The sequence below is a fragment of the Nonomuraea sp. LPB2021202275-12-8 genome (assembly GCF_037044575.1).
GTDB lineage: Bacteria > Actinomycetota > Actinomycetes > Streptosporangiales > Streptosporangiaceae > Nonomuraea.
The window spans coordinates 1-106,799 of sequence record NZ_JBAHWD010000030.1; the positions used below are offsets into that span (position 1 = coordinate 1).

Annotated in this window: 119 protein-coding genes, 2 tRNA genes and 3 pseudogenes; 60 read left to right on the forward strand and 64 right to left on the reverse strand. The window is 69.5% G+C overall.

Annotated features, from left to right (window positions below; genetic code table 11):
- A partial coding sequence (locus V5E28_RS36710; RefSeq protein ID WP_336213943.1) for a hypothetical protein occupies window positions 1-239 on the reverse strand: 239 nt, incomplete at its 3' end.
- Between the two features lie 209 nt (window positions 240-448).
- On the opposite strand from V5E28_RS36710, the gene V5E28_RS36715 reads away from it, so the two are divergent.
- Window positions 449-847 carry an MmcQ/YjbR family DNA-binding protein gene (locus V5E28_RS36715; protein ID WP_127933457.1) on the forward strand — a complete coding sequence of 133 codons (399 nt, stop codon included), beginning with the start codon at window positions 449-451 and terminating at the stop codon, window positions 845-847.
- Window positions 848-976: 129 nt separating this feature from the next.
- Here the strand turns inward: V5E28_RS36715 and V5E28_RS36720 are convergent, their stop codons facing one another.
- From V5E28_RS36720 to topA, 12 genes and pseudogenes are all read right to left on the reverse strand, one after another.
- On the reverse strand, window positions 977-1,225 hold the full coding sequence (locus tag V5E28_RS36720; RefSeq protein ID WP_214324877.1) for a trypsin-like serine protease: 249 nt from the start codon (window positions 1,223-1,225) through the stop codon (window positions 977-979).
- Window positions 1,226-1,281: 56 nt separating this feature from the next.
- On the reverse strand, window positions 1,282-2,382 hold the full coding sequence (locus V5E28_RS36725; protein ID WP_336213949.1) for a DinB family protein: 1,101 nt from the start codon (window positions 2,380-2,382) through the stop codon (window positions 1,282-1,284).
- A gap of 109 nt (window positions 2,383-2,491) precedes the next feature.
- Window positions 2,492-2,797 (reverse strand): annotated as a pseudogene (locus V5E28_RS49745) (IS1634 family transposase); the annotation flags it as partial.
- Window positions 2,798-3,246: 449 nt separating this feature from the next.
- Window positions 3,247-3,323, reverse strand: a tRNA-Thr gene (locus V5E28_RS36730).
- Window positions 3,324-3,526: 203 nt separating this feature from the next.
- Window positions 3,527-4,363: a PSP1 domain-containing protein gene (locus tag V5E28_RS36735; RefSeq protein ID WP_336214125.1), complete on the reverse strand. Its 837-nt coding sequence runs from the start codon at window positions 4,361-4,363 to the stop codon at window positions 3,527-3,529.
- Between the two features lie 105 nt (window positions 4,364-4,468).
- Window positions 4,469-4,873 (reverse strand): permease-like cell division protein FtsX, encoded by a 405-nt coding sequence (locus tag V5E28_RS49750; RefSeq protein WP_442945927.1) that lies wholly within the window; start codon window positions 4,871-4,873, stop codon window positions 4,469-4,471.
- Window positions 4,874-4,908: 35 nt separating this feature from the next.
- Window positions 4,909-5,451 carry a dihydrofolate reductase family protein gene (locus V5E28_RS36740; RefSeq protein ID WP_336213951.1) on the reverse strand — a complete coding sequence of 181 codons (543 nt, stop codon included), beginning with the start codon at window positions 5,449-5,451 and terminating at the stop codon, window positions 4,909-4,911.
- A gap of 69 nt (window positions 5,452-5,520) precedes the next feature.
- Window positions 5,521-6,702 (reverse strand): DNA polymerase III subunit delta', encoded by a 1,182-nt coding sequence (locus V5E28_RS36745; protein WP_336213953.1) that lies wholly within the window; start codon window positions 6,700-6,702, stop codon window positions 5,521-5,523.
- A 9-nt stretch (window positions 6,703-6,711) separates the two neighbouring features.
- Complete coding sequence (gene tmk / locus V5E28_RS36750) at window positions 6,712-8,757, reverse strand: dTMP kinase (RefSeq protein ID WP_336213955.1); 2,046 nt, start codon at window positions 8,755-8,757, stop codon at window positions 6,712-6,714.
- A 137-nt stretch (window positions 8,758-8,894) separates the two neighbouring features.
- Window positions 8,895-9,410 (reverse strand): helix-turn-helix transcriptional regulator, encoded by a 516-nt coding sequence (locus V5E28_RS36755; RefSeq protein WP_336213956.1) that lies wholly within the window; start codon window positions 9,408-9,410, stop codon window positions 8,895-8,897.
- A gap of 59 nt (window positions 9,411-9,469) precedes the next feature.
- Window positions 9,470-10,693 carry a metallophosphoesterase gene (locus V5E28_RS36760; RefSeq protein WP_336213958.1) on the reverse strand — a complete coding sequence of 408 codons (1,224 nt, stop codon included), beginning with the start codon at window positions 10,691-10,693 and terminating at the stop codon, window positions 9,470-9,472.
- A 55-nt stretch (window positions 10,694-10,748) separates the two neighbouring features.
- On the reverse strand, window positions 10,749-13,442 hold the full coding sequence (gene topA, locus V5E28_RS36765) for a type I DNA topoisomerase (protein WP_336213959.1): 2,694 nt from the start codon (window positions 13,440-13,442) through the stop codon (window positions 10,749-10,751).
- 192 nt (window positions 13,443-13,634) lie between these two features.
- Here topA and V5E28_RS36770 point away from each other — a divergent pair, with 192 nt between their 5' ends.
- On the forward strand, window positions 13,635-13,820 hold the full coding sequence (locus V5E28_RS36770; RefSeq protein WP_219467591.1) for a DUF5703 family protein: 186 nt from the start codon (window positions 13,635-13,637) through the stop codon (window positions 13,818-13,820).
- A gap of 99 nt (window positions 13,821-13,919) precedes the next feature.
- On the opposite strand, the gene V5E28_RS36775 is transcribed toward V5E28_RS36770, so the two are convergent.
- Window positions 13,920-15,812: a chaplin family protein gene (locus V5E28_RS36775; protein WP_336213962.1), complete on the reverse strand. Its 1,893-nt coding sequence runs from the start codon at window positions 15,810-15,812 to the stop codon at window positions 13,920-13,922.
- 251 nt (window positions 15,813-16,063) lie between these two features.
- A complete protein-coding gene (locus V5E28_RS36780; RefSeq protein ID WP_336213964.1) occupies window positions 16,064-16,648 on the reverse strand; it encodes a hypothetical protein in 585 nt (194 codons plus the stop codon).
- Window positions 16,649-16,988: 340 nt separating this feature from the next.
- Between V5E28_RS36780 and V5E28_RS36785 the strand changes: the two genes are divergently transcribed.
- The 7 genes from V5E28_RS36785 to V5E28_RS36815 all read left to right on the forward strand — a co-directional run bounded on the left by V5E28_RS36785 (window position 16,989) and on the right by V5E28_RS36815 (window position 23,993).
- Window positions 16,989-17,077: transfer RNA gene (locus V5E28_RS36785), tRNA-Leu, on the forward strand.
- Window positions 17,078-17,861: 784 nt separating this feature from the next.
- Complete coding sequence (locus V5E28_RS36790; RefSeq protein ID WP_336213966.1) at window positions 17,862-18,311, forward strand: hypothetical protein; 450 nt, start codon at window positions 17,862-17,864, stop codon at window positions 18,309-18,311.
- A gap of 867 nt (window positions 18,312-19,178) precedes the next feature.
- Window positions 19,179-19,364, forward strand: coding sequence for a hypothetical protein (locus tag V5E28_RS36795; RefSeq protein WP_336213967.1), 186 nt, complete (start codon window positions 19,179-19,181; stop codon window positions 19,362-19,364).
- A gap of 117 nt (window positions 19,365-19,481) precedes the next feature.
- Entirely contained in the window at window positions 19,482-19,976 is a 495-nt protein-coding gene (locus V5E28_RS36800; RefSeq protein ID WP_336213969.1) for a hypothetical protein, read from the forward strand.
- Window positions 19,977-20,307: 331 nt separating this feature from the next.
- Entirely contained in the window at window positions 20,308-21,366 is a 1,059-nt protein-coding gene (locus V5E28_RS36805) for a hypothetical protein (protein ID WP_336213971.1), read from the forward strand.
- Window positions 21,367-21,961: 595 nt separating this feature from the next.
- Window positions 21,962-22,345 carry an effector-associated constant component EACC1 gene (locus V5E28_RS36810; protein ID WP_336213973.1) on the forward strand — a complete coding sequence of 128 codons (384 nt, stop codon included), beginning with the start codon at window positions 21,962-21,964 and terminating at the stop codon, window positions 22,343-22,345.
- Window positions 22,346-22,376: 31 nt separating this feature from the next.
- The gene (locus tag V5E28_RS36815; protein ID WP_336213975.1) at window positions 22,377-23,993 is read left to right on the forward strand and encodes a caspase, EACC1-associated type; all 1,617 of its coding nucleotides are present in this window, start codon (window positions 22,377-22,379) and stop codon (window positions 23,991-23,993) included.
- 266 nt (window positions 23,994-24,259) lie between these two features.
- On the opposite strand, the gene V5E28_RS36820 is transcribed toward V5E28_RS36815, so the two are convergent.
- From V5E28_RS36820 to V5E28_RS36855, 8 genes are all read right to left on the reverse strand, one after another.
- Window positions 24,260-25,810: a heparinase II/III domain-containing protein gene (locus V5E28_RS36820; protein WP_336213976.1), complete on the reverse strand. Its 1,551-nt coding sequence runs from the start codon at window positions 25,808-25,810 to the stop codon at window positions 24,260-24,262.
- 54 nt (window positions 25,811-25,864) lie between these two features.
- Window positions 25,865-26,626, reverse strand: coding sequence for a CU044_5270 family protein (locus tag V5E28_RS36825; protein ID WP_336213978.1), 762 nt, complete (start codon window positions 26,624-26,626; stop codon window positions 25,865-25,867).
- The gene (locus V5E28_RS36830) at window positions 26,619-27,191 is read right to left on the reverse strand and encodes an RNA polymerase sigma factor (protein WP_336213980.1); all 573 of its coding nucleotides are present in this window, start codon (window positions 27,189-27,191) and stop codon (window positions 26,619-26,621) included. The genes V5E28_RS36825 and V5E28_RS36830 overlap by 8 nt, the downstream gene beginning before the upstream one ends.
- A gap of 58 nt (window positions 27,192-27,249) precedes the next feature.
- Window positions 27,250-27,753, reverse strand: coding sequence for an inorganic diphosphatase (locus V5E28_RS36835; RefSeq protein WP_336213982.1), 504 nt, complete (start codon window positions 27,751-27,753; stop codon window positions 27,250-27,252).
- Window positions 27,754-28,037: 284 nt separating this feature from the next.
- The gene (locus V5E28_RS36840) at window positions 28,038-29,867 is read right to left on the reverse strand and encodes a glycoside hydrolase family 15 protein (RefSeq protein ID WP_336213983.1); all 1,830 of its coding nucleotides are present in this window, start codon (window positions 29,865-29,867) and stop codon (window positions 28,038-28,040) included.
- Between the two features lie 137 nt (window positions 29,868-30,004).
- Window positions 30,005-30,217, reverse strand: coding sequence for a hypothetical protein (locus V5E28_RS36845; RefSeq protein ID WP_336213985.1), 213 nt, complete (start codon window positions 30,215-30,217; stop codon window positions 30,005-30,007).
- A gap of 27 nt (window positions 30,218-30,244) precedes the next feature.
- Window positions 30,245-31,057: an SAM-dependent methyltransferase gene (locus tag V5E28_RS36850; RefSeq protein ID WP_336213986.1), complete on the reverse strand. Its 813-nt coding sequence runs from the start codon at window positions 31,055-31,057 to the stop codon at window positions 30,245-30,247.
- A gap of 224 nt (window positions 31,058-31,281) precedes the next feature.
- Entirely contained in the window at window positions 31,282-32,223 is a 942-nt protein-coding gene (locus V5E28_RS36855) for a GNAT family N-acetyltransferase (RefSeq protein WP_336213988.1), read from the reverse strand.
- 304 nt (window positions 32,224-32,527) lie between these two features.
- Between V5E28_RS36855 and V5E28_RS36860 the strand changes: the two genes are divergently transcribed.
- A complete protein-coding gene (locus V5E28_RS36860) occupies window positions 32,528-33,349 on the forward strand; it encodes an SAM-dependent methyltransferase (RefSeq protein ID WP_336213990.1) in 822 nt (273 codons plus the stop codon).
- A gap of 22 nt (window positions 33,350-33,371) precedes the next feature.
- Here V5E28_RS36860 and V5E28_RS36865 read toward each other — a convergent pair whose 3' ends face one another.
- Entirely contained in the window at window positions 33,372-35,318 is a 1,947-nt protein-coding gene (locus V5E28_RS36865) for a polysaccharide lyase 8 family protein (RefSeq protein WP_336213992.1), read from the reverse strand.
- 26 nt (window positions 35,319-35,344) lie between these two features.
- Complete coding sequence (locus tag V5E28_RS36870; protein WP_336213993.1) at window positions 35,345-35,593, reverse strand: hypothetical protein; 249 nt, start codon at window positions 35,591-35,593, stop codon at window positions 35,345-35,347.
- A gap of 78 nt (window positions 35,594-35,671) precedes the next feature.
- On the opposite strand from V5E28_RS36870, the gene V5E28_RS36875 reads away from it, so the two are divergent.
- From V5E28_RS36875 to V5E28_RS36895, 5 genes are read left to right on the forward strand one after another with little or no spacing between them, the layout of a single operon-like run.
- Complete coding sequence (locus V5E28_RS36875) at window positions 35,672-36,103, forward strand: MBL fold metallo-hydrolase (RefSeq protein ID WP_336213995.1); 432 nt, start codon at window positions 35,672-35,674, stop codon at window positions 36,101-36,103.
- The gene (locus V5E28_RS36880; protein ID WP_336213997.1) at window positions 36,100-36,942 is read left to right on the forward strand and encodes a methyltransferase domain-containing protein; all 843 of its coding nucleotides are present in this window, start codon (window positions 36,100-36,102) and stop codon (window positions 36,940-36,942) included. The genes V5E28_RS36875 and V5E28_RS36880 overlap by 4 nt, the downstream gene beginning before the upstream one ends.
- 31 nt (window positions 36,943-36,973) lie before the next feature.
- Complete coding sequence (locus tag V5E28_RS36885) at window positions 36,974-37,132, forward strand: hypothetical protein (protein WP_336213998.1); 159 nt, start codon at window positions 36,974-36,976, stop codon at window positions 37,130-37,132.
- Window positions 37,133-37,160: 28 nt separating this feature from the next.
- Window positions 37,161-37,901: a phosphatase PAP2 family protein gene (locus V5E28_RS36890; RefSeq protein ID WP_336213999.1), complete on the forward strand. Its 741-nt coding sequence runs from the start codon at window positions 37,161-37,163 to the stop codon at window positions 37,899-37,901.
- Entirely contained in the window at window positions 37,888-38,523 is a 636-nt protein-coding gene (locus tag V5E28_RS36895) for a phosphatase PAP2 family protein (protein WP_336214001.1), read from the forward strand. The genes V5E28_RS36890 and V5E28_RS36895 overlap by 14 nt, the downstream gene beginning before the upstream one ends.
- A 31-nt stretch (window positions 38,524-38,554) precedes the next feature.
- Here V5E28_RS36895 and V5E28_RS36900 read toward each other — a convergent pair whose 3' ends face one another.
- Complete coding sequence (locus V5E28_RS36900; protein ID WP_336214002.1) at window positions 38,555-38,953, reverse strand: DUF2975 domain-containing protein; 399 nt, start codon at window positions 38,951-38,953, stop codon at window positions 38,555-38,557.
- 144 nt (window positions 38,954-39,097) lie between these two features.
- Here V5E28_RS36900 and V5E28_RS36905 point away from each other — a divergent pair, with 144 nt between their 5' ends.
- Window positions 39,098-39,940 (forward strand): alpha/beta fold hydrolase, encoded by an 843-nt coding sequence (locus tag V5E28_RS36905; protein ID WP_336214004.1) that lies wholly within the window; start codon window positions 39,098-39,100, stop codon window positions 39,938-39,940.
- 55 nt (window positions 39,941-39,995) lie between these two features.
- Window positions 39,996-40,481 (forward strand): MSMEG_6728 family protein, encoded by a 486-nt coding sequence (locus V5E28_RS36910; RefSeq protein ID WP_336214005.1) that lies wholly within the window; start codon window positions 39,996-39,998, stop codon window positions 40,479-40,481.
- Here V5E28_RS36910 and V5E28_RS36915 read toward each other — a convergent pair.
- From V5E28_RS36915 to V5E28_RS36925, 3 genes are read right to left on the reverse strand one after another with little or no spacing between them, the layout of a single operon-like run.
- Complete coding sequence (locus V5E28_RS36915; RefSeq protein ID WP_336214007.1) at window positions 40,478-40,861, reverse strand: nuclear transport factor 2 family protein; 384 nt, start codon at window positions 40,859-40,861, stop codon at window positions 40,478-40,480. The two genes, V5E28_RS36910 and V5E28_RS36915, sit on opposite strands and share 4 nt — an antisense overlap.
- 8 nt (window positions 40,862-40,869) lie before the next feature.
- Window positions 40,870-42,330, reverse strand: coding sequence for a multicopper oxidase family protein (locus tag V5E28_RS36920; RefSeq protein ID WP_336214009.1), 1,461 nt, complete (start codon window positions 42,328-42,330; stop codon window positions 40,870-40,872).
- A complete protein-coding gene (locus V5E28_RS36925) occupies window positions 42,327-42,695 on the reverse strand; it encodes a hypothetical protein (protein ID WP_336214011.1) in 369 nt (122 codons plus the stop codon). Before V5E28_RS36925 ends, V5E28_RS36920 begins: the two co-directional genes overlap by 4 nt.
- A 242-nt stretch (window positions 42,696-42,937) precedes the next feature.
- On the opposite strand from V5E28_RS36925, the gene V5E28_RS36930 reads away from it, so the two are divergent.
- Window positions 42,938-44,140: a sensor histidine kinase gene (locus V5E28_RS36930; protein ID WP_336214012.1), complete on the forward strand. Its 1,203-nt coding sequence runs from the start codon at window positions 42,938-42,940 to the stop codon at window positions 44,138-44,140.
- Window positions 44,137-44,799: a response regulator transcription factor gene (locus V5E28_RS36935; protein ID WP_336214014.1), complete on the forward strand. Its 663-nt coding sequence runs from the start codon at window positions 44,137-44,139 to the stop codon at window positions 44,797-44,799. Before V5E28_RS36930 ends, V5E28_RS36935 begins: the two co-directional genes overlap by 4 nt.
- A gap of 74 nt (window positions 44,800-44,873) precedes the next feature.
- Here V5E28_RS36935 and V5E28_RS36940 read toward each other — a convergent pair whose 3' ends face one another.
- The 5 genes from V5E28_RS36940 to V5E28_RS36960 all read right to left on the reverse strand — a co-directional run bounded on the left by V5E28_RS36940 (window position 44,874) and on the right by V5E28_RS36960 (window position 49,622).
- A complete protein-coding gene (locus tag V5E28_RS36940; protein ID WP_336214015.1) occupies window positions 44,874-46,115 on the reverse strand; it encodes an alpha/beta hydrolase family protein in 1,242 nt (413 codons plus the stop codon).
- A 125-nt stretch (window positions 46,116-46,240) separates the two neighbouring features.
- On the reverse strand, window positions 46,241-47,440 hold the full coding sequence (locus tag V5E28_RS36945) for an ABC transporter permease (RefSeq protein WP_336214017.1): 1,200 nt from the start codon (window positions 47,438-47,440) through the stop codon (window positions 46,241-46,243).
- On the reverse strand, window positions 47,437-48,108 hold the full coding sequence (locus tag V5E28_RS36950; protein ID WP_336214019.1) for an ABC transporter ATP-binding protein: 672 nt from the start codon (window positions 48,106-48,108) through the stop codon (window positions 47,437-47,439). The genes V5E28_RS36945 and V5E28_RS36950 overlap by 4 nt, the downstream gene beginning before the upstream one ends.
- On the reverse strand, window positions 48,105-49,148 hold the full coding sequence (locus V5E28_RS36955) for a peptidoglycan-binding protein (protein ID WP_336214127.1): 1,044 nt from the start codon (window positions 49,146-49,148) through the stop codon (window positions 48,105-48,107). Before V5E28_RS36955 ends, V5E28_RS36950 begins: the two co-directional genes overlap by 4 nt.
- A 12-nt stretch (window positions 49,149-49,160) precedes the next feature.
- Window positions 49,161-49,622 carry a hypothetical protein gene (locus V5E28_RS36960; RefSeq protein ID WP_336214020.1) on the reverse strand — a complete coding sequence of 154 codons (462 nt, stop codon included), beginning with the start codon at window positions 49,620-49,622 and terminating at the stop codon, window positions 49,161-49,163.
- A gap of 87 nt (window positions 49,623-49,709) precedes the next feature.
- Here V5E28_RS36960 and V5E28_RS36965 point away from each other — a divergent pair, with 87 nt between their 5' ends.
- The 7 genes from V5E28_RS36965 to V5E28_RS36995 all read left to right on the forward strand — a co-directional run bounded on the left by V5E28_RS36965 (window position 49,710) and on the right by V5E28_RS36995 (window position 55,771).
- Window positions 49,710-50,360 (forward strand): response regulator transcription factor, encoded by a 651-nt coding sequence (locus tag V5E28_RS36965; protein WP_336214022.1) that lies wholly within the window; start codon window positions 49,710-49,712, stop codon window positions 50,358-50,360.
- Window positions 50,360-51,499 (forward strand): sensor histidine kinase, encoded by a 1,140-nt coding sequence (locus V5E28_RS36970; protein WP_336214023.1) that lies wholly within the window; start codon window positions 50,360-50,362, stop codon window positions 51,497-51,499. The genes V5E28_RS36965 and V5E28_RS36970 overlap by 1 nt, the downstream gene beginning before the upstream one ends.
- 58 nt (window positions 51,500-51,557) lie before the next feature.
- A complete protein-coding gene (locus tag V5E28_RS36975) occupies window positions 51,558-52,154 on the forward strand; it encodes a sulfite oxidase-like oxidoreductase (RefSeq protein WP_336214026.1) in 597 nt (198 codons plus the stop codon).
- The gene (locus V5E28_RS36980) at window positions 52,155-52,880 is read left to right on the forward strand and encodes a ferredoxin reductase (RefSeq protein ID WP_336214027.1); all 726 of its coding nucleotides are present in this window, start codon (window positions 52,155-52,157) and stop codon (window positions 52,878-52,880) included. It begins immediately after the preceding gene.
- A gap of 2 nt (window positions 52,881-52,882) precedes the next feature.
- Entirely contained in the window at window positions 52,883-53,149 is a 267-nt protein-coding gene (locus tag V5E28_RS36985; protein WP_336214029.1) for a DUF6510 family protein, read from the forward strand.
- Between the two features lie 109 nt (window positions 53,150-53,258).
- On the forward strand, window positions 53,259-54,662 hold the full coding sequence (locus V5E28_RS36990) for an LCP family protein (RefSeq protein ID WP_336214031.1): 1,404 nt from the start codon (window positions 53,259-53,261) through the stop codon (window positions 54,660-54,662).
- Window positions 54,663-54,694: 32 nt separating this feature from the next.
- Window positions 54,695-55,771 carry a hypothetical protein gene (locus V5E28_RS36995; RefSeq protein WP_336214033.1) on the forward strand — a complete coding sequence of 359 codons (1,077 nt, stop codon included), beginning with the start codon at window positions 54,695-54,697 and terminating at the stop codon, window positions 55,769-55,771.
- A 44-nt stretch (window positions 55,772-55,815) separates the two neighbouring features.
- On the opposite strand, the gene V5E28_RS37000 is transcribed toward V5E28_RS36995, so the two are convergent.
- Window positions 55,816-56,280: a hypothetical protein gene (locus tag V5E28_RS37000; RefSeq protein WP_336214035.1), complete on the reverse strand. Its 465-nt coding sequence runs from the start codon at window positions 56,278-56,280 to the stop codon at window positions 55,816-55,818.
- 123 nt (window positions 56,281-56,403) lie between these two features.
- Here V5E28_RS37000 and V5E28_RS37005 point away from each other — a divergent pair, with 123 nt between their 5' ends.
- Both V5E28_RS37005 and V5E28_RS37010 read left to right on the forward strand, forming a co-directional pair.
- Window positions 56,404-57,075, forward strand: coding sequence for a response regulator transcription factor (locus V5E28_RS37005; RefSeq protein WP_336214036.1), 672 nt, complete (start codon window positions 56,404-56,406; stop codon window positions 57,073-57,075).
- Entirely contained in the window at window positions 57,072-58,355 is a 1,284-nt protein-coding gene (locus V5E28_RS37010) for a sensor histidine kinase (RefSeq protein WP_336214038.1), read from the forward strand. Before V5E28_RS37005 ends, V5E28_RS37010 begins: the two co-directional genes overlap by 4 nt.
- Here the strand turns inward: V5E28_RS37010 and V5E28_RS37015 are convergent, their stop codons facing one another.
- From V5E28_RS37015 to V5E28_RS37030, 4 genes are all read right to left on the reverse strand, one after another.
- On the reverse strand, window positions 58,356-58,751 hold the full coding sequence (locus V5E28_RS37015; protein ID WP_336214040.1) for a hypothetical protein: 396 nt from the start codon (window positions 58,749-58,751) through the stop codon (window positions 58,356-58,358).
- Window positions 58,748-59,134 (reverse strand): SgcJ/EcaC family oxidoreductase, encoded by a 387-nt coding sequence (locus tag V5E28_RS37020; protein ID WP_336214042.1) that lies wholly within the window; start codon window positions 59,132-59,134, stop codon window positions 58,748-58,750. The genes V5E28_RS37015 and V5E28_RS37020 overlap by 4 nt, the downstream gene beginning before the upstream one ends.
- Window positions 59,135-59,246: 112 nt before the next feature.
- Entirely contained in the window at window positions 59,247-59,846 is a 600-nt protein-coding gene (locus tag V5E28_RS37025; RefSeq protein WP_336214043.1) for a PadR family transcriptional regulator, read from the reverse strand.
- A 66-nt stretch (window positions 59,847-59,912) separates the two neighbouring features.
- Window positions 59,913-60,722, reverse strand: a complete 810-nt coding sequence (locus tag V5E28_RS37030) for an MBL fold metallo-hydrolase (RefSeq protein ID WP_336214044.1) — start codon at window positions 60,720-60,722, stop codon at window positions 59,913-59,915.
- A gap of 28 nt (window positions 60,723-60,750) precedes the next feature.
- On the opposite strand from V5E28_RS37030, the gene V5E28_RS37035 reads away from it, so the two are divergent.
- Window positions 60,751-61,182 carry a VOC family protein gene (locus tag V5E28_RS37035; RefSeq protein ID WP_336214045.1) on the forward strand — a complete coding sequence of 144 codons (432 nt, stop codon included), beginning with the start codon at window positions 60,751-60,753 and terminating at the stop codon, window positions 61,180-61,182.
- On the opposite strand, the pseudogene V5E28_RS37040 reads toward V5E28_RS37035, so the two are convergent.
- Both V5E28_RS37040 and V5E28_RS37045 read right to left on the reverse strand, forming a co-directional pair.
- Window positions 61,183-61,404 (reverse strand): annotated as a pseudogene (locus tag V5E28_RS37040) (response regulator transcription factor); the annotation flags it as partial.
- Complete coding sequence (locus tag V5E28_RS37045; protein ID WP_336214047.1) at window positions 61,391-61,702, reverse strand: hypothetical protein; 312 nt, start codon at window positions 61,700-61,702, stop codon at window positions 61,391-61,393. The pseudogene V5E28_RS37040 and the gene V5E28_RS37045, both read right to left, overlap by 14 nt.
- A 248-nt stretch (window positions 61,703-61,950) precedes the next feature.
- On the opposite strand from V5E28_RS37045, the gene V5E28_RS37050 reads away from it, so the two are divergent.
- Window positions 61,951-63,135, forward strand: coding sequence for a TerC family protein (locus V5E28_RS37050; RefSeq protein ID WP_336214048.1), 1,185 nt, complete (start codon window positions 61,951-61,953; stop codon window positions 63,133-63,135).
- Here the strand turns inward: V5E28_RS37050 and V5E28_RS37055 are convergent.
- From V5E28_RS37055 to V5E28_RS37065, 3 genes are all read right to left on the reverse strand, one after another.
- A complete protein-coding gene (locus tag V5E28_RS37055; protein ID WP_336214129.1) occupies window positions 63,120-63,269 on the reverse strand; it encodes a DUF5946 family protein in 150 nt (49 codons plus the stop codon). The two genes, V5E28_RS37050 and V5E28_RS37055, sit on opposite strands and share 16 nt — an antisense overlap.
- Window positions 63,270-63,310: 41 nt before the next feature.
- A complete protein-coding gene (locus V5E28_RS37060; protein WP_336214049.1) occupies window positions 63,311-63,691 on the reverse strand; it encodes a hypothetical protein in 381 nt (126 codons plus the stop codon).
- A 103-nt stretch (window positions 63,692-63,794) separates the two neighbouring features.
- Entirely contained in the window at window positions 63,795-64,034 is a 240-nt protein-coding gene (locus V5E28_RS37065; protein ID WP_336214050.1) for a hypothetical protein, read from the reverse strand.
- Window positions 64,035-64,320: 286 nt separating this feature from the next.
- On the opposite strand from V5E28_RS37065, the gene V5E28_RS37070 reads away from it, so the two are divergent.
- Both V5E28_RS37070 and V5E28_RS37075 read left to right on the forward strand, forming a co-directional pair.
- Complete coding sequence (locus V5E28_RS37070) at window positions 64,321-65,208, forward strand: helix-turn-helix domain-containing protein (protein WP_336214052.1); 888 nt, start codon at window positions 64,321-64,323, stop codon at window positions 65,206-65,208.
- 44 nt (window positions 65,209-65,252) lie between these two features.
- Window positions 65,253-65,462 (forward strand): DUF397 domain-containing protein, encoded by a 210-nt coding sequence (locus tag V5E28_RS37075; protein WP_336214055.1) that lies wholly within the window; start codon window positions 65,253-65,255, stop codon window positions 65,460-65,462.
- Window positions 65,463-65,552: 90 nt separating this feature from the next.
- Here the strand turns inward: V5E28_RS37075 and V5E28_RS37080 are convergent, their stop codons facing one another.
- On the reverse strand, window positions 65,553-66,713 hold the full coding sequence (locus tag V5E28_RS37080; RefSeq protein WP_336214056.1) for an MFS transporter: 1,161 nt from the start codon (window positions 66,711-66,713) through the stop codon (window positions 65,553-65,555).
- 69 nt (window positions 66,714-66,782) lie between these two features.
- On the opposite strand from V5E28_RS37080, the gene V5E28_RS37085 reads away from it, so the two are divergent.
- The gene (locus tag V5E28_RS37085) at window positions 66,783-68,867 is read left to right on the forward strand and encodes an NACHT domain-containing protein (protein ID WP_336214058.1); all 2,085 of its coding nucleotides are present in this window, start codon (window positions 66,783-66,785) and stop codon (window positions 68,865-68,867) included.
- Here V5E28_RS37085 and V5E28_RS37090 read toward each other — a convergent pair.
- Both V5E28_RS37090 and V5E28_RS37095 read right to left on the reverse strand, forming a co-directional pair.
- The gene (locus V5E28_RS37090; RefSeq protein ID WP_336214060.1) at window positions 68,779-71,526 is read right to left on the reverse strand and encodes a hypothetical protein; all 2,748 of its coding nucleotides are present in this window, start codon (window positions 71,524-71,526) and stop codon (window positions 68,779-68,781) included. The two genes, V5E28_RS37085 and V5E28_RS37090, sit on opposite strands and share 89 nt — an antisense overlap.
- A 70-nt stretch (window positions 71,527-71,596) precedes the next feature.
- Window positions 71,597-73,543: a beta-galactosidase gene (locus tag V5E28_RS37095; protein ID WP_336214061.1), complete on the reverse strand. Its 1,947-nt coding sequence runs from the start codon at window positions 73,541-73,543 to the stop codon at window positions 71,597-71,599.
- Between the two features lie 150 nt (window positions 73,544-73,693).
- Here V5E28_RS37095 and V5E28_RS37100 point away from each other — a divergent pair, with 150 nt between their 5' ends.
- The gene (locus V5E28_RS37100; RefSeq protein WP_336214063.1) at window positions 73,694-74,422 is read left to right on the forward strand and encodes a helix-turn-helix domain-containing protein; all 729 of its coding nucleotides are present in this window, start codon (window positions 73,694-73,696) and stop codon (window positions 74,420-74,422) included.
- Here V5E28_RS37100 and V5E28_RS37105 read toward each other — a convergent pair.
- Both V5E28_RS37105 and V5E28_RS37110 read right to left on the reverse strand, forming a co-directional pair.
- Window positions 74,417-74,839: a hypothetical protein gene (locus V5E28_RS37105; protein WP_336214064.1), complete on the reverse strand. Its 423-nt coding sequence runs from the start codon at window positions 74,837-74,839 to the stop codon at window positions 74,417-74,419. The genes V5E28_RS37100 and V5E28_RS37105 overlap by 6 nt on opposite strands.
- A gap of 103 nt (window positions 74,840-74,942) precedes the next feature.
- Window positions 74,943-75,593, reverse strand: a complete 651-nt coding sequence (locus tag V5E28_RS37110) for an NAD(P)-dependent oxidoreductase (RefSeq protein WP_336214066.1) — start codon at window positions 75,591-75,593, stop codon at window positions 74,943-74,945.
- A 132-nt stretch (window positions 75,594-75,725) separates the two neighbouring features.
- Here V5E28_RS37110 and V5E28_RS37115 point away from each other — a divergent pair, with 132 nt between their 5' ends.
- On the forward strand, window positions 75,726-76,067 hold the full coding sequence (locus tag V5E28_RS37115) for a winged helix-turn-helix transcriptional regulator (protein ID WP_336214130.1): 342 nt from the start codon (window positions 75,726-75,728) through the stop codon (window positions 76,065-76,067).
- On the opposite strand, the gene V5E28_RS37120 is transcribed toward V5E28_RS37115, so the two are convergent.
- Both V5E28_RS37120 and V5E28_RS49755 read right to left on the reverse strand, forming a co-directional pair.
- Window positions 76,064-76,288, reverse strand: a complete 225-nt coding sequence (locus V5E28_RS37120) for a response regulator transcription factor (RefSeq protein WP_336214068.1) — start codon at window positions 76,286-76,288, stop codon at window positions 76,064-76,066. The two genes, V5E28_RS37115 and V5E28_RS37120, sit on opposite strands and share 4 nt — an antisense overlap.
- A 73-nt stretch (window positions 76,289-76,361) precedes the next feature.
- Window positions 76,362-76,748, reverse strand: a pseudogene (locus V5E28_RS49755) (histidine kinase); the annotation flags it as partial.
- Between V5E28_RS49755 and V5E28_RS37125 the strand changes: the two are divergent.
- Window positions 76,654-77,253 carry a DinB family protein gene (locus tag V5E28_RS37125; RefSeq protein WP_336214069.1) on the forward strand — a complete coding sequence of 200 codons (600 nt, stop codon included), beginning with the start codon at window positions 76,654-76,656 and terminating at the stop codon, window positions 77,251-77,253. The pseudogene V5E28_RS49755 and the gene V5E28_RS37125 sit on opposite strands and share 95 nt — an antisense overlap.
- Here V5E28_RS37125 and V5E28_RS37130 read toward each other — a convergent pair.
- Entirely contained in the window at window positions 77,222-77,839 is a 618-nt protein-coding gene (locus V5E28_RS37130) for a maleylpyruvate isomerase N-terminal domain-containing protein (protein WP_336214071.1), read from the reverse strand. The two genes, V5E28_RS37125 and V5E28_RS37130, sit on opposite strands and share 32 nt — an antisense overlap.
- Window positions 77,840-77,994: 155 nt before the next feature.
- Here V5E28_RS37130 and V5E28_RS37135 point away from each other — a divergent pair, with 155 nt between their 5' ends.
- Window positions 77,995-78,504, forward strand: a complete 510-nt coding sequence (locus V5E28_RS37135) for a hypothetical protein (protein ID WP_336214072.1) — start codon at window positions 77,995-77,997, stop codon at window positions 78,502-78,504.
- 8 nt (window positions 78,505-78,512) lie between these two features.
- Here the strand turns inward: V5E28_RS37135 and V5E28_RS37140 are convergent, their stop codons facing one another.
- The gene (locus tag V5E28_RS37140) at window positions 78,513-79,184 is read right to left on the reverse strand and encodes a Crp/Fnr family transcriptional regulator (RefSeq protein WP_336214073.1); all 672 of its coding nucleotides are present in this window, start codon (window positions 79,182-79,184) and stop codon (window positions 78,513-78,515) included.
- A gap of 174 nt (window positions 79,185-79,358) precedes the next feature.
- Between V5E28_RS37140 and V5E28_RS37145 the strand changes: the two genes are divergently transcribed.
- Genes V5E28_RS37145 through V5E28_RS37155 form a run of 3 tightly spaced genes read left to right on the forward strand, consistent with a single transcriptional unit; the run spans window position 79,359 to window position 80,813 of the window.
- The gene (locus V5E28_RS37145) at window positions 79,359-79,709 is read left to right on the forward strand and encodes an ArsR/SmtB family transcription factor (RefSeq protein WP_336214131.1); all 351 of its coding nucleotides are present in this window, start codon (window positions 79,359-79,361) and stop codon (window positions 79,707-79,709) included.
- Window positions 79,706-80,155, forward strand: coding sequence for an SRPBCC family protein (locus V5E28_RS37150; protein WP_336214074.1), 450 nt, complete (start codon window positions 79,706-79,708; stop codon window positions 80,153-80,155). The genes V5E28_RS37145 and V5E28_RS37150 overlap by 4 nt, the downstream gene beginning before the upstream one ends.
- A gap of 10 nt (window positions 80,156-80,165) precedes the next feature.
- On the forward strand, window positions 80,166-80,813 hold the full coding sequence (locus V5E28_RS37155; RefSeq protein WP_336214076.1) for an alpha/beta fold hydrolase: 648 nt from the start codon (window positions 80,166-80,168) through the stop codon (window positions 80,811-80,813).
- Here the strand turns inward: V5E28_RS37155 and V5E28_RS37160 are convergent.
- Entirely contained in the window at window positions 80,776-81,690 is a 915-nt protein-coding gene (locus tag V5E28_RS37160) for a phosphotransferase (protein WP_336214077.1), read from the reverse strand. The two genes, V5E28_RS37155 and V5E28_RS37160, sit on opposite strands and share 38 nt — an antisense overlap.
- Window positions 81,691-82,059: 369 nt before the next feature.
- Between V5E28_RS37160 and V5E28_RS37165 the strand changes: the two genes are divergently transcribed.
- Window positions 82,060-83,226, forward strand: a complete 1,167-nt coding sequence (locus V5E28_RS37165) for a Cmx/CmrA family chloramphenicol efflux MFS transporter (RefSeq protein ID WP_336214078.1) — start codon at window positions 82,060-82,062, stop codon at window positions 83,224-83,226.
- Between the two features lie 3 nt (window positions 83,227-83,229).
- Here V5E28_RS37165 and V5E28_RS37170 read toward each other — a convergent pair whose 3' ends face one another.
- A complete protein-coding gene (locus tag V5E28_RS37170; RefSeq protein ID WP_336214079.1) occupies window positions 83,230-83,517 on the reverse strand; it encodes a hypothetical protein in 288 nt (95 codons plus the stop codon).
- 132 nt (window positions 83,518-83,649) lie between these two features.
- Between V5E28_RS37170 and V5E28_RS37175 the strand changes: the two genes are divergently transcribed.
- Window positions 83,650-84,645 carry a phosphotransferase enzyme family protein gene (locus V5E28_RS37175; protein WP_336214080.1) on the forward strand — a complete coding sequence of 332 codons (996 nt, stop codon included), beginning with the start codon at window positions 83,650-83,652 and terminating at the stop codon, window positions 84,643-84,645.
- A 62-nt stretch (window positions 84,646-84,707) separates the two neighbouring features.
- Entirely contained in the window at window positions 84,708-85,553 is an 846-nt protein-coding gene (locus V5E28_RS37180; RefSeq protein ID WP_336214082.1) for a hypothetical protein, read from the forward strand.
- Between the two features lie 13 nt (window positions 85,554-85,566).
- On the opposite strand, the gene V5E28_RS37185 is transcribed toward V5E28_RS37180, so the two are convergent.
- Complete coding sequence (locus tag V5E28_RS37185) at window positions 85,567-86,592, reverse strand: ArsR/SmtB family transcription factor (protein ID WP_336214084.1); 1,026 nt, start codon at window positions 86,590-86,592, stop codon at window positions 85,567-85,569.
- Window positions 86,593-86,882: 290 nt separating this feature from the next.
- On the opposite strand from V5E28_RS37185, the gene V5E28_RS37190 reads away from it, so the two are divergent.
- The 3 genes from V5E28_RS37190 to V5E28_RS37200 are packed head-to-tail and all read left to right on the forward strand — an operon-like array spanning window position 86,883 to window position 88,701.
- Complete coding sequence (locus tag V5E28_RS37190) at window positions 86,883-87,740, forward strand: hypothetical protein (RefSeq protein ID WP_336214086.1); 858 nt, start codon at window positions 86,883-86,885, stop codon at window positions 87,738-87,740.
- A 34-nt stretch (window positions 87,741-87,774) separates the two neighbouring features.
- Window positions 87,775-88,308: a hypothetical protein gene (locus V5E28_RS37195; protein ID WP_336214087.1), complete on the forward strand. Its 534-nt coding sequence runs from the start codon at window positions 87,775-87,777 to the stop codon at window positions 88,306-88,308.
- Between the two features lie 30 nt (window positions 88,309-88,338).
- The gene (locus V5E28_RS37200) at window positions 88,339-88,701 is read left to right on the forward strand and encodes a peptidase inhibitor family I36 protein (protein ID WP_336214089.1); all 363 of its coding nucleotides are present in this window, start codon (window positions 88,339-88,341) and stop codon (window positions 88,699-88,701) included.
- 75 nt (window positions 88,702-88,776) lie between these two features.
- Here V5E28_RS37200 and V5E28_RS37205 read toward each other — a convergent pair whose 3' ends face one another.
- Complete coding sequence (locus V5E28_RS37205; protein WP_442945929.1) at window positions 88,777-89,538, reverse strand: GNAT family N-acetyltransferase; 762 nt, start codon at window positions 89,536-89,538, stop codon at window positions 88,777-88,779.
- 154 nt (window positions 89,539-89,692) lie between these two features.
- Between V5E28_RS37205 and V5E28_RS37210 the strand changes: the two genes are divergently transcribed.
- A complete protein-coding gene (locus V5E28_RS37210) occupies window positions 89,693-90,163 on the forward strand; it encodes a hypothetical protein (RefSeq protein ID WP_336214092.1) in 471 nt (156 codons plus the stop codon).
- Window positions 90,164-90,203: 40 nt separating this feature from the next.
- Here the strand turns inward: V5E28_RS37210 and V5E28_RS37215 are convergent, their stop codons facing one another.
- Complete coding sequence (locus V5E28_RS37215) at window positions 90,204-90,797, reverse strand: TetR/AcrR family transcriptional regulator (RefSeq protein ID WP_336214093.1); 594 nt, start codon at window positions 90,795-90,797, stop codon at window positions 90,204-90,206.
- Between the two features lie 64 nt (window positions 90,798-90,861).
- Between V5E28_RS37215 and V5E28_RS37220 the strand changes: the two genes are divergently transcribed.
- A complete protein-coding gene (locus V5E28_RS37220; protein ID WP_336214095.1) occupies window positions 90,862-91,671 on the forward strand; it encodes a class I SAM-dependent methyltransferase in 810 nt (269 codons plus the stop codon).
- 1,175 nt (window positions 91,672-92,846) lie between these two features.
- Window positions 92,847-93,719, forward strand: coding sequence for a M23 family metallopeptidase (locus tag V5E28_RS37225; RefSeq protein ID WP_336214097.1), 873 nt, complete (start codon window positions 92,847-92,849; stop codon window positions 93,717-93,719).
- Window positions 93,720-94,361: 642 nt separating this feature from the next.
- Here the strand turns inward: V5E28_RS37225 and V5E28_RS37230 are convergent.
- Both V5E28_RS37230 and V5E28_RS37235 read right to left on the reverse strand, forming a co-directional pair.
- Window positions 94,362-94,787 (reverse strand): hypothetical protein, encoded by a 426-nt coding sequence (locus V5E28_RS37230; RefSeq protein ID WP_336214099.1) that lies wholly within the window; start codon window positions 94,785-94,787, stop codon window positions 94,362-94,364.
- A gap of 358 nt (window positions 94,788-95,145) precedes the next feature.
- Window positions 95,146-95,346, reverse strand: a complete 201-nt coding sequence (locus V5E28_RS37235; RefSeq protein ID WP_336214100.1) for a hypothetical protein — start codon at window positions 95,344-95,346, stop codon at window positions 95,146-95,148.
- A gap of 81 nt (window positions 95,347-95,427) precedes the next feature.
- Between V5E28_RS37235 and V5E28_RS37240 the strand changes: the two genes are divergently transcribed.
- The 3 genes from V5E28_RS37240 to V5E28_RS37250 all read left to right on the forward strand — a co-directional run bounded on the left by V5E28_RS37240 (window position 95,428) and on the right by V5E28_RS37250 (window position 97,851).
- Window positions 95,428-96,498 (forward strand): NAD-dependent epimerase/dehydratase family protein, encoded by a 1,071-nt coding sequence (locus V5E28_RS37240; protein ID WP_336214102.1) that lies wholly within the window; start codon window positions 95,428-95,430, stop codon window positions 96,496-96,498.
- The gene (locus V5E28_RS37245) at window positions 96,495-97,418 is read left to right on the forward strand and encodes an RNA polymerase sigma-70 factor (protein WP_336214104.1); all 924 of its coding nucleotides are present in this window, start codon (window positions 96,495-96,497) and stop codon (window positions 97,416-97,418) included. The genes V5E28_RS37240 and V5E28_RS37245 overlap by 4 nt, the downstream gene beginning before the upstream one ends.
- 166 nt (window positions 97,419-97,584) lie before the next feature.
- Window positions 97,585-97,851, forward strand: coding sequence for a hypothetical protein (locus V5E28_RS37250; RefSeq protein WP_336214105.1), 267 nt, complete (start codon window positions 97,585-97,587; stop codon window positions 97,849-97,851).
- A gap of 70 nt (window positions 97,852-97,921) precedes the next feature.
- Here the strand turns inward: V5E28_RS37250 and wrbA are convergent, their stop codons facing one another.
- Window positions 97,922-98,530: an NAD(P)H:quinone oxidoreductase gene (gene wrbA, locus V5E28_RS37255; protein ID WP_336214106.1), complete on the reverse strand. Its 609-nt coding sequence runs from the start codon at window positions 98,528-98,530 to the stop codon at window positions 97,922-97,924.
- On the opposite strand from wrbA, the gene sigJ reads away from it, so the two are divergent.
- Complete coding sequence (sigJ, locus tag V5E28_RS37260) at window positions 98,505-99,602, forward strand: RNA polymerase sigma factor SigJ (RefSeq protein WP_336214107.1); 1,098 nt, start codon at window positions 98,505-98,507, stop codon at window positions 99,600-99,602. The genes wrbA and sigJ overlap by 26 nt on opposite strands.
- A gap of 57 nt (window positions 99,603-99,659) precedes the next feature.
- On the opposite strand, the gene V5E28_RS37265 is transcribed toward sigJ, so the two are convergent.
- On the reverse strand, window positions 99,660-100,643 hold the full coding sequence (locus tag V5E28_RS37265) for a BtrH N-terminal domain-containing protein (protein WP_336214109.1): 984 nt from the start codon (window positions 100,641-100,643) through the stop codon (window positions 99,660-99,662).
- A gap of 335 nt (window positions 100,644-100,978) precedes the next feature.
- Between V5E28_RS37265 and V5E28_RS37270 the strand changes: the two genes are divergently transcribed.
- Complete coding sequence (locus tag V5E28_RS37270) at window positions 100,979-101,107, forward strand: hypothetical protein (protein ID WP_336214133.1); 129 nt, start codon at window positions 100,979-100,981, stop codon at window positions 101,105-101,107.
- Window positions 101,104-101,520 carry an ATP-binding cassette domain-containing protein gene (locus V5E28_RS37275; protein ID WP_336214111.1) on the forward strand — a complete coding sequence of 139 codons (417 nt, stop codon included), beginning with the start codon at window positions 101,104-101,106 and terminating at the stop codon, window positions 101,518-101,520. The genes V5E28_RS37270 and V5E28_RS37275 overlap by 4 nt, the downstream gene beginning before the upstream one ends.
- 35 nt (window positions 101,521-101,555) lie before the next feature.
- On the opposite strand, the gene V5E28_RS37280 is transcribed toward V5E28_RS37275, so the two are convergent.
- Window positions 101,556-102,455: a hypothetical protein gene (locus V5E28_RS37280; protein WP_336214113.1), complete on the reverse strand. Its 900-nt coding sequence runs from the start codon at window positions 102,453-102,455 to the stop codon at window positions 101,556-101,558.
- A gap of 292 nt (window positions 102,456-102,747) precedes the next feature.
- On the opposite strand from V5E28_RS37280, the gene V5E28_RS37285 reads away from it, so the two are divergent.
- Window positions 102,748-103,506 carry a class I SAM-dependent methyltransferase gene (locus tag V5E28_RS37285; protein WP_336214114.1) on the forward strand — a complete coding sequence of 253 codons (759 nt, stop codon included), beginning with the start codon at window positions 102,748-102,750 and terminating at the stop codon, window positions 103,504-103,506.
- A 234-nt stretch (window positions 103,507-103,740) separates the two neighbouring features.
- Window positions 103,741-103,989: an SCO4226 family nickel-binding protein gene (locus V5E28_RS37290; RefSeq protein WP_336214116.1), complete on the forward strand. Its 249-nt coding sequence runs from the start codon at window positions 103,741-103,743 to the stop codon at window positions 103,987-103,989.
- A gap of 75 nt (window positions 103,990-104,064) precedes the next feature.
- Here the strand turns inward: V5E28_RS37290 and V5E28_RS37295 are convergent, their stop codons facing one another.
- A complete protein-coding gene (locus V5E28_RS37295; RefSeq protein WP_336214118.1) occupies window positions 104,065-104,262 on the reverse strand; it encodes a hypothetical protein in 198 nt (65 codons plus the stop codon).
- Between the two features lie 421 nt (window positions 104,263-104,683).
- Between V5E28_RS37295 and V5E28_RS37300 the strand changes: the two genes are divergently transcribed.
- The 3 genes from V5E28_RS37300 to V5E28_RS37310 all read left to right on the forward strand — a co-directional run bounded on the left by V5E28_RS37300 (window position 104,684) and on the right by V5E28_RS37310 (window position 106,777).
- A complete protein-coding gene (locus V5E28_RS37300) occupies window positions 104,684-105,004 on the forward strand; it encodes a type II toxin-antitoxin system Phd/YefM family antitoxin (protein ID WP_336214119.1) in 321 nt (106 codons plus the stop codon).
- Window positions 105,001-105,411 carry a type II toxin-antitoxin system VapC family toxin gene (locus V5E28_RS37305; RefSeq protein ID WP_336214121.1) on the forward strand — a complete coding sequence of 137 codons (411 nt, stop codon included), beginning with the start codon at window positions 105,001-105,003 and terminating at the stop codon, window positions 105,409-105,411. The genes V5E28_RS37300 and V5E28_RS37305 overlap by 4 nt, the downstream gene beginning before the upstream one ends.
- Before the next feature lie 817 nt (window positions 105,412-106,228).
- Window positions 106,229-106,777 (forward strand): hypothetical protein, encoded by a 549-nt coding sequence (locus V5E28_RS37310; protein WP_336214123.1) that lies wholly within the window; start codon window positions 106,229-106,231, stop codon window positions 106,775-106,777.
- Window positions 106,778-106,799: the final 22 nt, after the last annotated feature.

Genomic DNA, 106,799 nt, shown 5'->3' on the forward strand with positions numbered 1-106,799 from the left:
GAGCCCTTGTTGAGGCCTTCTGCAAGTACCGCAGTGGGCCTCAACATACGCTTGACATTCTCGACGGCGGCGGACATCGAGTCATGCCCCGCCAGCAGGCTAACGCCCATCGGAAAAGTGCCGTCGCGCGATAACGTTCCGTCGGTGATTGAGAACGGCGGGACTGAGGAAAGCGGCCAAACGGATGGGACGCCCAGCGTTGACCTGGGGCGCTCTCCCCGTGTGGTCTTGCGTCGCATCACCAGCCACGATCAAGACGAGTTTCTCGAACGGGTCCGTGCCAGCGTCGGCCTGAACCTGCCAGCGACCCCGGAGGCGTTCCAGGCGTTCCTTGGTCGATTCGACGAGGGGCGATCTGCCGAAGGCTTACTGGTCTGCCTGCGCGACCCCGGAGACTCTGATGTGCTGATGTCCTACCCGGCGGGCAGGATGGGCGCGGGAGGTACAGATGAGCGACATCGCGGACGTTCCACCCGCCGTTGTGGGCCGGCTCCGGGTGATTTGCGGGGAGCTGCCCGAGGCGTACGAGGAGCCGGCGTGGATCGGCCTGCGGTGGCGGATTCGCCGGCGGACGTTCCTGCACGTCTACACCACCGACGGGAGGGGGTCGGCGTACATCGATATGGACGATCCGGCCATCCTGATGACCTTCCGGGCGCCGCCCGGGGAGTTGGCCGCGCTGGCGCATGCCGGCCCTCCGTTCTTCCGGGCCGACTGGGGTGTGAATGTCGTGGGAATGGTGCTGGACGACGAGACGGACTGGGTCGAGGTTGCCGAGCTGGTGACGGACAGCTATCGCGTGCAGGCGCCCCGCCGCCTCGCGTTCCGGCTGAAGGCAGGTGGATGAACCGCCGGCTACCTCCCCACGTTGCCGCTTATCCAGGTTCGGTGCTGAGAAACATTCCTATTCACGGTGGGATAGGTCGGGTTGCCGCACTGGCCAGAGATATTTCAGGAGACGATTCCGATGACGACATCACCCAGTGCCGCATGCTCCGGCCGTCTGGCCGGATTTGCGGGTGCAGTTCATTCCGGGCGTGATCGGCTTCACGAACTGGTAGATGCCTTCGCAGGTCCACCGCGGCGTGACATCGAGGAAGACCTCGCGTCGTTCGTTGGGGAAGCCCGCATTGCTGGTCTTTCCGTAGCCGGTCGTGACTACCTCGCCGGTCGGCACCGCGCCCTGGCTGGGCAGTGCGGGTGCGATGAGGGGCTCCGACAGCAAGATGGGCTGGTCAAGCGCAGGATCGCGAGATCGCCGTCCATTGCCGGGACGCGCCTTCACTCGGTTCGGGCACCGGCCTCGAGCACGGTGAGGTCGCGGACCGCATACCGGTGATGCTCGGCCTCTTCCTTGCACACCACCGTGAGGCAGCGGCGCACGACGTACTCCCGGTCCGGATATGGGTCCGCCGGCTTGCGACCACACACCCGATCGAGCTCGGCCTCGGTGAGCTCGTCGACGACCCGGCGCATCGTGGCCATGCGGGCGAGCCGCGGCGCGAGTACCTCGTCGAGCGTCGGGGTGGCATCGAGGGTGAGCCCGAGCTTCGCCGATGCTTCGGCCGGCATCCCGCCGCCAGGAAGGCCCAACGGGTGGTACGGCGCGTCCTCCTCGAGCACGGCGTTGCCGAGCCAGGCATCGCTGGCCATCAGCAGATGCCGCTGCGTCTCGACCAACGACCACTCGCCGTCGACCTGCTCGTGCAGCTTCGCCTCGGGTAGGCGCCTGGCGCGGTCGAGCGTCTCCTCCCATTGCTTCTCGATGGCATCCCAAGCGGCCCGGTATTCGGCGGCGGACGTGGCCTCACGGGCCAGCACCCGGTTGGGATGCAGCCGGTCGAGCTCGGCCTCGACGTAGGCGGTCACGTCGACGTCGTTGACAACGACACGCTCGAAGCCGCCACCGAGGGAGACGTTGCCCCCATAGCAGTCCACGATCTTCAGGGCGGTGACGTCGCAATCGCGAATCTCGAGGCCGGAGAGGTCGCACAGGTGGATGCGGGCACCACGGAACTGGTCACTTTGGGTGTACTCAGCAGGCATCGGGACAGTTTCCCGTATCCGTCCCGCCCGCGCCAGTGAATGGCACAACGTGAGGGTTGCGTGTTGCGTCCGGGTGGGGAGTGCGGGATCGAGCAGCTTGGCGAGCGCTCGACGATCGATCTTGCCCGCGCGGTTGAGAGGCATCTCGTCCAGCCAGACGTAGACGCGTGGAATCATCGGCGCGGGTAGCCAACTACCCAGTTGGCTCGTGAGCAGCTCGTCGGGTCGCCGTTCGCCGACCAGATAGGCGACGATGGCCGCGCCGCCCGGGGTGTCCTCGCGCAACAGTGCCGCCGCGTCGACCACGCCTCGGCATGCGCGCAGATTGTGCTCCACCTCGCCGATCTCGACCCGGTACCACTGATCTTGATCTGGTCGTCGATTCGGCCGACGTACACGTAGTTCCCGTCCGGCTGAAGCCGAACGTTGTCCCCGGTGGCGTACATGCGCTCGTGTCGAACCCGAGCGCGTGGTAGGCCCGGTCCAGGGCGTCCCACAGGTGCTCCATCCGCGAGCCGACGATCTCCAACGGCCCACCCGACTTCGACCCGGTGACGTCGAGACCGAGGTCCAACTCTTGCTGGCCAGACCTCAGCCGCTGCTGCGCTACCGCTTTGAGCGCTTCCAGTTCGGCGTCATCGTGCGCGGACCCGATGTGCTCGATCTCTCGCGCCCCGCGCCGAGAGGAGTACACGATTTGCACCGCGCGGGCACCCGAGGCTGTCTTCACCGTCCGCACGTACGGAGACACGGCCGTCAGCGTAGACAGGGCGCCGGTTTAGTGCGCACTTTTCGCCGAATCTGGCGACGAATCCCCAGGTCAGCGATTCACGACAAACTGTGATCAAGAAACGTGAGCCAAGTCAGGTTTCACATACCGCGTGTTGATTCCCCTCGACGCCGCCACTCGGGCCGACATCTGGACTACCGCCTTTACGGAGTGCGCGTACTCCGCGTATGCCTTTCGACGCTCCTCGTCCCATCTGGTGGCCTGTTGCCGTCGCCAGCGAGCACGCTCAACAAGGTGGGTAGCAATGTAGGAACCAGCAGCGCCTACGATCACGCCGATGAGGGCCGGCAGTTGGGCAAGTAAGGCGTCCACAGCTCAATGGTGCCCCACATCGATCAGCGATGGACGAGCCCCGTTAGCAAGGGTGTTAGCAAAAGGCCCCCTGTGATCATCACAGGGGGCCTTTGACCTGGAGCCGCCTTCGGGATTCGAACCCGAGACCCCTTCATTACGAGTGAAGTGCTCTGGCCGACTGAGCTAAGGCGGCATGCCGTACGGCTTGGAAGAGTCTACAGGAGCCCGAGGGGTCTTTGCTCCGCCGAATTACCGGCATCGGGAAAGATCATGCGATCCCACCGCGACGTTGCCGGAGCCATCCATCCATGATCACGTGCTGCGCCCCGCCCTGTGGTGCTCCCTCGAAGGAAGCACCACAGCAGCGGTCTCGACCGAGGCTCCGGTCCGGATCTTCTACGCCTGGTCCGGGAGTTCGTTGCCGTAGGCGGCGTCGTGCGCCTTGCGGGGGCCGCAGACGCTGGCCTTGGAGCAGGAGCACCGGCGACCGCCGTCGTTGAGGCGGACGACGACCGAGTCCGAGGGGACGTTGTGGCCCACCACCGTGCCCTGGCCCTGCGGGGTTTCGACGCTGACGCCCACGCGGGGCGCCGTGGCGCGGAACTCCTGATAGAGGGGATGCTCGTATTTCAGGCAGCACATCAGCCGGCCGCACGCGCCGGCGATCCGCAGCGGATTGACCGGCAGGTCCTGGTCCTTGGCCATGCGAACCGAGACAGGCTCGAAGTCCTTGAGGAACGTGGCGCAGCACAGGTCACGGCCGCATGGGCCGATGCCGCCCTGCAAGCGCGCCTCGTCTCGTGGACCGATCTGTCTCAGCTCCACTCTGGCCCGGAGGTTGCGGGCCAGGTCGCGGACCAGGGCGCGGAAGTCGACCCGGTGCGGGGCCGAGAAGTAGACCGTGTAGACGTTGTCCGTGTCGAGGTAGTCGACGCCCACCACCTTCATCGGCAGCGCGTGCCGTTTGATCAGTCGTTTGGAGACGCTGCGGGCTTCGGCCCTGCGGCGCTTGTTGGTCTCGTCGCGGGAAAGATGTTCGTCGCCCGCCATGCCTGCGCACACGGGCAGTCCGTCTATGTCTTCGCTCGTATATTGCGGCGCCCACACGCACTCCGCCACCTCGGGTCCCGAGTCGGTCGGAACCAGCACCTTGTCGCCCACGCTTGGGCTGTGCCCGCCCGGGTCGAGGTAGTAGAGCCGTCCGTAACGGGTGAAGCTCACGGCCATGATCATTCCCATGGGCTCGCGCTCGCCTCCTGACGGCCTCGGGGGTTCTTACGGCCTTCCGTTGCCACATTACGTGTGCCGACGCGGTGACGGTAAAGGGCGTTGCGACGATCAGCCGGAGCACACCTTGCTCTCCTCAGTCGGAATCCCGAAGTGTGCGAAGAGCAGGATCGGGGTCGTCCGGCACCTTTGGTCGACGACTCGGGAGACGCCTGGCATGCGTTCCAGCGCCGCCCTGACACCGGCTCGGTCCGCGTCGCTCGCGTCCGGCACCAACATGATCCGGAACGACTCAGGCATGTCCTCCACCCGGGTCGCGTTGATCAGGGCCTGCTTGTCGGCATGGGCCTTTTTGAAGTTCGCATATGCCTCTGCCTGGTTTTCACGGCCCGCACCTACGGTGAGAGCAGAAGTACGCCCAGGTCCCTCTATAGACGGACCATGGGGCTCAGCCGCAGAAAGGTCGGAGGCCCCGGCCTGGCGCCACATCTGACAGAGCACCCAGTGCCCCGGCATGTGTCACGACCGAGGGCCAGGAGGGCAGAAATTTCCTACTTCAGGCTGTATGTGAGCCCGAGGATGCCCGACGACAGCCGCTTGACGTCCACGAGGTTCAGGTGGGTCGTGTCGATCCCGTCGTAGAGCCGGTAGCCGCTCCCCGCGATCGTCGGGAACAACCAGAACAGGTATTCGTCGACCAGCCTGTGCTCGAGCAGCGTACGGCTCAGCTCACCCCCGGTCCCGACCTTCAGGATGTTCCCGCCGGGCTGCTCCTTGAGCTTGGCCACCTCTTCGGCCACATCGCCCACGATCAGCGTGGCGTTCCACTTCGTCTCGCGGAGGGTCCTGGAGGCGACGTACTTGGGGATGCTGTTCATCCTGACCGCGTAGTCGCCGTACCCCTCCTCCATCGTCGGCCACACCTCCGCGTGGTCCTCGTACGACCTCCGCCCGTACAGGAGCGCGTCCGCCGCGAACAGCACGTCACTGCTCGCGTTCTGATACTCGTCGTCCCAGTTGGGGACCACCCAGTTCTGCGGCGTGCTGGTGACTCCGTCGAGCGTCACCACGGCCTGTTCGACGATCTTCCTCATCGCGCTGCCTCTTTCTGAGTCCGCGTTTCATCAACGCGTCGATCTGGGAGGCGCCGAATCGACAGATCCCTAGAGGTTCTTCACCCGCAGGGAAAGCATCATGGACTCGACCGCGATCTGCGGGTTGACGTTCGCGTCCAGGCGCTCACGACACTGCATCACGGCGTCGATGCGCCGCAGCGTCTCCTCCGGCGTGGACACCTTGGCCATCTGGTCGAGCTCGAACCGGATGTCGTCGTTGGCCAGCTCCACACCCGCCCCGAACTGCATGGCCAGCACGTCGCGGTAGAACGAGACCAGCTCCAGCAGCGCCGCGTCCAGCGAGTCGCGCTTGATCCTCGTGGCGCGGGACTTCTGGCGGTCCTCCAGCTCCTTCAGCGCCCCGGCGCCGCCTCGGACCAGCCCGCGGTTGAGCCCTTTGCCCGTGGAGCCCTCGCCGTAGAGCCTGCGCAGGTCGGTGGTCTCGGTCTCGTTGAGCGCGGCCGTGGAGGCGGCGGCCTCCTCCTCAGCCGTCTTGACCAGCCGCTCGGCAGCTGTGACGCACTCGCCGACGCCCGACAGCGAGCGCGGGATGGAAAGGACCGCCTCGCGCCGTCGCCGCGTCGCCTCGTCCAGCGCCAGGGCGCGGGCCCGGCTGATGTGGCCCTGTGCCGCGCGGGCGGCGAAGCGAGCCGTCTCCCAGGGCACGCTGTCGCGTGTGGCCAGCACGTGCGCGACCGCCTCGGTGCCCGGGGTGGTCAGCGTGACCTGGCGGCAGCGGGACCGGATGGTGATCATCAGGTCGTCGAGGGCGGGAGCGCAGAGCAGCCACACCGTACGCGGCGGCGGCTCCTCGATGGCCTTGAGCAGGGCGTTGGCGGCGGACTCCGTGGCCCGGTCGGCGTCCTCGAACAGAATGACGCGCCAGCGGCCCTGGGTCGGCGCGCCCGCCGCCCTGAGGATGAGCTCGCGGGTCTGCTTGACGCTGTAGGACAGGCCCGCGGGGCGTACGGCCTCCAGGTCCGGGTGGGAGCCGATCAGCACCTGGTGGCACTGGTCGCAGTGGCCGCAGCCGGCGTCGGGACAGAGCAGGGCAGCCGCGAAGGCTCGCGCGGCGTCCTCGCGGCCGGAGCCCGGCGGCCCGGTGAACAGCCAGGCGTGCGTCATGCCGGCGCCGCGCCCACCCCGGACGGCCTCGCCCGCGGCGGCCGCGGCTCGCGACAGCACGGCCGCTGCCTGAGTCTGGCCCACTAGGTCATCGAAGACACCCACGGGTTCAGGTTAGTCGCGGATGGCGGGCATCGTGCCCGTAGCGTCCTCGGACGCCTGAGGCACCGGGTCCGGCAGGATCTCGCGGACCCGGTCCTGGATCACGCGGGTGATCTCCCCGGTCGGGAGCGTGCCGTCCACCACCAGGTAGCGGTCGGGGTCGGCGGCGGCCAGCGCACGAAACTCCTTGCGCACCCGCTCGTGGAAGTCCAGCGGCTCGGCCTCGATCCGGTCCACGGCTCCGCCCAGCCTCTTCAGCCCCACCTCGGGCGGTGTGTCGATCAGCACGGTCAGGTGCGGCACCAGCGCGCCCGTCGCCCATGCGTTGATCTTGGACACGTCCTCGGGGTCGAGCGAGCGCCCGGCCCCCTGGTAGGCGAGCGACGAGTCGACGTAGCGGTCGCAGACGACCAGGGCGCCCCGGTAGAGCGCCGGCCGGATGACCTTCTCCACGTGTTCGGCACGGTCGGCGGCGTAGAGCAGCGCCTCCGCCCGGGCCGACAGCCCGCGCTCGGCGGCGTCGAGCAGGATGGCGCGCAGCCGCATGCCGATCTTGGTGGCGCCCGGCTCGCGGGTCTGCACGACGTCGAAGCCCTGGTCGCGCAGCCAGATGGCGACCAGCCTCGACTGGGTCGTCTTCCCGGACCCCTCGCCGCCTTCGAACGCCACGAACAGGCCCGGCAGGCGCTCGGCCGCCTCGGTCGTCTGGAACCGCTCGCCGCGCAGTGCCGCGATCAGGTCTTCGAAGAGCGGGACGCCCTTCCTGTCGTCCATGTGCCACAGCCCGAGGATGCCGACGACGGTGGCGAGCACGCCGCCGGCGAGCAGCACCAGGTTGGTGCCGTTGAACTGGTAGGACAGGTCGCCGAGCTGGAGCACGTGCTCGCCGAACAGGGCCGCGAGCGGGTTGGCCGCGGCCACGACGAGCAGCAGCGTCACCCTGGCGGTGGACTGCAGGAACGAGAACGTCCGGCCGCGCATCGAGTCCTCGACCTCGAGTCCGATGAGCGTGTAGCCGATGATCCAGGCGATGCCGGCGCACGCGCCGAGCACCACGGTCAGCATGACCACGATCACGAGGTTGTGGACCAGCGCGATGGCGGCCAGCACGAGCCCCGCCACGATGAGCGCCATGCCGAACAGCCGGCGGCGCGACAGCCCGCGCAGCAGCCGGAGCCCGAAGAACATGCCCAGCGCCATGCCGACGAAGACCGCGCCGAACACGATGCCGTAGGCGGCGTCGCCACCGCCGAGGGCCACCACGTAGATCTTGGCGACGCCGACCACCGCGCCGCCTGCCGCGAACGCCCCGAGCATCCCGATGATGAGACCGCGCACCAGGCGGTTGCGGCCGACGAATCGCCAGCCCTCGACGATCTGCTTGAGCACCGACGGGGTGGAGATCGCCCCGTCGCGCTTGGGGATGTCGCGCAGCGTGAAGATGAGGAACGCCGAGACGAGGTAGGCGCAGGCGTTGACCACGAGCGCCAGCGCGGTCGCGTCCATCCAGTCCAGGAACGGCAGGACGTTGCGGGTGACGTCGCCTGCCAGGGACAGGGCCGCGAACAGCAGCGCCGCGATCGGCGCGGTGCCGTAGGTGACCATCAGGTTGAGCTGGTTGGCCGACTCCAGCTGCTCCTTGGGCACCAGGTTGGGGACGGTGGCGTCCTTGGCCGGGACCCAGAAGAGGTTCACGCATTCGACGAGGAGCGTCGCGATGATGACCCACTGATAGCTGTTGACCAACGGGATCGACAGCACCACGGCGAACCGGGCCAGGTCGGAGGTGAACATCGTGAGCCGCCGGTCGAACCGGTCGGCGAACGCGCCCGCGAGCGGCCCCAGCAGCACCGCGGGCAGCATCTTGGCGATGAACACGCCGCCGATGGCCAGCGACTGGGTGCGGTAGTCGCCCTGCGTGAGGTTTCCGGCCAGAGCGGTCAACGCCAGAATGTTCAGCCAGTCGCCCAGGCTGCACACCGACATGGCCGTCCAGAGCCGGCGGAACGGCGCGATTGCCAGCACGTGGGTTTGTCGGCCTCGGCCAAGGGCGGTCATGATGTCAGCGTATCCAGGTGTTCGCTGCGAGTGGGATGTCAAGCGACGAGTCGGATATACCCGGCGGCTCGTCGCTGAGGGTATTACGTCTACGGCCCCGTTCGCAGGTTACACAGAGCGAATGGGCCCCCGAAAGGTCAGCCGCCTCCGCGTGCCTGCTCGACCAGTGGCGCCCAGGCCGATCGGACGGCGGCGGGCAGGTCGAGATCTGCCCAGAGCTCGACCAGCAGCACCCCGTCCACGTGGTCGAGTAACTCCTGTGGCCGGCCCTCGCGCAGCAGCGCGGAGTAGGCGTCCCGCCGCTGGTCGCGATCGGCCAGATCGTAGACCCGCCCGTCCCGCCGCACCGTGCCCAGCGCCTCGGCCACCGGCAGGCGGGGCAGGTGGTCGGGGACGGAGAACGGCCGGCCGTCGGCGACCCCGGAGGAGAACTCCGCCTTGGGCTCCAGCGCCAGCCTGAACCCGGCAGCGTCGAGGATCCGCCCAGCGGTTTCGAGCGTGGGCGACTTGCGCCCGTGCTCGTAGGCCGACAGCGTGGTCCGCGAGGTGCCGCTGACCCCGGCGAGCTCCTTCTGGCGCATGCTCGCCGCGTGCCGGGCCTGCTTGAGCAGCATCCCGCCCTGCTCCGCCCAGAACCTGACGTCCAGCGCCATCACCACCTTCGCGTATCCCTTCGAATACTACCGCACGGTGATCGTAAGAGTGCGGAAAGTCAGCGAAGCTCGAGCATGGTGATCTCGGGCGGAGCCCCCACGCGGACCGGCGGCCCCCAGAAGCCGGCCCCGCGCGTGACGTACACCTGCACCCCGTCGACCGTGCCCAGCCCCGACACCAGCGGCTGCTGCATCGGGATCACGAAGTTGAACGGCACCATCTGGCCGCCGTGCGTGTGCCCGGAGAGTTGCAGGTCGACGCCGTATCGGGCGGCCTGCTCGGCCTGCACCGGCTGGTGCGCGAGCAGGACGGTGGCCCGGCTCTCGTCACGCCCGCCGAGCGCGGCGGCGAAATCGGGCCCGTCGTCCATGGCGACGCCGTTGACGTCGTTCACCCCGGCCAGGTCGAGCACGGCCCCCTGGTGGCGGATCTCCACCCGCTCGTTGCGCAGCGACCGCACCCCCAGCCCGCCCAGCTCCTCGACCCACTCGCCGGGACCGTTCGCCGTGTAGTACTCGTGGTTGCCCGTCACGAAGAAGGAGCCGTAGCGCGACTCCAGCCCACGCAGCGGCCTGGCCAGCGCGCCGAGGCTCTCGACCGAGCCGTCGACCAGGTCTCCGACGATCGCGACCACGTCGGCCTCCAGGCCGTTGATCATCCGGACGATCCGCTCGGTGTGCGCCCTGCCTGTGAGCGGTCCCAGGTGGATGTCGCTGACCACGGCGAACCGCAGCCCGCGCAGCCGGGAGTCCAGCCCCGGCAGCGTGACCCTGACCGGCTCGATCACTGGATCGCCCAGCGCGACCGTCACGCCGTAACCCACCGTGCCGAGCGCGCTCGCGCCCGCGACGGCGGCCGTGGCCCGCCCCAGGAAGAGCCGCCTGCTCATCGGGTCCGCGACCGGCGGGCGCTCCCCCGTGTCCGACGGGCCGGGCCGCGCGGCGGGCGCCGCCACCAGGGCCGGCTCGGCCACCCTCGCCTCGGGCCTGGCCCGCCGCCGGATGAGCAGCCCCGCCACCGCTCGCGGCACCTCCAGCAGCAACAGGAAGACGAGCAGGTAGAACATGACCGCCACCCACATGTATCCCGGCCAGCTCAGCCAGGACAGCGCCTCCAGGCGCGCTCCCCCGAAGGCTGCCAGCACCAGCAGGAACAGCACGGCCATGGCCACTGTCAGCCCGGTGCGCACCCTTCCCGGCCGGGTGGTGGAACGCACCAGCCGGTGCCACAGATAGAGGTGGATCGAGACGACCACACCCACGACCACGAAGAGGAAGCCCACGTCGTCATGTTATGAGCGGCCCCGAAGGGCCGCGTGCACCGGCCTGAGAGGGCTCTCAGGACTTGGCCGCAGGCTTCTTCGCGGGCGCCTTCTTCGCCGGAGCCTTCCTGGCAGTGGTCTTCTTCGGGGCGGGGGCCCGCTCACGCCGCTCGGCCAGCAGCTCCGCCGCCCGCTCGATCGTGATCTCCTCCACCGTGTCGCCCTTGCGCAGCGAGGCGTTGGTCTCGCCGTCGGTGACGTACGGCCCGAAGCGGCCCTCCTTGACCACGACGGGCTTCTTGGAGGCGGGGTCGTCGCCCAGCTCGCGCAGCGGCGCCGCGGCCGCGGCACGGCCCCTGCCCCGCTGCTTCGGCTGCGCGAACAGCTCCTTGGCCTGCTCGATCGTGACCGTGAACAGGTCCTCCTCGGAGGCGAGCGACCGGGAGTCGGTGCCCTTCTTCAGGTAGGGGCCGAACTTGCCGTTGTGCGCCCACACCGGCTCGCCCTCCAGCTCGCCGACGTGCCTGGGGATGGAGAGCAGCTTGAGCGCGTCGTCGAGGGTGATGGTGTCGAGCGACATCGTCTTGAACAGCGAGCTCGTGCGCGGCTTGGGGGCGTCGGCCTTCTTCGTCCGCTTCTTCGGCGCCCCCTCGGCGGGCGGCGCCTCCTCCGGCAGGATCTCCGTCACATACGGCCCGAAGCGCCCGTCCTTGGCCACGATCACGTGCCCGGACTCCGGGTCCTGCCCCAGCTCGCGATCGCCCGTGGGCCGCGAGAACAGCTCCTCGGCCTTCTCGGCGGTCAGCTCGTCGGGCGTCATGTCCTCGGGCACGTTCACCCGGGCGCCGTCCCTGTCCAGGTAGGGGCCGTAGCGGCCGACCCGGATGACGATGTCGGTGCCCCTGATCGGGAAGGAGCTGATCTCCTTGGCGTCGATGTCGCCGAGGTCGCTGACCATCTCCTTCAGGCCCTCGTCGCCGTCCTCGCCGTAGTAGAAGCGCTGCAGCTCCGGCACCCGCTCGGCGCGGTCGTTGGCGATGTCGTCGAGCACCTTCTCCATCTCGGCGGTGAAGTCGTAGTCGACCAGGTTGCCGAAATGCTGCTCCAGCAGGTTGACCACGGCGAACGCGAGGAACGACGGCACCAGCGCCGTGCCCTTCTTGAACACGTATCCGCGGTCCAGGATCGTGCCGATGATCGACGCGTACGTCGACGGGCGGCCGATCTCGCGATCCTCCAGCTCCTTGACCAGCGACGCCTCGGTGTAGCGGGCCGGCGGCTTGGTCGAGTGCCCGGCCGCGTCCAGCCGCGACGCGGTCAGCGGATCGCCTTCGGCCAGGTTGGGCAGCCGCTTCTCGGAGTCGTCGCGGTCGGTCGACGGATCGTCGGCCCCCTCGACGTACGCCTTCAGGAAGCCGTAGAAGGTGATCGTCCGGCCGGAGGCGGTGAACTCGACGTCCTCGCCGGCCGACGACCTGCCGCCCACCTTCACCGTGACCGACTCGCCCACGGCGTCCTTCATCTGGGACGACACGGTGCGCTGCCAGATCAGCTCGTAGAGCCGGAACATGTCGCCGGACAGCCCGGTCTCACCCGGCGTGCGGAACTCCTCGCCCGACGGCCTGATCGCCTCGTGCGCCTCCTGCGCGCTCTTAACCTTGCTGGCATAAACGCGAGGCTTGTCCGGAACATACGCCGCGCCGTACAACTTGATCGCCTGTGAGCGCGCGGCGGCCACGGCGGTCTCCGACAGCGTGATGCTGTCGGTACGCATGTAGGTGATGAAGCCGTTCTCGTAGAGCCGCTGCGCGACCTGCATCGTGTACTTGGCGGAGAAACCCAGCTTGCGGCTGGCCTCCTGCTGCAACGTGGTCGTCCGGAAAGGCGCGTACGGCTTGCGGGTGTACGGCTTGCGCTCGACGGACTTGACGGCGAACGACGAGCTCCTGAGCCTGCCGGCCAGCTCGCCGGCGGCCGCCTCCGACAGGTGCAGCACGTCGGCGTTCTTGAGCTGGCCCGTGCTGGCGAAGTCGCGGCCCTGCGCCACGCGCCTGCCGTCGACGCCGGTCAGGTTCGCGGTGAAGTCGCGCGGCCGCTCCTCGGCCCTGCCCGTGTCGAACAGCGCCTGCAGGTCCCAGTAATGGGCCGGGGTGAACGCCAGGCGCTCGCGCTCCCGCTCCACCACGAGCCTGGTCGCCACCGACTGGACGCGACCGGCGGACAGGCGCGGCTTGACCTTCTTCCACAGGACCGGGCTGACCTCGTAGCCGTAGAGCCGGTCCAGGATGCGCCTGGTCTCCTGCGCGTCGACCAGGCGCAGGTTGAGGTCGCGCGGGTTGGCGACCGCGTCGCGGATGGCCTGCGGGGTGATCTCGTGGAAGACCATGCGGTGCACCGGCACCTTGGGCCTGAGCACCTCGCGCAGGTGCCAGGCGATGGCCTCGCCCTCGCGGTCCTCGTCAGTGGCCAGGTAAAGTTCGTCGGCGTCCTTGAGCAGCTGCTTCAGCTTGGCGACCTGCGACCGCTTGTCGGGGTTGACGACGTACAGCGGCTCGAACTCGTGCTCCACGTTCACGCCGAGGCGCGCCCACGACTCCCCCTTGTACTTCTCGGGGATGTCGTCGGCCCGCTCCGGCAGATCGCGGATGTGGCCGATGCTGGACTCGACGATGTAGCCGCGCCCCAGGTACCCGGCGATCGTCTTCGCCTTGGCGGGCGACTCGACGATCACCAGGCGTGTTCCGCCGGCGCTGCCGTTCTTGGCTGGCACGCTGCTTCCTACCTCGCTGTTCGCTAGCAAAATCCCCCTGCCGGGAGCCGGCACAGATCTGAAAGGTAACCCGACTCGCGGAAAATTCCTTCCCCCCGGGCTACCCACTACCTTCCGGGTCCACCCACAAGCACGCAGAATAAGGCCCATCGAGCTGCATGGCGCCCTGACTCACCCTGGAGACTAATCGTTGTGCTCGACTACTCCTACATGGATATCTTCATTCCGCGCGACCTCTCACGCGAAGCAGCACGTCAGCTGCTGACCGAACACGCGGAGTACGGCCAGTGGGAGCTCTCGCGGGTGCGCCTGCATCCCGACGGAAGCCGCCACGTACGACTCCGCAGAAAGATCATGCGAGTCCGGAGCACGCTCTAGCGTCCGGACATGGCTTTGCCCGCTCCGGGCCGCGCCCCCGGAACGGGCAAAGCGTTCAGCGCTCACTGCTCGCTGGAGGCGAGCAGTGGCCGTATGCGGTTACTTCCGGCCGAGGCGGAAGCGGCGGGTGGTGGCGAAAAGCGTGGCCGAGGCGGCGAGCATGCCGCCCAGGACCAGCGCGAACAGCGAGCCGGTGGTCATCCCGACGACGCCGGTGGGCTGAGCGGCGCTCATCAGACCCAGGCCACCGGTGGGCAGGCCGCCCGTCGCGGAGCCGACGGCGCCGCCGACCGGGGTGGAGCCGACCAGCGAGGTGGCCGGGGCGAGCGCGGACACCGGGCCGGAGGCCCCGGCGGCCGGCTTCTTGCCCTTGGGGGCCGGGGTGGCGGGCTGGCCGGGCAGGCCGGGCAGAGCGGGCAGCTCCGGCAGGCCGAACGCGCTCGCCGCGTCACCGAGGACCGGCAGCGACGGCAGGCCGGAGCCGCTCATCTGCTGGGCGACCGTGCCGACGTCCTGCAGGCCGCTCAGCGCCGGGACGGCGGGCATCGCGGGCAGCATGCCGCTCGCCGCGTTGTGCGGGACCTTGCCGGTGTGACGCATGTAGTGGTCGTAGCCGCGGTCGTGATCGGGCTTGCCGACGTTGGCCCCGCCCAGGCAGCCGGCGGCGGCGTCGCCCAGGACGGCGACCGCGTTGCCGCAGACGTTGATCGGGGCGGTGATCGGCGCGATCACCTGGTTGCCCGCGAGCACGCCCGACCTGCCGGAGGTGGTGTTGCCGCCCCCGCCCACGCCGTTGTGGGGGGAGACGCCGGCACCGCCCTTGCAGTGGGCCTCCGCCAGGCCGAGCGCCGCCACGGCGTTGCCGCAGGCGTTGATCGGCGCGGTGATCGGAGCCACGACCTGGTTGCCGCTGAGGACGCCCGACCTGCCGGACGTGGTGTTGCCGCCGGCGCCCTTGCCGCCGTTCTTCACCGAGGCCCCGCCCTTGCAGCCGGCGAACGCCTCACCGAAGACCGCGACGGCGTTGCCGCAGACGTTGACCGGCGCGGTGACCGGGGCCACGACCTGGTTGCCGCTGAGGACGCCCGACCTGCCGGACGTGGTGTTGCCGCCCGCTCCGGAGCCGCCGCCGGAGTTGTGCACCGACGAGCCGCCCTTGCATCCGGCCGGCGCGTTGCCCACCGCGTTGCCGCAGGCCGTGATGGGCAGGCTGACGGGGGCGATGACCTGGTTGCCGCTGCCCGCGCCGAAGCGCCCGTCGGTGTCGTTGCCGGTCGAGCCCCAGTGGCGCCCGCTCTGGTAGCCGTGGCCCGGCCCGCCGCCGTTGGTGACGGACGAGCCGCCCTTGCAGCCGGCGAACGCCTCGCCGAAGGCCGCCACCGCGTTGCCGCAGATGTTGATCGGGCCGCTGATCGGCGCGATCACCTGGTTGCCGCCGAGGACCGAGTTGCGGCCGGAGGTGGTGTTGCCGCCGGCCCCGACGCCGGTGTTGTGCACGGAGGAGCCGCCCTTGCAGCCCGCGGTGGCGTCACCGAAGATCGCCAGCGCGTTGCCGCAGGCGTTGACGGGGGCCGAGATCGGCGCGGTGATCTGGTTGCCGCCGAGGACGCTGGAGTCTCCGGAAGTACGGTTGCCGCCCGCGCCCCCCTTGCCGGAGTTGCGGACGCTCGCACCGCCCGTGCACCCGGCGTCGGAGCTGCCGAACAGCGAGACCGCGTTGCCGCAGGCGTTGACCGGGGCACTGATCGGCGCGTTGACCTGGTTGCCGCCGAGGACGCTGGAGTTACCCGACGTCTTGTTGGGGATGCCGCCCCTGTCGGTGTTGACCACCGAGGCGCCGCCGCGGGAGGAGGCGCTGGACTCGCCGGCCGCGGCGACGGAGTTGCCGCTGATGTCGATCGGCAGGGAGATGGGGAGGTTGACCTGGTTGCCGCCGCCGATGGAGGCGTCACCGGAGGTGTCGGCGAGCGCGGTACCGCCGCCGAAAGACATGACTGCTACCGCGAGCAGAGCCGCAGGGGCCGAAGCCTTCGCCCACGTACGCATAATGGATGCTCCTACTGATCTTGGGGGAAATTCCTGACAGTTCGCGGGCAGCCGAGGCCGTGCGAGGTCGCGATGCGCCGCACACAGCGGAGACCTCGGATTTGGCGAACCAGTGATTGACGTGTCACCCACTGGCGGAGGGGCAATCAGGCCGCGCTCCGCCGCCGGCAGTCGAAAGCCGGAACCTGTGGCGGGGATCAGTCAGGTGAGAAAGAGGGGTCGTCCGCCGCTGTGCGGACGACAGGGGGCAGCTCGAACGCCATGGGGGCGTGCCGAACCTCCAGCCGCGGGTCGAAGACGGACCTCGCGACATCCCCCACGTTGGGCCCGAATGGGCCGTTGCCACCGCCGTTGGGCACCAGACCGTCGGTGTCCAGGATGTTGTCGGCGGTGGAAGGCGGCGGAAGGCCGGGGTCGGACTGGCTGGTGAGCCCGTCGACCGTCAGCCCCGCCATCGCCCCGGCGTCGGACGACGCCGGGACCGTCCCGCTCACCGGCGAGCTGCCGATGGCGGCCTGAGGTGTGCCGGCTCCTGTCGCCGCGGTGGAGTCCGCGGCCGCCGGAGCGGCGGAGAGCATCCCGAACGCGACGGCGAGCAGCCAACCGGCGGCCACCAGGGCCCCGGCCGCAGCCGCTCGCACGATGACCCGACGGGCGCCGGCCGCGAACCGCGCCATCCGGTCAGCCCGGCAGGTGATCGAGCCGTCCGCTGAGATCGTCGCGGGCACGCGCCGCGCAGCGAGGGAGATCTCCCTCGGCTGCTGCGCCGACGTGCGTGCCACGTGACCTCCCGAATTCCAAGACCGACCTCACATGGTGAGGCCGGTCCGTGGACTCACCCCTCAACGGTCCGTAACCGTAGCAGCACCCACGGTTGCCGCAAGGGCTTTTCAGCAGAGATCCAGCGACTGGTCAAGGCTGCCCACCACAAACCCGGTCGAATCACCCCTGACCTGCTCCTGCGACCCATGACACGCCCGCCGGAAGCACAGTTTTCGGGGATGGGCCATCGGATGGATCGTGGCCAGGGCGCCTCTCCACATACCTGGTATGACGCACCCCTCAGAGTTTGCTAACCTTACGGAGCCGACGCGAGATGACGGTCTCGCGTGCAGGCACCACGTCCGGGTGGCGGAATAGGCAGACGCGCTAGCTTGAGGTGCTAGTGCCCTTTGCGGGGCATGGGGGTTCAAGTCCCCCCTCGGACACCAGTCTCATAGAAGGTGCCAGGTCTCTGACCTGGCGCTTTTGCTTTCTCTTGGCTCTGAGGGTTCAAGTCGGAAAACCCATAGCCCCAGGCCAGGCGCATGGGGGTTCATCTCCCTCTCCGACATACGCGGTAAGCCCATGACCCGCAGTACAGGCGCTCGCTCACCTGCTCGAACCCGCGTAGTCATGGAGAACTTCGGTGCCGTAGGTGAAGAGTCGGCGGCGGGTTCCAGACTCAGCTCCCGCTGCAAGGCGTCAATCGCCGGCCTGCTGGGCTACATGTGCGGGAAGAACTGCCCGAGAAGATCGAGGCAGCAGCACTCCACGCCTGCCGGGTGATGCAGCACAATAGCCCTCGCGGCCGATCGTTGATGATCGGATTCTTGGTCGAACCTGATCTTGGCGATGCGGCCGCATCCGTGCTCGACCGGTTACGGAATCGCGACCCCGATCACGCCTGGTCACCTCTTCACGATCTTTGTGCCAGAGCCATTTCTGATGGCCACCAGCCGAGACAACCCAAGACCATCTACCTGGGGCATCCTCATGGCCGTTGACACTTGCTGAAACTCCTGCGGGGTCACGATCGCAGAATGGGCGGGCGCAGAGTAGCGGGGTTACGTGAGATTGCCAGCACCAAGCCGCCCGTCCGCTCCTCCCACCGCGGCGGGCTTGCGCGTCCGCGCGCTGGTGCGGACCGGCAGGGGATGCGCCTCAACCTCCGTCCGTCGCGCTCTTCAACATTAGTGTTGCATTAGTGATGCACTGAGTGGGTAGACTAAATGCATGAAGACGTTCCCTTTCAGCGCGCTGGCTCGTGACCGCAACGAGGTCTTCCCCGAACTCGACGTTGCCGACGTGCTACTCGAGCGTCGAGACGCCGAAAACGTATGGCTAGTACGTGACGAGCGCTACCAAGCAGCCCGTGCCGCGCTCCTCACGCTGGCCCGATCTATGACCATCGTGGCCCGCTCCAATCGAGTCCTGGCAGAAGAAGCCCTGGCCGAGGACCTCCCGTGGCTGATCTGGCTTCCGGAGCACGAGCGGCCGCAGTGTGTCCGCGAGCTCCTCGCCCACCTGCTGGCCGGAGCGGACACTGGGGAGTTGCTGCCCTATGCCCGGGCCCGCCGGTCATGGACTTCCACCGCTCTGGCCTGGAGCGACCCCGAGATCGCCCGTGACCTCGCCAATCCGTTCGACGGCAGCGGCGGGCAGTCCATCGACGGTGCTGAGTGAGCGGCCGGGGCGAAGAGATCCGCCGACCTACCGGATGGATCGTACGAGCCGCCAGCGCCAAAGCTTGGAAGGCATGGCGGGAACTACGCTCGCAAGTGCCCGGCAACTGCGACCGATGCTGGCTGGACCTTACAGGCGATCCACGCCGGGTCGACGACCGGCAACACCCACTGTCTGGATCGCTGGGCACCGTTAAGCACGACAACCGTAATTTGGAGCAGTGGCAATACGAGGTCACTTCCGGGGGACGCATCTGGTATGCCATCGACGACACCGAAACGACCATCTGGCTCACCATGGTCGCAGCCGGCCACCCCAAGGCATCCGAACGACGAAACCGCTAGCCACCACGGAGCCGACGGCGTCGAGAGAGACCGGTGACCGAATCCGCGTGAACCACAGCATCCGTCCCTCCTATTTGCACGGCGTAACCGGCACGGTAGTCGGCTTCGCCCACAAGAACGTCCGCGTGCTCCTTTACACTCCCCTCGGCTGCTTCACCGACTGCGAGGTCACGGTTCCCCCGCTTGATGGAGTCGGCGTGACCGCTCTTTCTCACCTTTCCGGCCACGAGGCCGTGCTCGTTCTCACCAAGTTCCTGGCCGTACACCCCGTGCTGGGGGACGAGGCAGAGACGATCGCACAAGAAGCGATCCGGACCGTACCCACGGGACTCGCCGAAGAGCTCCGGACCTCGATCATGCAACTGGACATCGAGGTACTGTCCAGACGAACCGGATATCAGCCGGGCGGGGCTGGGTCGAGCCCCACGACGTCGCCAACGAAATCCTCGACGAGGTCGTCGAGCCGTTCCTGGCCGATGCCGTACGACGAGCCGAAGCCGGTGCCGCCGACACCGCCATCACGATGGGCCTCGACATCATCGACTGCCTGTACGCCCTGCCCACACCCACAGAGCTCGACGACATGGTGCTCTTCTCGTACTGCGGAGAGGACTTCGCCCGCCCGGGAGCACGAACGCTCACCGAACGCCTCGGCAAGGCCGGCGTCGCACTGCCGGAATCCGAACTCGTCGGCGCTGCACCCGGTTAGTTCGGCTCGACATAGGCCACGGTCGTCGCAACGAGTGGTCACTAGGCTCCGACCACGCGGCCTATCTGCCCACCCGGTCAAAACGCCGCGCGGTCGCCGGGTGTGATGGGCTGGAGCATGCCCAAGAGCCGCGGCCGCCGCAAAGCCACCAGCAGCAAACCGGTCCGTCGTTCGCCCCTCCCGCCGCGCCGATCGGACCTGCTGCTGCGGGATGCCCGGCAGCTCACCGGCCTGACCGACCCGCTGATGGCCGAGACCTGGGCCAGCGGCTGGCTCGGCGACGCGTGGGTGACCGCGGAGTTGAGCGAACGCGAGGCGGAGCATCGGTTGTGCATGGAGGTGACGGGGCGGGCATCCACCACACCCTCACCACACGGCCTGAACGCGATCGCCGCGCTGGTGCGGGTCGCACCCGCCACCGACGTAACCATGCTGGCCGAGACGATCGACATTCTGGCCGAGACCCAGCCGCTACCGCCCTGGCACACCGCCATGCCTGCGGGCACGGCGTGGACAGCGGTGGCGGCGTGGCGGGCGGTGGACGTGTGGGAGAGCGAACGAGTGCTGCTCATCGACTATGACGGCCCTCATCCCCATACGCTGATGGCCTAGATCCTTCAGGGCGGCGGGCTGATGATCGGCACGCTCACGATCTTGGAACCCGGCGCCGCCGCACAGTGGGACCACCTGCGCGAGGCCAAGGAGGTGCCCATGCCGATCAGCCAGGCTCCGGTGCCCGACGTGCTCGCCGACCTGGCTGACGCACTGCGTGCCACCGACATGACCTGGCCGCGTAACGACGATGAGACCTTCGTCGACCATCGGGCGCTGGCCTGGTCCCGGTGCCGCGACCACCTGCCTGGCTGGGCCGAACGGGACAGTCTGCCCGAAACCGAACGCCACCGTCTGGTCCAGCGGTTCACCACCGACATCCTCCTCCTGGGTGGATCCGATCGAGGCACGCCGGATCCGGCCCGGCCAAGACCACACCGACGTCACCATCGTCCAGATCACCGATCTCCTCGCCGATCTGCAGGCGACCGGCAGGCTCGCCGTCGGCTACCCCCCGCCGCTGGTCATGCTGGATGCGGGCAACTACGCCACCGACATCTCCCACGCGCTGGCCGGCCACCCGGTCCAGGTGCTGGTCCGGCTGCGCGCCACCCGCGTCTTCTACGCCGATCCCGAACCCCGCAGACCCGGCGAAATGGGAGCGGGTAAGCGCCACGGCCGCGAGTTCTCCTGCTCCGATCCAGCCAAGCGACACGCCCCGGACATCGCCCTGAGCGCCGACTCACCCCGCTACGGCCGCGTGAGGGTCCGCGCCTGGACGGGCCTGCATCAAAAACTCAACCGCACCGGCCGCTGGACCGGCCACCCCGCCGATGAGCGGCTGCCCATCGTGCGCGGCACCGTCATCCAGATCGTGGTGGACCGGCTGCCCGACGGCCGCAAGCCGACCAAAGATCTCTGGCTGTGGCACACCGGCCCGGCCCCGGTCGACACGGCGCTGGTGGACCTGTTGTGGAAGGCCTACCTGCGCCGCAAGCTTGCGCGGACGGCCGGTGATCGGGCGCGCGTACTGGCGATGGCCACGCTGCGCGCCGCCGGGGGACATCAAGCGGGCTTCGGCGAGTTGGCCATCAACTGCGCTGAAAGGATCCGGGCATTACTCGCGCAGCCGCAACGGGCGCCGGGCGACTGGTCGATCGCGCTGCCCGCCGGATGCGCGTGCGAGCTTTGCGAAGTGCTCGGCACGTTCCTCCGGCATCCTGAACGGCGTGCTCTCGACTGGCCGCTCGCCAAGGACAAGCGCAGGCATGTCCACGCCCGGATAGATGACGCTGAGCTGCCGGTCCTTCACGAGACCAGACGGCAAAGCCGCCCGTACACCCTGGTACTGACCAAGACAGAAGCTCTCTTCGAACGCGAGCGTCTCGCCCGCGAGCGCGACCAAGCGGATCTGGCTTGGCTCACCGATGAGTGGAAGGTCTCCACCTGATCCGTCACAGACATCGTCAGGCCACATCGGCTGGGCTCGGGTGATTTCGTTTGCCGGCGCTTCTCCTTCCAGTCCTGTGCCGGCTCAGCCTGTCCGGCCATCCATGACGACCGGCGTTGCTCCGGGCACGTCCACCCGCAGAGCGCCAGGGGCCTGGTCGTAGACCAACTCAAAGTGTCGGCCGCGGAAATAATCGATGATCTCCCCGACTCCAGGCGCCCGGACGGTCGACTCCGCGGCCAGGAGCAGACCGGCCAGGCGATGTGTACGCCACCACCGCCACCACGACAAGGGCGGCGAGGGCGTTGCCCCCGGCGTCCCCGAGCCGGGCCCCGCTCGGTGCGAAGGCTACGGCCCAGCCAGCAGGCGGTGCTCGGCGTCGTTGCCTTTGACCGTCCAAGCGGGTGCCTGGGCGTTGCGATCCCCCTCTCCCTTCATCGCGACCGCACATGGCCGCCGTCAATCTGGTCTGGCGCGGATCATTCGAGGCTGCGGGCCCCGATTAGCGACATGGTAAGGCTTGGGCACATCCAGGCCGCTAGCATGATGGAGATCAAAATGACCGTAATTCAAAGGACGTTACCTCGTGTCTGATATGTCCGATGCAGTGGAATTGCAGATAATTGTCGAGGGTGCAGAGGCTGCGTCCCACGCTGTGGGGTTGTTTAACTGGCTTGGTCTGGAGGATGAACTGCGAGGGCGGGTACGGCCTCAGCGGCGAGCACCAGAGCCGGGAGAGATGGGCGCGTCGGTGGAGTTGCTGACGGTAGCGGTGGGCTCCGGTGGCGCGGTGGCGGTGCTGATCCAATCGGTGTGCACCTGGTTTACCTCCCGCCGTACCGACGTCAAGGTCACCATCAACGCTGCCGACGGGCGGCATATCGAGGTGGATATCCGTCGTGCTGCGGACCCGGCGGCGGTGCTGCGGGAGGTGGCGGAACAGTTCCCGGCGGCTGTCGAGCGGCATAGTGAGTCGTAAGCCGCTCCTGGATGGTAGGGGCAGCCGGGCGGTGCTCATCGGGGCAGGTACCTTCCGTGACCCGGAGTTGCCTGACATCCCGGCTGTGCGCACGAACCTGGAAGACCTGCGCCAAGTGCTGACGCATCCCGTACATGGCCTCCTCACAGCCGATCATTGCCAGGTGTTGGCCGATCCGGCAGATCAGGCCGCTGTCGGCGTGGCCTTGACCGCCGCTGTCCGCGAGGCGGAGGATCTGCTGCTGGTCTATTACTGCGGACACGGGGTCCTCGACGACACCGGAGTGCTGCACTTCGCTCTGACCGGCACGAATGCCGAGCACGTCGGTTTTTCCGCTATCCACGTCGACCTTGTCAAACGCATGGTCGGTAGCGCTCGCGCCAAAGCCCGCGTGCTCCTACTGGACTGCTGCTTCTCCGGCCAAGCCGTCACAGTCATGAGCAACCGGAGGAGCCTCGCCCTGGGGCAGCTTGATCTGACGGGCACCTATACCTTGACGTCCACGCCTGCTACCTCCCTCTCTCACGCCCCACTCGGTGCCCGGAACACCGCCTTCACCGGAGCGTTGCTGAACGCACTACGCATACCCGGCCCGCTCACCCTGGATCAGATCCACCGCCACATCGACCAAGAACTGGTTGGCCGAGGCCTCCCCCGCCCGCAACGCCGTTCGGTCGGCACCGCCGGAAACCTCACCGTGACACGGGGGCCGATCAAACCCCCGCCCCCACCTGCTGTCACTGGACTGTCCTCTCAACAAGGACTCCGTCCGGCCGCTTTCCGCTCCCGCAAGAAGCCGCCGGGCGCTGCGGCGAAGACTGGCCGTGCCCTGCTCGCGATGTTGCCGCTCGCTGTGCTCCAGGGCAGCACCTACGTACCCCAGGCGCCAGACTCATTCCTCGATGCCACGCGCGTAGTGGCGGGAGTCTGGAGAGACGACGAAGGAAATCGCAATAACGGAGCAGATTCGAGCTACAACGAAGACGTAATCGCGGGATTACTTGATCTTGCCGACTTAAAGGGAGGTCTTACATTCAAGAAGATCGCGCGAGAAGATGCGGTAGGAACGCTAATAAGTCGCGAAGTTCACATCGCCGGCACGCTGGGCATAACCCCATCCAGGGAAAGAGTAGTCGATTTTGTTGGTCCGCTCGCTTCCTCGCGACTGGGCGCATTAGTTCGTCGCCAAGAAACAGGTATCAAAAAAATTTCTGACCTTTCCGGGCGGCGTGTATGCACGATCGCGACTTCGACAACAGTCGACTCTCTGGAGAAGGTCACAGAGGGGGTGCAGATCATCGTAGAACAGGGTCTTGGTGGCTGCCTCACCAGCCTATATCGGCGCGCAGTGGACGCGATCGTCGGAGACCGGTTGACACTTGCCGGCATGCAGTTAGCGGAGCAACAAGATACTAAACTTATCGAGGGGATCAGGTTCGGCCATCGCGAATCCACGGGATTCGCGATAGCCAAGGACAATCATGACACTTGCGAACGCCTCCGAATCGCCTTGCAAAAATACGTCGGCAGCAACGATTGGCGGAAACACTTCAGCGAACGCCTGCCTTCAAAGGAGGATTTTCTCGAAGCGCAACCCACATGGGAAGAGATCAACGAAATGTCTTGCCGAGAAAGCGCAGCAGGCTGAGTGGCCTGCAATGACGTGAGTTCTTCAGAATTCCAGCACGCGCGATCAACAAGGCGCTGCCCGACAGACCGATTGGCAGGTGCAGACAGCAAGCAAATCACGTTGTGCGGATGCGATGTACGAGGCCCAGGGAAGCGGAAGCGGCAGACCATGTGCGTCCGGTGGTGCTCCCCCCTCGGACACAGACAGTTCGCCTGTGGAGTCCTGGTCACGTGTATACGTGGCCAGGGCTTTTCTGTTTCGCCGGGCGCCGGGGCAGCGCGCCTTCAGCGGCCGGGGCGGCGGATCGTGACGGGGCCGCCGGGGGTTCTGACGGTCATCAGGGACCCCGAGATCGAGACCTCCGGGTCGGCGGTGCCCGGCACGATCACGGTCAGCACGTCGGGCGCCTCCGGTGACTCCACGGTGATGGTCTCGGCGGTGCGCTGGTAGCCGAGCGAGATCGTGCCGGGGAGCAGCGCCCGGCCCCTGGCGGGGAACAGCAGGAGCGTCACCCGCCAGTCCCCGTCGCCCAGCACCACCGCGCCGTCGTCCTGGGAGACGAGGGTGAGCCCGGGGTCCACGTGCCAGAGACTGCGCACGGTGCCGGCGGGCACGCTGTCGTGCACGGCCAGCAGGTCCGGTGAATGGTTGACCAGGACGCGCCGGGTCCTGGTCACTCCGTAGGCGTCGTCGGACAGCTCGAAGCACTGGCGTGAGGAGCCGAGCGCGGAGCTCAGCAGGCGGGTGGGCGTGCCAGGGCGGAAGGCGCCCGGGACGACGGGCACGTTGTGCGCCTGAGGGGTGCGGGTCCAGTCCACGTAGGCGGTCCGCTCATAGGAGTGGAAACCCGCCTCCACCAGGATCCGGCGGCCCTGGGCGCCATAGGTGACGCCCAGGTGGTCCTCATGCCCGTGCAGCGCCCGCCCCGGGCCGAACCTGATCGAGTAGTGGGCTGAGCCGGGATCGTCCCACGTCGTCCGGCCGAAGACGTACCCGGCGTCGAACACCCGCACCACCGGCCCTTCGTGCGGGAACCCGTCCGCCCGGACGTTCGCCGGGCTGTCGCCGATGGGGACGAGGTAGCCGTCGGGTTGGGTGGCGTGGGCGATGTACGCCTCCAGCGCGGCTCTCCTGGCGACCAGCCGCTGGGGCGGTTCGGCTCCGCTCTCCCTGATGGCCCGCAGCGCCACGCCGAGCCGGCGGTGCACGTACAGGCCGTAGCGGGGAGCCTGCTCGTGCAGCACCCCTTGCTCGTCGATGGCCAGCTCGGCGGAGGCGGTCATCCTGCGTACGGCCAGGTCGCGCCACCTCGCCCGGCCCAGGCGGCAGCCGACGACCAGCAGCGCGACGTCCTGGTCCAGGCCGTGGTTGTGGCCCTCGCGGTAGAGCGCCGGATCGGCCAGGAGCTCGCCGTGCTCGGCCAGGCCGTCCCAGAGCCACCGGGTCCGGACGTGCTCGCTGAGGCACACGAGCACGGGGGCGCGCAACGCGATCGCGTGTTCGGCCCACGCCCACGGGCTGACCCCGCGGCCGCCGCGCAGGTTCTCGCGCGTCCAGTGCTCGGCCAGGTGCGCGGCGCGCCGCAGGTACGCCGACTCTCCCGATCGCTCGTACTCGGCGACCAGGCGGCCCACCCAGCGCAGCGTGTGCAGGTTCAGCGCCCAGGAGCGGTTGCCGTGCGGGTTCGTGCTCCAGTCCACGTCCGCGCCGAGATCGACGGGTGGCAGTCCGGCGAACGTGACGCGCCCGCTCATCACCTCCTCCACCTTGCTCATCGGGAACTGGTCGCTCAGGCAGATGGCCCTGCCTGAGAGCATGCGGGCACGCCGGAACACGTCATGGCTCCTGATTTTGGGCGCGCGGCACCTACGTGCCTGCGCGGGTGAGTCCTAGCGGGGGCCCTCGTCGGTCCAGCCCGCGACCAGGACGATCTCGGTGCGTCCCCCTCGGTCGTCCGTGCACGACAGGACCTGCGAGGTGACCGGGTCGATGATCAGGGTCCGCTGGACGCCGGACGGCAGGCCGAAGGAGAACGCCTCGCCATGACGACCTCTCGTGTCCGTACGGGCGCCCAGGTAGCGCACCTCGGACAGGTCGGCCAGTGCGCGGTAGGCGGCGGCGCGGACCGCCGGCAGGGACGGCTTGGTCCAGAGCAGGCCGCTGAGCGCGTCGGCGAGCAGCCTCGCGTCCGGCAGCATCGCGGTCACCCGCTCGCGTAGCGCGGCGGGATCGGAGGGCAGGTTCTGGATCTGCGCGTACGTCAGGTCCTGTCCCGCCATGCTGAACGGCGACTTGCCCGTGACCCGGGTCACGCGGCCCTGTTCCGCGGTCCACGCCCGGCCGTCTCTGGTCGCCCAGAGCTCGCTCTCCCTGGTGCCGTCGTACAGCTTCTTGACGTGCCAGTAGGTCCCGTCCGCGGCGGAGGACTCCGCCGTGGTGGCCGCCGCCAGCAGGATCGACCGGCTGGACGGCTCCTGCCCGGGTGCGCCGTACACGACGAGGACCATCGCGAGGGCCGCCGCGACGACGGGGGCCGCCAGCCACGACAGGCGCCTGCGCCTGCGCCGGGCCGCCAGCTGCCGCCATACTCTGGCCCGCCCCTGCGGGTCCGGACCGGGCTCGCCGTACAGGTCGCGTACCAGCTCATCCATGGACGCGCACCTCGCCGAGACGGGCGCGCAGCTTCTTCCTGGCCCGGTTCAGACGGGAGCCGACGGTTCCGTACGGGATGCCGAGCGCGGTGGCGATCTCCTCGTGGGTCAGCCCTGCCAACGCGACGAGCAGCAGCACGTCGCGATCGCGGCGATCCAGCTCGGCCAGGGCGGAGGCCAGCTCAGGACGAAGACTCTGGGCACTGACGCGGACGGCCACCGAGTCCTCGTGCCCCGGGGAATCGGCTTCGGGGCCGAAGCGGCCGAGAGCGCGCAGGGTGCGGGCCTCCAGGCGGCGGTGCTTGCCGATCAGGTTCGTGGCGATGCCGTACAGCCAGGCCCGGACGCTCGCGCGGGACGGGTCGTACTGCGCGCGCTTGCGGAACGCCGTGAAGAACGTCTCCGCGACGATGTCCTCGGCGTGGTCCGGGCCGAGGCGCTGGGCGACGTAGGTGTGGATCTCCCCGAAGCACCTGCCGAACAGCTCCTCGAACCCCTCCGCGTCCAGTGCCCCCGGTGCGCGGGCCGTCCAGGGCACGGGCATCGCGATGGTCTCCCCCGTCATGTGGCGCCTTCCGATGCATCAATGGTCATCTCTTATCACCCGATGCACCGGTTTGCTTTCACGGCTGCCCAGGAATCGGCGCATGTCGGCGGAAGCGCAGCATGGCCTCGTCTATCAGGATCTCGGCGCACTCACGCGGCTCCCATCCGCGGACGTTCGCCGTCTTTCCGGGCTCCAGATCCTTGTAGACGTCGAAGAAGTGCCCGATCTCGCCTCGTACGTGCACCGGGACGTCGTCCATGTCCTGACACCCCTCGAAGCGAGGATCGTCCGCAGGTATGGAGAGGATCTTGGCGTCCGGGCCGGCCTCGTCGCTCATCCAGAACACCGCGACGGGACGGACGCGGATGAGGCAGCCGGGGAACGTCGGCACCTCGCCCAGCACCATCGCGTCCAGCGGGTCCCCGTCCTCGGCCAGGGTGTCGGGGAGGAAGCCGTAGTCGTAGGGGTAGACGGTCGCTGTGAACAGCAGGCGGTCCAGCCGGATGTGCCGCTGGTCGGGGTCCATCTCGTACTTGTTGCGAGACCCCCGTGGTGTCTCCACGACCACGTCGAAACGCATGAGCCCTACCTCAAAGCACCTAACCGTTCGCCTTCGCGAGCAGTTCGCGAGCTCTGGCCGCGTGTGCGCGCTCGACGAGGACCTCGTACTTGTCGGCGACCAGACCGCTCTCCGATATGTGCCGGGACTTGGCGGCCTCCGCCTTCGGGAGTGGTGACGGTGCGGCGCCGCCTATCCCCCTATATCCGCCTTTTCCGGACGCCAGACCGGACAACCTCACGGCGGCGGAGATCTTTCGTGCCCTGACTACCCGGCTCGGGCATGTGGTCCCGGTGGGATCAGCACTACCCGAGGGCCTGGTCGAGGTTGAAGGCGGCGCTGATGAGCGCCAGATGGGTGATGGCCTGCGGGAAGTTGCCGAGCTGCTCGCCGGTGTGCCCGATCTCTTCGGCGTACAGGCCCAGGTGGTTGGCGTAGGTCAGCATCTTCTCGAACGCCAGACGGGCCTCGTCGACGCGGCCGGCGCGGGCCAGCGCCTCGACGTACCAGAACGAGCAGATCGAGAACGTGCCCTCCGCCCCCTGCAGCCCGTCAGGGCTCGCTTCGGGGTTGTAGCGGTATACCAGCGAGTCGGAGACCAGCTCGTCACCCAACGCGTCGAGGGTGGACAGCCACTTGGGGTCCGTCGGCGAGACGAACTTGGCCAGCGGCATCATCAGCACGGACGCGTCCAGGACGTCCTCGTCGAAATGCTGGATGAACGCTTCCCTGTCGGCCGACCAGCCGCGTTGCATGATCTGCCGGTAGATCGCGTCGCGAACCCGTCTCCAGCGCTGCATGTCGGCGGGAAGTCCGCGTTGCGTGGCCATCCGGATGGCGCGCTCGATGGCCACCCAGCACATCAGCCGCGAGTAGACGAAGTTCTTGCGCCCGCCGCGGGTCTCCCAGATGCCTTCGTCAGGCTGGTCCCAGTTCTCGCAGACCCAGTCCACCAGCGTGCACAGCGAGTCCCAGCGACCGCTGGCTATCGGATCGCCCCACTTGTTGTACAGGTAGATGGAGTCGATGAGCGCGCCGTAGATGTCGAGTTGCAGCTGGCCGGCGGCGGCGTTCCCGACGCGCACCGGCGCCGATCCCCGGTACCCCTCGAGATGGTGCAGCTCCTGCTCGGGCAGGTCACTGCGCCCGTCGATGCCGTACATGATCTGCAACGGACCGGTACGGCCGTCCCCGCTGAGCGGGACGTGGCTGCACAGGAAACCCATGAACGCCTCCGCCTCCTCGGTGAAACCGAGCCTCAGCAGGGCGTACACGCAGAACGCGGCGTCGCGGATCCACACGTACCGGTAGTCCCAGTTGCGCTCGCCGCCGATCTGCTCGGGCAGGCTGGTCGTCGCCGCGGCGACGATCCCGCCGGTCGGCGCGTAGGTGAGCAGCTTCAGCGTGAGCGCGGAGCGGTGGACCACCTCCCGCCACCGTCCCCGGTAACGGGAGGCGGACAGCCAGCCACGCCAGAACGCGACCGTGGCGGCGAACTCGTCCGCCGCCTCCTCGATCGGGCAGCCGCGCAGCTCAAGGCCTTCGCCCAAACGGTCGAGCGCGAAGACGGCCTGCTCTCCCTCGGCAAGCTTGAACCGCGCCCACACGTCCTGCCCGTCGGTCTCCATCAGGACGCTGGAGGTCAGGGCGATGCGGACCGACGAAGTCTCGAACAGCGCCCGGTGCCCCTCCAGGCATACGGTGTGCGGCTGCCTGGCGTAGTCGAAGCGGGGAGCCACCCGGGCACGGAACGGGAGCGTGCCGCGTACGCACGTCACGCGGCGGATCATCCGATGCCGGTCGGCCTCGCGCGGGTCACCCGCGATGGGCATGAAGTCCTGGATCTCGCCCACCCCGTCCTCGGCGAAGAACCGGGTGATGAGCACATTGGTGTCGGGGAAGTAGAACTGCTTGGTCCTGGCGGGCGTGTCGGCGGCCAGTTCGAACGACCCGCCCCGATCGGCGTCCAGGATCGAGCCGAAAATGCTCGGGGAGTCGAAGCGGGGGCAGCAGTACCAGTCGATCGTGCCGTTCGTGCCGACGAGCGCGACGGTGCGCAGATCGCCGATCAGCCCGTGCTCGCCGATCGGCAGATATCGGGGGTCATCGGTGTAACCGAACGCTCCAACCGCCATCCGTCCCCTCCTCCTTGCCCTCAAGCTACGCACATCGGGCACTCGCCCGTCCCTGCCGCCCGTCAAGACAACGCAGATCTTCACCACGCGCCCGGGACATGGATTGGACACGGGTTTATCCCGGAACCATTGCCGGGTCATTGCCGCCAGGATTTGGCGTATTTGCGCCGGTACTTTAGATCGCCCTCGGTCACGATGAGAGCCATCGCCCGTTGTTCGATGGTCTCGTCGCCGGTCGCCTTGTGGAGATTCCGCACGCCGATGACGATGTCGTTTCGGATGAGCGTGCAGTTCTTCTCATGGGGAGGTTGGCGGCCACCTCGCCCCACTGGTTTCGGCTCCGACGTCATGCGACGCAGCATCGCGCGAGCCGTCGCTCACGGCTTGCGGGCGACACCGCAGACGGCGCTCACCACGGCGGGCGGCTCGTCCCACCGGTCCGGGGCCGGGCGCCACTCCGGGGTCGGGACCACGCCGGGCTCCACCGGCTCCAGCCCGGCGAAGAACTCCGAGATCCGCTCGGGACTGCGCAGCTGGTAGGTGTTGGCGGCGCTCTTGTTGTAGCTGGCGACAGCCTCTATCAGCGCTGGATTGGTGTTGGTGCCGTCGCTCAGCACCAGGTAGCTGCCGGGCACGAGCGGGTCCATCAGCTGGTCGATGATGTCCTTGGGATTGTCCTCGTCGACGAGCTGGCCGGCGATGCTCAGCATCATGACGGCGACGGGCTGGGAGAAGTCGAGCGTCTTTGCGGCTCCGCGCAGGATCACGTCCGGGTGGTGGACGTCCGCGTCGATGTAGTCGGTGGCGCCAGGGGCCGCGCCGGTGAGCAGGGCACGGGCGTGGACCAGCACGATGGGGTCGTTGTCCACGTAGACGACGCGGGATTCGGGGGCGATGCTCTGGGCGACCTCGTGGGTGTTGTTGGCTGTGGGCAGGCCGGTGCCGATGTCCAGAAACTGCCGGATGCCCACTTCGCTGACCAGATAGCGGACCGATCGGATGAGGAACTCGCGCTGCAGGCGGGCGACCATCGCGAAGTCCGGGAACAGCCGCAGCAGGGTCTCACCGGCCGCGCGGTCGACGGCGAAGTGGTCCTTCCCGCCTAACAAGAAGTCCCACACCCGGGCGGAGTGCGGGACGGTCGTGTCGACGCGGGCCCAGGCCGACTCGGCGGCATTACTGTCGCTCATGCTGGAAGTTGACTCCCTATTGCAGGATATGGGAGGGATTTTGACGGTACAGCAACGCGTGTACGTCTTCCAAGCACCTCCGAGGCCGGTGCCCGGCACTGCCGGGCTCCTGCCCGTGATCGGGCGGTCGCCCTCCGTCGGGTACGTGACGCACGCGATCATTGTCGCAGGAGCCGTCTTCAGCAGTGCCAGGATGCCCAGATGCCGCGAAATAGCGTGATAGGTCAGCCGCCCCACGCCATGTTGATCTCACGCTCGAAGTTGACGTATCCGGCGCGTTCGAAGGCCCTGGCCATCGGCACGTTCCCGAGGTCGGTGGCCGCGCGGATCCGCGGGACGCCCTGGCCGGCGAGGATCCTCGTGCCCTCGGCGAGCAGGTCGTCGATGTGGCCCTGCCCGCGGTGCGCAGGCAGGATGCCGATGTAGGCGATGATCGGGTTGTAGCTGTTGCGGGCCGGGATGACGAATCCGACGGGGTCTCCGCCCGCCGTCGTCGCGATCCGCCACCACTCCCGCGGGCTCTTGTAGTGCGCCAGCTCCTCGTCGTAGTGCTTGGCCGCCGCCTGGGAGGCGGGCATCGTGGCCAGGTCGGCCCGGCCGTGCGCGTCGAGGGTGCCCGCCATGACGGCGGTCATCAGCTCGACGAGCTCGTCCCGGTCGCCGACCGGCCGGAACGTCAGGCGCCCGCTCGGCTCGGGAACCGGCGTCCCCGGACGCCATTCCAGGCGCAGGCGTTCGACGAGCAGCTTGGCGCCGGTCCGTTCGAGCACTGCCATGCGGTCCTCGACGATCTGCCCCGCCGCCCTGTCTTCACGCCAGTCAGGCGGGATGTACCGGCCGTACTGGGGCGGCAGGGCGCCCGGCGGCAGGACCGCGGCCATCGCGGTCTCCAGCAGCCGCACCCCGATGTCGATCCGGTCCGGGTCGGCGTCGTCGAGGTCCAGCGTGTCCAGCACGTACGGCGGGTCCTCGGGACGCTGCGCCCACCAGGCGAGCCTGGCGACAGGGCGGTCACCCCGCAGCGCCAGCCACATCCAGTCGGGCCGGCGGCGGCCGGTGTCGAGGTCGTCCGCCAGCTCGTCGTTGAGGACGTAGGGCAGGCGGCAGAAAAGGTCGAGTTCGGCGCGCCCGGAGAGCGGGCGCATGGTCAGGTCGTTCTGGGTCAAGGCACTTACCTTCGGTAAAAGGTGTGGTGTGCCAGGACGCCCCAGGGTCAGCTAGTTGCCGGACCTCTGGAAGGAACTGGCACGACGGGTCGTGGAACGCATCGGCTAATCCCTCCTATCGCTGCTCAGGCCCCGGGCCCTCGATGGGCGGGGTCGTCATGTTCTATCGGATCCGCAGCAAGGCGAGCAAATCCATTCCAAGCCGGGCACCTCGCACGATGTGCCCACCTTGATCGTATGCGAGAGCTTTTCGTCACCGACCGACTAGTATGGCGTTCTGCTCACGAGACGAAGGGGCGCCCCTGTGACAGAGGCGGAGCGCGTACCTCCTGGTGTCAACCCGCACGTCCCGAGCTCCGCTCGCGTGTACGACTATCTGCTCGGCGGCAAGGACCATCTCGCGGTCGACCGGGCGGTGGCGGACAGACTCCTCGCCGTCGCTCCGGACACGCGGCTCGTCGCCCGGGCCAACCGGATGTTCCTGGTGCGTGCCGTGCGGCACCTGGCCGAGAACGGCGTCCGGCAGTTCATCGACCTGGCCACCGGCATCCCCACCTCGCCCAGCGTGCACGAGGTGGCCCGCGCGGTGAGTCCCGCGTGCCGGGTCGTCTACGTGGACTACGACCCCGTGGTGCGCATGCACGCAGACGTGCTGCTGGCCAGCGAGCCGGGAGTGGCGAGCATCCAGGCGGATCTGCGCCGGCCTGACGAGATCCTGGTCGATCCGCACGTCACGGGTCTGATCGACTTCGATCAGCCGGTCGGCGTGCTGGTGGTCGCCGCGCTGCACTTCGTCCGGGACGAGGAGGACCCGGCGGGCATCGTGGCGGAGTTCCGCAAGCGGATGGCGCCGGGCAGCTACCTGGTGCTCTCGCACACGATGGCGGAGAGCGATCCGGATGCGAAGGCCCAGCTGACCATGGCGACCGCCAACTCCCCCGCCGAGGCCACCTTCCGCGGCCATGACGAGGTGCTGAGCTTCTTCGACGGGTTCGAGCTGATCGGGCCCGGCCTGGTCCCGGTGCACGAGTGGCGCCTGGACGACGCGGACGACGCGGCGATCCCGCTGCTGAGCGGCCCGCCGAAGCTCCGCGTCGACGGCGGAGTGGGACGCCTGACCGGCTGAGGCGGCTCGTTCCGGCCGGGGGTCACTCCAGGCCGAGCGGCAGGACTTCGACCGTCTGCGAGCTGCCGCCGCGGTCCCCGAGCCGCCCGAAGGCGAGCGTGAGTGCCGGGCCGGTGGTGGCGGCGCGCAGGAGCGGGTGTGCGGAGAGCACCTCGGTGACCGGGCGGTGCCAGGTCACGGTCAGCTCGTCCAGGTCCCGCCGGGGGTCCGACACGGTGACGGTGGCCGTGCCGTCGGGGCGCTCTCGCACGAGGACGGCGCACGGGGCGGAGGCGGTGACGCCGCCGACGGATCCGGCGGTCCAGAAGTTGACCGCCGTGATGCCCGCCGACGGGACGTGGACGCCCTGCTGGCGGGAGGTGTTGGCGAGCACGCGCATCCAGCCGGGGTCGGCGGCGCGAGCCCTGGTGCCCGCCAGGCTCGAGTTCGGCAGCAGCAGGTAGGCGTATCCGGCCGAGACCGGGTCGGTGCCGTGGCCGAGCCAGAGGGTGACCTGGGTCCGGCCGCCGCGTTCGCCGCGCAGCGCGTGGAGCGGGTGGTCGGCGCGCATGACGTAGCCGCCGTGCCCTTCCAGGTGCCCCCAGCGCGCCTCGCCGTCGACGGTGAGGAGGCCGTCGGCCCGGCGGTCGTCCACGATGGTCTCGACGGGCACGCCGTCTCCGCTGGTGATGCCGGCGCCCAGGCAGACCACGGCGTCGTCGAGGAAGACCCACGACTTGAAGGCCTCCATCGTGCTTTCGAGGCCGTACAGATGCTGGCCGACCGTCGCGTACGTGCCGTCGGTGGCGCCGCCCACCCAGCGGGCCGGCGGGCAGACGCCGCCCCAGGCCTCCCCGGCGCCGTCCGGCAGCCGCCGCGTGGAGACGGTCGTGCCCGGCAGGCGGTAGGGGTCGGCGGTGCGCCAGAACCCGCCGGAATACTGGTCGCCGTGGCCCTCGCCCCACCAGTAGAGCATCCCCGAGCCGGTGTGCCAGCCGCGCGGGTTCTCGCCGTTGCCGTGCTCGTAGTGGGCGATCCGGTAGGAGGCCATGCTGAGCGCAGCGCACCAGCCCGGCCTGCGGTGTACGGCGCGGGCGCTCATCGGCAGCAGCCGGTGCCCCGCGGGCTCGCCGGCGGCGGGGATCTCGTCGTCGCCGAGTATGGCGGCCAGGCGTGAGCGGAATGCCGGGTCGCCACCGCCGGGCGTGGACGGGTACGAGCCCCGTACCGCCCAGCCCTTGACCATGGCCTGCCAGCGGGATCGCTCGGCCGCCGAGGCGGTCTCCGCCAGCAGCAGGATCGCCGAGGCGATCCGCTGTCCCCTGGCGCGGTCTCCGTACGCCTGCCTGCTGATGGCGCGGCCGCTGACCAGGTCCATGCACGAGCCGTCGTGGACGAACGGCGCGAACGACCGCTCGACGCTGTCGTAGACGATCTGCCGGTTCGGGTCCGTGACCTCCCATGGCGAGCCGCGCAGCACCGCGAACAGGGTCGCCAGGCCGTGTAACAGCACCGCGCCGTAGCCGCCCTGGTAGGGGACGGTGGTGTGCTGGATGAACGAGCCGTCGCGGTAGAGGCCGTCGCCCTCGGAGACGTAGCGGAAGACGGGCGCGAGCGCGGAAGCGGCCAGCCCGGCCTTGCCCGGGTCTGCGCCGATGACGGCGCGCAGCAGCATCACCGTGCACAGGTCCACCCTGTTGGCGCCGGTGCTTGTGCCGTCGTAGCCGGCCAGGCGGCGCTCGGGGACGAAATGGTCCACCGCCTCCGCGAGCGCCGCGCTCTGCCGGCCCGTCAGGTGGGGGCCGATCAGTACGGCCGCGTCGAGGAGCCTCCTGGGGGCGCCGATCTCCCAGTCCCACCAGTTGCCGTCGGCGTCCGCGCCCGCGCTGTAGACGTGCCGCCGGCAGTGGTCGATGCCGGTGGCGACGGCCGTGGCCAGGCGGGCGTCGCCGGTCAGTCCGGTGCCCGGCGCCGCGTACGCGCGGGCCATCGCCTGCAGCCTGGCCGGGGTGCGGGTCAGGGAGGGGAACGGCAGGTCGGCCAGAGGGACGTGCGGGCCGGTGCCATGGTGCCGAGGTGCCGGGCCACAGCCGTCGCCGCCTCCGTGACGCCCGCGCCCGCCGTCACCTCCCGCCATCTGTCCCGCAGCGGGGGCAGTGAGCTCGCGAGATCGGGAGCGGGCGGATCGTCGCGCACCGGGAAGACCACCGCGGCCGTGGCCATGCCGCCGAGCGCTAACAGTGATCGCCTGGAGTATCGCGGCACGCCTGCATTATCACTGGCCGTGGCGCCGGGTGAGGAGGAGCATGACGGCAGGAGCCCTTTGACGGAGGCGAGCCAGGCATGGAGACACCAGCAGCCGGCCCCGAGCCGGGACGGATCCCGTTGCGGCCGGTCGACCGCGTGAGCGTGACCACCCTGATCGACAACTCTTCCGACGTGCTGCTGCCCGACGAGGGACTGGTGCGGCGGTGGGGACTGAACGGCACGGGCAAGGGGCTGGTCGTGCTCACCGGATGCGGCCATGCCGGGATCGTGAACATCGTCCGGCACGCCAAGCGGCTGACCGGCGTGGACCGGGTGCACGCCGTGCTGGGCGGCTTCCATCTGAGGAGCGGCCCGATCATCCCGCGGACGGTCGAGGCCCTGGTGGCGGAGGCGCCCGCTGTGGTCGTACCCGCTCATTGCACGAGCTGGACGGCACAGCACGCGCTCGCGGCGGCCATGCCGGGAGCGTTCCGGCCCAACGCCGTCGGAAGCAGGTTCGAGCTGTGAGCGCGGCGGGCCCGGTGGGGCCGCGGGACGCGATGGAGTTCATCAACGAGCAGGACGAGGCCACGCTGCGGCGGTTCGTCGACCGGCTGGAGGCGCGCGGCGCCGACCCGGTGTTCACCGGCTACCGGGAGGAGTACTTCGACCGGGCGGCGCTGACGTCGGCGCGGACGGTGCTGGAGGTCGGCTGCGGCACCGGGCTCATCGCGCGGGCGCTGGCGGGCCGGAAGGGGTTCGGCGGGCGGGTGACAGCGGTCGACCAGAGCCCGGTGCTCGTGGACGCGGCCCGGCGGCTGTCGGCGGCCGAGGGCGTGGACGGACGGATCGACTTCCTGGTCGGTGACGCGCACGCGCTCGACCTGCCCGGCGGGACGTTCGACGCGGTGATCGCGCACACGCTGATCAGCCATGTCGGCGATCCTCTGACGGTCCTGCGGGAGGCGGCCCGGGTGGTCCGGCCCGGCGGCACCGTCACCGTCTTCGACGGGGACTACGCCTCCCTTTCCTTCGGCGGCGCCGACGCCGCACTCGGGCAGGCGATGGAGCAGGCGCTGCTCGCGGTGATCGTCAGCAAGCCGCGCGTCATGCGCGACCTGCCTCGGGTCCTGGTGGCGGCCGGGCTGCGGACGACCTTCGTACGTGCCCACGTCCACGCCGAGGTCGGCACCGGCGCCTTCTTCCCCGGCATGCTGGACGCGTTCGCGCCGCTGATCTCGCGTGCCGGGCTGCTCCCGGCCGAGCGGGTCGACGGCTGGCTCGCCGAGCAGCGCCGGGCCATGGCGGACGGGACGTTCTTCGCGGCCTGCAACTACTACACCTACATCGCCGAGCGCCGGTCGTAGACTGGGCAGGAGCTCCTACGACCTGGCGGCGGTGGCCGGCGACAAGCTGACGATGTCCTACGCGCTGCGGCATCTGGGCATCGCCGAGGCCAGCGGCGCCAAGGGGGGTCATGGGCTGGGTGTCCGAGGCCCGCGAGCAGCTGTAGCGGTCAGGGCCGGCACCGCTTCGGACAGCGACGCCAAGGCATGATCGTGTCCTGACCGGGTAGCCGCCGCGAATGCGGCACCAGAACTGGAAGACCTACGGTGAGGGCGGGCTGGGAGCGCGGCTGACCGTCGCCTCCGTCACGGTCGCGCTCGTCATGATCCCGTTCATGCTGCTGCTCGTCCTGGCCAAGATGCCGCTCAACCGGCTGGACGCGAGCGTGGCCGGGGAACTGCACGAGTACGCGCTGGCCAATCCCGCCGTGACCAACCTGCTCATCGTGTGGACCGATCTGTTCGGGCCGTGGCCCTGGCGTATCGCGGTCGTCGCGCTGGCCGTCTGGCTGTGGCGCAGGGGCGCACGCCGGGTCGCGATCTGGGCGGTCACCACGATCACTGTGGGCGGGCTGCTCGGCCTCGCGCTAAAGATCGTTGTGGCCCGGGCCAGGCCGAGCCTGCCCGACCCCGTGGCGCTGGCGCCCGGCGACGCCTTCCCCTCGGGGCACGCGCTGCACGTGACGCTCGGCGCGGGCGTGATCGTGCTGCTCATCCTGCCCCGGCTGCCCGCCTACGGGCGGTTGCTGACCTGGGCCATAGCCGGGTTCCTGGTGGTGTCCGTCGCCTACACCAGAGTCGCGCTCGGCGTGCACTGGGTCAGCGACGTCGTCGCCGGGATCATCCTGGGCGTGGCCGTGATCGCCGCCACCGTGGCGGCGTTCGAGACCTGGCGGCGAGAGCAGGGCCGAAGGCCCGCCTCGCCTCCGGTCGAAGGAGTGGAACCCGAGTCCGTGAAGGTGATCCGTGACCAAGATTGATGTGCGCCACTACGCGTTAGCTCTCGTCCTGCCACTGGTGCTGATGGCCGTGGTGACGTTCGGGGCGGGTGAGCTGGTCCTGGCCATGAGCACCGGCGAGAGCGCGGTGAGCAAGGGCCTGGCCGCCGAACGCAGCGGCGTGTGGAACACGCTGACCGACTTCGGCAGCAGCTTGTCCGACACCCCGTACATCGTCGCGCTCACCGCGGCGGCGGCGATCGCCTTCAGGCTGGCCTTCAAGCGCTGGCGCGAGTCGGTCTTCCTGATAGCGGCCGTGTGGAGCCAGTCGCTGATCTTCCTGGCCACCACCCTGGTCATCGACCGGCACCGGCCCTCGGTGCCTCACCTCGACCCCGCGCCACCCACCTCCAGCTTCCCCTCGGGGCACGTCAGCGCCGCGGTCGCGTTCTACTGCGGCCTGGCGCTCGTCATGAGCACCCGCGTCCGCGGCAGGGCATGGCAGGTCGCGATCTGGGTCATCGGCGGCGCCGCGCCGCTCCTCGTCGCCTTCTCCCGGCTCTACAGGGGGATGCACTTCGTCACCGACGTCCTCTGGGGGCTGCTGCTCGGGATCGTCTGCGTGGTGGTGGCCGCCCGCGCGATCCTGCGCCGCGCGGACTGATCTTGCCGTACGGCGGGCGGCCGGGGCGGGCCTAGACGAGGCCCGCGGTGTCGGCGCGGAGCCGGCTGCCCTGCCGGAACACCTCGGCCAGCGCCAGCACGACGAACCCCGAGACGACCGCCCAGTGGTGGTCCTGGACCGCGCCCATGGTCACGCCCTCCAGAGGGGTGCCGGAAAGCAGCGCCCACAGGGCCAAATCCTCCACTCGGGGCAGCATGCCGACCCCGATGAGCAGGAAACCGATCGTCACCAGCCTGCGCGCGTTCGCCGGGACGAACGGGTCGCCCGCTCCGAAGGTGCGGATCACGACCAGCAGGAGCACCGCGACGATCCCCAGGATGAGCACGAGCAGCAGGTCGGGCAGCGCGAGCCCGAGTCCGCCCCACACGGTCACTGCGAGGAGGCGGATGCTCAGCGGAGGCTTGGTCATGAGACGTCTTCCCCTCGGCGGCGGTATCGATTCTCGATAAAACGATAAACGATATGCCTTATCCGGACAAGGCTGGGATTTATCTCCTTACGGCATAAGCTATTATCAGGATTCCGACAATGGTTTACGGCGTACGGAGTTGACATGCCCAAGGCGACGATGCATGACGGAAGCACCATCGACATCGAGGTGCACGGCACCGGCGAGACCCTGCTGATCCCCGTCAACCCACGGCCTCTGGAGGGGCCGCAGGCGGAGGAGATGCGCAAGTGGGGGGCCGATCCGGCGCTCGGCCGCTCGCTCATCGACGGGCTCAGCGGGCAGATGCGGGTGGCCGCCTTCGACTACGAGGGGCATGTGCTCGCCGAGCCCAAGGCCGGCACGCTGACCCCGGACAACGTCGCCGCCGACATGCTGGCGGTGGCCGACGCAGTGGGGGCCGGGCGGTTCGCGTACTACGGCTACTCCTGGCTGGCGCTGAGCGGGCTGCAGCTCGCGATCCGCACCGACCGCCTGTCAGGGCTCGTCATGGGCGGCTTCCCGCCGGTCGGCGGGCCGTACGCCGAGATGCTGGCGGTGACCGCGGCCACGCACGAGATGGCGGTCACGCCGAAGCCCGCCGAGCCTGCCGAGCCCGCCGAAGGCGGCGAGTTCGACTGGTCCTCGGTGGAGGTGACGATGACGCCGGCGCAGACCCAGCAGTTCCTCACGCTGTACGAGGCGCTGCGGGGGTTCGACGACCTCGCGGCACAGCCGCACGTCACCTGCCCCCGCCTGTGCTTCGGGGGCTCGGCGGACGAGATCGAGTACGGCGAGCGGTGGGGCGACGTGCACGTGAGCATCGGCGGGCCGATCGTGCGCCGGCGGGCGGAGCTGGAAGGGCTCGGCTGGGACGTGGAGGTGCTGGAAGGGCTCGACCACACCCAGGCCATGCAGGCGGCGAACGTGCTGCCGATCCTGCGCCCGTGGCTCGCCGCGCACGTGTGAACCCCCCGCACGGGGAACAACGGGTCTCGACAGCACGCCGACACCTGGGACAGCCATGCAGACCTTCCTGCCATTCCCGGACTTCGCCAGTTCGGCGCGGGTCCTCGACCCGCTGCGCCTCGGCAAGCAGCGGGTCGAGGCGCTGCAGGTGCTGCGTGCGCTGACCGTCCCCGGGTACGGCTGGCGGCACCATCCCGTGGTGAAGATGTGGGCCGGGTACGAGGAGGCGCTGGTCCGCTACGGCCTGGAGATGTGCGGGCACTGGTGCGCCTCCGGCCGCGCCGACACCTGCGCCGGGACCATGTCGCGCGAGCTGGCCGAGCACTGCGGCACCGCCGCCGTCCGCTCCCAGCCGGAGCTGGAGGAGGCGGGCGAGCTGCCTCCGTGGCTGGGCGATCCCGCCCTGCACCTCAGCCACCGCTCCTCCCTGCTGCGCAAGGACCCGGCCCACTACCGGCCCATCTTCGGCCAGGATCCGGACGACCTCGACTACGTCTGGCCGGCCTCGGACCGCCCACCCGCGTGCATGCCAGGCGGCTAGGCGTTCCCGCTCTCCTCGACCAGCCGGGTGATGGAGTCGACCCTGCTCACCCGGCCGTCGGGAGCGAAGGCGGCGAACAGGTACACCTCCAGCGTCAGCACCTTGCCCTTGCGCAGCACCGAGTGCACGGTGTACCGCGCCGACGCGCGATCTTCGCCGACCAGCACGTCGCCCACCTCGATGCGGCTGCTCACGAGGTTGCGGCGCACCGGGCGGACATGGTCGATCAGCCGCTGCCGGTCGAGGGTGATCCCGTCGTTGTGGTACTCGAATCCGGGCACGTAGTAGCGGTCCAGGACACTGCCCGGGTCCTCCTCGCCGTACGCCAGCTCGTCCGGCAGCACGGTCAGAAACGCCTCGAACCTCTCTCGCAGGTCCATCTCTCCCCCTATACGACTTCGAAGTTGGCCATCATGGCCATGTCCTCGTGTTCGAGGTTGTGGCAGTGGAAGACGTACCGGCCTCGATAGCCGGTGAACCGGGTGACGATCTCCACGGTCTGGGCGTCGCGCAGCTCCACGGTGTCCTTCCACTCGGGCGGGCCCGCGGGGCGCTCGCCGTTCGCCGACAGCACCTGGAAGTGCGCCAGATGCAGGTGCACCGGATGGGCGACGTCACTGGTCAGCCGCCAGATCTCGGTGTCACCCAGCCTGGGCCTGGCGTCCGTCCGCCGCGGGTCGAACGGTTTGCCGTTGATCAACCAGCCGGTCCCGCCGTGCATGCTGCCACTGGTGAACTCGAAGTCCCGGGTGACGGCCGCCTTCGCCGGATCCAGCCGCTCCACCGCGGACAGCCTGGCCGGGACGGCCGAGTCGTCACGCGCGTCGCGGTCGACGACGAACCTCATCACCCTGCCCTGTGGCCCCTCACCCGCGAGATTGCGCAGCTCCACATGCTGTCCGACCTGGTACGCCGCGAAGTCGACGACCACGTCCACCCGCTCACCGGGAGCCAGCCGCACCTGCCGGACCGCGAGCGGCGCGGACAGCAGGCCGCCGTCGCTGCCGATGCGGATGAGCGGCCCGCCCGTGGACAGCTCGTACGCGCGGGCGTTAGAGGCGTTGAGCAGCCGCAGCCTGTATCTGGCGCGCGCCACCCGCAGCTCCGGCCAGGGCGCGCCGTTGACCAGGATGACGTCGCCGAGCACCCCGCCCATGTACGGCTCGCGGGCGCCCGGCCGGTCCGGATAGCCCGGGTAGGGCATGGAACCGTCCTCGGCGAAGGACCGGTCACAGATCATCAGCGGCACGTCACGCTCGCCCGCGGGCAGCGGCAGCGCCTCCTCCTCGGCGTCACGCACCAGGAAGAAGCCCGCGAGGCCGCGCCACACCTGCGGCCCGGTGTGATCCATGCGGTGATCGTGGTACCACAGCGTGGCCGCGCGCTGATCGAGCGGGAAGTCGTAGTCCCGCCGCGCACCCGGCCGCACCAGGTCGGTCGGGTAGCCGTCGGACTCCGGCGGGGTGCGCCCGCCGTGCAGGTGAAGGACCGTGGGCGCGGCCAGCTCGTTGGCGAGCCGCACCACGGTCCTGCGCCCACTGCGCGCCTCGATGGTCGGGCCCGGGAACTGCCCGCCGTACCCCCAGATCCCGGTCCGCAGGCCGGGGAGGATCTCCACGTCGGCGGCACGCGGCGCCAGATCGTAGTAGTCGACGCCGCCCTCGCTGCGCGCCGGCCTGGCCGGCGCGGGCACCGGCAGCGGCACCGCGTACGGCCTGGGCAGCGGCGCGGTGCTGGGAAGCAGCTGCGGCTGCGGCGTGCCCGCGAGCAGCGAGCAGCCGGGCAGCCCGGCCGCGGCGACCGCGCCGAGACCGAGCAGGCCGAGCGCGCGCCTTCTCGTCAGCGTCATGCCGCTGCCGGGGTGCGGCTGGACATGGCGCGGAAGAGCTGTACGACCGTGCCGCCGAAGATGGCGACGCCGAGCGGCAGGTGCAGCTCCTTGATGCCCGCTTCGCCGAGCATCGCCGCGATCGCCGTGGCGGCCAGCAGGATGACGGCGGAGGGGATGAAGGCCGGTGAGCCCCGCCCCGGCCGCCACACCAGGATGGACAGCAGTACGTGGATCGCCCCGATGCCCGCCAGGGCGAGGCCGGACGCGACGTGCAGGGCCCTGCCGTCGGCGGAGGACAGCAGCATGCCGGCCGTTACCGACTGGAACAGGGCAGCGACCACGTGCAGGGCCATCACGGTGCGCAGCGCGGTGAGGAAGTTCATCGAATCTCCTTCGGGCTTCGGGCTTGGGCTTCGGGCTTGGTGTTTCGTTGCTTTGGAGGCGCGGTGCCGCGCGGTGTCCGCACATCGTCGTCGGACGGGACGGCCTCGGTCGTCGTGCCGGGGTCGACTTCTGCGACTACGGCGGGGGGAGCGGATTTCGGGCGACTACCGCCCTGGGAGTAGACGTCTTCTCCGACCAGGAGCCGATGCGAGCGGCCATGACGGCGGTTTACTGTGCGGGCATGAGCTTTGATCAGGGCCGGCGTCCGGGCGCCGCCGATCTGGCGCTCGCGGTGGTCGTCGCCACCGTGCAGCTGGCCGGGGCGCTCGCCACGCCCGGTGTGGCGGCCCTGGACTACGCGGCCGTCCTGTGCGGCTCGCTGGTGCTGGTGGCCTGGCGCTGGTCCCCGCTGCTGGCTCTGCTCGTCAGCACGCCCTGCATGCTCGTCTACGCGGCGGAAGCGACTCCCGGCCCGCCGGCCGCCTTCCCGGTGCTGATCAGCGTGTTCGCCTCGGTCAGGGCAGGGCATCCGCTGCTCGCGGCGGGCGCCGCCACGCTCTTCCTGGGCGGCACCCTTGCGGCCAACCTGGCCGAAGCCACCACCAAGTCCCCGCAGGAGATCATCCAGGGCACGACCCTGCTGCTCGGCTGGTTCGTCGCGGCGGGCGTGGCGGCGACCGTGAGCAAGCACCGGCAGGCCTTTCTGCGGCAGGCGGAGGAGCGTGCCGCCGAGGCCGAGCGCAGCCGCGAGGAGACCGCCCGCCGCCGCGCGAGCGAGGAGCGGCTGCGCATCGCCAGAGAGCTGCACGACTCGCTCACCCACAGCATCTCCATCATCAAGGTGCAGGTCGGGGTGGCCGTGCACCTCGCCCGCAAGCGCGGCGAGGAGGTGCCGGCCGCGCTGGTGGCCATTCAGGAGGCCAGCGGCGACGCCATCCGCGAGCTGCGCGCGACCCTTGAGGTGCTGCGCGACCCCGACCCGGACCAGCCCGGCGACGGCCCCGACCAAGGCGGCAGCAGGCTGGACCGGCTCGGCGAGCTGGTGCACCGGGCGCGCTCGACCGGTTTGCCCGCCACCCTGACCATCACCGGAGAGCAGCAGGGACTGCCCGCCGACGTGGACCGCGCCGCCTACCGGATCGTCCAGGAGGCGCTCACCAACGTCGGCAGGCACGCCGGCCAGGCGTCCGCGCTGGTGCGCATCGACTACCGGCCCGACGAGCTGGTCGTGCAGGTCGACGACGACGGCACGGCCCACCCCGACCGCCCGCCGGCCCCCGGCGTCGGGTTGCTCGGCATGCGCGAGCGCGTCACCGCCCTCGGCGGCCGGTTACGCGCCGAGCCCCGCGCCGAGGGCGGCTTCACCGTACGCGCCGAGCTTCCGGTGAGAGGCTCGTCGCTTCCGGCGAAAAGCTCGTCGCTTCCGGTGAAAGGCTTGTCGTGATCCGCGTCCTCATCGTTGACGACCAGGCACTCATCCGCGGCGGCTTCCGGGCCCTGCTGGAGGCCGAGGACGACCTCGAGGTCGTCGCCGAGGCGGCCAACGGCGAGCAGGCCCTCGCCCTGGCCCTGACGCACCGGCCCGACGTCGCGCTGGTGGACGTGCAGATGCCGGTGATGGACGGCATCGAGGCCACCCGCCGGATCGCGGCCGACGAGCGGCTGAGCGGGGTCCACGTGGTGATCCTCACCAACTACGGGCTGGACGAGTACGTGTTCGACGCGCTGCGCGCCGGGGCGTGCGGCTTCATGGTCAAGGACACCGAGCCCGAAGACCTGCTCCAGGGCGTCCGGGTCGCGGCCAGAGGCGACGCGCTGCTCTCCCCCTCCATCACCCGCCGCCTGATCGGCGCGTACGTCGCCCACCGGCCGGAGCCCGTCCCCACCGGCCTCGACGTGCTGACCAACCGCGAACGTGAGGTGACGGCGCTGGTCGCCCGCGGCCTGTCCAACGACGAGATCGCCGCCCAGATGGTGATCAGCCCCATGACCGCCAAGACGCACGTCAGCCGGGCCATGACCAAGCTCCGCGCCAGGGACCGCGCCCAACTCGTCGTCTTCGCCTACGAGTCCGGGCTCGTGGCCCCCCGCCGCACCTCCTGAGCCTCGTTGTGGAGGGGGCCGCCCCGTTGCGGAGGGGGCCACCCCCTTGCGGAGGGGCCCGCGCCGGCGGTCCGCTACTTGCAGGTCCGGGTGCCGGGGTCGCAGAAGTCGACCTCGGCGTAGCGCGTGGACGGCTTGTCCAGCAGGGGTTGCGGCTTGGCGCGCAGGTGCAGGTCGAAGAAGGCCCGGACGTATCTGCGGGTGATCTCCAAGGAGCGTGCGCCGGACATGTCCAGCTCATAGTCGAAGCCCACCTGGTCCACCAGCAGCAGCGGAATGTCGGTGAAGGACGGGTGCTGCGCGCCGGCCACCACGAGCCAGCGCTTCCATCCGGTCAGGCGTTCCCAGTCACGATCCCACGACGTGTCGCGGCCTCCCGGGTTGTGTTGCGGCGCTCCCAGGAACAGGAACGGCCGCGACAGCCCGCCCGTCGGGATCGGAGCGTACGTGGTCCCGTCCATGTTGATCCCGGCCCGCACCCTGGTGTCCTTCAGCATGGCCGCCAGGGCGCTGGCGCCTCCCAGCGACTGGCCCGCCATCGCGATCCGGGACGGGTCGATCAGGGAGGAACCCTTCCACTTCGGGCGTGATCCGGTCAGCTCGTCGAGCACGAAGGAGACGTCGGCCGCCCGAATTCCGACCACCTTCTTCCCGAAGTCCTTGTCCTCGTCGGTCTTACACGCGACACAGGTGGCGATCCGCCCGTCAGGGAAGGTGATGGCGTAATTCTCATACGTGTGATCGATCCCGGCCACCACGTAGCCTCGGCTGGCCAGCTCCTCGGCCAGGGCCGTGAGGGTGCTGCGAGGCTTGTTGCCGCCGGGAGAGAGCACCACGAGGGGCAGGCCGCGCTTGCGCCCTGCCGGGTCGACGTCGGTGAAGGCGTTGGTCCGCGTCCTGCTCAGCACGTCGTACGGCAGGCTGGTTATCCTTCCGCCCTTCAGGTGGAGCTCCGACTCCTTGGGCGTCATGTACTGTGCCCGCCGCTTGCCCTTCGACTTGGCCGGATACCACAGGGAGACCATGAGCTCCCTGGCCTTCGCCGGCACCCAGGGGTCGGTCCGAGACCTGTCCTTCAGATGCAGGGACGTGGTGCCGACCGGGTGTGAGCCGGTCGGCTTGGGCAGATGTGGCGTCGGAAGCGCCGACACCGTCACCCCACCGGCCCCGGACGCAGGCGTGGCCGCGGGTGCGGAAAGGGCGGGCGTGGAGCAGGCCAGCACCGCGAAGGCGAGCAGACCGGCGACGGTGGCCAGGCCGCCACGCAGGGCCTGGGGCGGGGTGGGTGCGTTGTTTGGCTGATTTGGGTGGTTCATCGAATGTTCGTCCTTCCGGTCGGTGTGGTCGCTTCGACGGTGAAACTTCTGTGGGCGGGCTGATGGCAGGAGGTAAGGGAGGGCTCGATTCCGTCTGGCGGCAGGCTCCGGTTGGGGGCCGGGCGTCAGATTGTGGCGAGAGCCTCGGTGGGGGCGAGGCGGGCGGCCCGGCGGGCCGGGTAGAGTCCCGCGAGTGCTCCGATCAGGACGGAGAGCAGCACGCCGCCCGCGATGGCCGCGCCGGGGAGCACGAGCGGCCAGCCCCGGTACGCGGCGTATCCGAGCGTCACGGCGAGGCCGATGGCCACGCCCGCCGCCCCGCCCAGCATGGAGACGGCGACCGACTCGGTGAGGAACTGCAGCCGGATCTGCCCGCGCGTGGCTCCGAGCGAGCGGCGCAGCCCGATCTCCTGGCGGCGCTCCAGCACCGATATGATCATGATGTTGGCGATGCCGACGGCTCCGACGAGCAGGGCGACCGCGCCGAGCCCGAGCAACAGCGAGTCGAAGGCGGAGGCCGCCGTGAGCTGGACCGTCAGCGCGTCGGAGGGCCGGCTCACCTCGGCCTCGATCGGATGCTCCGGATGTGCCGTCGCCGCCAGGACGTCCGCCACGGACTTGACGGACTGGTCGGTGGACCTCTCGTAGATGGTGGTCGGGTGGCCGTCGAAGCCGAGCCGGGCCGCGTACGTCCAGCCGATCAGCGCGGACCGGTCGATCTCCGGCGCCAGGCCGGTGCTGTCGAGGATGCCGATGACGGTGAGCCAGCGCCCCGCGACGTAGACCTGCTCGTCGTGGCCGGCGCGGGCGACGCCGAGGCGGTCGGCGGCGACCGATCCCAGGACCACCGCTGGATAGCGGCCGGTCGCGTGGTTGAGGAAGGTGCCGGATCTGACGGTGGCGCCGAGCGTCTCCAGGAGGTCCGTACGGGCCGCGGCCACGGCGATGCCGTTCGTATCGGTGAGGCTGACCTTGTCGGTGCGGCGTACGCTCGCGCCGGGCAGCCGGCCGACGGCGGAGACGGCCAGGACGCCGGGGATGCGACCGACCATGCCGACTGCGGTCGTCGGCAGCCTGCTGTCGCCCCCTTCGAGCGACCGCCCGGGGGTCACCGTGAGCAGGTTGGTGCCGAGCCGTTCGATCTGTGCCATGAGCCCGGCCGCGCTGACCGTGCTGATGCCCATCACCGCGACCATGGCGGCGATGCCGATGGAGACGCCGAGCGCGGACAGCACCGCGCGCAGCGGCCTGCCGCGCATTCCGGCGAGACCGGCGATCGCCAGGTCCGTGGCGCGCAGCCGTACGGGATCGGGGAGCGGGATCACCTGGGCACCCCCGTGTCGACGCGGACCCGTCCGTCGAGGATCTCCAGGCGGCGCGGGAGCGCCGCGGCGACCGACGCGTCGTGGGTGATGATGACCACGGCCGTGCCGAGTCCGGTGAGGATGCGCATGATCTGCGCGCCTGACGCCTGGTCGAGGTTCCCGGTCGGCTCGTCGGCCAGCAGGAGGGCCGGTTCGCCGACGATCGCGCGGGCGATGGCGACGCGCTGCTGCTCGCCGCCGGACAGCTCGCCGGGGCGGTGGCCGAGCCGGTTGCCCAGTCCGACGCGTTCGAGCGTGTCGCCTGCCCGGCGCCGGCGTTCCCGGTGCGGCACGCCGTGATAGAGCAGGCCGGTGGCGACGTTGTCGATCGCCGAGAGGTGCCTGGTGAGGAAGAACTGCTGGAAGATGAAGCCGATCCAGCGGGCGCGGACGGCCGCGAGCCGGATGTCCGGCAGCGTGGCGACATCGTGTCCGTGGATGCGGACCACGCCGGCGCTCGGCCGGTCCAGGGTCCCCATCAGGTTCAACAGCGTGGACTTGCCGGAGCCGGACGGCCCGACGATGGCCAGCGATTCGCCCGGCCCGACGGTCAGGGACACCTCGCGCAGCGCGTACAGGCCGCCCGCGTACTCCTTGGTGACGTTCTCCACCTCGATGACCGCGCTCATGTCCGCGGCACCTGCACCTTCGCGCCCTCCGCCAGGTCGCCCTCGACCTCGACGTTCCCTTCGGCGAAGATGCCGAGCTCGACCGGGACGTCCCGGACTCCACCGGTCTCGACGACCTTGACCCGGTAACCGCCGCCGGGGGTCGCCAGCAGCGCGGCGACCGGCACGGCGAGTACGTCCTGGTGCACGGTTCCGGCGAATCCGACGGTCACCGGCGCGCCGTCCAGCCGGCCCGCGTCACGGGGCTTGTCCAGGACGATCCGGACGGTGACGGTGGCGGACTCGGTCCCCTCGCCGGTCTGGGACTGCGAGGCCGCGACGGCGACGGAGCCGACCGACGCGATGCGCCCCGTGGTCTTCACCTCTCCTGGAAGGGTGATGGTCACCTTGTGCTTCTTCTTCACCAGATGCTGGTGGGTGACCGGGATCTTCACCTCGACCTGCCGGGTGGTCCCGGTGGCCGCCAGCACGGCGCCCGACGCCGGCATGCCCGGACTCGTCTTGAGAGCGGTGACGCGGATCGCGCCCGGCAGGACGACGACGTCGCCGGGGGCCACCACGCCGGTCTCGGATACGCCCAGGTCGTCCTGCCAGGCCCTGACGGCGGCCCGCAGTCTCCAGTCGAAGTGCTCGTCGAGCGTCATGCCTGCGCCGTAGCCGAGCTTCTTCAGGTTGCGCTTGAGGATCCTGATGTCGCCGCCCTTGCCGACGCCGAGGAAGAGGGTCCGCCAGAACGGCGCGGACCCGTAGAACAGCGGGATGTGCCGGCCGTCCACGTCGTAGACGGATCGTCCCCGCCTGAGGACGTCACTCACCTTCGGGAGCCGGGTGAGGCGGCCCCGCGAGTCCGCCGTCACGGTGTAGGAGCCCGCGTAGCCGAGGGTGCCGTCCACCTCGGTGCGGTCTGCCATGTCGGCGCGCACGACCTGGGCCGTGGGCAGGGTGGCGTTGGCGGCCGGCGCGGCGGCGGGCGCGCTCCGGAGCCCGACGGCCACGGTGCCGCCGGCGGCGGCGAGCACGAGAGCGGCCACGATGATCATCCAGCGCACGGGTCACTTCCTCGGTGGCTTCGGCGCGTGCTGCTCGCACGCCTCCAGGGCGGCGTCCACCTTCTGCTCGTCGCCCGGCATCCTGATCCCCCGGTCCCCGGGCTTCGGGTCCTGGACCTGGAGCCCGTTCTGGCGCAGGCACTGGGCGAACTTGAGCAGCCTGTCCCATTCCTCGGTGCCCTCCTTGGGCCCCGGGGGGAAGGGGATGAACTCCACGCACGCCTTCTCGGCGGCCTCGAGTTTGCTCGGGTCGGGCTTCTTGCCCTGGATGGAGAGGCCGTCGTCGCCGACCCCGTCATTGTCGAGCTTGAGGGGGACGCCATGATCGGTCATACATTTGACGTACTTGACCGCTTTGTCGGCATCCATGCCACCCTGCGCCGGCGCACTGCCACCGGCCGCCACGCCGCACCCGGCGAGGGCGGCGACGGCGGCGAACGCCACCGCTCCTAGGAGAGTCTTCATGGCCCCGAGGGTGGACCGCGCGCGGTTTCCGGCCGGTGAACGCGAACCTTAACCGCGGCCTCACCTCCGCCGCGCTACAAGGGGAGGATGCGGATTCTGGTGGCCGAGGACGAGCGGGTCCTGGCGGACCTCATCGGCGAAGGCCTTCGGCGCGAGTCGATGGCGGTCGACGTGGTCTACGACGGCGCGGCCGCGCTGGAACGGCTGGCGGTCAACGACTACGAGGTGCTCGTCCTGGACCGCGACCTGCCGGTGGTCCACGGTGACGACGTCTGCCGGGAGCTGACGGCGCGGGAGGCGCCGGTGCGCGTCCTCATGCTGACCGCGGCGGTCACCGTCGGCGACCGGGTCGCCGGCCTGGGCATGGGCGCCGACGACTATCTCACCAAGCCGTTCGCCAGCGCCGAGCTGGTCGCCCGGATCCTGGCGCTCGGGCGGCGCACCGCGACGCGGCTGCCGCCGGTGCTCGAACGCCACGGCGTCGTGCTCGACGGCCCGCACCGGCAGGCGTTCCGCGACGGCGTCTATCTGGCGCTCTCCCGCAAGGAGTACGCGGTGCTGGAGGTTCTCATGCGCGCCCGGGGCGCCGTCGTCACCACGGAGGAGCTGCTCGAACGGGTGTGGGACGAGCACATCGACCCGTTCAGCACCGTGGTGAAGGTCACGGTGAGCAAGTTACGGACCAAGCTCGGCGACCCACCCCTGATCAGGACCGTGCCGGGCGGGTACGCGTTGTGATGCGGGCGACCATTCGGACCCGGCTGACGCTGCTGTTCGGCGGGCTCTTCCTGCTCACCTCCACCGTCGTGCTGCTCATCGCGGACTACCTGGTCGAGCGGGCCTGGGACAGGAGCATCGGCATCCGGGCGGAGGAGCGTCATGATGGCCCCGGACCGTCCGAGCCGTCCGCTGTCGTGCGCATGGAGCCCGATACGGAGGAGGTCATGAGAGCCGTGCACACGGACGTGCTCGGCTCGCAGTGGCAGATCACGATGGTGTCGATCGTGGTCATGGGCGTGGTGGCGTTCGGGTTGTGCTGGTGGCTGTCGGGACGGGCGCTGCGGCCGGTGCACCGGATCACCGACACGGCGCGGCGGCTGTCCCTGTCCAATCTCGGCGAGCGCATCAACATGAAGGGGCCCCGCGACGAGCTCAAGGAGCTCGCCGACACCTTCGACGCCATGCTGGAGCGGCTCGCCCGCTCCGCCGACGACCAGCGCCGCTTCGTCGCCAACGCCTCGCACGAGCTCCGCACCCCCCTCGCCGTGCAACGGGCCGCGATCGAGATCGGCCTGGCCGACGATCCGTCGCCGTCCCGCGTCGCCGCCATGCGCGCCGAGCTGCTGCTCAGCACCGAACGCTCCCAGCGGCTCATCGACGGCCTGCTCGCCCTGGCCCAGGGTGAGCGCGGCTCGCGGAGCCGTACCCCCGTCGATCTCTCCGCGGCGGTGCGCCACTCCGCCGAGCAGCACGCCACTCCGGACATCACGATCGACCTCGACCTTCGCCCGGTCACCGTCCCGGGCGACGAAGTGCTGCTGGCGCGCCTCGTCGACAACCTGGTGGAGAACGCGGTCCGCCACAACCACCCCGGCGGCCGGGTCACCGTAAGGCTGGCGCCGCACGCCGGTCTGCTCATCTCCAACACCGGGCCGTCCATCGATCCGCAGCGGGTGGACGAGCTCTTCCAGCCGTTCCGGCGCCTGCATCCCGACCGGACCGGATCGGCGGAAGGCGCCGGTCTGGGCCTGTCCATCGTCGCCGCGATCGCCGCCGCCCACGACGCCTCGGTCACCGCCATCGCCAACCCCGAAGGCGGCCTCACCGTCCACCTGTCCCCGCCCTCCCTAGAGGGACAGCGCAATAGGGTCAAATGATCGGAAATCACAGGTCCAGGGCGGTGCGAGAAGACACCGCGGATGCGATCGTGACCTCATGGGCATCATCTCGCGCGGCTTCAGCGGCCACCGATCGGAGGGCGGCGACCGGCTGCCACCCGGCCAGTACCTTGAGCACGGCTTCCCCGTGCTGTCCGCCGGGCCGACGCCGCACGTCCCGCTGGACCGGTGGGAGTTCGCCATCGCCACCGAGACCGAGACTCACCGCTGGACCTGGCAGGAGCTGACGGCGCTGCCCACCGAGACGCCGACGGCCGACATCCACTGCGTCACCAAGTGGAGCAAGTTCGACACCGATTGGGAGGGCGTCTCCCTGGACGTGCTCTTCGAGGACGTGGAGTCGAGCGCCGAATACGCGCTGGTCCACTCCTACGGCGGCTACACCACCAACCTGCCGGTGGAGGACCTGCTCGACGGCAAGGCGTGGATCGCCTACCGCTACGACGGCGAGGAGCTGGCGCCGACGCACGGCGGCCCGGCCCGCTTGCTGGTGCCCCACCTCTACTTCTGGAAGTCGGCCAAGTGGGTGCGCGCCATCCAGCTGCTGGACGAGGACTCGCCGGGCTTCTGGGAGACGGCCGGCTACCACAACTACGGCGACCCGTGGCGCGAGCAGCGCTACGAGGGCGACTAGATGCGCCGCCTGATCTGGCGGGCGGCGACGCTGTTGGAGGTCCGTGAGGAGACGGCCACGGCGCGCACGCTGGTCTTCGAGGTGCCGGGCTGGCCCGGCCACCAGGCGGGGCAGCACGTCGACGTGCGGCTGACCGCCGAGGACGGCTACAGCGCGCAGCGCAGCTACTCGCTGGCCGGACCCGCCGACGGCGAGCGCATCGAGCTGACCGTGGAGTTGGTGCCCGACGGCGAGGTCTCGCCGTACCTCACGGAGGTCGTCGAGGTGGGCGACCAGGTGGAGATCCGAGGACCGGTCGGGGGCTGGTTCGTCTGGCGGCCGGAGAGCCGGGCGCCGGTGCTGCTGGTCGGCGGAGGGTCGGGGATCGTCCCGCTGATGGCCATGATCCGGACTCGCAGGCAGGCCGGCAGCCAGGTGCCCTTCAGGCTGATCTACTCGCTACGCGATCACGACCGCCGCTACTACGCGGGCGAGCTGCACCGCCCCGATCCGGGGCTCGACATCACCTACCTCTACACCAGGAACGTGCCGGTGAGCTGGCCGCGCAGGGCCGGCCGCGTCATGCTCGACGACCTGGCGGAGGGCGGCTGGCCCGCCACCTTCCAGCCCGACTGCTACGTCTGCGGCCCGACCGGTTTCGTCGAGGCCGCGGCCGACCTGCTGCTCGCTCTCGGGCACGCGCCCGACCACATCCGGACCGAACGCTTCGGCCCCAGCGGAGGCTGACCATGACCACCGAATACCTCGACGGCAATGTTCTGGCCGGCCCGCTCGGCGAGATCTTCTCCGTCGACGTCACCACGGCCACCGGCCGGTGCGCGAGCTGCGGGCAGGTCGCGGCCCTCGCGTCGCTGCGCGTGTACGGCCCCGGCCCCGGACTGGTGGCCCGCTGCCCGGGCTGCGAGGAAGTGATGCTGCGCCTGGTGCGCGGCCCCGGCGCGGCCTGGCTCGACCTGCGCGGCATCGTATCCCTGCGGGTCGCCCTGCCGGACTGATCTGGCCGACCTCACCTGCCCGGCGGCCTGGCTTAAGTACACTCGACCGGCCAGAACCTGTACGCGCCTAGGGCGGCTGCCCGCGGCCCCGTCACCACCTGGGAGTCACGTGAGCAGCGGGCTCGTCGATGCGCCCACATCCCCGTCGAGTGCCCCGTCGCGGCGCGGCCGCCGCTGGCTGCGCCGGCTGGTGGCGGCCGGGGTCACGGTCGTGCTGCTGGTCGCCGGCACGGCGATCGGCGTCTATCTGAAGCTGTACGGCAACGTGAAGCACGAGGACGTCGCCGCCGATCTCGGCGCCACCCGCCCGCCCAAGGTGGCGAGCACCGCCATGAACGTGCTGATCGTCGGCTCCGACCAGCGCGACGGCAAGAACGCCAGATATGGTCACCGCATCGAGGGCGAGCGCACCGACACGATCATGCTCGCCCACGTGTCGTCCCAGCGCGACAACGCGATGGTGGTCAGCTTCCCGCGCGACTCGATGGTCCAGCTCCCCGCCTGTCGCGGCAGGGGCGGCCTGCCCGGCCAGCAGCCGCACGTCGGCATGATCAACGAGTCGTTCAACTCCGGCGGCATCGCCTGCACCTGGAAGACGATCGAGACACTCACCGGCATCCACATCGACCACTTCGTGAAGGTGGACTTCACCGGCTTCAAGAGCATGGTCGACGCCGTCGGCGGCGTGGAGATCTGCCTGCCCGAGCGGGTCGACGACGACAAGGCGCTGCTGCACCTGCACGCCGGTCGGCAGACGCTCGGCGGCGAGCAGGCGCTCGGCTACGTGCGGGCCCGGTACGGCTTCGGTGACGGCTCCGACATCGGCCGCATCCAGCGCCAGCAGATGTTCATCGCCTCGATGGCGAAGAAGGTGATGAGCGGCCAGACGCTCACGGACCCGGTCCGGCTGCTGGGCTTCCTCAACGCGGGCACCAAGGCCGTGACCACCGATCCGGACCTGACGCCGGGCGTCATGAAGGACCTGGCCGGAAGCCTCCAGGGGCTGACCGCCGGGCGGATCCGCTTCGTCACCACCCCCTGGCACTACTCGGTCAGCCAGCCTGGCCGCGTGGAGTGGGTGCAGCCCCAGGCGAGCAGGCTCTTCCACATCGTCGCCAGGGACGCCGAGCCGGCCGGGATCAAGGGCGGCCAGACCAAGGTGCCGAGGTCCAAGGTGCAGGTGGAGCTGCGCAACGGCACCTATCACAGCGGCCTCGGCACGCAGGTCGCGGCCGCGCTGGAGCAGCGTGGCTACCACATCAGCAAGATCGGCGACACCGCGCGGAAGCCGTACCCGAAGTCGATGATCATGTACGGCGCGAACGGCGAGACGCGCGTGCCCACGCTCGCCAAGGATCTGCTCGCAGGCACGCCCAAGCTGGTGGCGGGAGCGCAGACCTCGCGGCTGGTGCTCGTGGTCGGCGACGACTGGCGCGGGCTGAAGGCGCTGAATCCCGGTGACAGCGAGGCGCTGAAGGGGTTCGACGCCACCCACGACACCTGCGCGGGTTGACCGTTTCACCAAGCGCTTGCTACAACCGCGGCATGGTGCTGTCACCGCTCGACGACTACCCCATCCATCAGGCGGCTCAGGTCATGCGGCACGTGGCCACCTCCGACCGCAACTTCTACGACCGCTACTACTTCAACTGCCACGCCGGCACCGACGAGCTCATGCTCATCGTCGGCCTCGGCCAGTATCCGAACCTGGGCGTCACCGACGCCTTCGCCTGCGTGCGCCACCGGGACCTGCACCGGGTGGTACGCGCCTCCAGAGAGCTCGGCGCCGACCGGATGAGCACCGAGATCGGCCCGTTCCGGGTGGAGGTCATCGAAGGGCTCAAAACGCTCCGGGTCGTCCTGGAGCCCAACGAGCATGGCCTGTCCTTCGATCTCACCTGGGAGGGCACGATCCCGGCGACACTCGAGCCCCGGCACTTCGTCCGGTGGCAGGAGCGAGTCGTGTTCGACTCCGTACGCCTGGCGCAGACGGGACGGTGGTCCGGCACCATCACGGTCGGAGCGGAGGAGATCGCGGTCACTCCGGACCGCTGGCAGGGCACCCGCGACCGCTCCTGGGGCGTCAGGCCCGTCGGCGAGCCCGAGCCGCCCGGCATCCAGGCGAAGAACGCGGGCACCTTCTACTGGCTCTACGCGCCGATGAGCTTCGACGACCACGCCATCCTCTGCATCGTCCAGGAGGACGAGCGCGGCCGCCGCGTCCTCGAAGAGGCCACCAGGGTGTGGTCCGACGGCCGCGAGGAGGAGTATCTGGGCAGGCCCGAATACCGGCCGGTGTACGCGCCCGGAACCCGTGACGTCGTCGAGGCGGTGATCACCTTCTCGCCGCCGGGCGGCAAGCCGTTCGACGTGCACTGCACCCCCGTGCTGCCGGTCCACCTGATGGCCGGCACCGGGTACGGCCTGGAGCCGGGCTGGAAGCACGGCATGTACCAGGGCGAGGGGCCCGTCGTGCAGGGCGTCACCTACACGCTGCCCGATGACGCCGGCCGGATGTGGGGCATGGTGGACGCCGTGGGCCGCTTCGAGTACGGCGGGCTGGTCGGCCACGGCCTGTTCGAGTACTGGGCGCTCGGCCCGCACCCGTCGTTCGCCGAGTGAACGCGGCCGCCGGGCGCCCCCGGATCGCCCTGCGGCCGCGCCGGTCACTTCTTGACCACGCAGAAGACACCCTTCCCCTTCAGCGCCTTCAGCTTCTTCGGAGCCTTCAGTCCCTTCAGCCCCTTCACCCGCTTCGGCCCGTCCACGATCTCGCCGTTCCGGTCCTTGCTCCGCACGGCGGGCGGCTCGCCCTCGGGGACGGGCAGCGCCGGGACCGCCTCTACGGGAAGGGCCACCTTGCCCGTCTCCTCGGCCTCCAGCTTCACGGTCGTCCCGCCCTTGTCGAACGTGGGAACCCTCCCGTCATCCGGCAGGCCCGGGTGCACGCGCACCGCCTCGCCCTCCTTGATGTCCTTGATCTTGAGGGCTGCGGGCTTGCCGCCGGTCGTGGAGCAGGTCACCTTGCCGGGAGTCCTGGGCGGGGTGCCGTCGGCCAGAGCGGATCCGCCCAGGCCGGTCAGCGTCAGCACCGCCACCGCGCCGAGCACAGCGAAACGCCGCTTGAGCATGAGATCTCCTTCGTCGAACGGATCAGACGCTCAGAGACTGACCGGCCGTACCTGAAGTGACCCTGAAGAAGGCATAAATGATCTTCAGGTTGGCTTTAGGTGACGTGCGGCACTCTTGCCGGTGTGCGGGTGTTACTGGTGGAGGACGAGCGGCGGCTGGCCGACCTGGTCAAGGGCGGTCTGGCAGGCGAGGGGTTCGCGGTCGACCTGGCCCACGACGGGCGCGACGGGCTCTGGATGGCCACGGAGAACGACTACGACGTGATCGTCCTGGACGTGATGCTGCCCAGGATGAACGGCTACACCCTCTGCTCGCGGCTGCGTGAGGCCGGCGACTGGACGCCGATCATGATGCTCACCGCCAAGGACGGCATCTACGACGAGGCCGAGGCGCTCGACAACGGCGCCGACGACTACCTGTCGAAGCCGTTCTCCTACGTGGTGCTGCTGGCCCGGCTGCGCGCCCTGGTGCGGCGCGGCGGCACCGAACGGCCCGTGTCGATCACCGTAGGCGACCTGGTCATCGACCCCGCCGGACTGCGCTGCCGCAGGGGCGAGGTGGACGTCGCGCTGACGCCGAAGGAGTTCGCCGTCCTGCACGGGCTCGCCAGGCGGGCGGGCGAGGTGGTCTCCAAGAGCGAGCTGCTGGCCCAGGCGTGGGACTTCTCCTATGACGGCGACCCGAACATCGTCGAGGTCTACATCAGCGCGCTGCGGCGCAAGATCGACCAGCCGTTCGGCCGCACCACCCTCGTCACGGTGCGCGGCGCCGGCTACCGGCTGGAGGCCGAGTGAACAGGACGAGCCCGTCCTCCGTACGACTGCGGGCCACGCTGGCGGCGACCCTGGTGGTGGCCGTGGCGCTGGGCGCGGCCGCGGCCGTGCTGGTGGTGGTGTTGCGCAGCAGCCTGACGGGCAGCGCCGGCGCCGAGGCCGCCAGGCGAGCCGGCGGCGCCGTCAAGCTCGTCGAGGGGCTCGACACCGAGGCCGCCCCCGCCCTGCCCGTCATCGCCGCGAAGCAGGGGGTCCTGCTCAAGGAGTCCGCCACGGTCATCGACCCCGACGTCTGGATCGGGAAGGGGGCCGGGTCCCCCTCGGCCGACTGGGCGCCGCCGGACAGCTACGCGGTGGCCGGGATGCGGGTGCCGACCGCCGAGGGCACCGGCATGCTGTGGGCCAGGGTCTCCCTCGCCGGAGCCGAGCAGGCGCTGCGCACACTCAACGGCGTGCTGCTGCCCGGCGTGCCCGCGCTCCTGGTCCTGGTGGCGGCCATGACCTGGTTCTCCGTCGGCCGGGCGCTCGCCCCGGTGGCCGCCATCAGGTCCAAGCTCGCCCACATCACCGCCCGCGACCTGCACGAGCGGGTGCCGGTGCCGCGCTCGCGGGACGAGATCGCCGCCCTGGCCACCACCGTGAACGGCACCCTGGACCGCCTGGAGACGTCGGTCGAGACGCACAAGAGGTTCGTCGCCGACGCGGCACACGAGCTGCGCAGCCCGATCGCCACCCTGCGGGCCCGGCTGGAGCTGGCCGAGCCCAGCGAGCTGACCGCCGAGGCGCTGGCCGACGTGGAACGCCTCCAGGCGCTGGCCGCCGACCTGCTCCTGCTAGCCAGGCTCGACGCGGGCGAGCCGCCGCGCACCACCGACGTCGACCTCGGCCAGGTGGCCCTGGAGGAGTCCCTGCGGATCAACCGGCGGCCCGAACTCGACCTGGATTTCGACATCGAGCCCGACGTGGTGGTCCGCGGCTCGCGCGGACACCTCGACCGCCTGGTGACCAACCTCGTCGACAACGCCGTACGGCACGCCGCCACCCGCGTGCTCGTACGGGTCCGCAGGGACGGTGACCGCGCGGTGCTGCGGGTGCACGACGACGGGCCGAGGATCCCGGCCGAGCAGCGCGAGGCGGTGTTCGACCGGTTCACCCGGCTCGACGAGGCCCGCGCCAGGGACGCGGGCGGGGCCGGACTCGGGCTGCCCATCGCCAAGGACATCGCGCTGCTGCACGGCGGCGCGCTGGCCGCCGAGGACGGCGGCTTCGTCGCGACGTTCCCGGCACACGGGCAGCCCTGATCAGGCCAGGCGGGTGCGGCAGCCCAGGTCGGCGCCCACCCGGGCGAGCCCGTCGGCGAAGCTCCCGCGGGTGGTGTCCTCGAAGCCGACGAAGAAGCGGTTGGCGAGCCCGACGCCCCACCGCCCCCACCGGGCGACGTTGTAGACGCGGTGGACGACCAGCGTGCCCTCCGGGTGCGGAGCCAGCGACCACTCGCCCCGATACCACCAGCCGCCCTGGATGGCGATCACGTCCTCGGTGACCTCGACGGTCGAGGTGTGCCCGGGCATGTCCGCCACGGTGAACCGGCCCATGACGTCCCGGCCGCCGGGCAGCAGGGCCCTGGCCAGCGCGGCACGCACCTTGGCGGCGGGCGCCTCGACCACGCCTGACACCTCCGCCACCAGCTTCTTCACGGCCGGCTCACGCGGGTGTTCTGGAAGGAGGACAGGCGCCACCCCTCGGGCGTGCGAACCGCGGTGTAGGTGAGGACCGAGTCGCGGGCCGGGTCGCGCCGCCCCTCCACGACCGAGCCGCCGGTCGCGATCATCAGCGCGACGGTGTCGCTCAGGAACCTGACGGACGGCTCACCCGGACCGTCCAGCTTGATCGGCATCTTGAACAGGTCGCGATGCAGGTCCCCGATGGCCTGCCTGCCCTTGACGAGCAGGCCGAAGTAGGTGATGTAGTCGGCGTCCTCGGTGAACAGCGCGGCGTAGCCGGTGGCGTCGCCGGCGTTCCACGTCTTGTGGACGCCGTCGAGCAGATGGCGGATCTCTTGGGACATGTCTTCGGACACAGCACGGCTCCTCGTTCGGCGGCGCCTATCCTGAGACTGCGAGTCCTGGACAGGGCAGGCGCCTTGTTCGGATTTCCGGCCGTCAGGGTGTTGGCGCACCCTGGCGGCCTGCTCATTCCTCCAGTGCACGCTCCATCAGCGACTGCTTGACCGTCCCCGACCAGTCGAGCTCCCCGCTCTCGAGCCGGTCGAGCACCCCGCGAACCCAGTCCAGCTCGGCGGCGAAGAGCGCCCGGTCGCACTCCAGCTCCAGCATGAGCAGGCGCGGCAGGCCGTTCTCGGCCATGGTGGCCATGTGCGCGTCGAGGCCGCCGATCGTGCCCGTGAGCGAGGCCGCTCGGCTGCGCAGCGCCTTCAGCGCCGCGTCCGGGGGCAGCGCCCCGATCAGCGAGATCGCGGCCACCAGGGTGCGCCTGTCCGGGTCCGGCTCCTGCAGCAGCCTGCGCAGCCGGGTGGCCAGCTCCTGCCTGCCCTCGTCGGTGATCTCGTAGACCGTCCGCTCCGGCCTGCGGCCCTGGCGGTCGGTCTTGGCGGGGGTGATCAGCTCGTCCTTGGCCAGCCTCTCCACCGCGTGGTAGAGGCTCCTCGGCAGGCCGGTGACGTAGTCCTTGTGCGTGTCGACGATGAAGCGGTGCAGCTCGTACGGGTGGCTGGCGCGCACCGAGAGCATGGCGAGCACGGTGAGCCCGACCAGATCGTGGCGTCGCGCCATGATGCCTCCCTCTATATTGCAATATGCACTATAGGCGGCACCGAGCCCGCTGTGAAGGGCGGCCGATCAGGCGTGCAGGGCGTCCAGTTGGAGGAAGGCGCGCGTGATGGCCTGGCGCGTCACGTCCTCGCCGAACGGGAAGGCGCGGATCAGGTCACGCAGCCCCTCCACGTGCGCCCGCCTGGCCAGCTCGGCCACGGTCGCGAGCTCGCTGTGCTGGCCCACCACGAAGTCCCGGTCCACCACGGCGCCGTGACCCGGCACGTACACCGGCTCGCGCATCTCGTCCAGCATCCGGGCGACGGTGTCCGGCCAGTCGAGCGGGAAGGAGTCGCCGAACGCCGGAGGCGCCCCCTGTTCGACCAGGTCACCGGCGAAGACGACGCCGGCGTCGGGGATGTGCGTGACGATGTCGTTGGAGCTGTGGCCGAGACCGAGATGGCGCAGGTGGACGATCCGCCCGCCGATGTCGAGCGTGGCGGCCGCGGTGAACGTGTGGTCGGGCGGGTCGATCTCCACCTCCTCCACCTCGGCGCGCCGGTCGGCGGGGACGAACCCGGCGACCTTGGTCCGCTGCTCCGCGCCGTACCGCTCGATCTCCTCGGCGCACCTGGCGTGTCCCCAGATCTCCGCCGGGCGGAACATCGCGTTGCCGAAGTAGTGGTCGAAGTGCGAGTGGCTGTTGACCACCGTCCACGGACTGGGCGTGATCCGCCTGATCGCGCCGATCAGGTCCGTCGCCTCCCGGTGCGACATGCGGGTGTCCAGCACCAGGCAGTGCCCGTCGCCCACGACCAGACCCACGTTCATGTCGTACGACTCGTGCCGCCGAACGTAGACCCGGTCACCGATCTCCTGCCAGGACTCCAACGTCATGGGCAAAGACCTTACTTAGGATCAGTGCATGGCATATGACATCCAGGTCGTCATCGATACCCAAGATCCGCACAATCTGGCCGACTGGTGGGCCGACGCGCTGGGCTGGCAGGTGGAGCGGCAGGACGAGGCGTTCATCCGCAGCATGATCGAGAAAGGCCACGCGACCGAGGACGACACGACGTTCCACCACGGCGGCCTGGTGTGGAAGGAAGGCGCCGCCATCCGCCACCCCAGCGGCCTCGAACGAGCCCCCCGGGTGCTGTTCCAGCTCGTGCCCGAGCCCAAGACGGTCAAGAACCGGGTCCACCTCGACATCCGCGTGGGCGCCGACAGGATCGACGCCGAGGTGGAGCGCCTGGTCGGCAAGGGCGCCAAGGTCCTGCACAAGGGGCAGCAGGGGCCCACCTGGTGGATCACCGTCGCCGACCCCGAGGGCAACGAGCTCTGCCTGGCCTGATCAGCTCCGCAGGTAGGCCAGCACGGCCAGGACCCGCCGGTGGCCGTCGGCCGCGGGCGGCAGGTCCAGCTTGAGGAAGATGTTGGCGATGTGCTTGGCCACCGCCGCCTCGGTGACGACCAGTTCCCGGGCGATCGAGGCGTTGGACCGGCCCTCGGCGATCAACGCGAGCACCTCCTGCTCCCTCGGTGTGAGCCGCTCCAGAGGGTCACGCCACCTCCGGGTCGACGACCGTGCCGCCGACGGCCACCCGCGGACCGGCCGCCGTCAGGCCGATCATCAGCAGGTCGATCCACCAGAGAGCGAGCAGCGTGAGCACGGCCAGCCCGAGCTCCCGTACGCGCCTGCCGGCCACGCTCGGCAGCGGCCGCTCGTCGACCAGCCACAGCCTCCTGCGCTCCAGCCAGGCCCCCACCGGCGTGACCGCCACGAAAGCCAGCACCACGACGAGCACGGTCACCGGCCCCGGTGCCGGCGAAGCCACCAGCGCGGCGGCGAGCACGGCAAGGCCGGGCAGCACCCGACGCACAGGTAGGCCAGGGACCGCCACGGCCACGTCGACCAGGCGACCGGCCGCCGGGCGAGCGCTTCGAGCGCGGACCTCGTCACCACGCGAGCGACGCTAGCCGCTCCACCGGGATGCGGTCAGTAGTGCCAGGTCTACCCTCCACGGCAGGATGCGGGCCACGGCTTGAGGCAGCTCGCCTGGGGTACCCGTTCACTGATCAGCGCGGCCCCGCGGCCGCCCGTCGACCCATGGAGTCACGAGTGGATGTGCCCGTCCTGGTGTGGTGGCTGACGATCATCGCGATCGGCGGTCTCCTGCTGTTCGACTACGTCTTCCATGTGCGTAAGGCGCACATCCCGTCGCTGAAGGAGTCGGCCGTGTGGTCGGCCGCCTACGTGGGCATCGCCATCGTGTTCGGCATCGGCGTGTGGATGGTCGGCGGCCACGACATGGGCACCGAGTATTTCGCCGGTTATGTGACCGAGAAGGCGCTCTCGGTGGACAACCTGTTCGTCTTCCTCATCATCATGTCGAGCTTCCGGGTGCCGAGGGCGGACCAGCAGAAGGTGCTGCTCTTCGGGGTCACGTTCTCGCTGATCGCCAGGACCGGCTTCATCTTCCTGGGCGCGGCGCTGATCAACACCTTCGCCTGGGTGTTCTACATCTTCGGCCTGATCCTGCTCGTCACCGCCGGCAACCTGCTCAAGCCCGAGGGCGAGCAGAGCCACTCAGGCGAGAACATCATGGTTCGCCTGGCCCGCAAGTTCCTGCCCACCTCGGAGCACTACGACGGCGACAAGCTGGTGACCGTGCAGGACGGCAAGCGCGTCCTGACCCCGATGCTGCTGGTCATGGTGGCCATCGCCGGGACCGACCTGCTGTTCGCGCTCGACTCCATCCCGGCCATCTTCGGCCTGACCCAGAACGTCTACCTGGTGGTCACCGCCACCGCCTTCTCCCTGCTGGGGCTGCGCCAGCTCTACTTCCTCATCGACGGCCTGCTGGACCGGCTCATCTACCTCACCTACGGGCTGGCCGCGATCCTGGCCTTCATCGGCGTGAAGCTCATCCTGCACGCCCTGCACGAGAACAACGTCCCCTTCATCAACGACGGCGAGCCCGTGCCGGTCGTCGAGATCTCCACCGGCCTGTCCCTGTCGGTGATCATCGGGGTCCTCGTCATCACCGTGATCGCCTCCCTGGTCAGCCGCAAGGGCCGCGCCCAGAACATGTCCTCCGCCGCCCGCCGCTACGCCACCAGACTCCTGGACCCGGACTGCGACCCGGAGGAGTGCGCGATCACCTACCAGCGGCTCCTCGCCGAGGAGAACCACCTCCGCAGGCTGCCGGAGAAGTACCGGGCGAAGATCCGCGACGACCAGCAGCTGATGGACCTGCTCCACAGGACACACGAGAAGTTCGACGACTCCTACGCCCGCCCCTGACCCCAGACGCGGACCGTGGCCGCCGCCCACGACCGCACCCGCTCCTCGTGCCCCTCGGCGGGGAAGGCGCCGTCCAGCGCGACGTCGGCGATCGTCGTCGCGTACGGCTCCGCGGGCGTGGTCGCGGCGGGCAGCGGCGGGGCAGCGGCCGCCTACCCGGCGGTGTCTACCCCGCTCACCGCAGAATTCGCACCACCAGTAGGTGACTCCATCTGGAGTGCGCATGGATGAAGACGTCGCGGGCGTAGCAGGCCACCTTGATTTCCTCCCGGTAGTCCTCGAACAGCCCCAGGCTCATCCCGGACCGGCACCAGATCATCATGATCACGTCAGACCCGGCGCGTGTGGTGTGGATTACGAGCGGAAGCCTGCCGTGCGGGGTGCGGAGGGAAGTTTTCAGACAGAGGCTTTGAAATCGGTGGCGAACCAGCACCGACATACCCATGCGGCGGACAGGCGGAATCGCCGTACAGCCGATGATCACGCCGACAAGCAGCGGAAGGAGTGCTCGCCAATCCATCATCGCGGCGAGCTGATGAATGGCTGCGGCACTCACCACGGCCGCGGAAAGCTCCGTCCGCCATCGCCACACCCGCCCCAGCGCGGCCCGGCCATCCGCCGCTACCGGGATACGGTGATGATTACGTGGATGGGGCGCTTCACCCGAGGCGAAAAGGCCGCATCGGCGTCACACCTCCGGTGATGTCACGGTCCACGTTGATGCGGACCGTGCGCTCGTCGAATCGGGGATCCCGATAGGTGCGCCTATGCCAGCTGGCCTTCTCGACCCGTAGACCGACGGACCTGGCGGACGCGTCGGCGCGCCGCCAAAGTGACCGATCTATCTGGGCAATCAGCTTTTGAAGGACGTTTCGGGCATTGATGTTACGCTCAGTCATGAGGCATGTCCTGGCTCGTGATGGAGAGGGGATCGTGCCGGCGGGCTGAGTCGGCGAGTCGCATTCGCCGACTCAGCCCCACGAACCGCTGAGACGGCCTCCGCGACTCACGGTCTCATCTTGGTTACCTCCAAGCATCCGATCTATGGGTGGGCTACTCTAAGCATTGTTCTGCGAGCAGCCCTGTGCAATTCCCGCAGCAAATACATCAGCTACGCCCTAAAGAAGTTGACTAGAGCCTCCCGGAGAGGATTGCGATTCCAGAGACTGGGGAAGGGGCAACCCCATGAAGCGCATCAGCAACATCGTGCGACACCGCTTGCTGGCAGGGGAGTTGCGCCGCCTGCGGGAAGAGTCAGCACTGACCGGACCTAGGGTGGCCGAAGATCTCGGGTGGTCGACCTCAAAGCTATCTCGACTCGAATCCGCGTTGATCAAACCATCCGAGCCTGACGTGCAGTCGCTGATCGACTACTTCCACGTGCCGCCCGACGAGCAGGAAACATACCTGCACCTTGCTCGACAGGCGGTACAGCGCAACTGGTGGGATCAGCACGCCAAGTCCCTACCGAATGAATATATCCAATTCATCGGCTTGGAGCACGAAGCCAAGTCGATCCTAGAATGGCATCTCGGAATCATCCCGGGCTTGCTACAAACGGAGGATTACGCCCGCACGGTGAACAGTGCGCCGCAGGAGTTCGTAGGAATGTCTCCCAGAGCCGTAAGGCTGAGGACTCAGGTGAGGTTAAAGCGCCAAGAACTTCTCTTCGGTCCCGAGCCTTTAGAACTCGTAGCGGTCATCGATCAGTCGGTCCTGCTCCGGAGCATCGGCGGGCGCGCCATAATGCATTCCCAGCTAGAGCACCTGGCGAAAATGTCTACGCTTCCCAACATAACCATAAGAATCTTGGAGCTCGATAAGCCCTACGCACTGCTGGGAAATGCGTCGATGACACAGATCCAGTTCCATTCTTTTGCTTCACTAGAGGCAGGCCTAACTCTTCCAGATGTCACCTACATGGAGCACCTGACGGGCGGATCTCTAATCTACGAAGAAGCGGTAACGCACCAATGCGGGCGGATGTTCCAGCAGCTCGAGCACGCATCTCTTGATCCAGCCGAATCTCTACGGATGATCCGCGACACGGCCGCCAAAATGGCTTTGGGCTGAACTGATCACCGGGATCAAACTATTTTCATCGATAGGTGGCAAGCATGAATTCAGCCGAGTACGCACCACGGTGGCGTAAGAGCACCTATAGCAACTTCAATGGCAGCTGCGTAGAAGTGGCGCCATTGGGCGACGAACGCGTAGGCGTGCGCCACTCGAAAGATCCTTCCGGCCCCGTCCTGAGATTCTCAGACGGTACCTGGATCCAGTTCATCAACTCCATCAAGGCGGACAGCCCGGCCCAGGGCCAGTAGTTCATGGCGTCAGTGACCCGTCCCCCTGTGGGCGGGTCAAGCCACAGCTGCAAAGGCTGGCCAATTGCTCCGCGCCTGCCTTGTCCGCGGTCAGGCTTTGGCCATCCTGGTGACGAGGAACCGCCAGCTGGCGAGCTGGAGCAGGGCCAGGACCATGACGAAGGGCATCAGGGTCCACACCCCGGCCCCCTGGGCGACGGCGCCCGCCAGCCAGGGGAACGCGGCGCCGCCGACGACCGACACGCCGTTCATGACGCCGATGGCCGTGGGCACCAGCCTGGGCTCGGTGAAGTACGGCACCACCGCCATGGCCGTCGGGAAGAGCGGCCCGAGGAAGAACCCGAGCAGCACGAACCCGGCGGCGGCCACCAGGGCGGCCGGCGCCAGCCAGATCACCGCGATCGAGGCCGCGACGCCGCCCAGGCAGGCGTAGATCATGCCGGTGGTGGTCGAGCCGATCCTGGTGGCGATCGGGCTGATCAGGAACCGGCCGGCGGTCAGCCCGAGCCAGTAGCCGCTGACGGTGTATCCGGCCGCCAGCCCCGGCTGCGCGTGCTCGTCGATGAGGTACGTGAACCCCCAGTTGCCCACGCTCATCTCCAGGCCGACGTACGCGGCGAGAAAACCGCAGGCCATCAGCACCGTGGGGGCGCGCAGGGCTTCGGTCAGCAGCCCGCTCCTGGCCGGCCCGGCGACCGGCTGGTCGTCGCGCCCGGGAAAGGCCAGGAGGAACCCGGCCACCAGCGGCAGGCACACCAGGCCCAGCATCAGCCACACGGCCGGCCACGGCAGGAAGTCCAGGGCCCACGCCGCCAGCAGCGGCCCGGCCAGCGCGCCGACGCCGAAGAAGGCGTGCAGCCGGTTGAGCAGCGTGGCGGCCGAGGGCAGCCTGGCCAGGAAGACGTTGAGCACCGCCTCTATCAGGCCGATGCCGTAGCCGGCCACCACCTGCACTCCCACCAGCCCGGCGAACGACGGGCGGATGCCCGTATAGAGCGCCGCCAGCATGAAGGCGCCGCCGCCGGCGACGAGCGTGACGCGGATGCCGAAGCGGAGGACGAGGGCGCCGGCCGTGGATCCGGCCAGCAGGTAGCCGGCCGAGAAGGTGAAGAAGGTGACCCCGATCGTGGCCTCGTCCACGCCGTAGTCGCTCATCTGCGCGGGCAGCAGCACGCCGTCCACGCCCGCGCTCAACCCGACCAGCACGAAGACGGCGTACGCCAGTAACACCGGACCGCGCAGGACCGACATGTGACCTCCAACACATCCGATCCGGGGAATCCGATTCTCGCCACCAGATCGATAAGGCAATATCAGGGCATGAGGCGGCAGAGCCGGAACTGGCGGCGGGTGGTCGCGTTCCTGCTACTCGTCACGGCAGCGGGGGCGGTCGTGGCGGCTCTGCTGATCAAGGGCCTTGATTATGCCAATCAACTGTCCGGCGTGCTCGGCCTGACCGCCCTGGGCGCGAGCGTGGTGACCTGGGCCAAGCGGTCGCGGCCGCACCCGCCCGATCCCGAGCGGCTCGATCGGGCCGCCGCCCTGCTCAGGAGCGTCGTGCACGTGCGCTGCCGGGCGGAGGCCGCGAGCAGAGGGCTGCTGGACCCGCGGCCGCTGCGGGTGGTGTGGAAGGCGACGGAGAGGGAGGTCTCCGACCACGCCGACGTCGTCGGCGGCGCGCTGAAGGGCGGCAGCGACGACGTTCCCCGGCTCGCCCAGGCGTTCCTCCGCCTGCCGCACCGGAGGCTGGCGATCATCGGGCCACCGGCGTCGGGCAAGAGCACGCTGGCGCTGCTGCTGACCCTCGAACTCGCCCGCGATCCGGCGGCCGGACACCAGGTGCCCGTCCTGCTGCCACTCGCGTCCTGGCCTGCGAGCAGGGAGCGGCCGGCCGACTGGATCGCCCGGCGGATCACGATCGACCACCCCTCGATCACCGCGGCGCCCGACTTCACCCCGGACATGGCGGCGCACCTGCTTGCCGCCGGACGCCTGCTGCCGGTCCTCGACGGGCTCGACGAGCTGCCCTCCCATCTGGCAGGACAAGCACTCGTCCGGATCAACCAGGCCATTCCGAGCGACTCGCCGCTGATCATCAGCTGCCGGGCGGAGGAGTACGAGGCCGCCGTCGCATCCGCCGACGTGCTCACGGCGGCCTTCGTCGTCGAGGCGCAGCCGGTGCGCCCCCATGACGCGGCGGACTACCTGCGCACGGTGATACCCCCCGGCGCGGCCACCCGTCGCTGGCAGCCGGTGCTCACCGCGCTCGAACGCGACACCTCCAGCCCCCTCACCCGGGCCCTGTCGAGCCCGCTGGCCGTATCGCTGGCCCGCAGCGTCTACCGCGGCCAAGGCGACCCCTCGGAGCTGCTCGCGCTGACCGGCCAGGAGGCGATCGAGCGCCATCTCATCGCCTCACTGGTGCCGGCCGCGCTGGCGGACACGTCCTCGGCTCTCCCCTACGACGGCTCGCAGGTCATGCGCTGGCTGCGCTTCCTGGCCCGGTCGAGCACCGGGGACCTCGCCTGGTGGCGGCTGCACCGTTCGGCGCGCGTGCAGACGCTGACCGCCTCGGCCGTCCTGGCGCTGCTCGCGCTGGGCGCCGCGGCGACCGCCATGGCGGGCGTGGCCAGGACGGCGACCGTCGTCGCCGGGCTGGCGACGGGCGTGGCGGTGGCGTTCGTCTCCTGCCTCCTTGCGGTTCTGGGCGGGCTGAGCGAGGAGAGTGTCCTGGTCCGCCCGGCCTTCCAGGTGGCCGGCCGGGTTGGGGCGCTGGGCAGGCGACTGGTGCGCGGGACCTGGGAGGGACTGCTCGCCGGACTGATCGGCGGGGCGGCCGGCGTGTACGTCATCAGGGTGATCGCCGGGCTGGACGTGAGCACGGTCAGGATCTTCGCCGGAGGCGTCGCCGGAGGGCTCCTGGCCGGCCTGGCCCGTGCCCTGGTCTCCTGGAGTCTGTGCCCGATCCCGGCGACGACCGACACCAGCCCCGCCGAGAGCCTGCGCGCGGCCCGGAACCGGGCGCTGGTCATGGGCGCCGGGCTCGGGCTGGCCATGGGCGGGCTGTGCGCGCTGGCGATCGGCCTGTTCCTGGGGGCACTCGGGGTGGCCGACGCCGCCCTGTTCGGCGTACTGCTGGGCAGTGGCTTCGGGGCCGCGATCGGCGTCACCGCACTGCTCACCGGCCCCTGGTTCCCCTACGTGCTGGCGCACACCCTGCTGGCCGTGCGGGGGCGGCTGCCCTGGCGGTTGACGGCCTTCCTGGACGACCTGCACGAGCTGGGCATCCTCCGGCGGGCGGGGCCGGCCTACCAGTTCAGGCACGCGCGCATCCACGAGTTCCTCCGAGGAGAGGACACGGCCGCAGCAGGCCCCGTAGCCGCTCGGGCGGCATCCGCACCGTGAAAGAGGCGCAGGCGTTGCAGAAGTAGCCGCGGACGAAGGTGAACTCGACGGCGCTCGTTCCCAGGTTCACCAGCAGGAGGGCATCGTCGACGCCGGCGCTCTCCAGATTCGCCACCTCGGCCCGCGCCGTGTGCGAGCGGATGGCGAGGGCCAGCCGCGCTCTGCCGGCACGTGAGAAGGCCGACGGGGTGAACACCTCGCGGGTGGTCAACGCCCTGCCGGCGGCACGGTCGTAGTTGACCGCGTACCCGGACTCGACGGGGCGCAGTCCCTCGATCTCCCGGATGATCCCGTAGCGGACCGAAACCAGCTCGGTGTCGTTCCGCACCACCTCGAAGGCGCCGGTCACCCGGCTGTCCTGCGGCACTGCCGGAGGATGGTCGCGGTTGATCCGCGCGCTCTCCCGCACCGCCTCCCCGATCGGCGCCATCAGGGCCGCGTTGAGCGCGGTCACGTCACCCCCTCGGGCGAGCGGGTAGGACGCATCGACGGTGAGCCGTGGATCACGACTTTCCCGCAGGTGGGCCGCGGTGATCGTGATCTGCTCACTCCCGGCGGCGGGGCGGGCCAGTGGGGCGAGCGCCACCACGAGCAGCACCGCGGCGCCACACAGCAGGACCGGCCGCCGCACGGTGATGAGCGTGCCCACCGCCACGGGCAGTCCGGCGATCAACCCGAACTGCAGCCCGACGCCCGAATACGCCTCGATCAGGTCACCGGGCGGGACCCGCGACCAGGCGGCCTCGGCCTGCGCCCTGATGAGCATCGCCAGCCCGCCCGCCACCACCGACAGGCTCCAGACGGCCAGCCCGGCGGACAGCCGGCGCTCCCTGACGTTCGCCCCTCGCAACCCGAGATGGACCAGCCCCGCCAGCAGCGCGACGTACAGCACCGCCGTGAGGATCTCCAGCGCCCAGTCCCCGCGAGGCACGGCAGACAGCACGGGCAGCGCCAGGAAGGGCTCACTCGCCCGTACGGCGACCTGGCCGACCGGCAGCCCGTGGCCGAACCCCAGGAACGCGCCCGCCACCACGGTCACCAACAGCGCCGCTCCGGCCGCCTTCGCCGCGATCAGCGCGCGTTCGCGCCGATCCGGCGCGTACGCCCGCACCCGCTGCCGCCAATCCCGGTGTCGCGCGACCAACTCGTCCCAGGCCCGCTCGTCGTCGTCGTCTTCCACGTACGCGTCCAGATCCACGGCACGGCGGACCCTGGACAGGGTGACCATGAGATGCACCAGCCACAGCACGGTGGCCAAGCCCGGCACGACGATCAGGGTGAAGGCCGCGGCCTCGGGCACGAGGGCGATGCCCAGCAGGTCCCAGCCGGTGATCGCGGGTGCGATGACGCCGCCCGCGTTCCAGGCGACCTGGACAGCCAGCGCCAGCCCGGCCGCGAGCACCAGCCACGCCGTGGCCGGTACGAGCCTGATGACCTGCCCGCGCACCGCGACATACGCCACCACCGCCGACAGCGACGCGAACGCCACCGCCACCGTCCAGAACCACACCCCGGCATCCTGGCCCGGCGCCTCGTCAGGCGGCGTCAGGAAGCCGAAGGCCAGGATGGCGGCGGACAGGTCCTCGTCGAAGGCACGCCCGGTCAGCGCCGGGACAGCCGACACGACGGTCACCAGGAGGTAGGTCGCCATGACGGCCCCGAGGGCCACGAGCAGGCCCCACGGGCGGTCGGGACGGATCGGGTCGGGCTCGGACGTCCTGCGGGGCAGGACCCTCTGCAGACCGGTGCCGGCCAGCGCGAGCAGCAGCGGCGGCACGGCGACCTGAGCGGGGTCGGCCACCAGGGCCGCCCCGATGTCCTCCACGTACTCCGCCACCCACGCCAGGTCCAGCGGATCGGCGACGAGGAGGTCCCGCATGCCGCCGTCCGACGCCCCGCCGATCGCGTACGTGAGCGGAGCCGTGCACAGCGCGATCCACGAGAAGACGAAGGCCCGGCCCGGCCTGCCGTCCACGGGCAGCCACTGCCGCAGCATCCCTTCCACGAGCGCGGCCACGACGGCGCTGAAGAACACGAGGAACGGCCGCAGGTAGCCCACCGTCAGGGGAAGCCAGGCGAGCAATCCCAGGAAGGGCCGCTCCCACGAATACAGACCGCTCAACAGCACGGACCAGATCACCGCCCAGCCGAACACCAGGCAGGGCGTCACCCACCGTCGACCGTGGAACGTCCCCGTACCCCTCTCCGCGACCGCCGGGACCGCCCTGACGAGGACCCCGGTCAGCAGCCCGACGGCCGTTCCCCACCAGGCGGCGTACTTCAGCTGCCCGCCGAACAGGATGCTCACCGACTCTTCGGACGCTGTCGCCAGCGACCAGACCAGGACGGCGAGCACACCGGCGGGCCCGCCCGCCAGCCCCCAGCAGACAAGCCCCCGCCACCGTGACGTGCCGAAGCCGGCCAGGCTGGAAATCGCACAGGTGCCGCCGGCCACCGCCAAGGCGAAGGCGACCAGGCCGGCCACCGTGCTCGCGGCCGGCGCCTGCCCCACGCCGGGGAAGACGAGCGCCCGCGACAGCACCCGGCCCAGCAGGCCACCCCGGTCGAGCAGGAACTCTCGGACCGGGGGCAGGGCGAGCAGCCCCGGCAGGGCCAGTGCCGAGCCCGAAGCAACGAGCAGGAACGTACGCGTCCTCATCGCCACGAACCATCATGGCCACGCTGAGGTCAAGCAGTCTCCACCTTTGCCGACAAAATCGGCGCCGGGGTCATCGGGTTTCGCGGACGATCCTGACCTCTCCCGCCGGGACCGTGAGCTCGCCGTCCACCGGGTCCCCGTCGGAGAGTCCGACTCCGGTCGCCGCGACGACCACGTCGGCCCCGCTGTGGTTGATCACGAAGAGGTAGCCGCGACCGTCGGCGTGCGCCCGCCGTACCATCTCGACGCCGGGAGTGGCCGAGACCGGCACGCCGGCCTCCGCGCAGACCGCGCCCAGCACGCGGGCCAGGTCCGCGCCGGCGAGCAGGGTGGTCAGGTAGTGCGCGGCTCCCCCCTCCCACTCGTTGCGGGTCCAGGCGGGCTCCCCGGTCACGTACGTGTCCAGCACCGTCGCGGTGGTCGCGTGGGCCAGCTCACTCCACACCGCGCCGATCCCGCCGCCCGCGAGCTCGACCGACTCCCCCTCCTCCAGCGGGAAGAACTCCTCGACCGTCACTCCGAGCAGGTCGCGCCACGCGCCGGGGTAGCCGCCGAGGCGGATCCGGTCGTGCTCGTCGGCGATCCCGCTGTACGGCCCGGCCAGCACGGTCCCGCCGTCGGCCACGAAGCGTTCGAGGTTCGTGGCGCCGTGATCGGTCACCAGGTAGAGGGCGGGGACCAGGACCAGCCGGTAGCCGGACAGGTCGCTTTCTGGATGCACGACGTCGCAGGTCACGCCCAGCTTCCAGAGCTCGGCATGCCAGCTCTTGATGACCTCGACGGGCTTGTGGAGGGTCGTGGGCTGGGCCGGGTGGTCCTGTGCCCAGACGCTCCCGTAGTCGAGCAGGATCGCCACGTCGGACGTCACGGTGCTGCCCGCCACCTCGGCCGCGTCCTTCAGCAGGCCCCCGAGGCCGACGACCTCGCGCCAGACCTTGGTGCCGGTCCCGGCGTGCGGGAGCATGGCCGAGTGCCACTTCTCCGCGCCCGCCCGTGACGCCCGCCACTGGAAGAACATGATCGCGTCCGCGCCCCGGGCGAGGTGCTGGACGGAGTTGCGGCGCAGCTCGCCCGGCCGCTTGGCGCGGTTGACGCCCTGCCAGTTGACCGCGCTGGTGGAGTGCTCCATCAGCAGCCACGGGCGGCCCCTGCCGAGCGAGCGGGACAGGTCCGCGGCGAACGCGAGGTCGATGTGCGGGTCCTTGCCGATCAGGTAGTGGTCGTTGGAGACCACGTCGACCTCTCTGGCGAAGGACCAGTAGTCCATGTCCCAGTGCGCGCCCGCCATCAGGTTGGTGGTCGCGGGCACCTGCGGAGCCAGCCCGGCCAGCAGGTCGCGCTCGGCGCGGTAGAGGTCGAGCAGCGCGTCGGAGCTGAACCTGCGGAAGTCGAGTTGCTGTCCCGGGTTGTGGAAGGAGGGGGTGGCCCGGGGCGGCAGGATCTGTCCCCAGTCGCTGTAGCGCTGGGACCAGAAGGCGGTGCCCCAGGCCTCGTTGAGCGCGTCCAGCGTCCCGTACCGCGCGACCAGCCAGCCGCGGAAGGCGGCGGCGGAGGCGTCGCAGTAGCAGCGGGAGTTGTGGCAGCCGTACTCGTTGTGGACGTGCCACATCGCCAGCGCCGGGTGGTCGCGGTAGCGTTCGCCGATCCGCTCGACGATGGCCAGCGCCTTGTCCCGGTAGACAGGCGAGCTGGGGCAGAAGCCCTGCCTGCTGCCGTGGAAGAGCACCCGGCCGTCGGCGTCGACCGGCAGCGCCTCGGGGTAGGTCCGGCCGAACCACGGCGGGGGCGCGGCCGTCGGCGTGGCCATGAAGGCGCGGACGCCGCCCGCCGCGAGCAGGTCCATGACCCGATCCAGCCAGCCGAACTCGTACCTGCCCTCGACCGGCTCGACCAGGGACCAGGAGAAGATCCCGACGCTGACCTGGTTGACCCCGGCCTCGCGCATCAGCGCGACGTCCTCGGCCCACGTCTCCTCCGGCCACTGCTCGGGGTTCCAGTCGCCGCCGTAGCCGATCAAGGTTCCTCCTTGGCTGTCCGCCCGCAAGCGCTAGAGGGGATTAAAACGTTCCTCTCCAGTGCGCACAACCCCCCGCTCAACAGGTGGACTACTCTGCCGGATGCTTGTTGACACGTTTTAATACGGAGTTCGATTCGGCAGACTGAGCAGGTGGACTTCCCCGAGACCCTGCGCGCGACCCGGCAGCGCAGCCACCTCAGCCAGCTCGACCTCGCCCTGCGCTCGGGCACGACCCAGCGCCACCTCAGCTTCATCGAGACCGGCCGCTCCCGGCCAGGCCGGACCATGGTGATCCGGCTCGGCGAGTCGATGGAACTCCCGCTCCGCGAGCGCAACCAGCTCCTGCTCGCCGCCGGCTACGCCCCCGTCTACCCGCAGACGCCGCTGGACGACCCCGCCCTGGAGCATGTACGCGCCGCGCTCGGGCACATCCTGACCGGCCACCTGCCCTACCCGGCGATCGTGGTCGACGCCGGGCACGACCTGGTCCTCGCCAACGACGCCTTCGACCTGCTCACCGAGGGCGTCGCCGAGCACCTGCTGCGCCCGCCGGTCAACGTGCTGCGCCTGTCGCTGCACCCCGAGGGCCTGGCTCCGCGGATCGCGAACCTGGCCCAGTGGGCACAGCACATCCTCGACCGCATCCCGCGGGACGAGCTGTACGACGAGCTTTCTGGATATGTACCACCATTCACACCCGGGCCGGATCACGTGGGTTTCGCCGCCCCCATGGTGCTGCGTACGGGGCGCGGCGAGCTGCGGCTGACCACCACGATCACGACGTTCGCGACCGCGCTCGACGTGACGGTGGCGGAGCTGAAACTGGAGGCCTTCCTGCCCGCCGACGCGGCCACGGCGGCACTGCTGGCAGGGTCATAGGCCGGGGAACATGTAGTCCTCGGCGATGCGACCGTCGCCGTCGAGCACCAGGACGTCCAGCCCACCACCGACCGCCTCGCCACCGCCCACGGGTACCATCGACCAGCCGAACTTGACGACGTCCTTCAGCCGCACCGCGTCACCGGCCGCCTGGAAGGTGAACTCACCCGGCGCGACGAAGTCGGCATAGGCGCGGGTCACTCGGCGCTCGATCTCGTCCCACCCGTGGGCCTCCAACGTGGTGTGGTCGAACCCCAGCTTCGCGGCGACCTCCCGGATCTCCTGAGGCGGTTGCAGGATGTGCGCCCCGCCCTCGGCCCACAACTCCTGGATGGCCTTGCGCCGCGACTCCACGTCGGGCTCGACCCAGACGGCGATGTAACGCTCGGCCAGCTCCTGGGGCTGGATGTCAGTCACGGCTTCTCCTCTTACTCGGTGCGTCCATGCCTGACCGATGATGCAAGAAGGGCCACAGGCGAACAATTCCCCCCAGGGAATGACCCGGCGCACGGCAGGTGGGTCAGGGGGCCACGGCGACGAGGGTGCGGTGGTGCTTCGGGGACTCGATCTCGTCGACGAGCGCCGCCGCCAGGTCGGCGTAGGGGAAGAGCGCGCCGTCCTCGGCGGCCGGCACCTGGTTGCCGCCGATCCGGTAGCGGCCGGTGCCCGGCGCCTCGGCGTCCAGGAACGTGGCCGGTGGCGCGAGCACCAGCCAGTCGATGGCGGTGTCCGCGGCGCGCAGGACATCCAGCTCGGCCGCGTGGCCGAGCGAGAACGCCCGGGCGTCGGCGGGGAAGCCCGGGGTGTCGAGGAGCCTCACCCCGGGCGCGATCTCCAGCGTGGTGCCGATGCCGATCAGCACCAGCCGGCCGACCCCGGCGCGGGCCAGCCCGTCGAGCAGGGCGTGGGCCGTACCGGCGTAGAACTCCTCCGCCGGCACGTCCAGCCGGGCGACGGCGCTGATCGCCGCGTCGTGGCCGGCCGCGACCGCCGCGACGCTGTCCGCGTCGGTGGCGTCGCCGCCGGTCACGGTCACGCCGTCACGGGCAAGGTCCGGGTACTTGGCCGGATCGCGTACCACCGCGGTGACGTGGTGGCCGCGGTCGGCGGCCACCGTGACCGCGTGCCGGCCCGCGCGTCCGCCCGCGCCGAAGATGACGATCTTGCTCATGCTGGGACACTCCGTTCGAGCACGGCCGGCCTGGTCACCGGCTCGTACCGCGGACGCTAGCCGAGCCCCCCTTGGTTCCCGCAACGATAGTTACGTAGGCTCGGCAAGGTGATTGCGCCACTTGATCCAGAGATGTTCAGCGGATGCTCGCATGTCACGTCGCCGATCCGGTTCGGCGACAAGTGGACCGTGAAAATCATCAGATGTCTGGAGGCGGCCCCCCGGCGCTTCTCCGAGCTGCAGGTCACCCTGCGTGGCGTCACGCCCAAGGTGCTCACCGAGACGCTGCGGGGGATGGAGCGCAACGGCCTGGTCACGCGCACCGCCTACGCGGAGATCCCGCCGCGGGTCGAGTACGAGCTGACTCCGCTCGGCCGCACGCTGCTGGAGCCCCTGGCGGCCTGCTGCGCATGGGCGCAGGCACATCTGCACGAGGTGCTCGACGCGCGTGAAGCGTACGAACCGGCTCCTTAGAGCAGGCCGGCGTCGCGGACCTTGATGGCGACATGGACACGGTTGTCCGTCTGCAGCTTGGCGAAGATCCGGGTGACGTTCGCCTTCACGGTCGCGACGCTCATGTAGAGCCGCTCGGCGATCTCGGCGTTCGAGCTGCCCCTGGCCACCTCGATCGCGACCTCGCGCTCGCGTTCGGTGAGCCTGGCCAGCTCGCACCTCGACCTGCTGGCCGGCAGCACGTACCTCGTCGAACAGGGCGTCCACGTGGGCCAGGGTCGGCTGCGGCGCCTCCAGCACGCCGTCGCGCCGGAGGCTGCCGAGGACGGCGCGCAGCTCGTTCAGCGACTGGTGGGCGTTCTCCTGGATCGCCCGCGCTGCCTCGCGCGTCTCCTCGGCGCCGAGGTCCGTCCGGTACGCCAGGCCGCCGGCGAACATCGACAGCAGGGAGAGCCGGTGCGCCAGCGCAGTGCGATGCCGTCCGGCTGGTCGTCGTCCACGCCCACAGCCTAGGAAACCGCGGGCCGGTGTTTTAGCGACCTGGGTCGACGTCCACCTGGCCGCAGGTCTGTCTACGATCGATCCGAGCCGCCGAAGGAGACCCGTCATGACCGAGAAAGAGCTGCTGCGCGCCACCCTGCGGGAGTTTCGAGACGCCATGGTCTGGAAGCTCGAGGGGCTGGGCGATGCCGACATGCGCATGCCGATGACCCCTACGGGCACCAACCTCCTCGGCCTCGTCAAGCACCTGGCCGGCCTCGAGTACGGCTATCTGGGCGAGGTGTTCGGCCGTCCCGCGCCGGAGCGGATGTCGTGGATAGACGACGACAGCATCTGGGAGGGCGCGGACATGTGGGTCGCTCCCGGCGAATCCACCGACTACATCGTCGGCCTCTATCGGCGGGCCTGCGCCCACGCCGACGAGACGATCGAGGCGCTGGAGCTCTCCACCGTCGGCACGGTGCCCTGGTGGGAGGAGGGCAAGCGGGATGCCACGCTGCGCCAGCTGATCCTGCGCATGATCGGAGAGACCGCGCGGCACGCAGGGCACGCCGACATCGTCCGCGAGCTGCTCGACGGCGCGGGCGGCCGGTCTCCCGGCGACCGCTCCTTCCCCGCCGACGCCGACCCCGCGTGGTGGCGAGAGTATGTGGGGCGCATCAGGGACTCCGCCGCTACGGCGCCTCCTGACGCTTCGTCGGATTGACGCCGTCCCACTCGGCCAAGGGAGCACAGTGCCAGCTCCATCCGACCTGCCGCTCCTGGCCGGGAAGGTCGGCGCGGCCGTTGGCCCACAGCAGCGCCGTCCACGGATCCGTGTCCGTGGGCGCCCAGGGGAACAGGCGCCTCAGGGTGGCGTCGCTGAGCTGCTCCGAGGGGACGAAGTCCCTGCCGACGCCGCGACTCGCGTCGGCGGTGTGCACGAGCATCTCGTCGCAGGCCATGGCCGCGAAGCCGGAGGCGTCGGCCAGCCCCATGGGGTGCCAGCCGCGAGCTCCGGCCGGGGCGCCGTCGACGACCCGCGCGAGGACCGTGGCCACGGTGCTCATCGTGGCGACGAGGTCCACCGGCGTGGACTCGGGCCGGACGCGCAGCTCCATCGTGCTGAGCTCCAGATCACCTGCCGCGAAGTCAGCGGAGAACCACATCAGAACATCGCTGATGTGGGCGACGGCTTGGGCGACGGTCCAGTCCATCTCGGGGATCGGAGTCGTCGTCCAGTCCTGCTCCGTCAGCGGAAGCAGGAAAGCGCGGCATTCGTCGGCAGTCCGGAGTATTGTTTCGCCGTTCATGGGGGCATCGTCGCACTCGCCTACGACAGTTTGTCGGTGGTGTCCGCCGCGGGATTCCCTAGGAGTGGGGAATCCGGCCGGCGCGATGTCACCCTTACCTGGCCTGCGTGCAGAACGACACAGAACAGGCGGGCACGGCGACGTCTCATGAAGGCATGAAGATCAATGCAGATGGCGCGGGCCACGAGGATGTGGCGAGCGCGCTCGCCACGGCCGCCGTGTGCCAGAACTCCGTCGAGCACGCCGACACGAAGGCCGGCGTTCTGATCATGGTTCACGCGGGCGGAGCCGCGATGCTGGCCGGCCAGATCGGGCCGGCGTTCGGGATCGTGCGCGGTGGCGGCTGGTTCGCCCTGCTCGGCCTGGCGATGTTCGCCATGTTCGCCGTCAGTTTCGTCGCCTCCGGCCACCACCTGGCCCAGGCCCTTCGGCCCGACCTCCGGCCGCCCGACCGGCCGAGCAGGTTCAGCATCGTCTGCCGCCCGTCACTGACGGCAGGTCGCAGCGATCCGGCGCAGGAAGCCGAGGAGGCGTGGGCGATGGCCCGGCTGCTCGGCGAGATCGCGGAGCGCAAGCACCGCCGCATCGCCACGGCGATCCCGTGGACCTGCCTGATGGTGGTGGGCGCGATCGGCGCCATCGCCCTGGGCGCCGCCGGGGGCTGAGGCTCGCCTCAAGGCCGTGGGGAGCCGTAGGCGCTCAGGCCCCCGGTGTCGATCAGGATGACTCTGCGGTAGCTCGTCGTCACCAGCCCCGCCTCCTTCAGCTCGCGCATAGCCTTGCTGACGGCGGCCTCGCCGGCGCCGACGAGCCGCCCCAGCTCGCGCTGGGCCAGCGGGACGCCCACGTCCGTGCCCTCAGGGACGGACCGGCCATGACGGCCGGCCAGGTCGAGGAGCACCCGGGCCACCCGCACGGGGACGTCGTAGCCGATCATGTCCAGCCGCCGGCGGTCGGCCCAGTCGAGCCGGTCGGCGAGGCTCATCGCGACCGCCGTGGAGAGCGCGGGAACGCTGCGCGCCAGTGCGAGGAACGCGGCCGACGGGATGCGGTGGACCAGCGTCCGCGAGCACAGGGTCACCGTCGCAGACCTGGCCACCTTGCGCAGCGCGGCCATCTCCCCGATGAGGTCGCCGCTGACCATGATGCCCAGCAGCGCCTCCACGCCGTTGTCCAGATCGGCCGTGACCTTGGCGCACAGCCCACCGCGCGACTCGTGCAGCAGGTAGACGGTGTCGGACATCGGATCGCCCTGGCTGATCAGCACCTCGCCCGGCTCCTGGTAGCGGCGCTCGGCCAGCCTGAGCAGCCGCGCCTGCGTCTCCGTGTCGAGCAGGGCCATCATGCTCCCCGGTGACCAGCGCCGCCCATGATCGGCACCGGCCGGCCTCGCTCCCGCCACCTACCACCTCCAGGACGCCCTTCCCGGGCACGCTACCTCCAAATGATCTGTCTGACACCCGTTCACAACCATCTAGTTGTACAAACCAGCGGTTGTGGATATGGTCGTGAGATGGCAGTGATCGAAGACGAACTGACTCTGGTGTTCTCGGCGCTGGCCGACCCCACCAGGCGCGCGATCCTGGAGCGCCTGGCCCATGGCGACGCGACGGTCAACCAGCTCGCCGAGCCGTTCGCGATGAGCCAGCAGGCGGTCTCCAAGCACCTGAAGGTGCTGGAGCGCGCCCACCTGATCTCGCGGACCCGGACCGCGCAGTCCCGGCCCTGCGTCCTGGACGGCGAGCGCCTCGACGCGGCGGCCGGCTGGATCGCGCGGCACCGGCAGGTCCTGGCCGATCGCCATGACCGCCTCGACGAGCACCTGGCCGCCCTGCGAGCGCAGGAGCCGGACACGGGGACGGCGCCATGACCGAGACCGGAGAGCTGACCTACCGGCGCGTGCACCGGGCGTCGCGCGAGCTGCTGTGGGACTGCATGACGACGCCCGAGCACCTCACCCACTTCTGGGGCCCCGCCGGGACGACCACGCCGATCGGCGGCATCACCGTCGACCTGCGGCCCGGCGGCGTCTTCGAGACCACGATGGTCAGCGACGCCGACGGCAGCACCTACACGATGCGCGCCGTCTACGCCGAGGTGCGCCGGCCCGAGCGGCTGGTGTGGATCGAGCCGGGCATGGAAGGCGGCATGCGGACCACGGTCACGTTCGTCGACCTGGGCGACGGTCGGACCGAGGTGGTCACCCATCAGACCAACGTGCCGGCCGCCTATCTCAGCGCCGAGGCCAGGGCCGGCTTCGCCACCAGCTTCGACCGCTTCGACGGCTACCTGGCCGGCCTGGAAACCGAGGAGTAGGGAGCACGAGATGCCTGCAGTCAACTCAGCCGACGGCACCACGATCGCCTATGAGCGCACCGGCAGCGGGCCGGCGCTCGTCCTGGTCGACGGTGCCATGTGCTACCGCGGCGCGGGACCGATGCGGCCCCTCGCCGCGCACCTGCGGGACGCCTTCACCGTCCACACCTACGACCGTCGCGGGCGCGGCGAGAGCTCGGACACCATGCCGTACGCGGCCGCCCGCGAGGTCGAGGACCTACAGGCGGTCATCGCACAGGCCGGTGGCGAGGCGTGCGTCTACGGCATCTCCTCCGGCGCGGCTCTCGCCTTGCTGACCGCGGCAGCCGGCCCCGGGATCACGAAGCTCGCTCTGTACGAGCCTCCGTACCTGGCCGAGGTCGATGGCGACACCGGGACCAAGGCCTACACCGAACGGCTGCACGAGCTGCTCGACGCCGGGCGCGCAGGCGACGCCGTGGCCCTGTTCATGACCAATGTCGGTGTGCCCGCAGGGGCTGCGGCAGGCGGCTCGGGCCGCGGCCGACGCGCTGCCCACCGCGGAGCACCGGACTCTCGACGGCCAGACGCACGACGTGGCGCCCGAAGCGCTCGCACCCGCGCTGACCGGGTTCTTCGGCTCATGAGGTCAGCGGGAACCGGTTCACGTCGAAGGTGAGCAGGTCGGTGAAAAGCGCGCGTTGCCTGGGCAGCTCCCAGTCGCCCGCCTCCCCGCCGTTGATCACTGCCCACACGCCCCACTCCAGCACCATGTACAGCAGCGCGGTGGGCCACAGCTCGCGCTCGGTGCCGGTCAGCTGCACGCACCCGAGGTAGGCGTCGCGGAAGAGCCGCCATTCCACGTCGTCGAACAGCCGCCCGGGACCGGCAGGCAGGTCGTTGTGGAAGAACAGCACCGCCAGCGCGAGATCCAGGAGCCTGGGGATCCGCTCGCCGTTGTCGGGGTCGACGAGCACCGGGCCGTCCGCGGTGTAGACGAGGTTGACGGCCTTGAAGTCGACGCTGACGTCGGCCGCCGGCAGCTCCGCGTCGCGGACGGCGGGCAGCGTCGTGGTCATGAAGCCCTCGATCAGCGGCGTGAACCGTCCCATCAGCTCCCCGCGCGCCTGCGGAAGGTGGGCCGCCAGCGTCCTGTCCAGTCCGGTGACGTCCTCCTCGACCGAGGCGGCATCGTGGTCGGGCCAGTCGAAGCGCGCCAGCCCCGCGTCGGAGTCCAGGTCGGCGTGCATCCGGCCGAGCAGCCGCCCCGCATCGGCCAGATCGGCGGCGGAACCGTCGTAGAGCCGCCCCTCGATCCAGGGATAGGCCACCCAGTCGTGCTCGCCGATCCGGTGGGGACCTGCCAGTGGCGTCACCACGGGGAATCCCGTCGCGTCCAGGTGGCGCACCCATCGCCCCATCGCCTCGGCGGAGTGCGTGCGCTTGACCACCGCGTCCCGTCCCGCGACCAGCCCGCGGAACACCGGCGCGTACGGATAGATCGACTCTGCCGCCGCCAGCCCGAACTTCTCGAACACCTCTGCGTACTCGGTCACGCCGGAGAACCCTAGCGTCCGGGGCATATTCCGTTCGACAGGTGCGCGGGGACCTCACTAGCCTGTCCCCATGTCCAGCCCCGAGGCGTCAAGACGCTAGCCACCGGCTGTCCGGTGGCTGTCACGATGTCGCCCTGAGGTCGCCCTGAGGTGCCCTGATGGCGCCTTGATGCCCTGCCGCCCTTTCCCGGCCGCGGGCATCGGCCGTTGACACCGGATCGCCGTGTCCCTGGATCGTGCGTCACTCCTGTGACGCCGGCACTTTCCCGCGGTGTTCGCACGCCGCTCCCTCGCACCGTCGTCCGTCGCAGGGGGCCGTCGTGCCTCGCCGCCTTCACCGATCCATCGATGTGGCTGCGGAGTTGCACTATGCCATTCGTTCTCTACCTGCTCGCGGTTGCGATCTTCGCCCAGGGGACGTCGGAGTTCATGCTGGCCGGGCTCGTCCCGGACATCGCCCGCGACCTGGGGGTGTCCGTCCCGGCGGCGGGATCGCTGACCTCGGCGTTCGCCGTGGGCATGATCATCGGCGCACCGCTGATGGCGATCCTGAGCCTGCGCTGGCCCAAGCGCCGCGCGCTTCTGACCTTCCTCGTCACCTTCCTGCTCGTCCACGTCCTCGGCGCGGTCACCTCCAGCTACGCGGTGCTGCTGGCCACGCGGATCGTCGGGGCGCTGGCCAACGCCGGCTTCCTGGCGGTGGCCCTGGCTGTCGCGGCCGGAATGGTCGCGCCGAACGCCAAGGGCCGGGCCACCTCCATCCTGCTCGGCGGCGTCACCATCGCCTGTGTCGTCGGTGTTCCCGCAGGGGCGCTGCTCGGCCAGGCGTGGGGATGGCGCTCGGCGTTCTGGGCGGTGGCCGCCGTCTCGGTGCCGGCCGTCATCGCGATCATCCGGTCGGTCCCGTCCGCCGCTCCCGATGCCGTCCGCCCGAGCGCCCGCAGTGAGCTGCGGGCGCTGCGTGACCCGCGACTGCTGGTGTCATTGCTGCTGGGCGCCCTGGTCAACGGCGCCACGTTCTGTACGTTCACCTATCTCGCGCCACTGGTCACCGAGGTCTCCGGCATCGACGCCGCCTGGGTGCCCGCCGTGCTGGCGATCTTCGGCGTGGGCTCGTTCCTCGGCGTCTCGCTCAGTGGACGCCTGGCCGATACGCGGCCCGTCCAGCTCCTGACGGGCGGCGGCCTCGTCCTGCTCGCCGGATGGATGGTGTTCGCGGTGACCGCCACCGACCCGGTGGCGGCGATCGTGCTCGTCCTCCTTCAGGGGACGCTCTCCTTCGCCGTCGGCTCGACGCTGATCTCGCAGGTGCTCTACGCGGCGGCTGGAGCACCGACGCTGGGCGGCGGATTCGCCACGGCCGCGCTCAACGTGGGAGCCGCGTTCGGCCCCTGGTCCGGTGGCATCGCCATCGCCGCGGGACTCGGCTACCGCTCGCCGCTCTGGGTCAGCGCGCTGCTGGTCACCCTCGCCCTGGTCACCGCCGGGGTCGCCGTGACGATCCGGAAGAAGGCGGCGCCCGTGCAACGGGCGTGAACGTCAGGGGCCAGAGAGGCCGCGGTCGGCGCCGATGCCGCGCAGCAGGGTGTCGACCAGGCGGGTGGCCATCACGTCGGGATCGCCATCGGGCTCGGTCGCCGACTCGTGGATCAGCGCGTAGTAGACGCGCCGCGCCCACTCGATGTCGACCTCGGGCCTGATCAGGCCCGACCCCACGGCCCTGGACAGCAGCCGGGCGCAGGACTCGGCCACCTCGGCGTGGATGCGCGCCACCTCGGGGTCGGCGTCCTGCGCGCGGCTCATCGCGAAACCCCAGTCGATCTTCACGCGCAGCGACCTACCTGGCCTCGCCGCTCGCGGCCAGCGTCACCGGCGCCGACCTCGTCATCGACGGCGGCGCCATCAAGACCGTCTGAGCCGACCTCGCACAAGCCGTGGGCGCGTCCCTAAGCTGCTGCCGTGGACAGAACGCCGGTCACCATCGCGTACGTGCGGGAGGCGTTCGGATGGGGCGCGGACGTCGTGGTGTCGGCGGGGCCGCGGGGTGCGCTGGGGCAGATCTGGCGGCTGGACGTCGGTCCGGCAAGCTACGCGCTCAAGGAGATCTTCGCCGAGCCGCCATCGGAGGCACTGGTCGAGGCGGAGCTGGCGTTCACGCGGCGGGCCGCCGAAGCGGGGGTGCGGCTGCCGGCGAGCCACCCCGACCGCTCAGGGCGTCACCTGCTCACGGCGCCCGACGGGACCTGGTTCCGCCTGCACGACTGGATCGACCTGCGACCGGTCGAGCTGACAGCGCGGACCACGCCTCGAGAGCTCGGGGCCCTGCTCGCGTGTTTGCACCGGTCCGCCCCCGCCACGGCCCTCGAACCGGGCGGCGGACCACCCGACCCCTGGTACGACCGCGTCCCCACCACGGAGGCTTGGGCGCGGGCGGCCACGTCGGGCGCGAAGTGGGCCACGCGGCTCGCCGACCGGCTGACCGGCCTGCCCGAGCTGTGCGCGGCGGTCGCGCCGGCCGATCCCGCCGACCTGATCGTCTGCCATCGCGACCTGCACCCCGAGAACGTCCTCGCCGACCCCGACGGCGCGCTGGTGGTCGTCGACTGGGACAACCTCGGTCCGGCCGCACCGGGCCGGGAGCTGGCCCGGGCGCTGTTCGACTGGTTCTGCGACGGCCCCGCCGACCTCGACGCCATGCGTGACATGTACGAGGCGTACGTGCGCGAGGACGGGCCGGGTCGCGTCACCGAGCCTGCGGACTTCTCCATGCTCGTCGCGTCCCGGCTGAACTTCCTGCTGGTCCAGACAGGCGTCGCGCTCGACCCGCGGGCCGAGCCGCGGCACCGCGAGTGGGCCGAACGCGAGATCGACGAGGCGCTGCGCATCCTGCCGACCCCGCGGCAACTGGCCGACGTGCTGGCGCTGACGCGCGCCCTGGCCCGGAAATCCCGTTGAGAACGGCATGCGTGGCACGCTTTCATAGCCCGACGAGCAGAAAGGGAAGACCGTGGCGAACCGTGTCCGCGCATAAGCAGCCCAGGCCATCCAACACCCGCCAGGCCGGCGACCGCCTCAAGCTCCACCGGCGCCACCTCCGCGCCGACGGGCGGGAATACACGGTGATCACACTTCGCCCCGGCACCCGAGCCCGGTTCTCCACGAACTTCTACCACCAGACCTGGCACATCCTCTCCGATCCGTACGGCGCGCTCCTCCTCAGCCGCCTGCTGTGGGGCCTGTCCTTCCAGCGACGGCCCGACACCGTGATGATCATCGATCGGCGGTTCATCGACCCCAACCCGTTCGACGCCGAACAGGGCGATCCCATCGCCCTCGTGCCCGCCGACCTGACGCACCTGCCGGCCCGTACCGCCCGGCAGCTCGGCCGGCGATCCGCCGCACCCGGATCCGGAACGGTCCGCTGGCATACGTGGGGCCTCGACCAGGCGGTCGCCGAGTGGCGCGCCCAGCGAGCCGACGGCACCTGGTGGCGGCAGTGGCATCCGGCGGCGGACGGCCGAGCCGCCGAGGTGTCACGGCTGGGCGGGCTCCTCAGCGTGCGAGCCTCGTCCTCCCTGCTCCGCGAGTGGGCCGTCTCCGTGGCCACGATGGCGGACCACGTCTACCACGGCATGTCGTACACCGAGTTGGACGGCCCGAAGTGGGAGCCCTGCCGCAGTGACGGCGAGGTGCAGACGTTCGACGACTATCACCGGCGAGTGGCCGTAGCCGAGATCTCCCGCAGGGAGGTGCTGGCCGCCGCGAACGTGCCCGGCGAACCGGCGGAGGTCCGACCTCTGGTCTGGGGCCGGAACGACGCCGTGCGAAACCGATCGATCACCACCTCGGCGGCGAACGGCTGACGCCCCGCACGGCCTATGTCCTGGCGCGCACGCCGTGAACGGTTGACGGCCAGCGCGGGAAGGCGTCTCCGTCGAGGAGGGCGTCACCCAGCCAGGTGCGGCGGTGGATCTGATACTGCCCGTGCCGCTCGGTGGCGACCAGCCCCGCGTTCCGCAGGGCGAGGATGTGGCGGCTGATGGTCGACGGGGCCACGTCCAGCCGTGCGGCCAGGGCTCCCGTGGCGTGGCTGGAGGTCAGCAGGCGCAGCAGCGTGGCGCGGGTCGTGCCCATGAGCTCGTCGACGGCCTCGCCGGCGCCCGGCTCGGGCCTCCAGAGGGGCGGGTGTTCGACGGGATAGACCAGCACCGGTGGCAGCGAGTCGTCGGCCAGGAGCACGGGGCCGTGGACGCCGAAGAAGCTGGGGATCAGTAGCAGCCCGCGCCCCTGGAGGTGCAGATCGCCGTCCACGGGATAGTGCAACCGCAGCACGGGCGAGGTCCAGCTCGCCCAGGGGCGCAGGCCGTTCAGCAGGGCCTCGACGCCGCCACCGGCCAGGTCCTTGACGCGGCGGGCCACGTCGGCCTGCGTGGTCGCGGCGATGGCGGAACGGTGCGGGAAGATCGCCATCTGGTGGTAGCGGCGCAGTGTGGAGCCGAGGCGTTCGAGGTCTCGCGGTCGCCCGGCGGCCAGGTCGCTCAGCCAGGGGGACGGTTTGCGGTAGGTGGCGGCCAGCTGGCCGAGTTCATCGCGTAATCGGGTCCTGGGCGTGGCGAGCACCGTCTCGATGCCGTGCTCCACGTCCCCGATGTGGCCGCCGGGGGTCAGGAAGTCGGGGAAGTAGGTGGCAGCGGGCATCAGGGTGCCCAGGGCGCGGATCGCCATGTCGAGCCCGGCCCGGGTCAGTGCTGTGACGGAGTGACGCCGCCACGGCGCGAAGTACGGGATGTGCTCCGCGCGATATGCCATCTGATGGACGCTCAGCACCAGCTCCCACATGGCGTCGGGGCCGGGAGCCAGACGGACCTTGATGAGATCTTCCGCGGTGAAGTGAACACGCAATACCGAGCCCCCAGTCCCGAGACATTGCAGTCAAGATCAAACCGTAGGCGACGCGGATTGCGGTTTCGTTGACATGCGCTCAGCAAACCGTCACAAACCGGATCGGGCGCCTATCACGCCGGCGGCCGGGCCTCAATGCTCTTGCGTGACAGCGCAAAAGATTCCGGCGACCGCCTGCCTCCGGAAAGGATCTCCATCCAGCGGGACAATGCCGGCCGGCCACGCGGGGGGACGGCACATCGAAGTTGCGACGGGGGATGACGTTGAGGGGTCACTGGCGTGCCATCGCCTTGGCGGTCGCATTGACCGTGCCGGCCGCCTGCGCCGCACCACAGGCGCAGGGGCCGGCGTTCTCCGGCGGCGAACTGACCGACGCCGAACGGATCGAGCTGGAGCGGGCCGAGGAGGTGCTCACCCAGAGGTGCATGGCCCGGCACGGCTTCCCCTACTGGCCGGCGCCCCCGCTGAGCGCCGAGGAACGGCGGAGCATCGGTTACGTGCTGACGGACGTCGCCTGGGCCAGGATCCACGGTTACGGCGGCCGCATCGAGCGGAAACTGCTCGCGGCGAAGAAGACGAACCGCAACATCGCCTACCGCAACAGCCTGATCGCGCCCCAGCGCACCCGCTACGACGCGGCCCTGCGCGGCGGCCGGGACGTCAAGCCGTTGTCAGCCACGCTCCCCGCCGGAGGCAGGATCACCAGCATGCTGGGCGGGTGCGGCGCCGAGGCCCAGGAGGGTCTGTACGGCGACCGCGAGGAGTGGTTCCGCCTCGACAAGACGGCCACGAACCTGCTGCCGCTGTACGTACCGGACCTGGTCAAGGACCCGCGCTTCAGTGCGGCGCAGCAGGCCTGGGCCCGGTGCATGTCCCGAAAGGGGCACCCGTACACCGAGCCGCCGGAGGTGCGCGCCACCCTGCCCCGGCTCACCCGAGGCCTGTCGAGCGAGAAGAGCCACTCCTTGGAGGTGGAGCTGGCGGTCACCGAGGCCACATGCGCGCGGACGTCGTCTCTCGCCGACACCGCGAGGTCCCTGCAGGCGCACTACCGCGAACGGGCCGGCCGGCCCTACGCGCGAGACCTGGCCGAGCACCGCCGACTCGAACGCGCCGCCCTCGACCGGGCCAGGCGCATCACACGCTGACCAGCTCAACACACTGCTCGCAAAGGAGATCAGCATGCCCAGAATCCGTTCGGCGCTGGCCGCGGTGGGGCTGGCCGCCGCCAGTCTGGCCATTCCCCTGGCCGGCACACCGGCTGCCGCCGAGTCCGAGTCCGAGTCCGAGTCCGCAACGATGCTGTGGAACTGCCGGGCCGTCAGAGAACAGGTGGGCCTCGAGGACGGGCGCGCCCGCGCCTTCGACGGCAAGGACTGCCACACCCCACTGGGCGCGGACGAAGGCAACGACTACGACTGGGGCGACAGCACGGGCCAGTTCCAGAAGGGCGACACCAATGCCGCCTCATCCCTGATGAACAACGGCTACAGCGGAGGGCGTGACGTCATCGCCTTCTACGACATCACGGCCTGGGACTACCGCTACGGCTACAGCTGCCTCGCGCACGACGAGCTGTTCGCCGACGACCTGTCGGACAACAAGTTCAGCAAGATCACGACAGGTCCGTACACCGGCAAGCAGAACCCCATGGACAACAGGATCTCCTCCCACCGATGGGTGACCAGGGACGACTGCAACACCTTCGTCACCTGAGCACCCGACCATCTCACGAAGGAGTCTCACATGCGCATCAAAGCCATCATGGCGACCGCTGCGGCGCTCGCGCTGGGCGCCGTCGCGTTCACGCCCTCCGCCGCCGTGGCGGAGGACTGCCCGCTCGGATTTGTCTGCTTCTACTACGGCTACAACCAGACAGGCGGGATGTCGTTCAAGACCGACAAGGACTGGACCAACCAGAAGCCCGCCCGCTCCTACTTCAACAACGCCAGACCGCAGACCGGCTACGACCACGTCGACATCACGGTCCTGTCCGTGGACAAGCCGATCTGCGCGCATTACGGCGAATCGGAGGGCAAGGGCAACATCTCGGCCCCTCCGGCGTCCATTCGCACCGTGTCCAAGGTCAGGTGGCGCGGGGAGTGCTGACCCGGCCTCATCGCTCGACCGTGTGAGCGGCTCCCTCCTGAGAGGGAGCCGCACCGGTCGCCGCCCTGCTCTCGATCAGGCACGGGCCGCCGGGTCCGGGATGCGGTAGTGATAACCGCATATCTCGCCGAACCCCATCCGTTCGTACAGCCGGATAGCCGCGAGGTTGTCGCGCTCCACCTGGAGATACATGTGCTCCGCGCGGTGCGCGTCGGCCCAGCGGGCCAGCGCGGCGAGCACCGTGCGTGCCGCGCCCCTCCCGCGGGCCTCGGGCAGCGTGGCCATGCCGAACACTCCCACCCAGCCGGTGTCGGCGACCGCGCGGCCCACGGCGACGACGTCGCCGCCGATCATCGCCGTGGCGTAGGCGGCCGGCCGCTCCACCCGGCCGAGCAGGTCCCACTCGGAACGCGAGTCACCGCCGTTCACGGCGTGCCAGCTTTCGAACCACGCTCGGGTCGGGCGGTCAGCCAGCCGCACTCGCAGCGAGCCCGCCCGCGCCCGCTCCAGGACCCGCGCGGTCGGCGCCACCTGCAACGACACCGGGCTCTGACGGAGGTATCCCCGCTCCGCCAGGAACGCGTCGAGCCCTTCCGGACACGCTCCCGGGCTGATCTGAAACCGCGCGACCGCGCCACGCCCGGCGTAGAACTCCTCCGCCGCAGCGACCCTGCGCGCCAGTTCGCCCGGCCCGGCATCGCCATGCGGCAGCACCGTTCCGATCCACCACGCGCAGCTGGGGGCATGGCGCAGCCACCACCCTCCGGCATCCTCGACGTGCTCGGGGGGAAGGGCCCGGGCCGTCCTCTCCTGCAGGCCCCTCACGGCAGATTGCACGGGCAACGCGAACCCCCTTCGAGATCGGACACCTACAGATTTTGACGTACCGGATGGCAGGTGAGCAGGCGGGCATGGCCGTCTCCCGGCACCAGGCGTCGGCGGCGCCCTTGCGCAGGCGGCAATGCGTCAGGAATCCTTGACGCTTATGATATTGAAGCTTGCTGAAATCCCCGATCACGAGGGCTTCGCCGCGCCGGTGCTCCCCGATGGTGAGCTTGCCTCGTCCGCCAGCGTCTTCACCAAGACCTTCGTCGGCTACCAGGCCGCATGTTCCTGCGGATGGGCCGACCGGCGTCGCTTCCCGGCCACGCCGGAGGGGGCCAAGGAGGCTGAATACCGGTGGTGGAGCAGGCACGCACCTCCGTTGCTCGCCGCCGCGCCACCCAGCTGGCTGGTGATCAAGTCGAATCTCCTGTGCGAACAGATCGTGAACCTCGCGGCCGAGCGCCCCCTCGCCGCCCTCACCCTGCTGTCTCAGGTGGAGAGCTGGCAGCGCACCCTGCTCGATCAGGCCGTCGCCGGGGCGCGGGAAGCCGGCGCCTCCTGGTCGGAGGTGGGAGAGGCGATGGGGATCTCCAAGCAGGCCGCACACGAGCGGTTCAGGGCCCACGTGAGCACGTGAGGGCAGCGCACGCCTTCGGCATCTCGTCGGGTGCCGCTGGTCACGCCTCTCGCAGTGCGCCGCCGATGATCGTGGTCACGACCCTGTGGACGGCGTCGGCCTCTGGCGGCACGCCTTCCCTGCCGGCGAACAGCAGGTGCCCGGTCCCGATCAACGTGAGCGCGAGCGTGTCCACGTCGGCATCCGCCGTGACGCGGCCCAGCTCCCGCTCGGCGGCGAGGTAGGAGACGATCATGGCCGTGGCTTCCGCCAGCATCGGGACGCCGGTCGGCCTGGTCTGGCGCAGCCGGGCGCGCAGGTCGTCCCGGAAGGTGATGAGGCCGACGATCGCCAGCGCGACCGATCCGAACAGGTCCGTCAGCGCGCCGGCGAGGTGGCCGGCCACGGTGCCGGTCCCGGCGGACTCGCGCAGCGCGGTGGCCTGGTCGCCGATCCGGGCGATGCGGTCGAGGACGAGCTCGGCGAGGAAGGCGTCGAAGTCGGCGAAGTGCCGGTGCAGGACGCCCTTGGCGCAGCCCGCCTCGGTGGTGACCGCGCGGCTGGTCAGCGCGTGCGGCCCGTCCCGGAGCAGGATGCGCTCGGCTGCGTCGAACAGCTGCTCGCGCGCGTCGCGGAGGGCCACTCCTGTCGGCACCGTGCATCCCTCTTTCCCCAACCGGCCCGTTGTTAAGTGGGCGCATGCCCACTAAGGTGGGCGCATGCCCACTATACCGTCAGGGAATCAGGAACCCCAGCCTCATCAGCACCGGCAGGTGGCCGAGTCGTTCGGCGCGGACGCCGAACGCTACGACCGCACCCGACCCCGCTACCCCGAAGCCATGGTGAGCCGGATCGTCGCCGGCAGCCCCGGGCCCGAGGTCCTCAACGTCGGCTGCGGGACCGGCATAGACGGCCGGCAGTTCCAGGCGGCCGGCTGCGAAGTGCTCGGGGTCGATCCCGACGCGCGGATGGCCGACTTCGCGCGGCGCAGCGGGGTCCAGGCCGAGGTGGCCACGTTCGAAGCCTGGGACCCAGCCGGCCGGCGCTTCGACGCCGTCGTCGCCGGACAGGCCTGGCACTGGGTCGACCCGGTCGTAGGAGCGGCCAAGGCGGCGCAGGTGCTGCGTCCCGGCGGCCGGCTGGCAGCGTACTGGAACGCGTTCGACCTTCCGCCCGACCTGGCCGAAGAGTTCACCGCGATCTCTCGGCGGGTGATGCCCGACTCGCCGTTCGACTTCCGGGCGATGCCGTCCGTAGACGGCTATCAGAAGCTGATCGACAAGGCCGCCGACGGTATCCGTAAGGCGGGCGGGTTCGGCGATCTGGAGCAGTGGCGGTTCGACTGGGAACGGTCCTACACCCGGGACGAGTGGCTGGACCAGATGCCCACCTTCGGCCTCCTCACCAGGATCCCGCCGGACGCGCTGGCGGAGGTGCTCGCGGGCACCGGAGCCGCCGTCGACGCGGCCGGGGGCAGCGTGGTGATGCGCTACTTCACGATGGTGGTCACCGCGGCGAGCGCGGTCTGATCGCCGGCGCAGTGATTTTCCGGTCTTTCTGTGGAGACCGTATTCTCGGCCCGCCTGACATGCCGACCATCAAAATTCGCGGTCGCGCGATATTCCGCACCGAACCCTGGAACGCGGGGGAAGAAGAGGCCTGTTGACCGCCTCTCAGGCCACGCTTGATGTCACGAGCACGTGTCGATGTCACACCGAATGGTGGTTTCGATGAAGAGAGGCAGACCTCCTGGCCAGGGGAAGCTGCGGGCCGTCGAGCGAAGTCGAAGCCGAGCGAAAGCAGCGAGGAGAATTCCGAAGACAGCCGGCGATCCGATGGGAGCGACGACCGAGCCCCTGGGCCCCGTAAATATCCGCAGCGGGTGAGGCAGTCTCCCATCGAGTTTTGGAAAGTGATCTATTCCAACGGCTGGAAGGCGCGTTTCAACCACGAATCACAACCGCGCCGACGACACCCCGGCAAAAGATGACAGCGGGAGCACGAGGCGACAGGGAAGGGCTGCGGCCGACATCCCCATACGGCCGCCCATGCCACTTTCAAGCGTCACGAGGGCTTCGAGGGGGCCGTCCGAGTCAGGTTTCAAGGAGGCGATGTACTCGTCGACCTCCCGCCGGCTGTATCCACGAAAGTCGATTCGGAAGCGCGGACGCCCGGCCTCCACGGCGCGAGTTGGACCGACGAGCGAGCCAATACTCCGAACGCTTCAGGCACCCCATTCCGGACAAACCGCCGGAATGAGGCTCGACAGGCGCATGGGTGACACGCCGGGCCATCTGGCCGATTTCACGGCCGTACGGGACATGACAGCAGGCAGGCTGAGCTGCGACTCCTGACGCCGGCCAGAAGATTGCCGGAGCCGCTCAGCGAGGGTCCTAGGATTCGATCACGATCAGCCGGATCCCGTCTCGTCGAAGTAAGAGCCGCAAACTTTCATGTCAGCAGGCATTGATGAAGAGAACTTTCGCAGCTATGTTCTTGATCGCACCGCCTCCATAGGCGGGCGCGAGATGTCGAATATTCCCTGAATGCGGCCCTGCCCCCGCCGACTCGATCACCAGGCCGTCGACCTGCTTCCGGTCGCCCAGGGGGCCAATCGACATCGAAACGGGCGCCGATCGAATCCCCCCTTACCTGCCTGTTCAGAGAGGTGAGTATGCCCACAACCGGTACGCCGAGCTTGCGGATGCCCCTGAAATCCGCCGCCCTCGCCCTGTTAGTCACGCTCGCGACAGCACTGATCCCCCAGGCCGCCTCGGCGCAGAACACCAGCGTCCTCGCATCCCACAAGAGCCCGTTCAACTGTGGGAAGACCTTCAACGCCAACAACTGGACGCCCACCCACAACCCATCGGGCTCCATCGACTGGCAGAACTACGGCAGCGACGCCATCAACGGCGAGACCGTGCGGTCGACCGCTGCGGGCACCGCCTACTTCAACGACGCGGGAAGCACGAGCTACGGCAAGTGGGTGGAGGTCCGTCACAGTGACGGCACCAGGACCCGCTACGCCCACCTCGCCACCATGGTGAGGTCGGCCGGCGGCTCGTTGAGCGTCGGCCAGGGCACCGTGATCGGGACTGTCGGCTCGACGGGTGGCAGCGACGCTCCGCACCTGCATTACGAGCAGCGGACCTCCAGCGGCGGCATGGACACCAGCCCCACCGTGGAGGGCGTGACCGTGTCCTTGGGCCAGAAGAAGGCCATCAAGAGCAGCAACGGCTGCAGCGGCAGCAGCAACCCCCACACCCCTGCGGAGGTCTGCGGCAGCGGCTACGCGGTCATCGACTCAGCCGCCCTCACCGGCGGCCGCACCTACCTGCTCTACAACTCGAGCAATGGCTACAACTGCGTCACGACGCTGAAGACGACCAACCTCGGCTCAGCCACGTCGATGTCGGCCTTCCTGGAGCCGCAAGGGGCAGCCAGGACGACCGACTCAGGCAGCTTCGCCTACTACGCGGGACCTGTCAGGCGCTCCGCGCCCGGGAAATGCGTCAAGTGGGGCGGCTCGATCGGCAGCAGCTCGTACACCAGCCCCTTCGAACACTGCGGTTAAGCACTGTCGCCGCGCTCGCCTGCGAACGGAGGTCGACGGAACTCCGTTCGTCAGGCGAGCGCGTGATTTGCCGGTCACATCGGCGCGTGGTGCCCTCGCGAAGGGGAGCACTGAACGACCAAGCCCAGGCGGATGACCTGGGCTTTTCTGTGTGTGGAGCCTTGGGTTCGATCTCGGTCTCCGCTGAATTCCCGGATCGGCCGTTCCCGCTCGCTCACCTGGAACTCCGGCCTTGCCCCCGCCGTTGATCGGCTTGGCGGTCCTTCGCACACGGTAAGGAACTCGAACCCTGATCAAGCTACGATCAGCCTTCCTGGCCGCGTCTCCGCTCATAATCGCCTACCCGCTGGTTAGCCGAACTGGCCGATCCGGTAGTCGCCGGCGGGCTGCTGGGTGATGACGTTCCCTTGCCGTGGTCAGTCGTTACACCCCACTGACGGAACAGCACAGCAGGATGTGACGGCTGGACGATGTGATGCGCGTCTTCCCGTCCATGCCCGCACACCCGCACGAACACCCGGACGCTGTCCAACTGGCTATGACAACACCCCCGGACAACGCACCCTTGACTCGTCTGGCGGGGCGGGGTTCCGCGACCACGGCGGCCCTGTGCCGAACCCCTGCCCATCAGGTGGTGCCTGTTCAGTAGATGCGGTACTTCTTGCCGCAGTTGTCGAACTTCCCGGCCCAGCAGGTGAAGGTGTAGATCTTCTTGATCCCGTGGCCCTTCCAGGCGCCGGACTTCTTGCCGTCCCAGGAGTGGTTGAACTTGTGCCAGCCGCCGTTCTGGTAGTACTCGAACCAGACCCAGCCCTTCTTGCCACCGACCTTGTCGACCCCGTACCACTTCGTGAAGACCGCGCCACCGCTCTTCCACGTCCTGCCGAACGTGTAGGCCTTGTGGTCGCTGGAGAAGAACTTGCCCCAGCTGGTGCCGACCGTCGTCGTGGTGACGGTGACGGTCTGGGTGGCGGTCTGGGTGGCGGCCTGGGCGACGGCCGGGGTCAGGGCGAGCGCGGTGACGGCCATGGAGCCGGCGAGTGCGGCAGCGGCAAGAGGCTTACGCATTGGGTTTCTCCCCGTTCAGAGTGTGCCGGTCGTTCCGGCAGGAGGGACGTTACGGAGGTCCGGCCCAGCACTCTGTGCAGGAGTCCACAGATGGGACGTGATCAGTCCCACACATCCAGCGACAGCTCTCAGAGGATGCCGGGCCGGACCATTTCCCGCGAGTAGGGAGCGACCGGGCGAAACGCCCTGTCACCGTTTGGCCCGTGACCTCGATGGAGCACGTCGAACGGCAACGCAAAGGGACCCGGCGATCGCCTGGATCGACCACAAGCTCGCGCCGCCCGGCCTCGACTGGAACCTGCACGTCCCCACCCCGCACAACCTCACCCCGGGATGATGTGGGTTGAACAGGAAACGATCACCAGGGCAGCGAGCCGTCCTCGTTGAAGAACCCACCGGTCGGCCCGTCCGCGCCGAGCGTGGCCAGGCGCACCACAACCGCGGCGCCCTGCGCGGCCGTAAGGTACCCGCAGTGGTTGTTGATCTCCGTGTCGACGTAGCCGGGGTCGGCGGCGTTGACGAGGACGCCGTCCTTCCGCAGCTCATTGGCGTACTGCACGGTCAGCGAGTTCAGCGCGGTCTTGGACGGCGTATACGCGGCCGACGCCGGCAGCGTCGGGGGCCGTCCGGGATGCCGGCGATGGTCAGCGACGCGGCGGCACTGCTGACGTTGACGATGCGCGGCGCCGGTCCCTGGCGGCGCCACCTGGACAAACCCGGCACTCCGATGTCACAGGCGGCCGGGCTGTCTCGTCTCGAATGTCAGGAACAGACTCTGAAATCAGGATGGGTGATGGTCGTGCGGGTGTTCGTGGCAGGCGGGAACGGGGTCGTGGGGCGGCGACTGGTGCCGCAGTTGGTGGCCCGGGGCCACGAAGTGACGGCTACGACGACGAGCGCGGCCAAGTTGGGCTTGCTGGAGCAGCTGGGCGCCGAGGCGGTCGTCATGGACGGGCTGGATGCGGCGTCCGTCGGCGAGGCGGTGGCCACGGCCCGGCCGGACGTGATCGTGCACCAGATGACCGCCATTTCCGGCAAGCCCGATATCAAGCACTTCGACCGCTGGTTCGCCACCACCAACCGGCTGCGCACCGAGGGGACGGACCACCTGTTGGCCGCCGCCGAAGCGATCGGCGTATCCCATTTCGTCGCGCAGAGCTACGCCGCCTGGAACGGCATCCGCAAGGGCGGATGGGTGAAGACCGAGGAGGACCCGCTGGACCCCACGAGCACGGGCAGGGGGGCGGAGGCGATCCGCCACCTGGAGGACGTGGTCGTCAAGGCTGGTGGCGCGGTCCTGCGATACGGCGCGTTCTACGGGCCGGGCGCCACCGACGATCAGGTCGAGCTCGTACGCAGGCGGCAGTACCCCGTCGTCGGGAACGGCGGCGGCTACTGCTCGTGGGTGCATCTCGACGACGCGGCCGGCGCCACCGTCCTGGCCGTGGAGCGCAAGGCGAAGGGCGTGTTCAACATCGTCGACGACGAGCCGGCCCCGGCCGGCGAGTGGCTGCCCTACCTGGCGGCGTGCGCGGGGGCGAAGCCACCGATGCGGATCCCCACCTGGCTGGCCCGGCCGCTGGCCGGGAGAACGGCGGTGACGATGATGACCGAGGGGCGCGGCTTCTCCAACGCCAAGGCCAAGCGGGAGCTCGGCTGGCAGCTGCGCTACCCCTCCTGGCGGCAGGGCTTCAAGGAGGAGCTGGCGTGAGGTCGGCCGAGGAGTTCGAGGAACTGCGGCCGCTGCTGTTCGCGATCGCCTACCGGATCTTGGGCAGCGTGAGCGAGGCCGAGGACGCGGTCCAGGAGACGTGGCTGCGTTACGAGGCCACCCCGACACAACCCACCTCGGCCAAGGCGTTCCTCTCGGCCGTGGTGACCCGGATCTCGATCGACGTGCTGCGCTCGGCGCGCGCCCGGCGGGAGGAGTATGCCGGGCAGTGGTTCCCCGAGCCGCTACTGGCCGACCCGTATGAGGACCCGGAGCGGTCGGCGGAACTGGCCGACTCGGTGTCGATGGCGGCCCTGTTGCTGCTGGAGCGGCTCAGCCCGCTCGAGCGCGCGGTCTTCGTGCTGCGGGAGGTGTTCGCCTTCGACTTCCCGGAGATCGCGTCGGCGGTGGGGCGTTCGGATGCGGCTTGCCGCCAGCTCGCCGTGCGGGCGCGCCGCCACATGGACGCGGGACGCGCTCGGTTCGAGGCGGATCGCCGGGAGCGAGAGGAACTCGCCGGGCGATTCTTCGACGCCATCCGGGAAGGCGACGTCGCAGGGCTGCAGGAGCTGCTCGCGGCTGACGTTCAGATGGTCGGCGACAGCGGCGGCAAGGCCCCGCTGTGGGGCAAGGGCGTCTTCGGCGCCGGAAACGTGGCCCGGGTGCTGGCCTCGCTCCTCCCGCAGTTCGTCCGGATCGGCGGCGTCGTGGAGCCGCACGAGGTGAACGGCCAGCCGGGCGCGGTCTTCCGCGACCGGGACGGCAAGGTCGTCAACACCTTGGCGCTCGACATCCTCGACGGGCAGATCCAGACGATCCGCGCGGTGATCAACCCCGACAAGCTCGGGCACCTGGGTCCGGTCGCGGACGCCTGGGCGGTCATCCGGGAGGCGAACCAGGCCCGCCGGCCCACGGACTGACCGGAGGAGCCGCACCTGTACACAAGCAGTTCACGGTGGCGCAGGAAACGTCGTCCGCCACCTCCTCGACACGGGCGAGCAGGCACGTGTCCTCACCCGCGGCCCCAGCGACCGGCGTTCACCTCACCCTTCTTCCGGCCTTTGAGCATGTGAGATCATCGCGATCGTGGAGACGATCGGTGTGGTGCGGGAGAAGGTCACCACGGCCGCGAACTGGTATGGCAGGCAGGTAAGCGCTCGTCCCCTTGCCACTCTGACGATCACCGGCGTGATCGCTGCGGCGTGCTTGTTTCTTCTCGGAGTCGCCACCTCTTTGGCGACGGGAGAGCAGCCCGTCCCCTGGTGGCGGTACTTCAGGGACGGCGTGATCCAAGTCCTGGTCTGGGTGGGCGTGGCGCTATTCGTGCGTAGCCGGATCAGGAAGGACACCTGACGGTCGGGTCGGCTCACGCCCGCGCGCCTGTGGGTGAAGACGGGCGCCTTTCCGTTCTCCCCGTTGCTGTTCAGGCGGCGCGGCCGGCCTTGAGCGAGGCCGCGGTGTCGACGACGCGGCGGGCCTGGTAGCGGGCCGCTTCCAGGGACACGTCGTTGGGCGGGCCATCGCCGGCCACGTGGGAGGTGCCATAGGGATTGCCTGACTGGAACTGGATGGGGGCGGTGTAACCGGGGGGCACGATGATGCCGCCCCAGTGGTAGAACGTGTTCCCCAGCGCGAGCAGGGTGGATTCCTGTCCGCCGTGGGCGGTGTTGGAGGCGGTGAAAGCCGAGTACACCTTGTCCGCGAGCTTGCCGTGATACCAGAGGCCGCCGGTGGTTTCGATGAACGCCCTGAGCGGGCTGGCCGGGTTGCCGTAGCGGGTGGGGGTGCCGAACAGCACCGCGTCGGCCCAGGCCAGGTCGTCGAGGGTGGCCTCGGCGACGTCGGCGGTGTCCTGGAGGTGTCGGGCCCAGGCCGGGTTGGCGCTGATCGCCTCCGGCGGGGCCAGTTCGGCCACCTTGCGCAGTCGCACGTGTGCGCCGGCCTTCTCCGCACCTTCGGCGGCGGCCTGCGCCAAGGCATGCACGGTGCCTGTGGCACTGTAGTAAATGATCGCGGCGTTCACGGGTTCCATGATCGATTTCCTTCCCTGGCGTTCGTCTCAGCAGTACGACGACACACCCCTCCGGAATGTGAGGCGGCGCGCCAACCTCACAGTTCGGTGCGCTGTCTCGTCGAACCGGGTAAAGGAAGACGCGACCAAGAAAGTCGGCGACACCGTGACCAACCCATCCGAGCCAGGAGACGGCCGGCTCGATCCGGGCCTGAGCGCGATCATGAGCGAGCGGCGTCAGCTGATCAATCTCGCGTACCGGCTCCTCGGCTCCCTGGCCGATGCCGAAGATGTCGTACAAGAGACCTACGCCCGCTGGTACGCCATGTCCCAACAGCAGCAGGAAGGCGTCGAATCCCCCGGCGGCTGGCTGACGACCGTCGCCAGCCGCATCTGCCTCGACCTGCTCGGCTCCGCACGGGCCCGGCGCGAGCGCTACGTGGGCGAATGGATCCCCGAGCCGCTGCCCGACCGTACGGAATGGAGCAGCGGGCGGCCGGGCGGCGCCACGGTCGACCCTGCGGACCGGGTCACCCTCGACGAGTCGGTCAACATGGCCTTCCTCGTCGTGCTCGATTCGATGACCCCGGCCGAGCGCGTCGCGTTCATCCTGCATGACGTCTTCCGGTATCCCTTCACCGAAGTGGCCGAAATCGTCGGCCGTACGCCGGCGGCATGCCGTCAGCTGGCCTCCTCAGCCCGCCGCCGCATCCACGCCTCGCAGGCTTCCGCGACCCCGGCAGCCCAGCGCGCCGACATCGTCAGAGCCTTCAAGCAGGCGTGGGAAGCCAAGGACATCGCCGCCCTCATCGGCCTCCTCGACCCCGACGCCACGGCGACAGGCGACGGTGGCGGACTCGTCACAGCCGTGCTCCGCCCGGTCGAAGGCGCCGAGCAGGTCGCGCGCTTCTTCGCTGATCGGGCCCGCGGCGTGACGATCTTGGAGTGTACGGTCAACGGTCAGCCTGGTCTGGTGGGTCAGCTGGACGGCGTCACCGTGTCGGTGCTGGCGTTCGACGTCGCAGGCGACCGGATCAAGCACATCTGGGCAGTACTCAACCCCGACAAGCTCCGGCCTTGGACGACGGGCTGACCCGCACCCCCGGCGCGGCCACCGCGTGACTCAGGCCGGACCCGTACAGCCTTTGAGCTACAACTGGCGCAGCACCTGCATGGCGTCCTTCTCGATGCGCGAAAGATCGTGGAGGATGACGCCGGCCTGCTCGAGGTACCCCGCGTCGCCGCTCTCTCCAGCCTTCGCGATCAACGTGGACACGTCCGTCCACAGGACGGCGGCCTCGGCGTACAGCCTGTGACCGGTGCGGAGGTTGCCGTCGTCGATCAGCCGGGTGCACTCGTCGAGGAAATCGCGATAGAGGGCGCGGAACAGGGCGCCGCCGGTGCCGCCCTTCTCCATGAGGAGGGCGGCCTGCGGCAGGTCCTGCTGCGGCTCGCCGGCGCGTAGCAGCCATCCCGGCACCTGTTTGCCGGCTTTCTCGATGCCCCTGTAGCCCAGGTTCGCGATGGGAGCGGCGAGGAAGGCGTCGGCGCAGTCTTTGATGGCGGGGATGATCTGGTCCTGCCAGGAAAGCGGCTGAGCCGGCAGGGTGATGGTGAAGGATCGGTTCCTGGCGGTCATCGGGCCGCGTTCGGCCCGCGCCATGGCGAGGCCGGCCCGGCTGGTGCGCACCGCTCCTCCCTGCTGGTCGGTGTCCACAAGGTAGACGTCGTGCTCGTCGTAGCCGTACATGGCGACGACATGACCGCCGAAGTGCACCTTGGACCGGAAATAGTCCAGGTGGTAGCAGTCGAGCTGGAGGCCGACCGGCCGACCGGCGTCGATGGGGGCGGCCACGTTCTGCCACGCCTTGCGCGGCGAGGTGGTCTCCTCGGTCAGCAATGTCAGCCCCAGCCTGGCGGCCAGGTTCCTGGTGAGGTCGAAAGGCCTGACGCGGCCTCCGAGAAAGGGGAACGCCATGCCCTTGCTGTCCCAGTAGATGAAGGACAGGCCCGAGCCCAGCCCGAACAGCATGGGCTCGGACAGATCAAGTCCCTCGTGCCGCAACAGCACCCCCAGCGCCGTCGTCTCGCAGTGGTGCATGCCGCGGGCCTCGATGTCCTTCACGATGGTCATGCGTCGCTCTCCTCATGCTGACGCGGCGAACGGTCACACCGTCCCCGTCCCTGATGGGACCGCTGGGATCAGCATGAGGCCTCCCACGGTGGGAGAGTCCAGCCGCACGACAGGGCAGCGGCGGCTTGGGGAGCAACCGGTGAAACCGGCCGAGGGTGCCGTGAAACCGGCGCCGCCGAAAGTGAAGCCATGAGTATCACAGAACTCGGACGCCCCGGGGGCGGCCCGCCCCCCGACAGAGGTACCGACCTGGCCGTCCATGCGGAAGGGCTGGTGAAAACGTTCGGCGGGCACCGTGCCGTCGACGGATCGACCTGGACGTACGCCCTGGCGAGATCTTCGGCGTCCTCGGCCCGAACGGGGCCGGCAAGACCGCCACGCTACGGATGCTGGCCCCTGTTGAAGATCGATGCGGGTCGTGCCGAGATCTTCGGGGTCGACGTGGCCCGACAACCCGCACATGATCCGCCAGCTGGTCGGCGTCACCGGACAGTACGCGTCGGTCGACGAGAACCTGACCGCCCGCGAGAACCTCTGGCTCTTCAGTCGCCTGCAGGGCATCGCCGCGCCGCGCGCCCGGCGCATCGCCGCCGAACTGCTGGACCAGTTCGGCCTGGAGGAGGCCGCCGACAGACCGATCGCGCAGTTCTCCGGTGGCATGCGCCGGCGCCTCGACCTGGCGGCCAGCCTGATCACCAGGCCACCGCTGATCTTCCTCGACGAGCCGACCACCGGCCTCGATCCGCGCACGCGCGGGTGTGCGCGCGATCGCCGACCACGCGCACACCCCGCCAGCGAACGCCGTCGAGCAGGACGAGTACGGGGGACACACCCACAGCTTACGGACGAGCCACGGGTGAGGATGGTCCGCAAGTGACCGTGTGGCAGCCGTGGACGCGCGTGGCCATGAGGTCAGTCCGGCCAGGTTGCCTCGGCGCAGAGCACCCGGGCGGCCTCGTGGGGTTCGGCGTCGCGGACCTGGTGTCGCCCGTCCTCCATGCCGAGCATCGTCACGATGCCCGAGGCGAGGACACGGCGCCCGTGGATGTCACGGACGTGCACGATTCTGCCCGTCAAAAGGTTGCCGTCCTCCGGTTTGCCGTCGGCGGCCTCCCTCTCCCAGCGCCACATCCGGTAGGTACTGCCAGGGTTCCTGTCCCGGAGGTCAAGCTCCTCATGGAGCGGGCGCGACGGGGTCAGGAAGGTGGGCGCGTGATCGGGGTTCAACGCGCGGGAGACCGGATCCTCTTGATGCAGGTTGAACATGCGGGCGACCGGATCCGCGCCGAGGAATCCCTGCTGTGTGGCCGCCCAGCGCACACTTCCTTCCGAGGGCCGGAACTTGTCCGGCCGCATGGCCGCCCACTGCCCGGCCGTCGTGGGGACGGGCACCCGGCGGGGCTCCAGCGGTGACGCGGATCCGACCAGTTCCCTCGGCTTCATGTGGACGAGCGGGTCGAAGACATCGCGGATCGGCCAGAACCGGAACAACCACTGGAGGAAGTCCACGGCGTGGACGTGCACGGTCAGGCCGTACTCGAACAAGGGAGGGCCGATCAGGAATTCTCGGCCGCTGTCCTCCATCACGCCCATCTGGATCACTCCGGTCTCGGCCGTGAAGTCCGGCTGCTCGATCAGCCTCCATGAGGACCCCGGGTCCGGCGGTTCTTCGTCCCATGCCTCCAGGCGGAGGGCGGCAGTGTAGTGGAGGACCTCCACCTCGTCGTCGCGGAACTCCGGGCAGTCGGTGCCGCCGTAGATACAGAGTCCTCCGTACTGCACGTAGAGCTCTTCGTCGAGGTGGCGGAGCATGCGGGCCAATGGTGTCCTTCGGGGCGTGGGGTGTCGGGAGGCAGCATCGCCTACGGCACCGACAGAACTCCGTCCGCGCAGGCGGCCCCAACTATCAACGTCTATCGGCCGACCGTAACCACGTTGTCCGGTGAGCCGTGCCGAGACTCCGGGGGACCTGGCTCGTCACCGCGGCGCAGGCATGCCCGTCCGCCATGCCCTACTTGCGGCATGACGTGACACTACATATCGTGTCGATGTATCAGGTCGATATATCGGGCCAACTGGTTTGCCGGCTGACGCGGGAGCTGCGATGAGGCGGATCGACTACGACACGGAGCAGTACCAGGACTACGCGCGCGGCCGTGCGCTCGCCGAGCAGCAGCTGCAGACATGGATCAGTGCCTTCGGAGCGGTGCTGCCCGATCGGCGTCCGCTGACGGGGCTGGACGTCGGCTCAGGGACCGGCAGGTTCACCCCCGCGCTGGCGCGAGCGTTCGGGCCGGTCACCGGCGTCGAGCCGTCGGTCCGCATGCGCGAGATAGCGCAGGCGCAGCCCCCGCATCCCGGTGTGCGATATCTGGCAGGCTCCGCCGAGGACTTGCCAGTGCCGTCCGGCAGCGCCGACTACGCTCTCATGTTCTTGTCCTGGCACCACGTCCAGGACAAGCCGCGGGCGGCCCGGGAGCTGGCCAGGGTGCTCAGACCCGGCGGGCGGCTGCTCCTGCGCGCGAATTTCCGCGACCACCATCCCAGGCCGTGGTGGCTGGAGCACTTCCCCCGCGGCTTCGAGGCGGACGCCTCGCTGTTTCAGCCGCTGCACGAGGTCATCGCGATGTTCACGTCGGACGGCTGGCGCGTTACCAGCTTCAGCACGGTTACCGAGCCATCCTCCGGCACGCGCGGCGACATGCTCGAACGGCTGCGCCTGCGCACCCTTTCGTTCTTCGCCCAACTCAGTCCCGACGAGCTGGAGGCCGGATTCCGCCGCCTGGAGCAGGCTGTTGCCGCAGATCCCGGCGCACCGGCGCCGGTGTTCTCCGAGCCGCTGCTCACGCTCGAACGGCCCTGAGAAAGATCGAAGCCCAGGCGGCCGGCCTGTTTGACAGGTGGGACGGTGAGGCGGTTGACGGTCAGGTCGGGGGTCACAAGCTGCTCGGACAGGTGGGATGGTGCCGGCCCGCATCTCTGACGGAACCCTCATCGCGGAGGTCCCGGTCTTTTTGGCGAAGTCTTGGGGGCCGGTCCGCCAGGGGCCGCCCTAAGCTGGAAAAGATCCGCAGGTCACGCCTCCGAGGAGGAAGCCATGGCGAAGTTCATGGACGTGCATCACGGCATGACGGGCATCACCGGCGAGCAGCTCAAGCAGGCGCACGCCGCCGACCTCGCGATACAGACAGAGGAGGGGGTGACCTTCGAGCACGCGTGGGCGGACCCTGACGAGGGCGTGATCTACTGCCTGTCGGAGGCGCCGGACGCGGATGCCGTCCAGCGCATCCACCAGCGGGCGGGGCACCCGGCCGACGAGATCCACAGGCTGCCGCTGACCGTCTGACCGGCGGTCGTGGACGCGGATCAACGGCCGCGGGACGGGTTCCATGTCAGTGGGGCGTTGGAAAGCTTCGAAGCATCACGTACACCCGCCGCTGAGAATCCCGCCCTCGCTCAGGCCAAGGATGGGCACACCGCCGTGAGTGTTGGCGAAGGCCGAGAGCGTCCCGGACCGTCTTCGGCAGCTCACGTCGGAGACGTCCCCTCCGAGTAGGCGGAGGCTCGTAATGATCTCGGAGAGCTCTTCGTCGAGCACCGTGTTCTCCCTGAGCAGCACGGACGAGCATGCTAGTTAGGCTCTCGCCGACAGGAGTAATGGGCTGTAGCTGTACGTCTCAGCTGTACGAGTCGTGTCGGGGCGGGCAGCAGACGGCCCACCCCTCAGATGGCCAAGGAGTGGGCGTAAATGGTGGTGGAGCCTAGGAGATTCGAACTCCTGACTTCCTGCTTGCAAACAGGAGCCGGGCACGACCTGGAGAGACTTCAGCCCTGCTCGGGCATGTGCTGGAGGACGTCAGAGTGAGCCACAGTGCGGCCTCGTTGCTGCACTTCTCCGCTGTACAGCTACCTCTACGTCGGCCCGGAAGCGATCTCGCCCCCACGTCCGGTCGCCCACCGGCTCCGGACTCTTCGGGCTAATAAGCGTCCGGACGTGCTACCTGGTAGCACCAAATGGCACAGCGCTATAGACTTGAGATGTGAGCACTCCCGAGCCTGACCACTCCCATGAGATCTCTCAACGCGACCTGCGTAATCGGTCAGCGGAGATCATGGATGGCCTGGAACGTGGGGAGAGGTACGCCGTTACCCGCAATGGCCATCACATCGGTGATCTGGTCCCTCTCCGCCGCCGGCGCCGGGCCGTGTCGCGCGCGGAGTTCGCCGCCGTGTCACGTGGCATGCCGCGACTAGACGACCGTGAATATCGCGACGACATGGACCGCCACGTCAATGACGATCTCTACGACCCTTACGATCGCGCATACGGCAGACGCGAATTCGCGGAGGACGAGGAATGAACCATGGCCTTGGGCTGCTCGACACCAACATCCTCATCCTGCGCGCGGGTATTGATCCCGACGAACTCCCTGATGAGATGATGATCAGTGCCATCACCACTGCAGAGCTCTCGGTCGGCGTCTTGGTGGCGACAGGACCCCAGGAACTCGCCCAGCGAATGAAGATCCTACAGACCGCAGAAGCCGAATTCGACCCACTCCCCTTCGACGACACCTCGGCCCGCGAGTACGGGCAGTTGTGGACGGCTGTCATCGCCTCAGGGCGCAAACCACGCCCCCGCACTGCAGATCTGATGATCGCCTGTGTGGCGATCGCGAACCGGCTTCCTCTGTACACCTGCAATCCCAAGGACTTCAAAGGCCTTGATCACCTGCTCACCGTAGTCCCGGTAACCCGTCCGCAGTAGGCCGGTGCATGAAGTGGAAAACGCTCAAGAAGCGGCAGCGAACAACCGTCGCCACATGGAGGGACCGAGCTCTTATCGGCAGCCCTCACCAACAGCTTCGCCGGGCGCGTTAATGATCAAGGAAGCCGTTCGGTCGACGCGCGTGGTCACCCAGATAGTCACACCCCTGCTACACGGCAGGTAGCAGGGGTGTATTGCTGGTGGAGCCTAGGAGATTCGAACTCCTGACTTCCTGCTTGCAAATCGGCCTGATCTCCAGGGGATACGACCCTAACCTGGGGAAAGAGTGGTCCGCGAGTAACCGTGTCTGACCCCTGTTGACCGTCCTTGATGGCACGCTAATGGCACGACCATCACGCTCGCACAGGCCGGTGGGGTCTACGTACAGCCCGTCCCGATCTTCCCCGTCCTCCTCATAGCTGCCGGCCCCCAGGACGGGACCGTCGTGTCAAGGGTCAGCGAAGCTGATCGCGAAGCGATGCCCCAGGCGCCCTTGACTCGGCGGGCACGGCCGGGACACTCGGACAGCGAGGAGGACAGAGATGCGGCACAAAGGAAGCGGGAGAGCCAAGCCGCATTGGCAGCTCGGGGCTCGACCGTTCCGATCAGTTCAACCTGGACCAACGGGCGCGGTTGATCCGCCTGGAACGGCATGGCACGACGGCGAACTGCAACCCCACCCCAAGGCTTCAACCGTCGTAGTCCTCGAACTCCTACTCTCCGATCCAACCGATCTTCTCGGCAAGTTCGCTCCACGTCGGATACTTGGCTCTTGCGAGCTTGCGTTCCAGACGCGGTGGGACGGGACAATCGTCAGGTGTTCGATTTTGGAGTCTCTGGCTACCGGCCAGAGTGGTTAACCGGCCTATCGGTGATCGTGGCCGCTCAAAGGCAGAGGCTGGCCAGGTTGGAAGGCCGGCGACTGACGCGCGTGCTGGTGGTCTGGGATGTGGACGAGGATGCATGGTTCGCTGATGGGTTGGTCCTGTTGGACTTCGACGGTGAGCAGATCGAGATCGTTCACGAGAGGTTCGACGATGTATCGATCACCTGGAACACCGTTGATCCAGCTCAGCCGCTGGACTGGGCAGGACAGGGTTTCCAGCTGAGATGGCGAGACGATGCGTTCCAGGAAGTGGCCGCGCTGGAAGGAGAGGTGCTGTGTTCCATAGAGCTTCTCGAATACGTGGGTGAAGACATGGCTAAAGGCACGGTGGCTCCCAGCTTCGTCTTTCCGAACGGCCGGATCACGATCTACAACGCGCTGGACGAGAACGGCATCGAGTTCGATCCTCCTGACTGCCGATACGCCCGCCACGTTGTAAGCGCAGCGGACAAGCCGGAAGACTGGTGTGGCACGTGGTAAGAATCAAGATTGGGAAGTAAGG

What these genes read in the sequence shown, in the direction of transcription:
- V5E28_RS36715 (WP_127933457.1), top strand. Translation starts at nt 449, where the DNA reads ATGAGCGACATCGCGGACGTTCCACCCGCCGTTGTGGGCCGGCTCCGG.
- V5E28_RS36735 (WP_336214125.1), bottom strand. Translation starts at nt 4,363, where the DNA reads ATGATCATGGCCGTGAGCTTCACCCGTTACGGACGGCTCTACTACCTC.
- V5E28_RS49750 (WP_442945927.1), bottom strand. Translation starts at nt 4,873, where the DNA reads ATGCCGGGGCACTGGGTGCTCTGTCAGATGTGGCGCCAGGCCGGGGCC.
- V5E28_RS36740 (WP_336213951.1), bottom strand. Translation starts at nt 5,451, where the DNA reads ATGAGGAAGATCGTCGAACAGGCCGTGGTGACGCTCGACGGAGTCACC.
- tmk (WP_336213955.1), bottom strand. Translation starts at nt 8,757, where the DNA reads ATGACCGCCCTTGGCCGAGGCCGACAAACCCACGTGCTGGCAATCGCG.
- V5E28_RS36755 (WP_336213956.1), bottom strand. Translation starts at nt 9,410, where the DNA reads ATGGCGCTGGACGTCAGGTTCTGGGCGGAGCAGGGCGGGATGCTGCTC.
- V5E28_RS36775 (WP_336213962.1), bottom strand. Translation starts at nt 15,812, where the DNA reads ATGTCTTTCGGCGGCGGTACCGCGCTCGCCGACACCTCCGGTGACGCC.
- V5E28_RS36790 (WP_336213966.1), top strand. Translation starts at nt 17,862, where the DNA reads ATGAAGACGTTCCCTTTCAGCGCGCTGGCTCGTGACCGCAACGAGGTC.
- V5E28_RS36795 (WP_336213967.1), top strand. Translation starts at nt 19,179, where the DNA reads ATGGGCCTCGACATCATCGACTGCCTGTACGCCCTGCCCACACCCACA.
- V5E28_RS36800 (WP_336213969.1), top strand. Translation starts at nt 19,482, where the DNA reads ATGCCCAAGAGCCGCGGCCGCCGCAAAGCCACCAGCAGCAAACCGGTC.
- V5E28_RS36810 (WP_336213973.1), top strand. Translation starts at nt 21,962, where the DNA reads ATGTCCGATGCAGTGGAATTGCAGATAATTGTCGAGGGTGCAGAGGCT.
- V5E28_RS36825 (WP_336213978.1), bottom strand. Translation starts at nt 26,626, where the DNA reads ATGGATGAGCTGGTACGCGACCTGTACGGCGAGCCCGGTCCGGACCCG.
- V5E28_RS36830 (WP_336213980.1), bottom strand. Translation starts at nt 27,191, where the DNA reads ATGACGGGGGAGACCATCGCGATGCCCGTGCCCTGGACGGCCCGCGCA.
- V5E28_RS36835 (WP_336213982.1), bottom strand. Translation starts at nt 27,753, where the DNA reads ATGCGTTTCGACGTGGTCGTGGAGACACCACGGGGGTCTCGCAACAAG.
- V5E28_RS36840 (WP_336213983.1), bottom strand. Translation starts at nt 29,867, where the DNA reads ATGGCGGTTGGAGCGTTCGGTTACACCGATGACCCCCGATATCTGCCG.
- V5E28_RS36845 (WP_336213985.1), bottom strand. Translation starts at nt 30,217, where the DNA reads ATGACGTCGGAGCCGAAACCAGTGGGGCGAGGTGGCCGCCAACCTCCC.
- V5E28_RS36850 (WP_336213986.1), bottom strand. Translation starts at nt 31,057, where the DNA reads ATGAGCGACAGTAATGCCGCCGAGTCGGCCTGGGCCCGCGTCGACACG.
- V5E28_RS36865 (WP_336213992.1), bottom strand. Translation starts at nt 35,318, where the DNA reads ATGGCCCGCGCGTACGCGGCGCCGGGCACCGGACTGACCGGCGACGCC.
- V5E28_RS36875 (WP_336213995.1), top strand. Translation starts at nt 35,672, where the DNA reads ATGGAGACACCAGCAGCCGGCCCCGAGCCGGGACGGATCCCGTTGCGG.
- V5E28_RS36890 (WP_336213999.1), top strand. Translation starts at nt 37,161, where the DNA reads ATGCGGCACCAGAACTGGAAGACCTACGGTGAGGGCGGGCTGGGAGCG.
- V5E28_RS36900 (WP_336214002.1), bottom strand. Translation starts at nt 38,953, where the DNA reads ATGACCAAGCCTCCGCTGAGCATCCGCCTCCTCGCAGTGACCGTGTGG.
- V5E28_RS36905 (WP_336214004.1), top strand. Translation starts at nt 39,098, where the DNA reads ATGCCCAAGGCGACGATGCATGACGGAAGCACCATCGACATCGAGGTG.
- V5E28_RS36910 (WP_336214005.1), top strand. Translation starts at nt 39,996, where the DNA reads ATGCAGACCTTCCTGCCATTCCCGGACTTCGCCAGTTCGGCGCGGGTC.
- V5E28_RS36915 (WP_336214007.1), bottom strand. Translation starts at nt 40,861, where the DNA reads ATGGACCTGCGAGAGAGGTTCGAGGCGTTTCTGACCGTGCTGCCGGAC.
- V5E28_RS36920 (WP_336214009.1), bottom strand. Translation starts at nt 42,330, where the DNA reads ATGACGCTGACGAGAAGGCGCGCGCTCGGCCTGCTCGGTCTCGGCGCG.
- V5E28_RS36925 (WP_336214011.1), bottom strand. Translation starts at nt 42,695, where the DNA reads ATGAACTTCCTCACCGCGCTGCGCACCGTGATGGCCCTGCACGTGGTC.
- V5E28_RS36930 (WP_336214012.1), top strand. Translation starts at nt 42,938, where the DNA reads ATGAGCTTTGATCAGGGCCGGCGTCCGGGCGCCGCCGATCTGGCGCTC.
- V5E28_RS36940 (WP_336214015.1), bottom strand. Translation starts at nt 46,115, where the DNA reads ATGAACCACCCAAATCAGCCAAACAACGCACCCACCCCGCCCCAGGCC.
- V5E28_RS36950 (WP_336214019.1), bottom strand. Translation starts at nt 48,108, where the DNA reads ATGAGCGCGGTCATCGAGGTGGAGAACGTCACCAAGGAGTACGCGGGC.
- V5E28_RS36955 (WP_336214127.1), bottom strand. Translation starts at nt 49,148, where the DNA reads ATGATCATCGTGGCCGCTCTCGTGCTCGCCGCCGCCGGCGGCACCGTG.
- V5E28_RS36960 (WP_336214020.1), bottom strand. Translation starts at nt 49,622, where the DNA reads ATGAAGACTCTCCTAGGAGCGGTGGCGTTCGCCGCCGTCGCCGCCCTC.
- V5E28_RS36965 (WP_336214022.1), top strand. Translation starts at nt 49,710, where the DNA reads ATGCGGATTCTGGTGGCCGAGGACGAGCGGGTCCTGGCGGACCTCATC.
- V5E28_RS36970 (WP_336214023.1), top strand. Translation starts at nt 50,360, where the DNA reads ATGCGGGCGACCATTCGGACCCGGCTGACGCTGCTGTTCGGCGGGCTC.
- V5E28_RS36975 (WP_336214026.1), top strand. Translation starts at nt 51,558, where the DNA reads ATGGGCATCATCTCGCGCGGCTTCAGCGGCCACCGATCGGAGGGCGGC.
- V5E28_RS36980 (WP_336214027.1), top strand. Translation starts at nt 52,155, where the DNA reads ATGCGCCGCCTGATCTGGCGGGCGGCGACGCTGTTGGAGGTCCGTGAG.
- V5E28_RS36985 (WP_336214029.1), top strand. Translation starts at nt 52,883, where the DNA reads ATGACCACCGAATACCTCGACGGCAATGTTCTGGCCGGCCCGCTCGGC.
- V5E28_RS36995 (WP_336214033.1), top strand. Translation starts at nt 54,695, where the DNA reads ATGGTGCTGTCACCGCTCGACGACTACCCCATCCATCAGGCGGCTCAG.
- V5E28_RS37000 (WP_336214035.1), bottom strand. Translation starts at nt 56,280, where the DNA reads ATGCTCAAGCGGCGTTTCGCTGTGCTCGGCGCGGTGGCGGTGCTGACG.
- V5E28_RS37025 (WP_336214043.1), bottom strand. Translation starts at nt 59,846, where the DNA reads ATGGCGCGACGCCACGATCTGGTCGGGCTCACCGTGCTCGCCATGCTC.
- V5E28_RS37030 (WP_336214044.1), bottom strand. Translation starts at nt 60,722, where the DNA reads ATGACGTTGGAGTCCTGGCAGGAGATCGGTGACCGGGTCTACGTTCGG.
- V5E28_RS37035 (WP_336214045.1), top strand. Translation starts at nt 60,751, where the DNA reads ATGGCATATGACATCCAGGTCGTCATCGATACCCAAGATCCGCACAAT.
- V5E28_RS37065 (WP_336214050.1), bottom strand. Translation starts at nt 64,034, where the DNA reads ATGACTGAGCGTAACATCAATGCCCGAAACGTCCTTCAAAAGCTGATT.
- V5E28_RS37070 (WP_336214052.1), top strand. Translation starts at nt 64,321, where the DNA reads ATGAAGCGCATCAGCAACATCGTGCGACACCGCTTGCTGGCAGGGGAG.
- V5E28_RS37075 (WP_336214055.1), top strand. Translation starts at nt 65,253, where the DNA reads ATGAATTCAGCCGAGTACGCACCACGGTGGCGTAAGAGCACCTATAGC.
- V5E28_RS37080 (WP_336214056.1), bottom strand. Translation starts at nt 66,713, where the DNA reads ATGTCGGTCCTGCGCGGTCCGGTGTTACTGGCGTACGCCGTCTTCGTG.
- V5E28_RS37085 (WP_336214058.1), top strand. Translation starts at nt 66,783, where the DNA reads ATGAGGCGGCAGAGCCGGAACTGGCGGCGGGTGGTCGCGTTCCTGCTA.
- V5E28_RS37090 (WP_336214060.1), bottom strand. Translation starts at nt 71,526, where the DNA reads ATGAGGACGCGTACGTTCCTGCTCGTTGCTTCGGGCTCGGCACTGGCC.
- V5E28_RS37110 (WP_336214066.1), bottom strand. Translation starts at nt 75,593, where the DNA reads ATGAGCAAGATCGTCATCTTCGGCGCGGGCGGACGCGCGGGCCGGCAC.
- V5E28_RS37115 (WP_336214130.1), top strand. Translation starts at nt 75,726, where the DNA reads ATGTTCAGCGGATGCTCGCATGTCACGTCGCCGATCCGGTTCGGCGAC.
- V5E28_RS37125 (WP_336214069.1), top strand. Translation starts at nt 76,654, where the DNA reads ATGACCGAGAAAGAGCTGCTGCGCGCCACCCTGCGGGAGTTTCGAGAC.
- V5E28_RS37130 (WP_336214071.1), bottom strand. Translation starts at nt 77,839, where the DNA reads ATGAACGGCGAAACAATACTCCGGACTGCCGACGAATGCCGCGCTTTC.
- V5E28_RS37135 (WP_336214072.1), top strand. Translation starts at nt 77,995, where the DNA reads ATGAAGATCAATGCAGATGGCGCGGGCCACGAGGATGTGGCGAGCGCG.
- V5E28_RS37140 (WP_336214073.1), bottom strand. Translation starts at nt 79,184, where the DNA reads ATGATGGCCCTGCTCGACACGGAGACGCAGGCGCGGCTGCTCAGGCTG.
- V5E28_RS37150 (WP_336214074.1), top strand. Translation starts at nt 79,706, where the DNA reads ATGACCGAGACCGGAGAGCTGACCTACCGGCGCGTGCACCGGGCGTCG.
- V5E28_RS37155 (WP_336214076.1), top strand. Translation starts at nt 80,166, where the DNA reads ATGCCTGCAGTCAACTCAGCCGACGGCACCACGATCGCCTATGAGCGC.
- V5E28_RS37165 (WP_336214078.1), top strand. Translation starts at nt 82,060, where the DNA reads ATGCCATTCGTTCTCTACCTGCTCGCGGTTGCGATCTTCGCCCAGGGG.
- V5E28_RS37195 (WP_336214087.1), top strand. Translation starts at nt 87,775, where the DNA reads ATGCCCAGAATCCGTTCGGCGCTGGCCGCGGTGGGGCTGGCCGCCGCC.
- V5E28_RS37200 (WP_336214089.1), top strand. Translation starts at nt 88,339, where the DNA reads ATGCGCATCAAAGCCATCATGGCGACCGCTGCGGCGCTCGCGCTGGGC.
- V5E28_RS37220 (WP_336214095.1), top strand. Translation starts at nt 90,862, where the DNA reads ATGCCCACTATACCGTCAGGGAATCAGGAACCCCAGCCTCATCAGCAC.
- V5E28_RS37225 (WP_336214097.1), top strand. Translation starts at nt 92,847, where the DNA reads ATGCCCCTGAAATCCGCCGCCCTCGCCCTGTTAGTCACGCTCGCGACA.
- V5E28_RS37230 (WP_336214099.1), bottom strand. Translation starts at nt 94,787, where the DNA reads ATGCGTAAGCCTCTTGCCGCTGCCGCACTCGCCGGCTCCATGGCCGTC.
- V5E28_RS37240 (WP_336214102.1), top strand. Translation starts at nt 95,428, where the DNA reads ATGGTCAGCGACGCGGCGGCACTGCTGACGTTGACGATGCGCGGCGCC.
- sigJ (WP_336214107.1), top strand. Translation starts at nt 98,505, where the DNA reads ATGATCGCGGCGTTCACGGGTTCCATGATCGATTTCCTTCCCTGGCGT.
- wrbA (WP_336214106.1), bottom strand. Translation starts at nt 98,530, where the DNA reads ATGGAACCCGTGAACGCCGCGATCATTTACTACAGTGCCACAGGCACC.
- V5E28_RS37265 (WP_336214109.1), bottom strand. Translation starts at nt 100,643, where the DNA reads ATGACCATCGTGAAGGACATCGAGGCCCGCGGCATGCACCACTGCGAG.
- V5E28_RS37275 (WP_336214111.1), top strand. Translation starts at nt 101,104, where the DNA reads ATGATCCGCCAGCTGGTCGGCGTCACCGGACAGTACGCGTCGGTCGAC.
- V5E28_RS37280 (WP_336214113.1), bottom strand. Translation starts at nt 102,455, where the DNA reads ATGCTCCGCCACCTCGACGAAGAGCTCTACGTGCAGTACGGAGGACTC.
- V5E28_RS37285 (WP_336214114.1), top strand. Translation starts at nt 102,748, where the DNA reads ATGAGGCGGATCGACTACGACACGGAGCAGTACCAGGACTACGCGCGC.
- V5E28_RS37290 (WP_336214116.1), top strand. Translation starts at nt 103,741, where the DNA reads ATGGCGAAGTTCATGGACGTGCATCACGGCATGACGGGCATCACCGGC.
- V5E28_RS37305 (WP_336214121.1), top strand. Translation starts at nt 105,001, where the DNA reads ATGAACCATGGCCTTGGGCTGCTCGACACCAACATCCTCATCCTGCGC.